Consider the following 115,343-nt stretch of genomic DNA (forward strand, 5'->3'; position numbering starts at 1 on the left):
AGTTCGTGTTCATCCGTGACAAGCTGGCGCTGGCGCAGAAACTGATGGAAGAAAAAACCGTCAGCCTCAACGAAGCCGATCGCCGTGCGCAGCATGCCGACATCGAAGCCAAGCAGCTGGCCATGGAGAATATCCGTCGCAAGGCCAAGGGTGAAGAGCCGCTCAAAGAGCTGAAGAAAGAAGACGAAGACGCCATCGCGGCCGAGCCGGACCAGACCAAACCAGAAGACGACGCCTACCTGAGCGAAACAGGCCGGATTCTGTTGGACTACCTGAAACTCAACACCGCGGTAGCCAAGCACTAAGTTGTTACAAGCAAGGTGATGGCAATTTAATGCTGACTCTCCCCTGAGCGTCATTAAACAGTCATCATTCTGTCGTGAAATAAGGGACTGGGAGCTTTTTGCTCCCGGTCCTTTTTTTATCGCCAGAGAAAGCTATGACCACGACAGAACAGCTGAGTGCCTTGAGTTCCATACTGGCTCAAAGCGGCTTGCACAGCCTGTTCCAGCCGATCATTTCCCTCTCTGAAAGACGCATCGTCGGTTACGAAGCCCTCAGTCGCGGCCCTTCCAACAGTCCGCTGCACTCCCCTATCGCGCTGTTCGCCGTGGCCCGTCAGGCGGGGCGTCTCAGTGAGCTGGAAATTGCTTGTCGCGAGAGTGCTTGCCGGCGCTTCAGTGAGCAGCAACTGCCCGGCAAGCTGTTTCTTAACGTCTCGCCGGAATCGCTGCTTGAAGCCAGTCACCAACCCGGTCGCACCCTGCAACTGCTGCAGGATTTCGGCATACCGCCTAGCCAGGTGGTGATCGAACTCACCGAACAGACCCCGACCGATGATTTCCAGCTGCTGCAAAATGCACTGCATCACTATCGAGCGATGGGGTTTTCCATCGCACTGGATGATCTGGGCGCGGGTTATTCGAGCCTGCGACTCTGGTCCGAATTGCGGCCGGACTACGTGAAGATCGACCGACACTTCATCGACGGTATTCACCAGGATGCCCTCAAGCGTGAGTTCGTCGGCTCGATCCTGCAAATTGCCAAAGCCTCTCGGGCGCAAGTCATCGCCGAAGGCATCGAGTTGCCGGAAGAACTCGCGGTGCTGACCGACATGGGCGTCGATCTGGTCCAGGGCTATTTGCTCTGTCGGCCCCAAGAGCATCCGCCCAGGGATGCTCGAAACCTGATGCCCAAACACGACAGCACCGCTGTAGCGCTGAACGAGGAAGGCAGCGACCTGAGCGCTCTGCTCAACGACCAACTGGCGGTGCCTCGCGATACGCCGACCGCCACGGTACTGGAAGCCTTCCGCCGTCAGGCCAACCTGAACTCACTGGCGGTGCTTGACGAGCAAGGCCACCCTTGCGGCATCGTCCATCGGCATTCGCTGTCTGACGTCCTGCTGAAGCCATTTGCCACCGACCTGTTTGCCCGCAAGCCTATCAGTCGGTTGATGAGCGATGACTTTCTGGCTGTCGAACTGAGTCAATCGCTGCAACAGGTCAGCCGCCTCATCACCAGTCGCGCTCGACAGCGCATCGAGGAGGATTTCATCATCACCCTCAATGGCGGTTATCTGGGATTGGGTCGGGTCATCGATGTGCTCAAGCTGATTACCGAACTGAAGATCCAGCAGGCCCGCTATGCCAACCCGCTGACCCTGCTTCCCGGTAACGTGCCGATCCAGCAATGCCTGACGCGACTGCTGCAACAGCAACGGGAATCGGTGATCTGCTACGTGGACATCGACAGCTTCAAACCCTTCAACGACATCTACGGCTACGGCCGTGGGGATGAAGTCCTGCTGTGTCTGGCGCAATGTCTGAATGACCGCGTCGATCCGTCCCGCGACTTCGTCGGCCATATCGGCGGCGATGACTTCCTGCTGGTGCTCGGCCCCGAGGACTGGCGCAAACGTTTGAACCAGCTGCTGGACGACTTCCAGAGCCAATGCCGACGTTTCTACCGCAATGAGCACCTGGAAGCCGGCTGCTTCACCGCGCCGAATCGCCAGGGAATGCGGCAGGAGTTTCCGTTACTGTCACTGTCGATTGGCGTGGTGTATTTGCATCCACAATCCTGCGAACAACTTGATGCGAGCCAGCTCGCGGAGATGGCGTCGCAGGCCAAGCACCACGCGAAAAATGTGCCGGGGTATAGCGTGCATGTGATTGATAGTTTGGCGGTGCCAGCTGCCGAGGAAGCGTTGGCCGCCGGGCATCGGTGATTACCGCTCAAAAAGATCGCAGCCTTCGGCAGCTCCTACACCGATCTCCTGTAGGAGCTGCCGAAGGCTGCGATCTTTTGATCTTGCCCTTGCGCCCTGTAATTGGATGGACTCGCCCAAGCCGAGGCGTCAATGCGCCACGGTGGCAGTCTAAACAGCCAACGACAGCGAGGGCGAGTCCATGAAAAATCATAGTTCGATTGATCAATCCCTGTCTTCTTCCGATTTGTCGGCCTGCACAACCTTAGCGGTCGATCTGGCCAAGCAGGTCTTTCAGGTTGCCGGTGAAGATGTCCTCGGCCAGGTGCGCTACGAGCAGCGGATCAAGTCGCGCGAGGCGTTTTATGAGTTTCTCCACAAGTTACCGCCTCATGTCGTGGTTTTGATGGAGACCGGTCCGGGGGCTCAAGCCTGGGCCCGGCAGTTGCAAGAACAAGGCAATCTGGCGCGGATTCTTCCAGCCGGTTTGGTGGCCACGCATCGCAGCGGGCCAAAAAATGATCGCAACGATGCGCTGGCGATTCTGCGGGCTGGTCGCGATGAAAAAATCTGCGCAGTACCGGTCAAAAGCGTCGCGGCGCTGGCAATGCAGGCGTTGCATCGCGCCCGTCAGGGCTATGTGCGTCGGCGCACGGCCGTCAGTAATCAGATGCGCGGCCTGCTGCTCGAGCACGGCGTGGCCTTGGCGCAGGGCGATGTTGCGATCAGCCAGAAAATTCCGCGGGTACTGGAAGATGCTACCCAGCCGGTGCCGGGCCTGCTGCGTGAACTGATCGACGAACTGTTGGCCGAGTGGCGCCATTTGGGCGAGCGCATCAGCGTGCTGACGGGACGCCTGGAAGTGGCCGCCAACGCCGACATGACGGCGAAGCGACTGATGACTGTGCGCGGCATCGGCCCAGTCACGGCCACGGCACTGGTGGCCAAGGAAACCAAGCCTGAGCGATTCCCCAATGCCCGCAAGTTTGCCGCGTACTTTGGCATGGTGCCTGACCAGCACAGCAGCGGGGAGACGGTCCGGCTAGGGGATATGACCAAGCGAGGCGATGTTTATTTACGCAGCCTGATGATCCAGGGAGCCCATGCGGTGCTGCAACAACTACGACCTGATTCCCAGCAACCCGATGACCGCCGCTTGTTGCGCTGGATGAGCCGGCTGGGCCGTAAGGAGGCTGCGATCAGGCTAGCCAACCGCAACCTGCGAATCGTCTGGGTGCTTTTACAGAATGATCAGACTTATCGTCGCCACGCTGGTGATGGCCAGCAAGCGACAATGAGCCACTGAGCGACAGAGTTCTGTCACCGAGGTACTAACTGTCCGACCCTTTGCTGAAAAAAATTGACCCCAGGTAAGACCGGCGTGGATTGATGCCTAAGCTGCTACTGGCCTTCGAGGCCTGACCGTAATCGGCATACCACGAGCTTTTCCAATTTTGGCCAGAAGCCGAAGACGGCTTCCACGAATAGGCCTGATACATAGATGCAACGGGGCGACGGTTTTTCAAAAGCGGGTAGACAGTGGGGGGCGAGTCCATACATAGCAGCTGGCGCAGCCTGCGTTCGGCTGCGCAGCAGTCGCAAACCCCACCTGCACGGTGCACCTGAAACACCGCATGTTCTGATTTTACGACTGCTGCGCAGCCGAACGCAGGCTGCGCCAGCTGCTACAAAACGTGCATATCAGCCAAAATTGCTTAACTGAACCGCATCTGGGAAAGCCACGGCAACTACTCCGAAGCCCGCGCCCTCAACCGCCGCCCAACCACATCCAGCACATCACACCCATCGCGCAACGGAATGGCACAGAGCAAAGCGAAGTCACTGAGAATGAAGGATTCGCACTCGATCGAACCCCGCATCGACAGGTTTTCAAGCACTTGGGTGACGGCACGGATTCGATAGCTGGCCGTGTCATACAAAACATCGAGCGGCACATGGGTATCAACGAATAAAGTCGGCATGTCGTCGCAGTTGCTGGTGAGCGCCATGAAGCGGCTTTCGGGGTGGGGAGTTGGTTTGACATACGGTAAGTCTGAGTGAAGTGTTGGCATATGAGAGCTCCAGAAAATAAAAAGGACGCGCTCCGGTGGTCTTCAGGGTTCCTACTCCCTGCCACTGACTTTGCAGCGGCATGCAGAGACTAGCGACGATAGTCGGATCGAACCAGTTCACGAAAACCGCCGCGACTTGAAGGAAACTTCCGACGACTTTGCCCAGAGATTTCGCCACCCAAACGCAAACGTGGCGGGAGGTTTCCCTCTCGCCACGTTTGATTGTCAGGTAGGCAGGAAATTAATCCGTAGACCCGCGAGCCGCCAGCTCTTTGAGTTTGATCTCGGCTAACGGATGCCCAGCCTTTGCAGCCATCCCCCAGAACCGAGCCGCTTCAGCCGGATCCGGCGCTTTGCTCGGTGTTCCGGCCAGGCTGATCACGCCCACCTGATACGCCGCTTTGCCATCGCCCGCCAACGCCGCCAGGCGCAGCAATCGCACACCTTCCTCACGAGCCCCAAGGCCAACGCCACGAAAGGTCAGGATGTGGCCATAGAAGCTCTGAGCGCCGACATCCCCCAGGTTTGCCATCCGCGCGAATTGGCCTTCAAGCCAGCTCCAGCCTCGGGGCTGACGCACAAACCATGACCAGTGAAACAACCGGCGGGCCAGCCAGTAGCCGGCCCGTGCCTTGAGTCGTAAAAACACTCAGGCCTCCGCCGATTCCGGGTACTCATATTCGAACACCCGCACCACTTCCGAGGCATGCCAGGACGCCGCGGCGATGCCATCGGACGGCCCGGAGAAACGCCCCAGGCGCTCGACGCATTCGAAGAACCCCGTGCGCGGCAAGCGGCTGGCGCCTTGGCTGATCACCAGCGAACTGCGCAAGGGCTGTTCGGCTTTGGCGTCCAGCGCGGCCAGATGCTCAAGGGCAGCCGTCAGCGTTTGCATGGCTGGCGTGGGCAACTGCAAACGCTCCAGCAATGCCCGGTAAGTCAGCAGATGGCGCTGACGGCGCGCCTGATCCAGTTCGCCCAGTAACCCATCCCAATGTTGACGACTGATGCGTACGCTCACGATTCATCCCTCCACCCTGGCACCGTCAACTCCCAGGCCAGGCTTCGGCGAATCGCAGCGTCGGGTTGACGCTCGCCACTTTCGATCAAGGCCAGATAAGACGGGCTGATGCCTACCGTGCGGGCCAGCGCCTCGATGGCGATGCCCTTCCCTTCGCGCAAACTGCGTAGTTGGTCCAGACCTGGAAGAATCTGGTCTGGTGCTGCCGCTTGACGCTCTGGGGCGACCCGCGGCGGTTGCTCATTGATGCCTGCAGCTTTGAGTAGAGCCTGGTACTGAGCCCACGGCAGAACCGCATACTCGGGCTCGCCTTCGCGTGTGATTATCTGAATATCCATGACTTCCCCGTAGGACAACGACACTTAGCGAGTCGGCACTTTTCCCTAGAAGTGTAATCCTAACAGCGGCCAAGGTCGCGGGGGGTATGAATATAGGGACGTTCCTGAGTGGAATCAGGTTTTTTTCGGGCCCTGAAGCTGAAGTTGCTCCAGGGTATCGGGCAAACGTTCGACCACGGCGAGCTTCTCCGGCAGCTGCCGATTGCGCCAGGCTCGGAAGGCGCTGAGTTCGTCGTCGAGGACTTTCATCAGCCAGGCCAGCACGGCGATGTCATCGAGCATGCCAAAAACCGGAATGAAATCCGGAATCGCATCCACCGGACTGAGGAAGTACATCAGGCCTGCGACGACCGATATCATCGCCTTCGGGCTGATGGCCCGGTACTCACCACGCCAGTAGGCAAGGCACAATGCCTGCAACAAGCGCAGGTCGTCTTTCAGCTTACCCAGTCGGTTACCCTGGCTGGCACCTTTGCTGGCCACCGCGAACAACAAGGTAGGCAATCGTCCACGAGCCAACAGGCGTCCGGCCAGAGGCAGGAAACGAGCGAAATTCCAAGGTGCTTTCATCATTCCTCCCGCTGAAATGTTATCCACACAAATTGTGGATAACCTTGTGAACAGAGCTGCATTTCACGGCTGAAAGCCCCGTTTCATAAGGGCTTAACTCAGATCGGGCGTTTTTTACTCATATAAAAAAACCCAAGATTTCATTGACTTGGCGTTCTGACGCGGCTAGCACGAACGTCCTCAATGCTAAGACTGCAGCCTACAACATCCGTTCGCTTTGTTTACCTCTTGCCGAACGCCAGATGCAACAACGCCCCGCATAAAGCGAGGCGTTGTTTTTAGAGCAGATGCGAATTACTTGGCAGCATCGTCTTGTTTTGCCGGATCTTTGATCGCCAGCAGTTCCAGGTCGAATACCAGCACCGAGTTGGCTGGAATCGCCGGGCTTGGGCTTTGCGCGCCATAAGCCAGTTCGCTAGGAATGTACAATTTGTACTTCTCGCCAACGTGCATCAGTTGCAGGCCTTCGACCCAACCCGGAATCACGCCGCTGACTGGCAGATCGATCGGGCTGCCGCGCTCGACGGAGCTGTCGAAAACGGTGCCGTTGGTCAGCTTGCCAGTGTAGTGAACAGTCACGACGTCGGTCGGCTTAGGCTGTGCGCCATCGGCCTTCTTGACCACTTCGTACTGCAGGCCGGAAGCGGTGGTGGTTACACCGGCTTTCTTGGCGTTGTCTTCGAGGAATTTCTTGCCGGCGGCTGCCGACTCTTCGCTCATTTTGGCCATGCGCTCTTCAGCACGCTTTTGCAGTGCTGCGAAGGCTTCGACCAGTTCGTCGTCCTTCAGCTTCTGTTCTTTCTTGCCGACGGCATCTTCGATGCCTTGGGCTACGGCCTTGGAGTCCAGGTCATCCATGCCTTCCTGAGCCAGGCTTTTGCCCATGTTCAGGCCAATGCCGTAGGAAGCTTTTTGCGCCGGAGTTTTCAGCTCTACGCTGGTCTGCGAATCACAACCCGCAAGTACCAGGCTAACCAGGGCTACCGCCGCCGCCAACCGATGCTGTTTCATGCTATTTCCTTGTTCATGCGCCTAAAGGGCAATCGAGTAAAGCCGCGAGCTTATCAGGCGGCCACGACCAATGGCTACCGGCATGAGAGCAGGAAACTTCTGATAAGTTCAGGTGTTTTAACGCATTTCAGGAATCGGATGATGAAGCTTCTGTCATCTTCCCCTCACAGCGACTGATCCCCTATCCCACAACATCTGGCGTAATGGCCACTTGCTGCACCTCTGAGGCTGAGGCATAAAAGAGCGATAAATCGACAAGGATGTTTATCGTGCGCCTCTTGTGCCGCTTGTTAGCTCTGATTGCTGCGCTGCTGGGACTCGGCCTTGGCGTGGTTCTGTACTTCGTCGCCAACCCGAAACTGCCCGCCTGGTCGCCTGCGCAACAGGTGCACTACCTGGAACAATGGAGCGCTGCCGACCGCCAGACTTACTATTTCACGCCTCAGGGCACTCAGGTCAAAGGCTTGCGCTACGACTGGTTCAACGCCCTCGAACTGCCCTTCTCACAACAACGATTCGCCGCGCCCGAATACCTCGCCCGCTTCGGTTTTCTGATTGACCCCAGCCAGCGATCTATACCGAATAACCCTGGCAACCTGCCTGTCGGGTTTGCCCGTCATCAGAACCCTGGCAGCCAGGACGAATTTCTGGACATCACCTGTGCCGCTTGCCACACCGGCGAACTGCGTTTCAATGGCCAGGCCGTACGCATCGACGGCGGCTCGGCGCAGCATGTTCTGCCATCCAGCGTTCCTACGCTTCGCGGTGGCAGTTTCGGGCAAGCACTGGTGGCCAGTCTGACGTCGACTTACTACAACCCGTGGAAATTCGAACGTTTTGCACGCAACGTACTGGGTCAGGATTACGACATCCGCCATCAGCAACTGCGCAAAAACTTCAAGGAATCCCTTGATACTTTCTTGAAGGTGGCCTGGAACGACACCCATCGCGGACTCTACCCGACCGAAGAAGGCCCCGGTCGTACCGATGCATTCGGGCGCATTGCCAATGCCAGTTTCGGCGATGCCATTTCCCCCGCTAACTACCGGGTGGCCAATGCGCCAGTTGATTATCCGCAGTTGTGGGACATGTGGAATTTCGACTGGGTGCAATGGAACGGCTCGGCACAGCAACCCATGGCCCGCAACATCGGTGAAGCCTTGGGCGTAGGCGCCACGCTGAATTTCTTCGACAGTAGCGGGCAGCCACTCAAGGGTGACGACCGTTATCCGTCCAGTGTCCGGGTGCACGATTTACACCTGATCGAACAAACCCTGCAACGACTCAAACCACCCGCCTGGCCGGAGGAACTGCTGGGCGCGATCGATAAACCCCTGGCCGCCAAAGGTCGTGCGCTGTTTACCGAGAACTGCGCTGGCTGCCATGTCCCTCGATCAGTCGAAAGCGATGGGCGCTGGGTGCAACATTTGAAAATGCTGCCTGTGGCGTTCATTGGTACGGACCCTGGCGCGGCCGACAACATCGCCGACCACCGCTTCGACCTCACCGCCCTGCAATGGGATCCGGCAGAACTGGGTCAACTGGATGTGCAATTGCAACCGACACCCACCGAGCTGCTGGATTTGAGCAAGCTGTCATCGGCCAAAGGGCTGGCTTACATCACCGCATTCGTCGAGAACCGCGCTTACCGTGACGCGAACATCCCCGTCGCCGAGCGACCGGCCATGGATGGCTTCGGCCTGCCCATCGGGGTCCGGGAATTGCGCGCCTACAAGGCCCGGCCACTGGCGGGTGTGTGGGCGACCCCACCGTTTCTGCACAACGGCTCGGTGCCGAGTCTCTATCAACTACTCTCGCCCCAGGATGAACGCGCGACCACTTTTTACAAAGGCACGTTCGAGTACAACCCAAGGCACCTGGGGTATCGAACCGAGGCCTTTACCAACGGTTTTGAATTCGACACGCGTATCACCGGCAATCACAACAGCGGCCACGAGTTTCGCGCTGGCAAGCTCGGCAATGGCGTGATCGGTCGCTGGCTGCAACCCGAGGAGCGCTGGGCGCTTCTGGAATACCTGAAAGTATTGGGTGGCCCGCTAGAGGCACAATTGCCATGACGACACTGTGGATGCGTTTTGGCGTCTTCCTTGGCAAAACCCTGCTGTTGTTATTGGGTCTTGGATTGCTCGGCTGGGCGCTGGCGACAACCTGGTTTACCTGGCAGCACCGAGGGCCGGTGTCGGCTGAAGAACTGATTCCGGACGGCGAAGCAGCGATGACTCAGGACGTCATTCAGACCGCCGTGCGCATCGTCGATCAGCACCGTGAAGGCACGCGCTACCTGCGCGATGCACATGCCAAGGCTCACGGGTGTGTGAAGGCCGACGTTCGGGTACTGCCGGAGCTGCCCGATGAGCTGCGTCAGGGTGTATTCAGTGAGCCGGGCAAAACCTGGCAAGCGACGATGCGGCTTTCCAATGGCAATGCTTATCCGCAGTTCGACAGCATCCGCGACGCTCGGGGAATGGCGATCAAATTACTCGATGTGCCTGGCAAACAGCTGCTCGACGATCAAAAAAGCCGTGACGAGCAGGACTTCGTGATGTTCAGCCATCCGAATTTTTTCGTCAGCGATGTCGCTGAGTATCGTCAGAACGTTTCCGCCCAGGCTGACGGCGAGACGTTGATGGCGTTCTTCCCCGGCTGGGACCCGCGGACCTGGCAGGTTCGACACCTGTTCATCGCGCTGGCGACCCTCTCCCCCGCCCCGGAAAGCCCGACGCGGACGACCTACTTTTCGGTTTCGCCCTACAAATTCGGTGAAGCCAATGCCAAGTTCCGGGTAATGCCGGATCCTGACAGTTGCCCGACCTACACCCTGCCGGCGCAAAACCAGAAGTTGCCGAATTTCCTGCGCAATGCCCTGAACCAGCAGCTGTCGACAGATCGGGTACCTGCGTGTTTCGTCCTGCAGATCCAGCGGCAGGATCCGCGCAAGTACATGCCGATCGAGGACACCAGCATCGAATGGAGAGAAAGTGACGCACCGTTCGAGACGGTGGCGCGGATCAATGTGCCGGCCCAGGACTTCGATACGCCGGCACTGAACGTGCAATGCGACAACCAGTCGTTCAATCCCTGGTTCGGTCTGGAGGCTCATCGGCCAATTGGCGGGATCAATCGCTTGCGCAAAGCGGCATACGAAGCGGTCAGCGATTACCGCCACAGTCGCAACGCTGAACAGTAAGCAGGTAAAACGCGATCTGTAACAGCTGGCGGGGCCTGCGTCCGGCTGTAGCAGCTGTCGAGGTACGAGGCTGCGTGGGCTGCGCAGCGGCCCTCGAGGGCGGTCCTGCGGACACGCAACGCAGCCTCGTACCTCGACAGCTGCTACAAGGGGCGTATTTCGCCTGAATGGGTCGCTTTTCATGGGAAAAGCCAAATCCCGGACAGCAAAAAGCCCGCATTAAGCGGGCTTTCTGTGTGGTGACCTGGCGTTCAGCGTTCCAGATTACCGAATATGGCGCAGCGGACGGGACTCGAACCCGCGACCCCCGGCGTGACAGGCCGGTATTCTAACCGACTGAACTACCGCTGCGCGTAACATTGAAAGTAGTGGTGGGTGATGACGGGATCGAACCGCCGACATTCTGCTTGTAAGGCAGACGCTCTCCCAGCTGAGCTAATCACCCTTTACCTTCGTTGCGGGGCGCATTGTGCCACAGATTTTCATAACGTGTTGATTTAATTGATATATTTATCAAAAAAACCTGAAAACCAGCAAAACAATACATCCTGCAGGAACTACGGACAGAAAAAAACCCGCGTTAGCGGGCTTTTCCGTGGTGACCTGGCGTTCAGCGTTCCAGGTTACCGAATATGGCGCAGCGGACGGGACTCGAACCCGCGACCCCCGGCGTGACAGGCCGGTATTCTAACCGACTGAACTACCGCTGCGCGTAACACTAAAGCGAATGGTGGGTGATGACGGGATCGAACCGCCGACATTCTGCTTGTAAGGCAGACGCTCTCCCAGCTGAGCTAATCACCCTTCACTTTCGGTGTGGCGCGCATTCTACGGAGCGCCCCCACCTCTGGCAAGCACTTTTTTAAATAATTTTTTCAGGTCTTCCAAAGGCTTAGAGAAGGGTTGGCCTATGGCGCCGCTAAGAGAATAATGCCCCCCTTTGTATAAAGGAGAGACTCGCCCCATGTGGTTCAAAAACCTGCTTATCTATCGCCTGACCCAAGATCTGCCTTTTGATGCCGAGGCGTTGGAAACTGCACTGGCCACCAAACTGGCGCGTCCATGTGCAAGCCAGGAGTTGACCACCTACGGTTTCGTCGCGCCGTTTGGCAAAGGCGAAGATGCACCGCTGGCGCACGTCAGCGGCGATTTCCTGCTGATCTCCGCCCGCAAAGAAGAACGCATCTTGCCGGGCAGCGTCGTGCGTGACGCGGTGAAGGAAAAGGTCGAAGAGATCGAAGCCGAACAAATGCGCAAGGTCTATAAAAAGGAGCGCGACCAGATCAAGGATGAAATCATCCAGGCCTTCCTGCCTCGCGCCTTTATCCGTCGTTCGTCGACCTTCGCCGCCATCGCGCCGAAACAGGGCCTGATCCTGGTCAATTCGGCCAGTCCGAAACGCGCCGAAGACCTGTTGTCCACCCTGCGTGAAGTGATCGGCACACTGCCGGTACGACCGCTGACCGTGAAAATGTCCCCGACCGCGACCATGACTGAATGGGTCACCACCCAAAAAGCCGCGGACGACTTCTTTGTGCTGGACGAGTGCGAGCTGCGTGATACCCACGAAGATGGCGGCATCGTGCGCTGCAAGCGTCAGGACCTGACCAGCGAAGAAATCCAGTTGCACCTGAGCACTGGCAAAGTGGTCACTCAACTGTCGCTGGCTTGGCAAGACAAACTGTCTTTTGTCCTCGACGACAAGATGGTGGTCAAGCGCCTGAAGTTCGAAGATCTGCTGCAAGACCAGGCGGAACAGGACGGCGGCGAAGAAGCACTCGGTCAACTGGATGCCAGCTTCACCCTGATGATGCTGACCTTCGGCGACTTCCTGCCGGCGCTGATTGAAGCGTTGGGCGGCGAAGAGACTCCGCAGGGGATCTAAAGGATTGTGATCTCTACTGTAGGAGCGAGCTTGCTCGCGATGGAGTGTCAGGCAAATTGGTGTCGACTGACACTCCATCGCGAGCAAGCTCGCTCCTACAGGGGTTTGTGGCGCTACTAAATAATAAGGATCAGGCCATGCGTGCACTGGCTGCATTAAGTCGCTTTGTCGGTAACACCTTCGCTTACTGGGTGCTGATTTTCGCCGTCGTGGCGTTTCTGCTACCGACGTGGTTCATCGGCCTGAAAGGCGCAATCGTGCCGCTGCTAGGGCTGGTGATGTTCGGCATGGGCCTGACCCTCAAGCTCGATGACTTCGCCGAAGTTGCTCGCCATCCTTGGCGCGTGGCCTTGGGCGTGGTCGCGCATTTCGTGATCATGCCCGGTGTGGCGTGGTTGCTCTGCCAGGCTTTTCACCTGCCGCCAGAGATCGCCGTCGGCGTCATCCTGGTCGGCTGCTGCCCAAGTGGCACGTCGTCGAATGTAATGACCTGGCTGGCACGCGGAGATCTCGCCCTGTCAGTGGCCATTGCCGCCGTCACCACCCTCCTCGCTCCGTTGTTGACGCCGGCGCTGATCTGGTTGCTGGCCTCGGCCTGGTTGCCGGTCTCCTTCATGGAGCTGTTCTGGTCGATCCTGCAAGTGGTGCTGCTGCCAATCGTGCTCGGCGTGGTTGCCCAGCGGTTGCTCGGCGATCGGGTTCGCCTCGCGGTGGACGTTTTGCCACTGGTGTCGGTGGTCAGCATCGTAATTATTGTCACCGCCGTAGTTGCCGCCAGCCAGGCAAAAATCGCCGAGTCCGGTCTGTTGATCATGGCCGTGGTGATGCTGCACAACAGCTTTGGCTACCTGCTGGGTTATTTCACAGGGCGCCTGTTCAAATTGCCACTGGCCCAACGCAAATCCCTGGCCCTGGAAGTCGGCATGCAAAACTCCGGATTGGGCGCCGCGCTGGCCAGTGCGCATTTCTCACCACTGGCGGCAGTGCCGAGTGCGCTGTTCAGTGTTTGGCACAACATTTCCGGGGCGCTGCTCTCGACGTATTTCCGGCGGATGAGCGAGAAAGAAGATCGGGAACTGGCGGCTAGACAGGCCACCGATTGATCCGAAAACTTGATCCCCGGATTAATGATGGGCACTCTATTGCGCATCGCGAGGACGACCTCGCGGCTCAATCGAGTGATTAATCTGGGGACGACCCCGTCAATGGATGGAGGTCTCTCATGTCCTGGATCATTCTGTTTTTCGCCGGCCTGTTCGAAGTTGGCTGGGCCGTCGGCCTGAAATACACCGACGGTTTCAGCCGCCCCCTCCCTACGGCATTGACCGTTGCCGCCATGGCCGTCAGCCTTGGCCTGCTTGGCCTTGCCATGAAGGAACTGCCGCTGGGCACGGCCTATGCGATCTGGACGGGCGTGGGCGCAGTCGGAACGGTGATCGCCGGGATCATTCTGTTTGGTGAGTCCATGGCGCTGTTCAGGCTGGCCAGTGTGGCGCTGATCATTGCCGGGCTGGTTGGATTGAAGATCAGCGCTTAACTTAAATGCTTACGGCTGCAAAAAAGCCCGCGTCCCTTTCAATACAGATCGGAACGCGGGCTTTTTACATGGGCACGCCATTATCCGGATTAAAGGATCAGCTTTCGGCCATAGCCAGGCGCTCACGCGCCACCGGGGTCTTCTCCGAATGTTCAAGCTGCATGCAGCGTTCCAGGAACAGGTACATGTAGTCGTAGCTTTTGCAGATGGCCTGGCGTAATTCCACTTGCAGGGATTGACTCGGGTTCAAGCCCGCCAGCGTGCAGATGATTTCCAGTGCTTCCCACGGATGGGCATCGTCGTACTGGGCGTGCATCTTCAACCACTTCATGGCGCGTTTGCGATCTTCCTCCGGAAATGCCGCTGCGTAGACGCCACTGGAACAGACCAGCGCCGACCACTCCCCCGTCGCACCCTCAATGGCGTAATTGGTGGCGGCAATGGCCACGATCAGCGAATCCGCCGAACTGGTGTGCCAGCACCAATGGCTCAGCGCGTGAAGCTCAGGGGCAACCTGTTGCGCTTGCAAGTCTTCCAGGCTGACACCATGAGCACGACTCCAGTGCACCCAGTAATCGGCGTGGTTCAATTCGACGCGAATGTTACGCATCAGCCAGCGACGCGCCATGTCTTCGCCTGGATGGCGAGCAAAACGGGTCTTGGTCAGGTTCTGAGCCATGTATAACGCGAACTGCTCGACCACCGGCCAGCCACCAATAAGGTACTGACGCATGGTCTTGGCGCTGAGTTTGTTATCTCGCATGCGCTGATACAGATCGTGTCCGACAACCCGGCGCTTACTCTCGCTGCAATCCTGGATCAATTTCTGTGCCCAGGCGGGATAACTTGCAGCTTCCATGAGTGGTCCGGTTCGGCTGAATGTGTCGATCACTGTCGAGCTCCTTTTGATTGTGATTGTTAGGATCAGCAAGAGATTTCAACGGAACGTGCCTGGCGCCTTGAATAACAACGGCCGAGGCCTGGCAGGACGACTTTGTAAACTGTCGCAGGTAAACAGATGCGGGCGTTCAATGACATACCCTTGAGCGTAATCCACGCCGATCTCCAGCAATGCCTGCTCAATCTGCGGTGTTTCAACAAACTCTGCAATCGTACGCTTACCCATGACATGACCGATGTGGTTGATCACTTCGACCATGGCGCGGTTAATCGGGTCGTCCAGCATGTCCTTTACGAAACTCCCGTCAATCTTCAGGAAGTCTACAGGCAAATGTTTCAGGTAGGCGAATGAGGACATACCGGCACAAAAGTCGTCTAGCGAAAAGTGGCAACCTAAGCCTTTGAGCTCATTGATAAATCTGATTGCGCTTCCGAGATTGGAAATTGCGCTGGTTTCAGTGATTTCAAAACAAATCATTTCAGGCGGAATGGCGTAAGCAACGAACTGTTCACGCAAGAAGGTCAGAAACGCCTCATCGCCGATGGTAGTGCCTGACAGATTGATCGCACACATGGCCAACGGCCCTTTGCGCTTCTCGGTGATGCATTGGGCGATGATCTTGAATACGTTCTGCACGACCCAACGATCAAGGGAAGTCATCAGGCCGTAACGCTCGGCGGCCGGAATAAAACTGTCCGGCAAAATCATGCGCCCGGCTTCATCGTGCAGGCGCAGCAGAATTTCGATATGCCCACCGCCTTGCCCGCTATGACCAAGGGGCGCAATTTCCTGCGAGTACAAGCAGAAACGATCGTCTTCCAACGCCATGTGCAAGCGTTGCACCCAGGCCATTTCGCCGAAGCGCAGTGACAGCTCCGAATCGTCGGCATGATAGACCTGCACGCGGTTGCGGCCCTTTTCCTTAGCCATGTAACACGCCATATCGGCCGCACGCAGCGAGGTTTCGAGGGTCGTCGGGGCCTGATTGATATGAACCAGGCCGATGCTTACGGTCGTCACAAACGGCCGGCCTTTCCAGACGAAATGCAGGTTTTGCACGGTCTGGCGCAAGTTCTCGGCGATCTTTTCCGCCGCTTCCGGTGCACAGTTCTCCAGGAGGATGCCGAACTCGTCACCGCCCAACCGGGCCAGGGTGTCGCCTTCGCGCAGGCCTGACTGCAACAGTGCGCAAATATGCCGCAGCAACTCGTCTCCCGCTGCGTGACCGCAGGTATCGTTGACTAACTTGAACTGGTCAAGATCGAGGAACATCAGGGCATGGCGCCCCGTCTGACGCGCCAGCTGATGCAGGGCCTGTTCCAGGCGATACTCGAACTCGCGGCGGTTGGCGAGGCCGGTCAAGGCGTCGTGAGTCGCCTGCCAGGACAAGTTGGCGATGTATTGCCGCTCCTGGGTCATGTCGTGCAGTACCAGCACGGTGCCGCTGACTTTACCGGCGTTGCGGATCGGCGCACCGACCAGGGTAACTGAAACCGTGCTGCCATCCAGGCGCTGGATCAATTTGGAATGTTCGCTGCCACCACTGAGCTGGCCGCTCAAAATGTGCTCGATCAACGTAAAGCCATCGGCCTGGGCGTTCTCGTCCAGCAAATTGAACAGCGCCGCCAGTGGCAACCCCGTGGCCTGCTCGGCCTTCCAGTGGGTTAACGCCTCGGCGGCCGGGTTCATGTAGGCGATCGCCCCTTCGACATCCGTGGTAATCACCCCGTCGCCAATCGATTGCAGAGTGATCTGGGCCCGGTCTTTCTCCAATTGAAGGGCCTCGGCGAACGCATGGCGCTGCTTGAGCAGCTTGTGGGTACGCATTAAGGCCAGCGCGATCAGGCCAAGCGCGGTCGCGAGGTTCGTCACCAGCAGCAGGCGCAGAATCACCCGCGAGCCCTCGCCCAGCGCATCGCTGAAGGCCTTCGCGGCCGGCGTCACACCGTCATTGATGTCAAATATCTGTTCCTTCCAACGCTTGATGTCGGCATCGGTCGTCTGCGTGGCAGTGATGTGCTGATGCATTTCCTGCGCCACGTCATCGAGCCGCACCAGATACGCGTCACCTACCGTCCACCGATCAATGGCCTTTTCGAGGTAACTGAAGTGACGGAAATTGAGGTACAGCCAGATCAAACTGGAGACGTCATCCGGGTGGTTGCCACCCTTGAGGATCGCCAGTCGTGCCGCCTCGATATTCGGTGGCTGAAGATCCAGCGCCAGTCGCAATTCGTGGCCACCTTGAGGCACGGCAATTGCGTTCTGATATTTGAGGAAAATCATTTTGTCGCGACTGTCGGCGTAGAGATTGAGGTAATAGATAGCGTCTTTCTGGCCCTTGGACCATAAGCTTTCACCCGCGACATAACCGCGAACCGCCGAGAGCACGTACAGGCTAACGCCCCCCAACAGGGCCTGAAATAACACAACGGCGATAAATGGCCAGACGATGCCCAGCAACCGTGGCGTTCCGAGAGTCCGTGTTTGATTCATGAGGTCCCTTGTTATAGCACTGCTAGATCATCATCCAACGTGATCGCTACAGCTAGACTAGGGTGCGTTCTTGATCCCGGCAAGCGAGAAGCCCGCTACGGTGATCAAGTCCATGTAAATAGCAGTTTTTTTCAACTCGCTGCTCGCAACCAGAGCGACAAACTGTTCTTCGGAAAAATACCCCCCGTCATATATCTATATACCGCCCCTCCCTTCTTTCTATCGCTTGTAATCGGACCAGCACTCCATCGCACTGGAGCGATGCGCAGATCAACCGACCATCAAGAGAAGCACGCTTATGCAAACGATCAATTCAAGCGAAAAGGGAGGCCTGTTCCCTCCCACAAACCCCACCGATGCTCAGCTACATACAGGCCAGCTGGAAGATTACGAACTCATGCTGACTGCAATGCGTAAGCCGCCAACCACTGTCGATCTACGCAATTTAATCCGGATAGGGCCTTTTTCACCGCTCCATAGGGTGAGCGAGGAAGGGCTCAACGCGTTATGGAAATTGCTGCGTGATCGAGACTACATGGACATGTGCACAAAACTCCAAATAAAGCATGGTGACCTGAGCGTCACCCTCACGGATGGCAACTATGTCTATCAGGCCTGGAATAATTCGGGGACCAGAGTCACGTTGGCATTGACGGAATTCACAAAATGGGAAGAGCTGAAACCCCAGATCGAACAGGCAGCCACGTTACTGGGAGGCCAGATCAACTCTAACCGTTTCATCAGCCTGGGCAGGATGTCCTGGTTTTACGGACTTGCACCATGGACCCCGCGTCACCCGCAGGAACATCCGGACGCAATACTTGCCCTTCAAGAAAAGATCGCCAGTCATCAATTGAAGCTGGAGGACGATTTCGACATTCTCGAGCTGCGGCGACGCCCCACCGATGAAGATCGTGCGGCCTTTCGAGCCAGCCGACGGCACTCGCCCACCCCCTCACAAGTCGACACGCACAAAGTGCATGCAGAAATCGTCCGTGCGGAAATTATTGCAACCGTGAACGAATTTTTGCCTGAAGAAGGTATGTCACCGCTGACTTACCTCGCCAACGACATTTTTGCCGCGGCAACCGTTGAACAAGTCAGAGCAACGCCGACGGTTTATCTGCAAAAAATCCTGCAAAGCGCTGAAGCCAAAAAACTGGAAATAGCCTTGCTGTCTGCGATGGATTGGTATGGAGGGGAGCTAGGCGAAGAAACCTCGCCCTACATCCGCATCAAACTGATCGCCAACGCACTGCAGCTATGGCTGGCCTCGCAAACCGCTGAAAATCCGGGCGAGATTGCCGGGTACGCCTGGCAGGCCCGCTCAAACTGGGGGAAGAGCTATCAGGCCATTGGGGCCGAATTCGAAACCCATCTGCGGACTTCAAATCGGGCAACATCGGAAAAAGAGGCCATTGTCATTGCGCGTTTGTTTCTGTCGCGTTTTCCACTGGAGTTCCGTGTCAGGGATATTCCGGAACAACTTAGGTACCGAAGCTCCGTGATCTGGGTGAACTTCCTTAACGGCGTAAACATCATCAAAGCAACTGAACCCGAGTTGCTGAACCGGCTGACCTTCCAACAGTTGGTCAACCTGGCGCTCCAGCAGGCCAAGGAGGCGAGCGAAGAGCAAATGACTCACATCGCGCTGGCCAGACTGCTTCCGGCACTGGACTGGGCGGAAACCCTCGGCGTTATTACCTCGAAAAACAAGGACGACATCGATCGCGCGCTATCCGAACTGGATAAGCACACCAGTGAACTCAATAAGGCCATTATCGGAATCAATGAAACAGCGCCCAAACGACTAACCATTGCTCGAACGGAAATGGAGAAGCTCTTTGGAAAAGATGCCTTCATTTCGGATGGCCGAAAACTGGCAAGAAGCGACCCGGGACCGAGCCATTTTCGTGACACTCCCGTTATAGGGGGATATGACTATTACGCCTTCCTGGAGGTTCTGGCTGCCGGCAAATTCGACGATCAGAAAAAATGGCTGGTGACGGAGCGCGACGGCACTACCATTGGCAAACAATGGATTCGGATAGATGAAAAACGAACAATAAAGACTGAAGGGCCTTGGCCCGTACCTGGGCCTAAATGGGGTGGCATGCAGCCAGTCCTGCCGCCGACCGCCAAGCTGCCAGACATAAAAGCCCTCTTCGACAAAGACTTTACGAGCTATCTGACCAGGATCACAACTGCCTATGCAACGCTGATTAAAAGTCTGCTGGTGACGCTTCCAATTGCCGACCGTGAGGCTTTGGGGTGGGGCGAAGTCAGAATCTACAGCTTGCGATTGCAAACCCATCGCATGAAGGCCTCGGATGAAACACATGAAAAGACCTTACCGCTCAGAGCTCGTAACGGATTGATATTGCAGGCAACTCACAATAAGAAAAGCACCTATTACGAGATGTTGCCAAGGGCTGGACTGATACGCTATCTCGAGAAGTTTGATCCAAAACTGATCGGCCCCTATGTCGGCGCTATTGCCACCCATCTCGATGGACAATACGTCGATCGCTTTCAGGACAAGCGTTTGCCCTTTGACTGGGAAGCTCATTTAAAAGGCGGCGTGCCGAAAGACAATGCCCACTGCTATGCAATCATAGATCAGTTGGGCACGCCTTTCGCCGCAGTGCCCAATGCAACTGAATACGCACCCGTGACATTCTCGTCGAGCCGCTTGACGGAAATCAGCGATTACATTGCAACCCAACTATTGTTCGTAGACCCGGTGGCACTTCGTCGTGCCGCCAATGGTCAGACCGTATTCGAACGTGAAGAAGCTTACGGCGAAAAAGCTCTCGATACCGCAAAATTGTTCGTACCGTTCTGGGGCAGTATTGAAGATGTGATGTCAAACGACAAAGACCGTCGTGCCTTGGGTGCATTCGGATTGTTTTTCGACGTGCTTTCATTCGGACTGCCCATTGGCAAATTTGCCGTGGGCTCGCTAAGACTGGTCATTAACGCTGGCCAATTGAGCATGCGCACCGCCCTTCCGTCCTTTACCTTGCTGACAAAGAAATTGGTGACTTCATTATTGAAGGCATTGAACCCGATCGACGGCATCCCCCAACTGCTCAAAGCGTTAGCAACCGGCCTGTGGAAATTAGCCAAGTTCGCCTTTCATCAATTCACGGAGCTGGCCGGAAAACTCCGTTACTACAATTACGTACGCAGCCTGTCTCGGTTGAACAATGCGGGTCGCTGGCTGCCTCAGACAGTCGGCGATCAGTTAGCCCGAGTTAAAGGTATTGACGATGTACTGGTGCGCAACCTGGCAACCTCTGGAAAATCTGACTTTCGCCTGATCGATCCGTTATCGACTAAACCCTACGGGCCGACACTGCCGACCAAGTCCGGCGAACTTTTGCCGGGACGATCCGGCTACCGCCCCCTGGCAAAGACCGACAACCACGTCACTGTCGAGCTCTCTGACAAAACCCTCGTGCGCGAGGTACTTGAAGCGGATGGGCGAACCACGCTGTTTCTCGACGATGTACCGTACCGGCTCGATGGCGACACATTGCGTCGCGCCGACCTGATCGATATCGATGACACTTTCAAAGCGATTCCCTGCCGAGTGCGTCGCGCACCCGGCCCCGTGTGTAAAACAAACTATGTCACTCGCAACCTGGCCCCCACCCCTGACATCGGTCACTACGATGAAACCAAAGGCTGGGCCCCTTGGTTCGGAGATGTCATTTACGCCCCCGCTACTGGCAGAACACCGATGCAAACCGCTTCGCTCGCCACACATTCATCCCTCCATGCGACGCTGGAATTTCAGAAAGGTATATATGGGCGGCTCATGGTCAGCGTACCCGAAGCAGGGCAAGAACTTGTCGATAACATTCGCGTAGGCGCCATCCTCGCCGAATCAATGGATGGATCAAAACACTACGTGTTCACGCGCCTGAATGCGGGAGACTTTTTTGTTGCCGAGCGCGTAAAAGGGCAAAGCGTGTACGACTCGTTGACGCTCAAGAAAGCCAACACACTTCCTGAGGAAATAAGACGCGAGTTAGAGAAGGTATACATCGGTTCCCTGAATGCCAACAACATGGCCAGGATTTATGGTGTCAATCGCGTTGAGCGAGCGCTGAAGGCCATGGATGACATCGCGGTGCCGATCGGTGGCCATGCCAATCCCCCCGAGACCCTGAAACATATCAAGGTGGATACCAGCCCCGCGGAGGCGGTTTTGTTTGATCACTCGACAAGGATGATTGTCAGACATTCCACCGATGGCGCTGCGACCTGGTCGTCTTCCAAGACTGCCCCGGACAGTGTTCGCGAGACGACCGCAGAGATCCTCAATACGTTGTTTCGCAAAACGGTCGTAACCGTGGAGTCATCGGTTCAGGGCGGGCCCAAGTCTTTAAAAATCAATAACGCGATGCAGGAGCTGGAAACACTCATAAGCCGGGCAAGGGGAAGATCGTCAGACAACCTTAGAAACATCGCGTTCGCCGAGATCAGGACGAAGAGTGGGGTGCGTGAAGTGTATGTCAGCGTTTCCGGCAGCCAGAACAACACGGACTTCCTGCCATTGTTCTCCACCAGCAGAAAAACGAACGAGGTGAAGGTCGGCAGTACGAGTTACTTCAATGTTGATCACGGCGCCAACTTTCAGCGTACGTCACTCAGTGTCTCCCACTCCGGCAAGCTACGGGCAATCCCCCACACTATCGACAACATCGAGACCTATACACCTGCGCTCACTTCGCGCCCCACTTCACTGGACACCGAGAGCAAGCTCATCGGCGTGATACGCGGCAAATACCCGGATCCAAAAGAGCTTGATTCCATCACGATCGGTACCACGATGGCGCCTTGCGACTCATGTTCGGTTGTCATGAAGCAGTTTGGTTATGACGGTGACGCTGATGCGTTGAACGTCATCTGGAAGTAGCGGCACATTTTGATCAGTGCTGCTGCAAATGCCCATAAAGCTTGGCGTACAACCCACCATCAGCAATCAACTGCTGATGGTCACCATCTTCGGCAATTTGCCCGCCATCGAACACCAGCACCCGGTCGGCTTGTTTCACCGCTGACAACCGGTGCGCAATAATCAGCGTGGTGCGGTTGCTCAAGAACCGCGCCAGCGCCTGGTGCAGGTTGTATTCGGTGGCGGCATCCAGCGCCGAGGTGGCCTCGTCGAGGATCACGACCTTGGGCTCGGCCAGCACCATCCGCGCAATTGCCAGGCGCTGGCGCTGCCCGCCGGATAACCGCACGCCGGAACGTCCGACGATGCTGTCCAGGCCGTTGGGCAACTCACGAACCGTGTGGTGCAATTGAGCAATCTCCAACGCTTGCCAGCAGGCCTCGTCACTGCGTTCGCGGCCCATGGTCAGGTTGGCGCGGATGGTGTCGTTGAACAGCGCCGGATGTTGCAGGACCACGGCGACATTTTCCCGCACGGTTTCCAGGCCGATCTCTTGCTGGGTCGAACCGCCGAAACGGATGGTTCCGGCCTGCGGCGTGTACAAGCCCAGCAGCAACTGCACCAGCGTGCTTTTGCCCCCACCGCTGGCGCCGACGATCGCGACCTTTTCACCGGGCGCGATCGACAGGTTCATCTGATTCAACACCAGTTCGTCGCCGTACCCGAAACTCAATCCCTGGACTTCGATGCCAACGGTTTCGCGACCATTGAACGGGTCGATACCGCACGGGTATTCCGGCTCATCGGCCCGAGCCAGCAACTCGTTGATCCGCGATAATGCACCGCCGGCAGCGTAATAGGCGTATTGCAGATTCAGCAGCTGCTCGACCGGACCGATCATGAACCACAGGTAGCTGAACACTGCCAGCATCTGGCCGATGGACAGGTCGGAAAACAACACGGTGAGCATGGCCGCAGCGCGGAAAATATCGATACCAAACTGAAACAACAAGCCGCTGGCACGGTTCGAGGCATCGGTTTTCCACTGCGAGTTCACTGCGTAATCGCGGACTTCACGAGCTCGTTGGCCCAGGCGCCCGAGGAAAAAGCCCTGACGGTTGCCTGCGCGCACTTCCTGGATCGAGTCGAGGGTTTCGGTCAACGCCTGGGTAAAACGCGAGGTGCTGTCGTTCTCAAGTTTCTTCAGGTGTTTGACCCGTTTGCCCAACTGCACCGTGGCGTAGATCACCAGTGGATTGAACAACAAAATCAACAGCGCCAGTTTCCAATGCATCCACATCAGAATGCCGGCGGTACCGACCAGTGTCAGCATGGCGACAAGGAAACGGCTCAGGGTTTCGCCAACGAATTTATCCAGCGTATCCAGGTCAGTCACCAGGTGTGTGGTGACCGTGCCGCTGCCCAGGCTTTCATATTCACCCAACGAGATGCGCTTGAGCCGCTCGATCAGGCGCACGCGAATGCGGTAGACGATGTCCTTGGCCAATGCCGCAAACAATCGCGCCTGCACGACGTTGAACAGCAATGCAGCGCAACGCAGGGTCAAGGTCACCAGCAGCATCAGGCCAATGTAGCCTGCTGCTTTCTGCCAACCTTCGGGCAGCGCGTGGTTCATGATCTTCAGCGCGGCGTCACCGTGTCCCAATAGCACTTCGTCCACCAGCAACGGTAGAAGCAAGGGAATGGGGACGCTGCACAGGGTCGCCAGCACGGCCACGCCGTTGGCGATCCAAAGGGATTTCTTGTGATGAAGTGCCAGCCGACGGATTTCCGCCCAGCTCAGTCGGTCTACACGCTTGGGAGCTGGCGTGTCATCGGGCAGGTCATGCACAGGCAGCGCGCTCCAGCCAACGGCCGAGCAGCGGTGACAGTACGCTAAGAGGCTGATAGCCATTGGTCAACAATGCCAATTGACCATCACGTTCAGCCAACAAGGTCGGAAAACCGGCAATGCCCAGGTCTTGCACCCACGTGAAATCGGCGGCCGTCGCGGCGTGCTGATCCGCACGGTCGAACGCAGCGGCGAATTCGATGCGTGGCAACCCGGCCTGCTCCGCCAGTTCCACCAGCACACTGGCGTGCGTGACATCGCGTCCTTCGGCGTAAAACGCGTGCTGAATCAGCCCGAGCAGTTTCCACGCGCAATCGGGTGCCAGGCTGCGCGCAGTCACCAGCGCCCGACAGGCGGGCTCGGTGTCGTAGACAAAACCCTCGGGCAATGCGCCTTCCAGCTTGAACGGCTGGCCGGTAGCCTCGGTGACCGCCTGCCAATGCTCAAGGATATAGCGTCGGGTGGTCGGCTCCATCGCCGCACCACTGCCGGTGCGCAAACCGCCTACGACCAGATGCACGTCCACACCCGCCGCTTGCGCCTGCTCGACCAGCGCGTTGGCCACCGGCGCAAAGCCCCAGCACCAGGAACACATCGGATCCATCACATAGAGCAAGCGGCGTGCAGACATGATTCAAGCCTCGGAAGGTGCTTTCTTATAGTTGTAGCCGATTGGGTGCGGCATGTTGCGCGCCTTGGCCAGTTCGATCTGCTTTTGTCGGTCGATGGCGCTGCGTCGGGTTTTCTCGCTCAGCTTATCCCAGCAATGCGGGCAACTGATGCCCGCCACGTAGTGCTCGGATGTGCGGTCGGAGACGCTAACCGGTGTACGACAGGCATGACATTGATCGTAGTCGCCTTCGCTCAGATCGTGGCGAACGGTGACCCGGTTATCGAACACGAAGCAGTCGCCCTGCCATTTGGTTTCTTCCAGCGGCACCTCTTCGAGGTACTTCAGAATACCGCCCTTGAGGTGGTAGACCTCGTCAAAACCCTGGCTGAGCATGTAGCTCGAGGCCTTTTCACAGCGAATGCCGCCGGTGCAGAACATCGCGACTTTCTTGTGCACAGCCGGGTCGAAGTGTTCTTTGATGTAGTCGGGGAATTCGCGAAAACTGGTGGTCTTCGGGTCAACGGCGCCTTCAAAGGTACCAATCGAGACCTCGTAGTCGTTGCGGGTGTCGATCAGCAACACTTCCGGATCGCTGATCAGCGCGTTCCAGTTCTGCGGGTCAACGTAAGTGCCGACCTTTTTGTTCGGGTCCACGCCGTCGACGCCGAGGGTGACGATTTCTTTCTTGAGTTTGACTTTGGTGCGATAGAACGGCTGATCGTCGCAGTACGATTCTTTGTGGTCGATGTCGTCCATGCGCGGATCGTTCTTGAGCCAGGCCATCAACCCGTCGATGCCTTCGCGGCTACCGGACACCGTGCCGTTGATGCCTTCTTCGGCGATCAGCAGCGTGCCTTTGATGCCGTTGTCGACCATTGCCTGCAGCAGTGGCTCGCGCAGGTCGACGTAATCTTCCAGAGTGACGAACTTATAAAGTGCCGCCACGACAATCTGTTGTGTCATGGGTGAATCTCCAGGTGGCTACCCTCGTAAGGGGTGAACCGGATGCGAAAAAAAACGCGCCGGGTAAGCGGCGCGTTGCGGATTCTAGCAAAAACGGTGTGGTTTTAGGACTGCGATCTACAGGCTTGGCACAAACCATTGTGGTGAGGGGATTTATCCCCGTTGGGCTGCGAAGCGGCCCTGAAAATATCAGCCTCACCGAGGTTTGTCAGGCAAACCGAGCTGCCCGGTTTTACGACCGCTTCGCAGCCGAACGGGGATAAATCCCCTCGCCACAAAAGCCCTCATCACAACAGCCCTTCAGCCCTTCACATTAATGCTTGCTGCCGCCAGCACAGGTCGGCGAGGCCGGAGCCGCGTCGATCTGTGCCCATTCCTCTGGCGTGTAGGTATGCAGCGCCAACGCATGGAACTCGCCCATCAGCTCGCCGAGCGTGCCGTAGACTTTTTGGTGACGCTTGACGCGATTGAGCCCCTCGAACTGCTGGCTGACCACCACAGCCTTGAAGTGGGTTTGCAACCCACGGCTGTGCATGTGGCTTTCATCCAGCACTTGCAGATGCTCAGGCTGCAACAGGCCCAACGTCGATTCGATGCGTTGCTGCATGGTCATACCGAACTCCGCTTAAGGCTTTTTCTTGGCTGGAGCGGCGGCGCCTTTAGGCACCAGCTCGTTGGTCATGTCATCCAGCAACTTGTTGACCACAGGCACCGCGCTTTCCAGCTTGGCTTGGGTCATCTGGGCCGATTGCTGAGTCAGCTGCGGCATTTTTTCCAGGACTTTCTTGCCCAGTGGCGACTGGTAGAACGCAACCAGGTCTTTCAGCTCGGACTCGCTGAAGTTGGTGGTGTAGAGCTTGACCATGTCCGGCTTCAGTTTGTCCCAGCCAATGGCCGCGTTCAGCGCAGCGTTGGCTTTGGCCTGATACGTTTCCAACAAGGCTTTTTTCGATTCAGGCGCTTTGGTCTGTTCAAAGCGTTGAGCGAACATTTGCTGCACTTGCATGTACACCGGAGTGCCCAATTTGTCAGCGTGCGCCAGGGTCAGGAAAGCTTCGGCACTGGCGTTGTGGCTGGCGGTATCGGCAAAAACAGGGCCGCTGGCGCAAACCAGTGCAACCGCGGTACAGATGGCACGAAGACGAGTCATCGAGTTTCCTTTTCTAGCAGGCGAGGTAAAACCCCAAGGGCGTCCATTCTGCGCCTAAAAAAGTGTGTCGCTCAACCCCAAGCCTTGTCGGGCCTGATTTAGAGGGGTTGAACGGTCAAATTCGATACAGATGGAACCACGGCCGGCGATCACGGCCTAAACTGCGCTATCAGACCTACAGGAGTGTGCATGATGAGCCGTATCGAAACCGACAGCCTTGGCCAGGTGGATGTCCCGGATGAAGCCTACTGGGGCGCTCAGACGCAACGCTCGCTGATTAACTTCGCCATCGGCAACGAGCGCATGCCGCTGGCGGTGCTGCACGCGCTGGCGCTGATCAAGAAAGCCGCGGCACGGGTCAACAACCGCAATGGCGATCTGCCCGCCGACATCGCCCGACTGATTGAACAGGCGGCCGACGAAGTGCTCGACGGCAACCACGACGACCAGTTTCCGCTGGTGGTCTGGCAGACCGGCAGCGGCACCCAGAGCAACATGAACGTCAACGAAGTGATCGCCGGGCGTGCCAACGAACTGGCCGGAAACCCACGCGGCGGCAAGGCGCCGGTTCACCCGAACGATCATGTCAACCGCTCCCAGAGTTCCAACGACTGCTTCCCCACCGCCATGCACATCGCCACTGTTCAGGCCGTGCAGCAGCATTTGCTGCCGGCCATCGGCGAACTGTCCGGCGGGTTGGCCGAGCTCTCGACGCGGCACATGAAACTGGTCAAGACCGGCCGGACCCATATGATGGACGCGACGCCGATTACGTTCGGCCAGGAACTCTCGGCGTTCATCGCACAACTGGATTACGCCGAACGGGCGATCCGCAGCGCCCTGCCGGCCGTCTGTGAACTGGCCCAGGGCGGCACTGCTGTCGGCACCGGACTGAATTCGCCCCACGGTTTTGGCGAAGCCATCGCCGCCGAACTGGCCGCGCTCTCAGGCCTGCCGTTCATCACTGCGCCGAACAAATTTGCCGCCCTCGCCGGCCATGAGCCGTTGACCACGTTGTCCGGCGCGCTGAAAACCCTCGCCGTGACCCTGATGAAAATCGCCAACGACTTGCGCTTGCTGGGTTCCGGCCCGCGAGCCGGTTTGGCCGAAGTGAAACTGCCAGCCAACGAACCGGGCAGCTCGATCATGCCCGGCAAGGTCAATCCAACCCAGTGCGAAGCCTTGTCGATGCTGGCGTGCCAAGTGTTGGGCAATGACGTCGCCATCGGCTTTGCGGCGAGTCAGGGGCACTTGCAACTGAACGTGTTCAAACCGGTGATCATCCACAACCTGCTGCAATCGATCCGCCTGCTGGGCGATGGCTGCAGCAACTTCCAGCAGCATTGCATCGCCGGCCTGGAACCGGATGCGGCAAACATGGCGGAACATCTGGAGCGTGGATTGATGTTGGTGACCGCGTTGAATCCGCATATCGGCTATGACAAGTCGGCGGAGATTGCCAAGAAGGCCTACGCCGAAGGGCTGACCTTGCGTGAAGCCGCATTGCGGCTGGGGTATCTGACGGATGCCGAGTTTGATGCGTGGGTGCGGCCGGAGAATATGTTGGAGGCAGGGGCCAAGGGCTGATATTGAGGTAAACCCAAAAGATCGCAGCCTTCGGCAGCTCCTACAGGTAATTCGCGATCCCCTGTAGGAGCTGCCGAAGGCTGCGATCTTTTGATCTTCAGGCCATCCGCATCCGCCGCGCCCGGAGCCCGGCAATCAGCGATGGCCCCAACGCCACCAACGCCGATCCCAGCACCACCAGCACCGCCCCGCCATACCCCAAACCATTGATCGTCTCGGCATGCACATACTCTGGCCACATCCATGCCGCGAACGCCACCGCAACAAAGGTCACCAACGGTGTGATCGCCAAGGTCGCACTCACCCGCGAAGCTTCCCAATGGGCCAGTGCTTCAGCGAACGCGCCATAGGCAATCAAGGTGTTCATGCAGCACGCCAGCAACAGCCAACCTTGCAGCGGGTTCAATTGCAGCGCTTCCAGCGGGTGCACCCACGGCGTCAGCAACAGCGCGCAAAACAGGTAGATCACCATCATGACCTGCAACGAATTCCACACCGTCAGCAGTTGTTTCTGGCCCAGCGCATAGAAGGTCCAGACCGTTGAAGCCAACAGCACCATCAACACACCGGCGGTGTAGTCCGTCAGGGACGTGAGCAACTCAGTCAGACGCTGATTGAAAAACAGCCCGAAGCCAATGAGCAGCACCAGCAAGCCAATGCCCTGCCCCACACTGAACCGTTCCTTGAACACAAACAGACTGGCGATCAGCAACATGATCGGCCCCATTTGCACCACCAGCTGAGCGGTGCCGGGGCTGAGCAGGTTCAGGCCCATCAGGTACAGCACGTAGTTGCCCACCAGACCGAGCACCGCCATCACCACCAGCCAGCCACCGCGCGGGCCCAGGACTTTTCGACTCGGCAGACGTTTGGTCGCTGCCAGGTAAATGAACAGGCACCCACCGGAAACCGTCAGGCGAAACCAGGTCACCGTCACCGGGTCCATCACCAGCAGCACTTGTTTGAGTTTGATCGGCAGGATTCCCCACAGCAACGCGGTCAACAGGGCCAGGAACAGACCGTAAACCCAGCGACCCGATGAAATGTGCATGCGAACCCCAAAACCAGAAAACCAGATCCGCCATTCTAGGCGCAGAGCTGTGCGGCACACAGGGACAGTTTGTCGTTGGCCGCGAATGAAACTGTGCAGGTCGCAACGTTAAATTGGCACGCTGCCGTCGATCAGGTGATCAGGCGTTGCAAGGGGTTCATGCATAAGCTCATTGGACTCACCACCGGCTAAAACACTTCAGGAGTTTGCCATGTACGGCATGCGCGCCCAGGACAACGCCCCCGCCACGCATTTTCGCAGCCACCGGATGTGCCGTGTGAATGGAGAGTTGTACTTCAGCACCCGGGAAAACACCCTGGAGGGGCCGTTTGATAATCCGGAGCGCGTGGCGCGGGAAATTCAGGCGTATATCGATCGGATGCAGGCATTGGGCGCAAGACGTTAGACCGGAGCGCTGCCTTCGCGAGCAAGCCCGCTCCCACATTTAACCGCATTCCAATTTGAAAACCCGGTCAATGTGGGAGCGGGCTTGCTCGCGAAGTCGATGTAACAATCACCACAAACTGTCGAGGTTTAACGCACCGCTTCAAACAACCCCGTAGCCCCCATCCCGCCCCCCACGCACATGGTGACGATGCCATAACGCAGTGTGCGTCGCTGCAACTCACGAACAAGGTGGCCGACCTGGCGCGAACCGGTCATGCCGAACGGATGGCCGATGGAGATCGAGCCGCCATTGACGTTGTATTTCTCGTTATCGATCCCTAGCCGGTTGCGGCTGTACAGGCACTGAGAGGCGAATGCTTCGTTGAGCTCCCACAGGTCAATGTCGGCAATCTGCAAACCTTTGGCCTTGAGCAGTTTCGGCACTGAAAAAACCGGGCCGATGCCCATTTCATCCGGTGCACACCCGGCCACGGTAAAACCGCGGAAGAAGGCTTTCGGCTTCAGGCCCAGCGCCAGGGCTTTTTCCAGGCTCATTACCAGGGTCATGGAGGCGCCGTCGGAGAGTTGCGACGAGTTACCAGCCGTGACCGAACCGTCTTCGGAAAACACCGGTTTCAAACCTGCCAGACTTTCCAGTGTGGTATCCGGTCGATTGCAGTCATCCCGATCGACGATGCCGTCGAGGATTTTCACCTCACCGGTCGCCTTGTCTTCAACCCGATACTTCACCGCCATCGGCACGATTTCATCGTCGAACAACCCGGCGGCTTGAGCCTGGGCGGTACGTTGCTGGCTTTGCAGGGCGTACAGGTCTTGCTCTTCGCGGCTGACGTTGTAACGACGAGCGACGATTTCGGCGGTCTGGCCCATTGGGAAGTAGATGCCCGGCACCTGCTCTTTGAGCAGCGGGTTGATCAGGTTATCGGTGTTGACGCTTTTCATCGTGAGGCTGATGGACTCGACGCCACCGGCGACGATGATGTCGCTGCACCCCGAAGCGATCTGGTTGGCAGCAATGGCAATCGCCTGCAAGCCCGACGAGCAGAAACGGTTCAGGGTCATGCCGGCAGTGCCGATGCCCAGACGCGACAACACCGCGACGTTGCGACCGATGTTGTAACCCTGGGCGCCTTCGTTGGAGCCGGCGCCGACGATGCAGTCTTCGACACTGGCCGGGTCAATGCCCGTGCGCATCAACAAGGCATCGACACAATGTGCCGCCATGTCGTCAGGGCGGGTCTGGTTGAACTTGCCGCGAAAGGACTTGGCCAGGCCGGTCCGCACACTGTCGACGATCACCACTTCACGCATGGCATACCTCATTGTTGTTGTCGGTTGAGAGTGGACCGAGCATAAGTCCACCCCATTACCCACAGCGACAATCATTCACCCCGCGTATGCGCAACCATCGGCTTACCGCTTGTTTTTCAGCTTTTTCTCATGCTTGTCGGATTTTTCGAACGCCTCTTCCAGCGCACGGTTGATGGTGCGCAAGACCTTGACGCGTGCCCAATGCTTGTCATTGGCCTCCACCAGGGTCCAGGGCGAAATCTCGGTGCTGGTGCGATCGACCATGTCACTGACGGCGGCGCGGTAGTTGTCCCATTTTTCACGATTGCGCCAATCATCTTCGGTGATCTTGAAGCGCTTGAAGGGGATCTGTTCGCGCGCCTCGAACCGTTCCAGTTGAGTCTGCTTGTCGATGGCCAGCCAAAATTTGACCACGATCACGCCGGCATCGGCGATCTGCTCTTCGAAGTCGTTGATTTCACTATAGGCACGTAGCCAGTCAGCCGGACTGCAAAAGCCCTCGATGCGCTCTACCAGTACCCGGCCATACCAGGACCGGTCGAACACGGTAAATTTGCCCCGTGCCGGAAGATGCCGCCAGAAACGCCAAAGGTAGGGGTGCGCCCGCTCCTCCTCGGTCGGCGCAGCGATCGGCACGATGCTGTATTGGCGCGGGTCCAGCGCTGCAGCCACCCGGCGGATTGCCCCGCCCTTACCGGCGGCGTCGTTGCCTTCGAACACCGCCACCAGGGCGTGTCGACGCATGCGTTTGTCGCGCATCAGCCCGGAAAAACGCGCCTGCTCGGTGATCAGTTGTTCCTCGTAATCGTCCTTGGCCAGATGCAAAGTCAGATCGAGGCTGTCCAGCAAGTTCATCTGATCGACGCTGCTGGGCAATGGCGCGGCACTGACTTTGTCGGGGTGAATCTTGGGACGACTCAGGGCCGCCTGCAGGCCTTCAAGCAGGATCTTGCCCACCGCCAGGCTGCGATAACGCGCGTCCATTCCGGCGATCACATGCCATGGCGCATAGTCACGGCTGGTGCGGCGCAGAATGCGTTCGCCATATTTCACAAATTTGTCGTAGGTCTGGGATTGTTGCCAGTCCAGCGGACTGATGCGCCAGCTGTGCAGCGGGTCATCCGCCAAGGCTTTGAGGCGGGCCTTCATCTGCTTCTTGGAGAGGTGGAACCAGAACTTGAAGATCAGCGCGCCTTCATCGCACAGCATCTTCTCCAGTCGCTCGGCGGCGTTAATGCCCTGGTCGAGCCGAGGGTCCTTGAACTCACCATTGACCCGGCCTTGCAGCATCTGGCTGTACCAATTGCCAAAGAAAATCCCCATGCGGCCCTTGGCGGGCAGCATCCGCCAGTAACGCCACGCCGGTGGCCGCGCCAGCTCTTCGTCGGTCTGCTGATCAAAGGTGCGGACCTCAATCAAGCGCGGGTCCATCCACTCGTTGAGCAATTTGACCGTTTCGCCCTTGCCGGCGCCTTCGATGCCGTTGATCAAAATGATCACCGGAAAACGTTTTTGTTGCTGAAGCTCGAACTGCGCTTCCAGCAACGCTTCACGCAGGGCCGGCACTTCGGCGTCATAGGTTTCTTTGTCGATGGCGTGACCGATTTCAGCAGATTCGAACATGGACGACTCCCTTCCCGGATTGAGCAAGACTAGCGGATTGGGACGACAGTCAGCAGAGAAAATTCCCTGCGGTGTGGACTTCTGTAGGAGCGAGCCTGCTCGCGATGGACGTTAACGATAACGGGTATTTTCTGAATAACCGCGCCGCTCTTGAGTCCATCGCGAGCGAGCTCGCTCCTACAGGGGCAAGCCACGGATCAAGCACCGCCTCGGCAATCGGCTAGAATGGCCGCCTTGTCGTTGCCGAGCCTGCCATGAAACCTGTATTGCCCCACGCCCAGCTCGACTGGGACGACCAAGGGCTCCCGCGTTCGCGGGTGTTCGATGATGTCTATTTTTCGGACAAGTCGGGCCTTGATGAAACCCGTTACGTGTTCCTCGAACAAAACGCTTTGCATGAACGCTTCGCCGCATTGCCGGCGGGCGGTCGATTGGTGATTGGCGAGACCGGCTTCGGCACCGGGTTAAATTTTCTTTGCGCCTGGCAACTGTTCGAACAGCACGCGGTGGCCGGTGCGCGGTTGCATTTTGTCAGCGTCGAAAAGTACCCGCTGAGTCCGTCTGACCTGCAACGAGCCTTGGCCCTGTGGCCTGAACTCACCCTGTTTGCCGATCAGCTGTTAGCGCAATACGTGGCGATCCATCAAGGCTTCCAGCGCCTGGTGCTGGATAACGGCCGAGTCACCCTGACCCTGCTCATCGGCGATGCGCTGGAGCAGTTGCCGCAACTGGACGCGCAGATCGACGCCTGGTTTCTCGACGGTTTTGCCCCGGCAAAAAACCCCGACATGTGGACCGCCGAGCTGTTTGCCGAACTGGCCCGTCTGGCCGCGCCCGACTCGACCATCAGCACCTTCACCAGCACCGGCTGGGTGCGGCGCCTGCTGAATGCGGCGGGTTTCAAGATGAAGCGCACCCCTGGCATCGGCCACAAATGGGAAATCCTGCGCGGCGTGTTTCTCGGTTGGCCGCAAGACGTAACAGCGCCAGCCGTGGCCAAACCGTGGTTCGCGCGTCCGACGCCGCTGACCGGCGAACGTCATGCACTGGTGGTCGGTGCGGGTCTGGCGGGATGCGCCAGCGCCGCCAGCCTGGCGGCACGGGGTTGGCACGTGAGTCTGCTGGAACGGCACGACGCTCTGGCGCAGGAAGCCTCGGGTAATCCTCAGGGCGTGCTGTACCTCAAGCTTTCGGCACATGGCACGACGTTGTCGCAACTGATCGTCAGTGGATTCGGCTACACCCGACGCTTGCTCGAACACCTGCAGCGTGGCGTCGACTGGGACAATTGCGGCGTGCTGCAACTGGCGTTCAATGCCAAGGAAGCGGAGCGCCAGGCGCAATTGGCGGCGGCGTTCGCTCCAGACCTGGTGCACTTGGTCGATCAGGCCCAGGCTCAGGCGCAGGCTGGCATTGCCTTGGAACACGGTGGACTGTTCTTTCCGGAAGGTGGCTGGGTTCACCCGCCCGCGCTGTGCCACTGGCAGGCGTCCTCGACGAACATTCAGTGGCTACCCCATCGCGAAGTGTTAGACCTGCGCAAGGTCGATGACCAGTGGCAGGCCTGGGATGGTGACGTTCTGCTGGCCAGTGCTCCCGTGGTAATTCTGGCGGGTGCCGCCGAGATCAAGCGTTTTGCGCAGAGCGCTGAGCTACCTCTCAAACGTATTCGCGGTCAAATCACCCGACTGGCGCAAACCCCGGAAAGCCAAAGCCTGGCCACCGTTGTCTGCGCTGAAGGCTATGTCGCACCGGCTCGCTTGGGCGAACACACCCTCGGGGCCAGCTTCGATTTCAAGAGCGATGACCTGACCCCGACTGTCGCCGAACACCTCGGCAACCTGGCCCTGCTGGAGGAAATCTCCCCCGACCTGGCCACTCGACTGCACGCTCAGAAGCTGGACCCGCAACAACTTGAAGGACGCGCCGCCTTCCGGTGCACCAGCCCGGACTACTTGCCGATCGTCGGCCCGCTGGCCGAACACGTGACCTTCGCCGATGCGTACGCCGCACTAAGTAAAGACGCCCGCCAAGTCCCCGACATTCCTTGCCCCTGGCTTGAGGGTTTCTACGTGAACAGCGGGCATGGCTCTCGCGGTCTAATCACCGCCCCGCTGTCGGGAGAGCTGCTGGCGGCATGGCTGGATAACGAACCCTTGCCGCTGCCACGAGCGGTCGCCGAGGCGTGTCATCCCAACCGTTTTGCCGTGCGCCAACTGGTCCGCGGAAAAATCTGACGCCCCGCCTTATAACTTATCGGTCTAAAACTCCGGGGATTGAGCCGGGTCAGTTTCTGAGTACCCGCCGTTTCTGGCAGGTATCGATTGACCCTCCCCAACGGAAAAAACCGGTAAGGATTTTATGTGCGGATTAGCTGGCGAGTTACGTTTTGATCATCAACCTGCGGACCTCGCAGCCGTTGAACGAATCACCCATCACCTGGCCCCTCGCGGCCCTGACGCGTGGGGATTTCACAGCCAAGGGCCGATTGCCCTGGGCCACCGCCGCCTGAAAATCATGGACCTGTCGGACGGCTCGGCGCAGCCGATGGTCGACAACCCACTGGGTCTGTCCCTGGCCTTCAACGGCGCGATCTACAACTTCCCCGAACTGCGCACCGAGCTGGAAAGTCTCGGTTACGCGTTCTATTCCGACGGCGACACCGAAGTGCTGCTCAAGGGTTATCACGCCTGGGGCGAAGCGCTGCTGCCGAAGCTCAATGGCATGTTCGCGTTTGCGATCTGGGAGCGTGATGCCAAGCGCCTGTTCATCGCCCGCGACCGTCTCGGCGTGAAGCCGCTGTACCTGTCGCGCACCGGCCAGCGCCTGCGCTTCGCCTCGGCACTGCCGGCGTTGCTCAAGGGCGGCGATATCAACCCGATTCTCGATCCGGTGGCGCTTAATCACTATTTGAATTTTCACGCTGTGGTCCCGGCGCCGCGCACCTTGCTCGCTGGCATCGAAAAGCTGCCGCCAGCCACTTGGATGCGCATCGAAGCGGACGGCACCACCGAGCAGAAAACCTGGTGGACCCTGCCCTACGGCCCAAACGCCGACGAGATGAATCTGACACTCGAAGACTGGCGCGACCGTGTGCTGGACAGCACCCGCGACGCCGTGGCGATTCGTCAACGTGCGGCGGTCGACGTTGGTGTGCTGCTTTCCGGTGGTGTCGATTCAAGCCTGCTGGTCGGTCTGTTGCGTGAAGTCGGCGTGGAAAACCTGTCGACCTTCTCTATCGGTTTCCAGGATGCCGGCGGCGAGCGCGGCGACGAGTTCCAGTATTCGGACCTGATCGCCAAGCATTACGGCACGCAGCACCACCAACTGCGCATCGACGAAAAAGAGATCATTGAACAATTGCCTGCCGCGTTCCGCGCCATGAGCGAGCCGATGGTCAGCCACGACTGTATCGCCTTCTATTTACTGTCTCGTGAAGTGGCCAAGCACTGCAAAGTGGTCCAAAGCGGTCAGGGTGCCGACGAGTTGTTTGCCGGTTATCACTGGTATCCGCAAGTCGACGGCGCCGCCGATCCCTACGCTGCGTATCGCGAGGCGTTCTTTGACCGCAGCTACGACGACTACGCCGCCACTGTGCAACCGAAATGGCTGACCGCCAATGACGCCGCCGGTGACTTCGTCAAAGCACATTTCGCACAGCCTGGCGCGGATGCGGCAGTGGACAAAGCGTTGCGTCTGGACAGCACCGTGATGTTGGTCGACGACCCGGTCAAACGCGTCGACAACATGACCATGGCCTGGGGCCTGGAGGCGCGCACGCCGTTTCTCGACTATCGCCTGGTGGAATTGTCGGCCCGGGTGCCGGGCAAATTCAAACTGCCGGACGGTGGCAAACAGGTGTTGAAAGAAGCGGCGCGGTTGGTCATTCCGAGTGAAGTCATCGACCGCAAGAAAGGCTACTTCCCGGTGCCCGGACTCAAGCATCTACAGGGCGACACGCTGAACTGGGTGCGCGAATTACTGCTTGACCCGAGTCAGGACCGTGGCCTTTTCAACCCCGCGATGCTCGACCGCCTGTTGACCGATCCGCAAGGCCAGTTGACCCCGTTGCGCGGCTCCAAGCTGTGGCAACTCGCGGCTCTGAACCTGTGGCTCAGTGAACAAGGAATCTAATCGATGAAACCCCATGCCACGGCTTACAGCCAACGCTTGTTGCGCGGTCAGTCACCCTCTTATGAACGTTTGCAGGCACGTCTGGCCGAAGACGGCAGCGAATTGGGCGTCGCGCCGATTGCCGTGCACTGCGGCTGGGGGCGGTTGCTGATCGGCCACACGTTTCCCGATGCCGCCAGCCTCGCCCAGGAACTGCTCAACGAGCACCCCGGCGAGCGTGACATCGCCCTCTATGTCGCCGCACCCCAACAAGTAGTGGGGCTGGAGCCGGCGCAGCTGTTTCTCGACCCGTCCGACACCTTGCGTTTGTGGTTCAGCGATTACCGTCAGGCAACCCGCGTTTTTCGCGGCTTTCGCATCCGCCGGGCCCAGAGCGACGCAGACTGGCAGTCAATTAATCAGCTGTACCAGGCGCGCGGCATGTTGCCAATCGATGCGAGTTTGCTGACGCCACGTCATCTGGGCGGCCCGGTCTACTGGCTGGCCGAAGATGAGGACAGCGGCGCGATCATCGGCAGTGTCATGGGCCTCAATCACCATAAGGCGTTCAACGATCCGGAAAACGGCAGCAGCCTGTGGTGCCTGGCGGTCGATCCGCAATGTTCACGGCCGGGGGTGGGTGAAGTGCTGGTACGGCACCTGATCGAACACTTCATGAGCCGTGGGCTGAGTTACCTCGACCTGTCGGTATTGCACGACAACCGGCAGGCGAAAAATCTTTACGCCAAGCTTGGCTTTCGCAACCTGTCGACCTTCGCGATCAAGTGCAAGAACGGCATCAATCAGCCGCTGTTTCTAGGCCCCGGTCCCGAGGCGGACTTCAATCCGTATGCACGGATTATCGTCGAGGAAGCCCATCGTCGCGGCATCGATGTGCAGGTCGATGACGCCGACGCCGGGATGTTCACCCTCAGTCATGGCGGGCGTCGGGTGCGCTGTCGTGAATCTCTGAGCGACCTGACCAGCGCCATCAGCATGAGCCTGTGCCAGGACAAAAGCCTGACGCACAAAGTGCTCAAGGCTGCCGGTCTGAAATTGCCCATCCAGCAACTGGCCGGCAATGCCGATGACAACCTGGCGTTTCTCGAGGAGCACGAACGGGTGGTGGTCAAGCCGCTGGATGGCGAACAGGGCCAAGGCGTTGCCGTGGATTTGCAGACGATTGAAGAGGTACAGCAGGCGATCGAGGCCGCCCGACAATTCGATAGCCGCGTGCTGCTGGAAAGCTTTCACGAAGGCCTCGACCTGCGGATCCTGGTGATTGGTTTTGAGGTCGTTGCCGCCGCGATTCGTCGACCGGCCGAAGTGGTGGGCGATGGTCAACATTCCCTCGGCGCACTGATCGAAGCCCAGAGCCGGCGCCGTCAGGCAGCGACCGGTGGTGAAAGCAAAATCCCGCTGGACCCTGAGACTCAGCGCACTTTGCACGCCGCGAGTTACGACTACAGCAGCATTCTGCCGGCGGGCGAGCATCTGTTCGTACGGCGCACAGCAAATCTTCATACCGGCGGGATTCTTGAGGACGTGACAGCGATCCTTCATCCGACGTTAGTGGATGCGGCGGTACGAGCGGCGCGGGCGTTGGACATCCCGATGGTCGGGCTCGACCTGATGGTGCCTGCCGCCGACCAACCGGAGTACGTGTTTATCGAAGCCAATGAACGCGCCGGACTGGCCAATCATGACCCGCAGCCGACCGCCGAGCGGTTTGTGGATTTGTTGTTTCCGCACAGTCAGCCAGCAGCTTCGTAGTGATGTAGTGCCTGGATGGGCCCCTTCGCGAGCAAGCCCGCTCCCACAGGGGAACGCGTTCAAATGTGGGAGCGGGCTTGCTCGCGAAGGGGCCCATCCAGGCACCAAAACTCTACAGCCCAGACACTTCAGCAAATCTGTGCTCTCCCCTCATCGAAACCATCGATGTTCTTTACTCATCAGGAGTTTCCATGACCAGCAAAATTCCCGAACCGGATCTCAACTACCTGCAAAAAGTCCTGTTGGAAATGCTCGCCATTCCCAGCCCGACCGGGTTCACCGACACCATTGTGCGTTACGTCGCCGAACGCCTTGAAGAGCTGGGCATTCCGTTTGAAATGACCCGCCGCGGGACCATCCGCGCCACGCTCAAGGGCAAGAAGAACAGCCCCGACCGGGCGGTCTCCGCGCACCTGGACACCATTGGCGCCGCCGTCCGCGCGGTGAAGGACAACGGCCGTCTGACGTTGGCCCCCGTGGGTTGCTGGTCCAGCCGTTTTGCAGAAGGCAGTCGGGTGAGTCTGTTTACCGATAACGGCGTGATCCGTGGCAGCGTGTTGCCGTTGATGGCGTCGGGGCACGCGTTCAACACGGCCGTGGATGAGATGCCAATCAGCTGGGATCACATCGAACTGCGCTTGGACGCCTATTGCGCCACCCGCGCCGATTGCGATTCGCTGGGCATCAGCGTCGGCGATTTCGTTGCTTTCGACCCACTGCCGGAGTTCACTGAAAGCGGCCACATCAGCGCTCGTCACCTCGACGACAAGGCTGGTGTTGCTGCACTACTGGCGGCACTTAAAGCGATTGTCGACAGCGGCGAAGCGTTGATGATCGACTGTCATCCGCTGTTCACCATCACCGAGGAAACCGGCAGTGGCGCTGCGGCAGCGCTACCTTGGGACGTCAGTGAGTTCGTGGGCATCGACATTGCGCCGGTGGCGCCGGGCCAACACTCCAGCGAACACGCCGTGAGTGTGGCGATGCAGGATTCTGGCGGACCTTATGACTACCACCTGTCGCGGCATCTGCTGCGATTGGCCAGTGACAATGAGTTGCCGGTGCGCCGCGACCTGTTTCGTTACTACTTCAGCGATGCCCATTCGGCGGTCACCGCCGGCCACGATATTCGCACCGCCCTGCTCGCCTTCGGCTGCGACGCCACTCACGGCTACGAACGTACCCACATCGACAGCCTCGCCGCCCTCAGCCGCCTGCTCGGCGCCTACATCCTCAGCCCTCCGGTATTTGCCAGCGACGCACAACCGGCCAAGGGTTCGCTGGACCGGTTCAGTCATCAGATCGAACATGACACGCAGATGGAAAGCGATACGCGGGTGCCATCGGTGGATAGTCTGGTGGGGCAGCGGTCGGATAGCTGACTTGGGATTTTCGCTGGCTCGGACATCGCCTTCGCGAGCAGGCTCGCTCCCACAGTTGACTGCATTCCTCCTGCAGGAACTCGGTCAAATGTGGGAGCGAGCCTGCTCGCGAAGACGCCAGATCAGGCGCCCATTTCTCCCCAGACTAGCCGCAATCTTTCATTCGCCGTAGCATCGCGCCATTGTTTACCCGAGGTGCCTATGCTGATTCCCCACGACCAACTTGAAGTCGACACCCTGACCCGCCTGATCGAGGACTTCGTGACCCGCGACGGCACAGACAACGGCGATGACACGCCGCTGGAAACCCGTGTGTTGCGCGTGCGCCAGGCGTTGACCAAGGGCCAGGCGCTGATTGTCTTCGATCCGGAAAGCGAGCAATGCCAGTTGATGCTCAAGCATGATGTGCCCAAGCACCTGTTTGACTGAGATGTTCAGCAACCTTTGGCTTTTGCCCGTTTGACCTGGATGCGCTTATAGACTTCAGCCCGGTGCACATTGACGTTGGGTGGCGCTTCTATGCCGAAGCGCACACTACCGCCGTTGACGGCCACAATGCGCACCGTAATGTTGTCACCGATGGAAATCAATTCGCCCACAACGCGGCTGAGTACAAGCATGGCATTCGTCCTTCAGGGTTACCGGACCTTGAAGATGCCCGGCGCGGCGCGGGGCTTCAATGCGATGCAGGCAAATCAGTCCCGCCCTACAGCGCCCGACGAATCACCCTTTCGGAAACGTCTGACAAAGCCGTTATATGTAGGAGGGATCCGTCAGGAAGCGGAGAGCCGCGGGCCGAAAAGGATGACACTGGCCCCGATCACGCACAGCGCCACGCCGAACCAGTCCGAGCCCAGCGGGCGAATCCGCTCGACTACCGCCAGCCAGCCAATTGACGCAATGATGTAGATGCCGCCGTAGGCGGCATAGGCACGACCGGCGTAGGTCGCTTCGACGCGGGTCAGCAGCAGCGCGAACAAGGTCAGGCTGAGCAGCCCCGGCACGACCCACCAGGCGCTTTTGCCTTGGCGCAGCCACATCCAGAAAGCGAAGCAGCCGGCGATTTCAAACAGCGCGGCGAGGAAAAACCACAGGTAATTGAGCATGCAAAGGTCTCGCGAGGAAGGCCGGTTGCGGCCACCCTAACGAGCGTGCTGCGTGCGGGCAAGCTTAGCCTGCGGCTTGTTTGGCCTTGGCGCGCATCTTATCGGCCATGACCTTCATTTCGTTGTAGAGCAGTTGCGGATTTTTCTGTTTGATCGCCCAGGCCATGCGGCCCTGTTCGTGGGGCAGAATCATGAATTCGCCGGCGGCGACGTGTTGGTAGATATAGTCGGCAATGTCGGCAGCGGTGATCGGCGAGCTCTCAAGCAGCTTGCCGACCTGGGCTTTCATGGCCGGCGTCGGGCCACGGAAGGAGTCCAGCAAGTTGGTCTGGAAGAACGACGGGCACACCACGTGCACACCGATTTCCTGCTGTGCCAGTTCGATCAGCAGGCTTTCGGACAATGCCACCACGCCCGCCTTGGCGACGTTGTAGTTGCTCATGGCCGGGCCTTGCATCAGGGCCGCCATCGAGGCGATGTTAATGATTTTGCCTTTAGTTTTTTCTAGCAGTGGCAGGAAGGCCTTGCAACCCTTGACCACACCCATCAGGTTAATCGCGATCTGCCAGTCCCAGTCTTCCAGGGACAGCTCATTGAAAAAACCACCCGAGGCAACGCCGGCATTGTTGACGATGACGTCGATGCCACCGAGCTTCTCTTCGCAGGCCTGAGCGAAGGCGGTCAGTTGACTGTAGTCGCGCACATCACAGCGTTGGATAAAACCATCGCCGCCGGCTTCGCGAACCCGTTTCAAGGTTTCCTGCAGCCCCGGCTCGCTGACATCCGACAACGCCAACTGCCAGCCTTCACGGGCCCAGCGCAATGCGATTTCGCGACCTAAGCCCGAGCCCGCGCCAGTGATCATCATGCGATTTTGCATAGCAAACAGCCTTGTTGTTCGGAGGAAGATGCGCCGAGTGTAGCGAAGGATATTGTCCAACCCACGCTCCATCAGATTGCTGAATGGCTCGAGCAAACCGTGGGCGCGACGGCGTTAACCAGAACCAACAAAAAAAAGGAAATAAGCCTTTGTTCAAAAAACATTAAAAAAACTTGGAATTTTCCTTCGTTCGCCACAGTCGGATTTTGTAAGCAGCTCGAATTAATTGCATTCCAGCTGATAGTTAAAAGGCTAGGTCATTCCAGAACACTTCCAACAAGGAAATAGACATGGGCACAATTCTTATCGTTATCCTGATCCTGTTGCTGGTGGGTGGTTTGCCAGTGTTCCCGCACTCCAGAAGTTGGGGTTATGGCCCGTCGGGCATCATCGGCGTGGTGTTGGTGGTGCTGTTAATCCTGCTGTTGCTGGGCAAGATATAAAGATTTAGCAGGCAAAAAAAAGAGGCCCTTATGATGGGCCTCTTTTTAGTTGCGCCAAACTTAGTCCGGCTTGCCGTCAACCACACCGGCGGTGTTGTCGAGCAGACTTTTGGTCGCTGTTTGCAAGAACGACTCAAGTTTCTGCTTGAGGACTGCTTCGTCAGCGGATTCCGGAATCACCTCACCTTTCGGATTGGCGCCCAGTTCGTACTGATACAGCTTGGGCGGCATGTCTTTGGGCAGTACCAACACTCGGTCCGCGGTCAGCAAGGCCACTGTCTGATCATTACCCGAAGGTTTGATCACGCCGAAACCCTTGTCGCCTTCCGGGAGGTTCAGCAGATCACGACCCCAGCATTGATGCACCACGTCGCCACCTACGCGCCCCATGATGGTCGGCACGATGTCGATCTGCGTGCCTACCGTGTGGTCACGCTGGCCGAATTTTTCCTGGATGCCCGGCGCGATCATCAGCATCGGTACGTTGAAGCGGCCCAGGTCCATTTCGGTGATTTGCTGTTCGTTGCCAAAACCGTGGTCGCCAACGACCACGAACAGGGTTTCGTTGTAGTACGGCTCTTTACGCGCCTTCTCAAAGAACTGGCCCAGCGCCCAGTCGGAGTAACGCATGGCGGTCAAATGTTCGTTGAGGGTGCCACGGTCGGTCACAGGCTCCACCGGCAATGGCGTCGGCATCGCGTATGGCGTGTGGTTGGAGAGGGTTTGCAGCAAGGCATAGAACGGTTTTTTGTCCTTGCCATCGCGTGCTTTCAACTCTTCCAGACCACGGTTGAACATGTCCTGGTCGGACACGCCCCATGTCGGGTCGGAAAACACCGGGTTAACGAAGTCGTTACGACCAATGAAATTGGTCATGCCCTGGTTGCTGAAGAAACCCGACTGGTTGTCCCAGGCAAAGTCGCCGTTGTAGACGTACACATTGTCGTAGTCACGAGCGCTGAGCAGTTGCGGCAGGCCAGACAATTTGTGGCTGCCTTCCGGGGTCTGCATCAGGTACTCGAAACCCGGCAGGTTAGGGAAGCAGGCCATCGTGGCAAACATGCCTTGGTGGGTATGGGTACCGTTGGAGAAGAAACGGTCGAACAACAGGCCTTCTTTCGACAATTTGTCGAAGTATGGCGTGATGTTGCCCGGACGACCCAGAGCGCCCACCGAGTGACCGGCGAAGCTTTCCATCAGGATCACGACGACATTCTTGATCGGCAGGGTCTTGTTGGCGTCGGGCGTGTAGTTACGGCGTACCGCGGCGATGTCGGCATCGACCAGCTTCTCGCCCGGAATCAGCAATATGTCACGCACGGTCTGCTGGGCCAATGGTTGATCCAGCGTCGCTTTCCAGATGTTGCTGCGCTCGTCCGACATCCGGCTCTTGGCCGCGGCAATCAGTTGCAAGGTGCCGTTGAGGCCCAACTGGTTGGCGAAGTTGGAGTCCGTGGTGTAGACGTCACCCCAACGCAACGGCGGACCTTGACGCAGGGTGCCACGAGCGGCAACCACGCAGATCAGCAGGCACACCACGAACACCACAATGCGCGCATACCACGGAGCGACCTGGCGCGTGCCGATGCTACCGCCGCTGAATGGACCGCGGGGACGGGTGGCGCGATCGGCGCCCTTGAACGCCAGCGTCAGAATCAAAGTGCCCACAGCCCAGGCCAGCAGGTAGCGAACCACCGGAAAACCGTACCAGAGCATGCTCATAACGGTTTTCGGGTCTTCCTTTACATACTGGAAGACCAGGCCATTGAGACGCTGGTGGAATTCACGGTAAAAGTCCATTTCCATCAGGCCGAGGAACAGCGCGATGCTGGAGGTAACAGTCAACCAGAAGCGAAAGAGCCCACGAGCCGCCATGGCCCGGGCGCTGAACAGCGCCAGCAGCAGCGGAATAATGAGATAGACCACGATGCGCAGGTCGAAACGCAGACCGTTGCCAAATGCCTCGAGGAAGGTCGAGGCCGGCGTATCGAGGATCATTGACCGGTTGTAGACCAGCAGCGCGACGCGCAGCAGGCTGAACATGACCATCATGACAAGGGCACACAGCAGCGTGTAGGCCAGATGCGATTTGACGGTCGGTTGCAGCAGGCGACTTGAAGCTCGCTGCTGATTCAGGGCGTCCGGGATTGCCATGTCGTTTTAGGACCCATTGGAAGTTGAAGTTTCAAAAATACAGCTGCGCCCTGCCCTCTTTTGGCCATTACTCGGCCCCGTGGCTTGCGCGGTGCGCAAATGTTGCACGATCAATCGCAGCATTGCCATTGATTACTGCCGGGCATTGCTGGCGCGGGCGAATTGTCTTGGAGGCTTTGTGAAAATTTCGTGCAACGCATATCTGGAAACACAATAAAGTCCCAAGCGACTGATGCCAGTTAATTCGGGCGTATATCCGTTTTTGCGGTAGCGGCTGCTGGCGGTTTTGCTCTTACGGCGAGTCACTTGGAAAAGCCCCAAGTCACCAAGGGCTTGCGCCCCGCCATTCGGTGCCTCGCCTGGGGGGCAGGCAGATCAAAATCTAAAGCAACATCAGGATCAAAAGATCGCAGCCTTCGGCAGCTCCTACAGAGGATACGCATTCCCTTGTAGGAGCTGCCGAAGGCTGCGATCTTTTGATGTTGAGGCACCGAACGAAAGGGGCAAGAGCCCTTGATTACTTTGGGGTTGGGCGGCATTCCGTTCTTCCAAGTGACCCGCCGTAAGTTACCTGACTGACACTAGCCCACAACCCTACCTAATAAAAAACGCCCCGAACAAGTCGGGGCGCTTCATCAAACGAGCGACACGCTTACTTCTCGGCGCGTTCTCTCAAGGCTTTCAAGGTATTGAACGGCGCATCGACCACGAACTTGTTGGCCACCATCGACGGGATGCTGCCGCCCGGCTCGGTGTGCACCTGATAAGTCACTTCAATCTGGTCGCCCTTGGGTACGAACTTCCAGAAGCCATCGACCTTGGCGACCCGGACGAAACCTTTTTCTTCGGGAACGTACTTCGGCACGCCTTCGAGCTTGCGGGTCAGGCTGCCATCGGCACCTTCGACGGTGGTGACATGCAACACCGAATCACGCGGAGTGACCGGCCATGGGGTGTTGAACTGAGTGTATGTCCAGCTCTGATCGCCCTCATGCTTGAGCAGCTTCTGGGTCTTGCATTCGTGAATCCAGGCGCAGGCTCCCGGCACGTCTTCCTGCAACGCACGCAGTTTGGCCATGGAGGTTTTCATGACGGTGACGCCCCGGTAGGCCTTGTAGTCGGAGCCGGCGACTTCACTCAACGAAACCTTGATGCCGTCTTCGTCCTTGGCGGTTTTCCAGTCTTCGGCCTGAGCGACCGAAGTAGCCAGCACAACCGTCAAACCACACAGCACAGCGATACGATGCAGCGAACCCATAGTCTTATTCCTTGTTATTGAAGTTCCGTTCGTTGAACACATCACGCCGCCGTCATTTGCTCCCACCAGCCAAGCAACTTGATGGCTTCCTCCCTGCTGTCTCCACACACCTCGGCATCGGCTTCAAACGCCGAGCAAACCGCCGGACGTTCCGGTTTTCCGAAAATACTGCACAGATTATCGACAGACAGTTGCAGGCAACGTTCTCCGGCCCCTTTGCCATTGGGCATACCGGGAATCGGCGAACTGATGGAAGGGGCAATGCAACAGGCGCCACAGCCTTCACGGCATTTCATGACGACGAGCTCCTCGCGATGGGCGATGTGTTAAAGGACGTGGCACAGAGTAACCGCTAAAACAGTTGTTTAAAATTACCAGGGGCCGGGTTTTTTCGCTGAAACGAAGGTGACTGACCAGTCTCCGACAAAGTGTCTGGTTGGCGGGTCATGGAGGAGAAGGAATTAGCGCTTGAACTCGAATTCCAGCGCTGCACCTTCGACCTCACGGCGTTCTTCGTTGCGCCGTTGCAACTGCATTTCGTTGTTGATCAGCCTTCCGTTGAGCTGAAACGCAGCATTACCGGCCTTGTCACCGAACATTTGCGGTAACACCGTATCGTGTTTGGGCAACGGTACCGTACCGATCGGTTTCAACTGGTCGGCCATGTCCTTGGGCAGGCTCAAATCCAGATTGGCCGGAGGCAGTTGGGTGTTCACCACCTCGCTGGCCAGCTTCGACTTGGACGCAATCGGCGGGCGTTTCTTGACTGCTGCCGGTTTCTTTTTAACCGGCGCGGCGTTCTTGGCAGGTGATGTTTTTTTCGAGGTGCTTGCTGCCGGTTTTTCCTGAACGGAAGCCGCCATTACACCTTCGGCCTGACAGGTTAACAACAGGCAGATCGACAGCCAGATGGCAGGAAAAATCGGTTTCATGGACCCAACAGCGCTAACGGCAGAGGGCCATATGCTCGCCTGTTGGACGTCACAAGACAAGCACGGACAGGTATAACCTGCCCGTTCTATCAAATGCCCCCGGCCATCTCCTGGCAAAGCTGAGTGGCCAGCAGGCCAAGGGTCATCAATGCTCGTTCGGCTTCACGGTTCCAGGGTATACCGCAGTTCAGCCGAATACAGTGATTGAACTGCTCGGTGTTACTGAAAATCAGCCCCGGGGCGATGCTGATGCCTTGCTGCAAGGCCCGCACGTGCAGCTCCTGGGTGTTGACCCGCCCTGGCAGACTGACCCACAGAATGAAACCGCCGGTCGGTCGGGTCATCTGTGTGCCTTCCGGGAAATACTGCTGCACCGCCAGCTGAAAGGCGCTGAGATTCTTGCGGTATTCCTGACGGATGTAGCGCAAGTGACGGTCGTAGCCGCCGTTCTCCAGATACGCCGCGATGCCCATCTGCGTGACACTGCAGGCGGAATGCGTACTGAAGGTTTGCAAGCGCTGGATCTCCTGCTGGTACTTGCCGGCAATCATCCAGCCGATCCGCACGCCTGGCGACAGGGTTTTGGAGAAGCTTGAGCAATAGATCACTCGATCCAGCCGATCGTAGGCCTTGAGCGATTTGGTGCGACCTTGTTCAAACATCAATTCGCCGTAGATATCGTCTTCGACAATCTGGATATCGAAATCCGAGGCCAGCCGCAGCAGTTGCTTCTGCCGTTCTTCCGGCATGGTGCCGCCCAAAGGATTGCTCAGACGAGTGGTCAGCACCAGCGCCTTGATCGACCACTGGTTGGCCGCCAACTGCAGGGCTTCGAGGCTCATGCCAGTGGCCGGATCGCTGGGGATCTCGATGACCTTGAGGCCCAGTAAGTCTGCCAGTTGCAGCAAACCGTAATAGGTCGGCGATTCAGCAGCGATCAGATCACCTGGCCGCGTCAGCACGCGCAACGACATCTGCAAGGCATCGACACAACCGTGGGTGATCACCACTTCCGACGGATCGACCACCACGCCCGCATCGCGCATGCGAATCGCCACTTGTCGGCGCAACGGCTCAAAACCCGGGCTGAACATATAGCTGAAAGCCCGAGGGCTATGAAAACGGGTGACTTTAGCCAGTTGTTGATGCAGCGCCCGCACTGGCAGGTAATCGACGCTCGGCACTGCGGCGCCCAACGGGAACACGCCCTCGCGGCGGGACTCGACCAGTACTTGCTGAATGATGCTGCTGCGAGTGACCAGACCGGGGCGCTCGACCCGGGCGATATCCGGCGTCGGCGCCGTCAGCGCTGGCGTCTGGTGCACGTAATAACCCGACTGCGGGCGGGCACGGATCAACCCCTGATCTTCGAGATTGGCGTAAGCCTGCAACACCGTGGCATGGCTGACGTTGAGCTGCGAGCTCATCTTGCGCACCGAAGGCACGCGCTCCCCCGGTTGATAGACACCGCGGCGGATGTCTTCGGCCAGTTGCTGAGCAATACGTTGGTAGAGCAAGAGATTGGTCATGACGCAGCACTCGATTTCACGGGCATTTTATTCTTGTGTGAAACAATACCGGAACAGTTTAGAAGTGTACGGGGACAGTTGCCACAATAGTCGACCATACAGTGCAGTGTCAGCAAAATTTGTACTGCTTTTGGCCGGGCGAGGGCAATTGTCAGGCACAAAAAAACCCGGCGCTGTCTGGCAGGGCCGGGGCGTAGGAGCTGTGTGCTGCGTGCTGCGTGCTGCGTGCTGCGTAGATTGTAGGAGCTGTCGAGTGAAACGAGGCTGCGATCTTTCCGGGTTCACTTGAGTCCCAAGCGAACCCGGAAAGATCGCAGCCTCGTTTCACTCGACAGCTCCTACACAGCTCCTACACAGCTCCTACACAGCTCCTACACAGGGTTTCTGGCGTCACCCTTAGCGGGCGGCGCCGAGCTGGCCTTTTTCGTCGGAGAACACAATTTCCACTCGACGGTTTTGTGCACGACCTCGCTCGGTGGCGTTTACGTCCACCGGGTATTCGTCGCCGTAGCCTTCGACCTGAATGCGTTTGTCGTCGATGCCAAGGTCCATCAGGACATCCGCCACCGATTGCGCACGGTCGCGCGACAGCTTGAGGTTGTCCTGTTTGCCGCCGGTGCTATCGGTATAACCTTCGATGCGCACCACACGTTTGGGGTTGAGCTGCAGGAACTGGACGATTTTCAATACCACTCGGTTTGCGGAGTTTTTCAACTCTGCTTCGCCGGTGTCGAACAGTACATCGCCCAGCGTCATCACCAAACCACGGTCGGTCTGAGTGGTGGCCAGTGCAACAATCTGTTCTTCGAGCCACTTGCCCTGCTGCTGCACGCTCAGCAGTTTGGATTCTCGCAGGGCCAGTTGCAGGCGCTGGCGCTCCAGTTCGAGTTTGGCCGCACGCTCTTCGTTGAGCACCTGATTGGTGTGTTCCCGGGCGATTTCGCTGTAGCGTTGGCTCAGATAAGCGTAATGCAGCACGTCGGATCCGCTGCCCCAATAACTGGACAGACGATCCGCGCGGGCCAGGGACTCACCGGCGCGAATCACGTCCTTGGGTGCGATACGCAGCACATTGGCGTCTTCCTTGACCTTCTGGAAATCGGTACCGGCCTGCTGCAGCGCGGCCTCGCTGTGCTGGCCGGCGCAACCGTAAAGGCTGGCGCAACCTGCCAGGATCAAACCGCCGAGCACTTTGGATTTGAGGCTCATTGGGCATCTCCCAATTGCTTGTGCAGGCGAGTGATGCGGGTATTGAGCACGTTCAGCTGCTCCTCACTTTTGAGGGTCAGGACCCGGGCTTCGGCCAGACGCGCATCCAGCTCGGCCTGTTCGGCCCGCATGCGTGCGTGTTTGTAGGACTGATCGGCCATGTTGCCCTGGGCACGGGTGAATTTTTCTTCTGCCAGCTTCATCTCCGGCACTTCGTCGGCGTTGGCGCCCACGGCCTTGGCTTGTTCAAGTGCCTGTTCGGTCAAACGTATTTGTTCATTCGGCGCCGGATCGGCTGCACAACCCGCCAGAGCCAGAACGGCCAGGGCAGCGAAAAGAGGTCGAATACTCACTAAGAATCCCTACTGTTTTGGGGTACTGACGGGTTGTTGCTGCTGCGATTTCCAACGCTCGATGTTGCGCTGCAAGATGGCTTCCGTCAGTCCGGACGCGGGCAATTCTGTCATCTTTTTAGCCAGCTGTCCGCGCAACCATGGATCGTTGCAGGCGGAGTTATGGGAAACCGCGAGGAACAGACCGGGTTTGTCGACCGGCTGCGAGCGAGCCACCAGGTCGTTGGCCATGCTCAGTGCCTGCGCGGCCGCCATGCCCGAGTAGCGTCCGGCCAAGACATAATCCACCTCGCCCAAGAGCAACTTCTGAAAGGCCTGGGTCAGGTTCGGCGTGCGCACGAGGGTCAATTGCTGTTCGGCGAACGTGCCAAATGCGGGGGTCATTCGAGACTTTTCCGACAAGGCGCCGGGATGACCGTGAAGGTCCTGTGCTTCGTTGTAGACCAATGCCGAGTCTTTGCGGGTCCAGACAAGGTAATCGTTTTCCAGCAACGGCGGATGAATGTAATCCAGGGTTTCCAGCTCGCTGACCGTCAACGGCGCGTCCGCCAACATGTCCATGCGCCCACTGCGCACTTCATCCAGGGCTTGGGAGCGTTTGCCGGCGTAAAGCATCTCGACCTTGATGCCCAACTGCCCCGCTACTTGCTGCAACAGATCGGCACTGGCGCCGATCAGGTGCTTGGGGTTTTGCGGGTCTTGCCACAGGTACGGCGGCGCATCGGGGCTGCCGGTCACCACGAGGCGTTCGCACTTGCCTGCGGCACTGGACAGCATTGGCAACATCGTCAGGCCCAGCAGTACTGACTGACCGAACACTCGGCGCAGATCCATGGCGACACTCTCCCATTCAAAACCGGTTAGACCCTGTAGGAGCGAGCTCGCTCGCGATGATCTCCAGTGCGCCGCGTTTATCCGGAGTGCGCGTCAACGTTAACGTCCATCGCGAGCAAGCTTGCTCCTACAGAAGAACAAAAAAAAAAGCCCGACCAAAAGGTCGGGCTCTTTATAAGTCAGGCCGCTGGATTAGACCAGCTTCTCAAACTCAGGGATGGCTTCGAACAGGTCCGCCACCAGGCCGTAATCGGCCACCTGGAAGATCGGCGCTTCTTCGTCCTTGTTGATCGCAACGATCACCTTGGAGTCTTTCATGCCGGCCAGGTGCTGGATCGCGCCGGAGATACCGACCGCGATGTACAGCTGTGGAGCAACGATCTTGCCGGTCTGACCGACCTGCATGTCGTTGGGTACAAAACCTGCGTCGACCGCGGCGCGAGAAGCACCAACGGCAGCGCCCAGCTTGTCGGCCAGGGCGTACAGGTGTTTGAAGTTGTCGCCGTTCTGCATGCCGCGGCCGCCGGAAACGACGATCTTGGCAGCGGTCAGTTCCGGACGATCGGACTTGGCCAGCTCTTCGCCAACGAAGCTGGAGATCGCAGCATCGTGAGCAGCAGCAACGGTTTCAACGGCAGCCGAACCACCTTCAGCAGCCACCGGGTCGAAACCGGTCGCACGCACGGTGATCACTTTCACCGCAGCGTTCGATTGAACGGTAGCGATGGCGTTACCGGCGTAGATCGGGCGCTTGAAGGTGTCAGCGCTTTCAACCGAGATGATCTCGGAGATCTGGTCAACGTCCAGCTGAGCGGCAACGCGCGGCAGGATGTTTTTGCCGTTGGAGGTAGCGGCAGCCAGGATGTGGCTGTAGCCCTTGCCCAACTCTGCAACCAGCGGTGCGACGTTTTCCGGCAGTTGGTGAGCGTAGGCGGCGTTGTCGGCCACCAGCACTTTAGCCACGCCAGCGATTTTCGCAGCGGCTTCAGCCACGGCGCCAACGCCCTGGCCGGCAACCAGAACGTGGATGTCACCACCGATTTTGGCGGCAGCAGCAACAGTGTTCAGTGTGGCCGGGGCCACTACTTTGTTGTCGTGTTCAGCAATAACCAAGATAGTCATTTAGATTACCTTCGCTTCGTTTTTCAGTTTCTCGACCAGTTCAGCCACCGACTTGACCTTGATACCCGCGCTGCGTGCCGCTGGCGCTTCGACTTTCACGGTCTTGTTGGTGGAGGCGGTGGAAACGCCCAAAGCGTCCGGAGTCAGCACTTCGAGAGGCTTCTTCTTGGCTTTCATGATGTTTGGCAGGGACGCGTAGCGCGGCTCGTTCAAACGCAGGTCGGTGGTGACGATGGCCGGCAGTTTCAAGGAAACTGTCTGTGCGCCGCCGTCGACTTCGCGAGTCACGGCAACGGTGTCGCCGCTGATTTCGACTTTCGAAGCGAACGTGCCCTGACCGTAGCCGCTCAATGCAGCGAGCATCTGGCCAGTCTGGTTGTTGTCGCTGTCGATGGCTTGTTTGCCAAGGATCACCAGCTGAGGCTGTTCCTTGTCGACAACCGCTTTCAACAGTTTGGCAACGGCCAGGGACGTCAGATCTTCGGCGGACTCGACGAGGATGGCGCGGTCGGCACCCAGAGCCAGCGCGGTGCGCAGTTGCTCTTGAGCGGTGGACGGGCCGACGGAGACGACGACGATTTCAGTCGCAACACCTTTCTCTTTCAGGCGCACAGCTTCTTCAACGGCGATCTCGCAGAACGGGTTCATCGACATCTTGACGTTGGCAAGATCGACGCCGGAATTGTCCGCCTTGACGCGAACCTTAACGTTGTAATCCACAACGCGTTTGACAGCTACAAGAACCTTCATGGATTCCTCGTTACTCTCCGGTGAAAAGAAAGTCGCCTAGGCGAACCTGGCGGATGATGCTCATCGGCGCAAGGGCACCTCTAAAAACGCTGGCACAGGATCCGGTGAACGTGCTCACGACAGTGATGACCGTTCGTCAGCGATGACCGACGAGTCATTCATTATCGCGGCGTGTAAACTGCGTAGCCAAAGATCGCAACGCATTACCGGGTACTGCCATCGCCCTGTCTTTAGAGGTGCACTTGAAACCTATAGTCAGCCTACGGCGAGCGCAAAACCGACCGTATCTTGACCGGAACGCCTATTCCGGTCAATACGGCAAAATGGCCGTTCGTAAGCCGCGTGACTTTGATTTATCTGGCCTGGAGCCGATTCAAACAAACGTTTGTATTGGACGCTAGGAGTGGTGTAGATATAATGCGCCACCCAGAGAGAAAGGTGGTTCATCGATTGTCCTCTCCCCCGCTCGCGCAGGGGTTCATGGATGCGACACCAAACTTCCAATTAGAAAAAAAACTGTTGAGCCTTGAGTAGGAGATAACCTGTGGAACGCGAATACATGGAATTCGACGTGGTCATCGTCGGTGCCGGCCCCGCTGGTCTTTCCGCTGCCTGCCGTTTGAAGCAGAAGGCCGCCGAAGCCGGTAAGGAAATCAGCGTCTGCGTGGTCGAAAAAGGCTCCGAAGTCGGTGCTCACATCCTGTCCGGTGCCGTGTTCGAACCACGCGCCCTGAACGAATTGTTCCCGGACTGGAAAGAACTCGGCGCGCCGCTGAACACGCCGGTCACTCGCGATGACATTTTCGTCCTCAAGAACGCCGACAGCGCGCAAAAAATTCCTGACCTCTTTGTGCCCAAGACCATGCACAACGAAGGCAACTACATCATCTCCCTGGGCAACCTGTGCCGCTGGCTGGCCCAGCAGGCCGAGAACCTGGGTGTAGAAATCTACCCTGGTTTCGCCGCACAGGAAGCGTTGTTCGACGAGAACGGCGTAGTTCGCGGGATCATCACCGGCGACCTGGGTGTGGACCGCGAAGGCCATCCGAAAGAAGGCCTGTACACCCCGGGCATGGAACTGCGTGGCAAATACACGCTGTTCGCCGAAGGTTGCCGCGGCCACATCGGCAAGCAGCTGATCAAGCGCTTCAACCTCGACAGCGAGGCTGACGCCCAACACTACGGCATCGGCCTGAAAGAAATCTGGGAAGTCGACCCGGCCAAGCATCAGCCAGGCCTGGTGGTGCACACCGCCGGTTGGCCGTTGGACATCATGGGCACCGAGAACACCGGTGGCTCCTTCCTCTATCACCTGGAAAACAACCAGGTTGTCGTGGGTCTGATCGTCGACTTGTCCTACAGCAACACTTACCTGTCGCCTTTCGACGAATTCCAGCGCCTCAAGCATCACCCGGTACTCAAGCAGTACCTGGAAGGCGGCAAGCGCATCAGTTACGGCGCTCGCGCCATCTCCAAGGGCGGCCTGAACTCGCTGCCGAAAATGGTGTTCAAGGGCGGCGCGCTGATCGGTTGCGACCTCGGCACCCTGAACTTCGCCAAGATCAAAGGCAGCCACACCGCGATGAAGTCCGGCATGCTCGCCGCTGAATCGGTGGCTGATGCATTGTTCGCCGACCTGGATGGCACGCAAGAGCTGACCACCTACGTCGACGCGTTCAAGAAGAGCTGGCTCTACGACGAACTGTTCGCCAGCCGCAACTTCGGCCCGGCGATCCACAAGTTCGGCGCTATTGTCGGTGGCGGTTTCAACTGGCTCGACCAGAACATCTTCGGCGGCAAACTGCCGTTCACCTTGCATGACACCAAGCCGGATTACGCTTGCCTCAAGCTCGCGGCCGACTGCAAGAAGATCGATTACCCGAAACCGGACGGCAAGCTCAGCTTCGATAAACTGAGCTCGGTATTCATCTCGGGGACTAACCACGAAGAAGAACAACCGTGCCACCTGAAGCTGACCGACCCAAGCATCCCGATCAGCAAAAACCTGCCGATGTACGATGAGCCTGCCCAGCGCTACTGCCCGGCCGGCGTGTACGAAGTGGTGACCAAGGAAGACGGCGAGAAGCGCTTCCAGATCAACGCCCAGAACTGCGTTCACTGCAAGACCTGCGACATCAAGGACCCTGCACAGAACATCACCTGGGTTGCACCGGAAGGTGCTGGCGGCCCGACTTACCCGAACATGTAAGTCGAGCGCCTGAACATCAAGGCTCCCGAAATGGGGGCCTTTTTGTTGCCCGAGATTTGTGCACCACCGCCCCCTGTAGGAGCGAGCTTGCTCGCGATGGAGTGTCAGTCGACATCTGCGTTGAATGACACACCATCGCGAGCAAGCTCGCTCCTACAGGGAATCATCAGGCCGCTCGCTCGTCGCCAGGGTTACGCTCGAAGTAGCGCTTGTACTCCCGACTGAACTGCGACGTACTCTGATACCCCACCCGATGCGCAACTTGCGCCACACCCAAACCTTCAGCGAGCAACAACTGCTGCGCCTTGAGCAAACGCAAGCGCTTCAAGTACTGCACCGGCGACAACAAGGTGCTGCGCTTGAAATGCTCATGAAAGGTCGACGCACTCATGTTTGCGCAACTGGCCAGCGTCTCTACGTTCAACGGTTCAGTGAAATGCCCGTGCAGATAGTTGAGCGAAGCCGCAATCCGGGCGAACTGTCCCTGCTGCTCCACCAATGCCCGCAACACATCGGCCTGCGGTCCCCGCAACGCGACAAACAACAATTCTCGCAACCGCGCCTGGCCCATGATCTGGCATTCCAGCGGATCGTGCAGACAGCGCAACAACCGTTCCACACAACCGCGCATGGCGTCATCGAGCACTGCCGAGGTCATGGACTCCGGCGTCTGAGCAGGAATATTGCGCCCCGGCACCAGCCCCATGGCCAACACCAACTCTCCGAGCAACACCCGATCGATGGCGATGGAAACCCCGAGCATCGGCCCATCCGGCGCCGAAAACGTTTCGCACTCAAACGGCACAGGCAATGCCTGAATCAAATAATGCCCGGCGCCGTACTCCAGCGTACGCGGCCCCAGATACGCCAGTTTGCTGCCCTGGGCGATGATCACCAGGCTAGGTTCGTAAATCTGCGGACCACGAGCCACATCGCAGCTGGCTCGCAAAACCTGCACACCCGGCAACGCTGTCGGGACGAAACCGTCACGGATCGCCAACGGCTGAATCAGCGAAACCAGCGTGGCATTGGCATCGAGATGACGGGTCAACAACATGGGAGCTCTTCACAAAAAAAGTCGCGGAAAAAGGGATGAAAGCATCATCGCAGGTCTGATCGTCATTGCGTCCAATCGAAAGCCGATGCCGGAGGATTAGGCATGACACCCGGAGGAATCGCCATGGCCGGTAGCAGGTGCGGCGCCCAAAATGCGCCGACTCACTTGTCACTGCTTTTGCGAGGTTCATCATGTACACCGCCATCGGTTATGCCGCCCAGTCGGCCACCACTCCCCTCGCCCCCGTGAAATTCGAACGCCGCAGCCCGCGCGCCGACGACGTTGCCATCGACATTCTGTACTGCGGCGTCTGCCATTCCGACATCCATCAGGCACGCAACGAGTGGGGCATTGCCGTTTACCCGCTGATGCCCGGTCATGAGATCGTCGGAAAAGTGACCGCCATTGGTGCGAATGTCACCAAGCACAAAGTTGGCGATGTGGTCGGTGTCGGCTGCATGGTCGACTCCTGCCGCAGCTGCGAAGCCTGCCAGTCGAACCTCGAGCAATACTGCCTCGAAGGCCCGACCATGACGTACGCCACCCCGGACCGCGTCGATGGCAGCAACACCATGGGCGGCTACTCCGACAGCATCGTGGTCAGCGAGCACTTCGTGGTGCGCATCCCGGAAAAACTCGACCTGGCCAGCGCCGCGCCGATCCTGTGCGCGGGCATCACCACCTATTCGCCGCTCAAGCATTACGGCGTGAAGGCTGGCGACAAGGTCGGGATTCTCGGCATGGGCGGCCTCGGCCACATGGGCATCAAGTTCGCCAAGGCGATGGGCGCCGAAGTGACGCTGTTCACCCGCTCGGCGAGCAAGGCTGAAGAAGGCCGTCGTCAGGGGGCGGACCACGTAATCGTGTCCACCGATGCCGAGCAAATGAAAGCTGCGGCCGGCCATTTCGATTTCCTGCTGGACACCATTCCAGTGCAGCACGATCTCAATCCCTACCTCGATACGCTGCGCTTCGACGGAGTGCACATTCTGGTGGGCTTGATCGAACCGGTCGATCCACCGGTCCACGCCGCCAAACTGGTGTTGGGGCGTCGCGTGCTGGCCGGCTCGCTGATCGGAGGCATCGCAGAGACCCAGGAAGTGCTGGATTTCTGCGCCGAGCACACCATCACCTGCGACATCGAAATGCTCGACATCCGTCAGATCAACGAGGCTTACACCCGCATGATCGCGGGCGACGTGAAGTACCGCTTCGTTATCGATATGGCAACGCTGAAGGTTTAAACCTTCGCACCGAGCTCCGCCGAGAGCCGTGCTGTGACCCCTTTGATCAGGGGAATCAGCTCGGCCATTTTTTCCAGTGGCATATAAGGCACGGTGCTGGCGATGCTGATGCCGGCAACGATGCGCTTGCTGGCATCACGAATGGGCGCCGCCACACAGCGGATCGACGGTTCGTTGTCTTCCAGGTCGAAGGCGTAACCACCCGCCACGTACTCGACCATGCGCTGCTGGAACTGCTCCCAGGACTGCTCCGGGTGCTGCGGCCAGAATAGATTTTTCCCACCCGCTGGCAGGCTGACTTCGTACAGCCGCTGCCACTCTTGCGGCGTGTCATCGAGCATCAATGCCTTGCCGATCCCGGTGCGCGCCAATGGCATGCGATGACCGACCCGCGAACGCATTTCCGGGCCATTGCGCCCCGGATTCTTGTGCAGGTACAGCACTTCGTCGCCTTCACGGATCGCCAGGTGAATGGTGTCGCCGGTCAATGCCGACAACTCATCCAGGTAGGGCCCGGCAAGAGTCACCAGCGGCAACTCTTCGCGCGCCTGGAAACCCAGCTCGATCAGCTTCGGCCCCAACAAATAACCGACTTGCGGCACCACACGCAGATAACGCTCGTCCACCAGGCAACTGGCCAGACGATGCGTGGTGCTACGCGTCGTGCCGATCAGCCGGGCGATTTCCTTGAGATCGCGGGCGCCACTGGCCACGGCCTGAACCACACCCAAACCACGAAGCAGTGTCTGGGTACCGGTCGGCGCGGCGTCCTTGGCGTTTTTTGGGGCGTCTTCCTGCATATCCAGCCTTTACCGTTGAGCGAGTGAACGGGCGGCATTATGGTCGCCCGACCGCTGCGACTACAACTTGATACGCTCGACCTTCCCGACCAGCAGCACGTAGGAAAGTGCACCGATCAACGCCAGCACCGCGATATAGGTGATTGCTGGCGCAAACGAATCACCGGTGGCCAGGAAACCGATAACGATCGGCGTGGTAATGGCCGACAGATTGCCGATGAAATTGAATACCCCGCCGGTCAACCCGAGCAGTCGTGCCGGCGCCAGCGTTGACACCAGCGACCAGGTGATCGAGGCCAGTCCGTTGCCGAAGAACGCCAACGCGAGGAAAGCAATCACCAGCGGTGTCGACTCGACGAAGTTGGCGCCGATAATCGAGGTGGAAATCAGCAAGCCGCCAATGATCGGCAACTTGCGGGCGAAACCCACCGTGTAACCGCGACGGATCAAGAAGTCTGAAAAGAACCCGGAACAGAGCACGCCGACGAAGGCGGCAAGAAACGGCAGCGAAGCCAACAAACCGGACTTGATGAAGTCCATGCCGCGATATTTCACCAGGTAGGTCGGGAACCACGTCAGAAAAAACCACAGCGTCGAATTGAGGCAAAACTGGCCGAGGTAAATACCCCACAGCTTGCGTTTGCTCAGAACAATCCCGAGGTCGGTCCAGCTGAATTTGGCTTTGACCCTGGCTTGTTCAGCCTGGATATCCACCAACCCGCCGCCCTCGCGGATCAAATCGATTTCGGCGTCGTTGGCGCCGTTGAAATCTCGTGGTTCGCGATACACCGCGTACCAGATCACCGCCCAGAGAATGCCCACCACACCGGTACTGACGAACACCATGTGCCAGCCATATTGATGCTGCAGCCAGGCCAATACCGGTGTCAGGAACGCCAGACCCACAAACTGCCCGGAGGTATAGAAACCGATTGCCGTGGCGCGTTCGCGCTCGGGAAACCAGGTGGTGACCACGCGGCTGTTGATCGGGTATGCCGGTGCTTCAAGGGCACCGACGGCCATACGCAAGACGAACAGTGCGATGAAACTGGCCGCAAAACCGAGCATCACCGTGGCGACCGACCACAGCAGTAAGGCAACGCTGTAAAGGATGCGCGGCGGAACCCGATCCACCAGCCAGCCGCCGGGGATCTGCATGGCGGCGTAGGTCCAGCCAAACGCCGAAAAGATCAGCCCGACGTGAATCGGATCGATACCCAGCTCGCTGGTCAGCGCCGGTGCCGCGATCGACAGGTTGCTGCGGTCCAGATAGTTGATCACCACGGTGATAAACAGCAGGACCATGATGAAAAAACGCTTGCGACTGGGCGTCACCAACGACGCCTGCCCGGTGAGGGTTTGCGGTTGCATGGGGAGTGCCTCTTCTTATGTTTATTGAGGTCGAATTGAAGGCTTGCACTGCACCCTTGTGGGAGCGAGCTTGCTCGCGATGGCGGCTGTTCATCCAACAATGATGTCGACTGACACACCGCTATCGCGAGCAGGCTCGCTCCCACAGGGGATGGGGGGTGAATCAGAGATCGATCACCACTCGGCAAAACTGCCATCGGCATGGCGCCAGATCGGGTTGCGCCAGCGATGGCCGACCGCCGCGCGTTCGATGACGTATTCCTCGTTGATCTCGATTCCCAACCCTGGGCCATTCGGGATTTTCACGAAGCCTTTGTCGTAGTCGAACACCCGTGGGTCCTTGACGTAATCCAGCAGGTCGTTGCTCTCGTTGTAGTGGATGCCCAGGCTCTGTTCCTGGATAAACGCGTTGTAGCAAACCGCGTCCAGTTGCAGGCACGCCGCCAGTGCAATCGGGCCCAACGGGCAATGCAGCGCCAACGCCACGTCGTAAGCTTCGGCCATGTTGGCGATCTTGCGGGTTTCGGTGATACCGCCAGCGTGCGACGCGTCGGGCTGAATGATGTCGACGTAACCTTCGCTGAGCACGCGCTTGAAATCCCAGCGCGAGAACAGGCGCTCGCCGAGGGCAATCGGCGTGCTGGTCAGCGGCGCCAGCTCCTTCAGCGCTTCGTAGTTTTCGCTGAGCACCGGTTCTTCGATGAACATCAGTTTGTACGGGTCGAGTTCCTTCATCAGCACTTTGGCCATCGGCTTGTGCACCCGACCATGGAAGTCCACGCCGATGCCGACGTTCGGGCCCACGGCATCACGCACGGCCGCGACGTTGGCCAGCGCCAGGTCGACTTTCTCGAAGGAATCGAGAAACTGCAGCTCCTCGGTGCCATTCATTTTCACCGCCGTAAAACCACGCTCGACCGCTTCTTTCGCAGCACGCGCGGTGTCCGCCGGCCGGTCGCCGCCGATCCACGAATACACGCGAATCTTGTCGCGCACCTGGCCACCGAGCAAATCGCTGACCGACACCCCCAAGGCCTTGCCCTTGATGTCCCACAACGCCTGATCGATACCGGCCAGCGCGCTCATGTGGATTGCGCCGCCACGGTAGAAGCCGCCGCGGTAGAGCACGGTCCAGATGTCTTCGATGTTGCGTGGGTCTTTGCCGATCAGGTAGTCGGACAATTCTTCGACGGCAGCCGCCACGGTGTGGGCGCGACCTTCGACCACGGGCTCGCCCCAACCGGTCACGCCCTCGTCGGTTTCAATCTTGAGGAAGCACCAACGCGGGGGAACGATGAAGGTGGTCAGTTTGGTGATTTTCATCTTTGTCTCTCTTATTGGATGCAGCGCGCTCGGCGCCAAAAAGTCTTAACGCAGAGCATTCCATGCAGCGACATACGCCTTGGCGTTCACGGCCACGTCTTGCGGGCTCATGCCCGGTTTGAACAACCCGGAACCCAGGCCGAAGCCTTTGACACCCGCATCGATAAACACCTGCATGTTGTCCGGCGTGATCCCCCCGACCGGCACCAGCACGGTTCCTGCCGGCAACACCGCGAGCCAGGCTTTCACAACGGCCGGCCCCATCTGCTCGGCGGGAAACAGCTTCAGCACATCCGCGCCTTCGGCCAACGCGGCGAACGCCTCGGTCGGCGTCGCGACACCCGGCGACAGGAACAACCCTGCGGCCTTCGCCGCGCGCAACACCTTGGCATCGCTATGCGGCATGACAATCACCTGCCCACCCGCCGCTTTCACCTGCTCGACCTGTTCCGGCGTCAGCACCGTGCCCGCGCCGATCAGGCAATCGACGGGCAAGGTACTGCGCAGGATGCGGATACTTTCGTACGGCTCTGGGGAATTGAGCGGCACCTCGATGACGCGAAATCCGGCGGCGTAAAGGACGTCGCCAATGGCGGCCGCTTCTTGCGGGCGCAGGCCGCGCAGGATCGCGATCAGTCCGTTTTGCGCCAGTGCTTGCTTGAGCATGTCAGACCTCCAGTCGGGTTTAACGGGATGGGGTTTGTGTGATCAGTCCGGCGGCGACAGCCAACTGCCACAACCCGCGTTCGGTGGCTTGTTCGGCCAGCGTCACCCGAGCAAAACCGCAGGCATCGAGGGCCCGGCTGTAGCGGGCGCAGAGTTGGGAGTTACCGATGAGGACGATTGAAGGCAGATGAACGCTGTTGCGCCGATGCCTCAAAACACTGGCCAGCGCCGACAGCTCATGGCCGATCAGTAGACCGGACAGATAATCCGGTTGAGCCGTGGCGCTCAGTTCGCCGGTCAGCCCCAAACTGCGGGCACTGAACAGCGTCGACAGCGGACCGATCTCGCCGTCCGTGGACAAGGCCACCTGCACGCCACGATCAAAAGCCTCGCCATCAAACGACGCCCCGCGCTGTTGGGTGCGCCCGAGAATGCTGTGTTCACTGAGCACGGCGAACACTTCGCCGGTCATGAACGTATCGAAATGCACGATGCAGCCATCGGCCACTTCCACCCATTTCGAATGACTGCCCGGCAGCCCGATCAACAGATCAGCGCTCGCCCCGTTCAGCAGATTCTGTAGCACGCCGAGGACCTGGGTTTCTTCGCCACGCATCACATTCGGCAGACGCGAACGCTGAATCACACCCGGCACGATATGCACATCGACACCGCGCAGACTGCGCACGGTTTGTAAGGACATTCCGAGGTTAGCGACGTTCGCCGGTGTGTCGCGGTAAGCCGCTTCGCGCCAGCCCTGCGCGCTGCCAACCATGCCACAGGCAATCACCGGCAAATCCGGTTGCGCGTCGAGCCAGTCACCGCAGGCCTCATCGAACGCCAGTTCAAAACCGTCAGCGCATTCCCGACCGGCGATGACTCGCGGCGTGCGCGGCAACTGCATGATCCCCGACGACAGCGAACGCTGTTCGAGTACCTGGCCACCCGCGGCAAGTTTGTAAGCACGTAATGAGGTTGTCCCCCAATCGAGCGCGATCAATTGCGCCAGCATCGCTTCACCTGTTTTGTTGATGGGCAGTGAGTGAGCTGGACTATAAACCCGGACGCGGTAAAATCTCAATATATAAATATCTATCCCATATTTTGGGATACAGTCAAAAGATCGCAGCCTTCGGCAGCTCCTACAGATTCGGTGAACGCCGCAATATCGCGGTCGAACACAAACCCGTGTAGGAGCTGCCGAAGGCTGCGATCTTTTAAGGGTTCAATTGCCCGCGGCAAAATCCCTTAACACCGCCCCATCCATCCGATACCGAACCCACTCTTCCTGCGGCTGCGCGCCCAAGGATTTATAGAATTCGATAGCGGGCTTATTCCAGTCCAGCACGCTCCACTCAAAACGCCCGCAATCATTGGCGCAGGCGATTTTTGCCAGGTGGCGCAGCAAGGTTTTGCCTGCGCCGCCGCCGCGCTGTTCAGGGGTAATGTAGAGGTCTTCGAGGTACAGGCAGTTACTGCCCAGCCAGGTCGAATAGCTGAAGAAGAACACCGCAAAACCAATCGGCAGGCTATCGCGCAGGCAGATCAGGCCGTGGGCGGTGGCGCCTTCGCTGAACAGGCTGCGCTCAATGTCGGCGACGCTGGCAATGACTTCGTGGCGGGCACGTTCGTAATCGGCCAGTTCAGTGATGAACGCGAGGATTTGCGGTGCATCGCTGGGGGTCGCCGGGCGGATCTCGATGGTCATGGACGTGCCTTCGTCAAAAGTTGAAAACGCCATACTAAGACGGCGCTCGTCACATGGGAAATTATGGAGCATGTGTAATTGGATGGACTCGCCCAAGCCGAGGCGTCAATGCGCCACGGTGGCAGTCTAAACAGCCAACGACAGCGAGGGCGAGTCCATGAAAAATCATAGTTCGATTGATCAATCCCTGTCTTCTTCCGATTTGTCGGCCTGCACAACCTTAGCGGTCGATCTGGCCAAGCAGGTCTTTCAGGTTGCCGGTGAAGATGTCCTCGGTCAGGTGCGCTACGAGCAGCGGATCAAGTCGCGCGAGGCGTTTTATGAGTTTCTCCACAAGTTACCGCCTTATGTCGTGGTTTTGATGGAGACCGGTCCGGGTGCTCAAGCCTGGGCCCGGCAGTTGCAAGAACAAGGCAATCTGGCGCGGATTCTTCCAGCCGGTTTGGTGGCCACGCATCGCAGCGGGCCAAAAAATGATCGCAACGATGCGCTGGCGATTCTGCGGGCTGGTCGCGATGAAAAAATCTGCGCAGTACCGGTCAAAAGCGTCGCGGCGCTGGCAATGCAGGCGTTGCATCGCGCCCGTCAGGGCTATGTGCGTCGGCGCACGGCTGTCAGTAATCAGATGCGCGGCCTGCTGCTCGAGCACGGCGTGGCCTTGGCGCAGGGCGATGTTGCGATCAGCCAGAAAATTCCGCGGGTACTGGAAGATGCTACCCAGCCGGTGCCGGGCCTGCTGCGTGAACTGATCGACGAACTGTTGGCCGAGTGGCGCCATTTGGGCGAGCGCATCAGCGTGCTGACGGGACGCCTGGAAGTGGCCGCCAACGCCGACATGACGGCGAAGCGACTGATGACTGTGCGCGGCATCGGCCCAGTCACGGCCACGGCACTGGTGGCCAAGGAAACCAAGCCTGAGCGATTCCCCAATGCCCGCAAGTTTGCCGCGTACTTTGGCATGGTGCCTGACCAGCACAGCAGCGGGGAGACGGTCCGGCTAGGGGATATGACCAAGCGAGGCGATGTTTATTTACGCAGCCTGATGATCCAGGGAGCCCATGCGGTGCTGCAACAACTACGACCTGATTCCCAGCAACCCGATGACCGCCGCTTGTTGCGCTGGATGAGCCGGCTGGGCCGTAAGGAGGCTGCGATCAGGCTAGCCAACCGCAACCTGCGAATCGTCTGGGTGCTTTTACAGAATGATCAGACTTATCGTCGCCACGCTGGTGATGGCCAGCAAGCGACAATGAGCCACTGAGCGAAAGAGTTCTGTCACCGAGGTACTAACTGTCCGACCCTTTGCTGAAAAAAATTGACCCCAGGTAAGACCGGCGTGGATTGATGCCTAAGCTGCTACTGGCCTTCGAGGCCTGACCGTAATCGGCATACCACGAGCTTTTCCAATTTTGGCCAGAAGCCGAAGACGGCTTCCACGAATAGGCCTGATACATAGATGCAACGGGGCGACGGTTTTTCAAAAGCGGGTAGACAGTGGGGGGCGAGTCCATACATAGCAGCTGGCGAAGCCTGCGTCCGGCTGCGTGTAGGAGCGAGCTTGCTCGCGATGGTCGTTCAGCCAAAGAAAATGTGTTGGATGTTCCATCTTCGCGAGCAAGCTCGCTCCTACACGCAGCCGGACGCAGGCTGCTACAAGATGCTGCCACAAATGTTTTGAGCGCATTACTCCGGCCATCACTAACCCTGGAATCGATAACTTCGGACCTAAGATCGGCGCCTTGCATGATAGATAGATGACACTCACCGTTATCGGGTCAAGGAACTGCGTCATGTCTACCGCACCACCGCAAGTCTCCAGCAGGTTATTCGGCCTGTTCTGTCTCGCCAGTTATTTGCTGTCACTGTCCTATGGCTCGACGTTTTTGCTGTCGCTGTTGATCGGCTCACGTGGCGGTAACGAACACGATGCCGGCAGCGTGATTTCGGCGGCGATGCTCAGTACGTTTGCGGCGGTGATTGTCTCCGGGCACTTGTCCGACTGGCTCGGCGCGGCGCGCTCGATTGCGGTGTTCGGCGTTCTGCTGGTGGCTGCCAGCCTGGGCTTTGCACTGACACCGGGATTCGGCTCTCTGCTGCTGTTTTTCGGGCTGTTGCTGGGGCTGGGTTGGGGCGTGTTCTACACACTGGGGCCGATCATTGTGGCGAGCCTGGTGACGCCCGCTCAACGCGCCAAATACTTTGCGTTACTGTCGGGCAGCATGATGACCGGGATCGGCAGCGGTCCATTGCTCGGCCGCGCTGCCAGTGCCTTCGGCTATCCGGTGACGGCGGCGTTTTACCTCGCAGCGCTGGCAAGCCTTATCGGCGTTTTGCTTTTTTGGCGACTGGATGCGCAGCTAAAAAAAGCGCCTTCTCCCACCGCCTCAGTCGCAGGAATTTCCTGGCGCGCCACCGCACAGGTACTGTCCTCCAGAGCGGTACTCCCGATCATCATGGTCGGCCTCGGCGGGTGCGTATTCGGTGGCCTGTCGAGTTTTCAAACCAGTTACGCGGCGTCTCGTTCGCTCGATTACTCATTGTTCTTTTTCGGCTTCATGGGCGCAGCGATCAGCAGCCGACTGTTGATCGCCGGGTTCGTGGTCAAGCGCGATCCGTTGCGTGCGTCCTGTCTGCTGTCAGGACTGATGATGGGTTCGATTGTGCTGTTCGGTTTCGTCGTCGACGGAGGCTTCAGTTACGTACTGGCGGCGATGATGCTCGGCGTCGGATACGGCCTGACCTATTCAGTGATCAACGGCCTCGCGGCCAATGAAGCACCGCACGGCACCACCTCACAATCGTTGCTGCTGTTCAGCCTGTCCTACTTTATCGGCGTGTTTGGCTTTCCATTGCTGGCCGGGAAAATCATCGTGGAGCACGGAATGGCGACGTTACTGCTCACGGTGCTGGTGGTCGCCCTGCTGAACTGGCTGATCACCGTGGGGCGGTTGATCTGGCGCCGGGTCGCCAGCACCAAAGCATTGCAGCCGACCTAGACCGTTCGTCGTTCATCAGGCACCAATTCAAATCGGGGGCGGACCAATATCAGGTAAGGACTCTATTAAATGGAGACGACACCATGATCACGTCCAGGTTGACCGCCCTCGCGCTCGCCACCCTGCTGTCCTCTGCGGCCTTCGCCGCCACCATGGCGTCTGGCACGGGCCCGACCAACCCTGTCGAAAAACCGAAAGCGCCCGCCATCCAGAGCGCACCGGGCATGAACACTGAGGGGGCGAGCATCGACAGCAGCCTGCCGCCGGCCACCGGCACTGATCCTCGTCTCCAGGGCAACGACACGGGCCGTCAAGGCGGCACGAATATGCCGGACACCCGGACGCCCGATAACGCCGACACCAGCAAGAAAACCACCACCAGTGGTTCGGGTTCCGAAGGCGGTGCCAGCCAATAATTCACCGTCGCGAACGACTCGCCAACCCTATCCACATCCATGAAGAGGTAACCATGAACGTCGATAAAAACCTTGAGAAAGAAGTCCTGACCCGCCTGCTGCACGCCCACCCGAGTGGTTTGGGCAAGGAGGTCCTGGACAATTACCGGGGGGAGAAAGTCGTGGCCAGCACCCTCGCCACGCTGCAGGATCGTGGGTTGATTCAGCAGGGTCATGTGATCTGTAACGAGGCCGGCGAGCACTCGCTGCAACTGCCGATCAAACTCAGTGCCGCGGGTGTTGAGGCTGCACGCAAGCTGGATGCGTAGACGCTGAACATCAAAAGATCGCAGGCTACGCCAGCTCCTACACAGGGGTATGCGTTTTCCTGTAGGAGCTGCCGCAGGCTGCGATCGTTAGATCCCGAATGTAGGAGAAATCCCATGCCTCGTGGAAGCAAAGTCAAATACACCGCCGAGCAGAAGCGCAAAGCCGAGCACATCGAAGAGAGCTACGAGCACAAAGGTGTCTCGAAGGAAGAAGCAGAAGCTCGCGCCTGGGCGACGGTGAACAAACAGTCGGGTGGTGGAGAACGCAAGGGTGGTTCCGGACGCAAGAAACCGGCGAGCGCCAAGTCGGAAGATCGCAAGGAATCATCGCGGCGTGCGGCGGCCAGCCGTGAAGGTCAGCCGCGCAACAGCAAGGTTTCGCGTGATACCCAGACTGTGGACAGTTTGAGGAAAGAAGCGCGGGCGAAGAAGATTCCGGGGCGGTCGGGGATGCGGAAGGAGGCGTTGATCGAGGCGTTGCGCAAGGCTGGTTAGGGTAAGGATTTGTGTTGAATTGGAGGGCCCTTTCGCGAGCAAGCCCGCTCCCACATTTGACCGTATTTCTTTCGGAAGAACTCGGTCGAATGTGGGAGCGGGCTTGCTCGCGAAAGCGTCAGATCAGTCGCCGAAAGTCTCCCGGATAAGTTTATCCACTTCAGCAATTCCCGGCGAAGTCGCCGGCCCCCAGCGGGTGACCGCAAGTGCCGCCGCCGCATTCGCCCGCCGCGCCGCTTCAAGCGCCGACAACCCTTGCGCCAACCCGGCCACAAACACCCCGGCATGCGCATCCCCCGCGCCGTTGCTGTCCACCGCTTCCACCTTGAAGCCCGGCACATGCTGACGGTCGCCACGCTGGTTGATCCAACACCCTTGCGGGCCATCGCGAACCACCATCAACACGTCGGCGGGTAGAGACTCGGTCAACCGATCCAATGCTTGGGCAATGTTCAACGCCCCGGTGAACCGCAGCGCCTCAACACGGTTGCTGGTCCACAGATCAATGCGCGGCGACAACGCCTGCATCAACGGTGCATCCGGCGAATCGACCAGAGGGCCCGGATCGAACACCACCTTGATCGCCTTCGGCAAACCGACAACCCACTCCACCAGCGCCTGAGCCTTGCCGCCATGCAGCAGGCTGTAGCCGCTGACGTAAACGTAGTCGCCCGCCTCGGCCGGCACGCTCGCCAAATCCTCGGCCGTCAACTCGCCTTCGGCGCCGATGTACGAAATGAAACTGCGTTCAGCCGACGCATCGGTCACGGCCACGCACACGCCCGTATCCCGTTCGGCACGCTGAGCGATGCCGATCCGAATGCCTTCAGCGTTCATGGCCTCGCGCGCCAGATCACCGAAACGACCGGTGCCATGACGACCGAAGTAGACCACCGGCAAACCATTACGCCGTGCAGCAGCCATCACATTAAATCCGCCGCCGGCTTCAAAACTGGCGGACTGCGCCAGCACATCGCCGCCCGACTGAGGCAGTTTATCCACGGCCATGACCAGGTCGATCATGACCTGGCCAGTGTGTAGCAATCTAGGCATGAGCAGTCTCGGTCATCGCGGCACGACGATCCTTCGCCCCACCAAGAACAAAATAAATCCCCCCCGCCACCAGGAACGTCACGATCCAGCCGAGGCCGTTATGCCCCAGCCAGGAGTCGGACAGGAACCCGCGGAACCAGGTAGTTTGTTCAGTGGTGCCGATGGTGGTGAAGCTGAAGCCCAACGCGATCGCCACCGCCCACGCCCCCAATGCGCGCCACTCGATGCCAGCGCTATACCAATAAGCACTGCTCGGGCTGACGTCCAGCAGGTCCTTGGGGCTGTAGTAATGACGGTGAATCAGGTCCACGACGAAGATCCCGACCCACGCCGTGATTGGTACTGCCAGCAAGGAAATGAAGGTAATGAACGGACCATAGAAACTGTCGGCGATCAGCATGAAGTAAATCGAACCGGCAAAGATGGCGACGATATCAACCACCACCGCGTAGACGCGCTTGACCTTCAGGCCAAGGGTCAGCGTGGTCAAACCGGCGGAGTACACCGACAGGTTGTTCGACAGCAGCAATCCACCGAACGCGGTGATCAGGTACGGCACGGCCATCCAGGTCGGGAGCATGTCGCGGATCGCGACGATCGGGTCAGTGGCCGAAGCCAGGTCGTTGTTACCCACCGACAGCAGGCCGCCAAGGGTGATCAGCAACACCAGCGGGATTCCCGCCCCGAAGGCCGCCGACGCCACCAGGCGCACAGCGTTGACGCTGCGGTGCTGATAGCGCGACATGTCTGCACCGGCGTTGGCCCAGCCAATCCCGGTGCCGGCCGCCATCGTACCGACACCGATGATCATTGCGCTCAACGGTGCGGGGGTGGCGTTGAACACCGCGCTCCAGTCGATGGTGGCGCAGAGGAAACCTCCGACCAGAATGTTCAGTGCGCCGAATACGTAAGTGGCCCACTTCTGGATGACCAGTAACGTCGCATGCCCGAGGCCGGACACCGACAAGGTCAGCAACACGAAAATCGCGATGAAGATCAGAGTCAATACCGGCGCGCTTTTGGCTTCCACCGGCGAGCCAAACAGGATCGAGCACAGCGACAGCAACACGAACGCTGCGGTGGTGGTGTTGACGGTCTCCCAACCCAGGCGCGACATCAGCGAGACCAGGGTCGGCGCGATGTTACCGCGTACGCCGAAGATCGCTCGCGACAGGGTCAGGCTCGGCGCGCGACCACGACGACCGGCGATGGAGATGATCCCGACCACAGCGAAAGAGCCCGCAGCGCCGAGGATCGCGACGATAATCGCCTGCCAGATTGCCAGGCCGCGAAAGGCAACCAGCGTGGCGCCCAGCGGCAGGCCGAGGATGGAAATGTTGGCTGCGAACCAGACCCAGAACAGTTGCAGCGGGTGACCGCTACACTCGGCCTCCGGTACCGATTCGATGCCACGGGTTTCCAATTGCCCGGCGCTTGGCCCGGCGTTCGATGAACTCATGCGATGCTCCTGTTGCCATTTTTGTGATTGTGGGCAATTGCGGAAGTCGACCTGTGTGTTCCTTTGCGGGTGAAATTTCAAGTAGGTGGCGCGCCCTTCGCGAGCAAGCCCGCTCCCACAGAGATAGCGCAAGCCTTACGGTACGCACAGTATCTGTGGGAGCGGGCTTGCTCGCGAAGAGGCCAGTGCTGTCAACGCAAGGCCAACAGCCCCTGCACCAGCGGTTCCAGTTCCAGATCGTTAACGGCTTTGACTTGCTCGATCATCGCCACCGGCCAACTTTCCAGTCCCAGGCAGGCCCCGAGCATGGCGCCGAGTATCGCCGCGATGGTGTCCGTGTCGCCGCCTAAACTCGCGGCCATGCACAGCGCTTCGAAGGCGTTCATTTCGCCGATGGCCACGTGTTGGGCCAAAGCAAACGAGACGACGACCGATTCCTGGGAGGCCACCGAGGTGCCAATCACGTCGTACATCAGGTCCGCCAGTAATGCCTTGTCGCTGTCGACGCTGAGGGTCCGCGCCCAACTGATACGCGAGGCGATGCGTCCGCCTGCGACCCAGTGGCCATGGCTTTCAGCTTGCTCAGCGATTTGCTGACCGAGGTTTAACGCCGCGCCCAGGTCCATGCCGTTGATGCCGGCCGAGACCACGGCCGCCACCGCCGCCGCGCTGGAAATACCCAGCGTGGTGTTGTGAGTGACCTGGCAGGCCTGCACCACCGCGTTAATGAAGCGTTCAGGATCGGCGATATCCGCCGCAATCCCGACCGGTGTGATGCGCATCGCCGCGCCATTGGTGGTGCCGTAGCGTCCCGCGTCTTCCGGCGAATGACCGGCGAGAATCATCTCGATCGCGTGTTTGGTCGAAGGACCGAGCAAGTCTTGCGAGCCCTTGGCCTGCATCCCGGCTTCCCATTCGATCAGCCGTTGGGCGAGCACTGACGGTTCGATCCGGCCCGCGCCGTCGATCAATAACTGACCGACCAGAATCGCCTGTTCGGTGTCGTCGGTGATCGAGCCTTTGGGCATGTTGGCCGCAATGGGTTGATCCGGGCCGGCATCTTCGAGCCCGCTGATCTCACCGAAGCGTGCCTTGATTTCGGCGCGACTCAGGGATTGCGTCGGCATGCCCAGCGCATCCCCCAGCGCCAATCCGTAGAACGCGCCGAGGGCACGATTGAGCGCGGTCACTGTGACGTTCCAAATTGCAGGTGCAGTCGGAAGTGCACAGGGTCGAGCAAGCTTTCGACCTGCTCCATGAAGCGGTTTTTTCGGTCATAGGTGGTGCGCAAGGCTTTGAGAAATACCGTGCCGACCGGGCGACCGAGCAGCTTGGCGTCTTCGGTATTCAAGGGTTCGGCGCCGATCCATTGATCGCCGCGCTCACCAATGTAGCCGTAGGCGGCCAGGGTAATGGTCAGGGAATTATCGATCAGACCGACACGCGGCAGGCTTTCCAGACCTCCGGTGGCAGGCATCAACGAGCGTTCGAGGGAGACCAGCGTGCCGTCGTTGGAGCGGCGGCGACGGTCAAGGGTGATGAACTGATCGGTGCCGAAACGCGACAGCAGGTCAGGACGGGTGACCGCCTCCAGCCGCAGCACTTCGGTATTGATCAGCGCCCCACTGTCGGCCAGCGCCTGAGCCCAACCGTTGCGCTGGTCGAGCACCACACCGTCGAACGTGACAATGGAACCGACACCGCTTTGGGTCGCGATGTAGTGGCGCCGTTTCAGTTCGGCCAGGGCTTCACGCAGCGTGCCTCGGCTGACTTTGAACTCTTGAGCCAACTGATGCTCGCCCGGCAACAACAAGCCGTCCTCCATGAGGCCGCTTTCGATGCGCCGGATGAGTTCGTCGACCACCCGTTGTTTCTTGTCAAATCGTACCTGTCTAATCATGTACAGCGTGATAACCGAAACGAGATGGGCCGAGCAAGAGGTATTTAAGGGATGTGACCGAAGGGGCGGGATCAAAGCCCCCTCCTACATTAGATTTGTGATCAATTACGGCTCAAGACCGATGGGAAAAAACTCACCACCGCTCCACACACCCAACCAGCGCTGCCCGTCGATTTCCCGGGTCACGGCCAGCTCCACCAGCTGGTAGAACACGTTACGATGAATAAGGGCTTCGAGGTTGGTACGCACATGCACATAGGGTGCAGGTTCTTGCGTCACTGGATCGATCACCACGCGAATGGGGTGTTCGACGCCTGCTTCGGCCGTCTCGTCGACATTCGTGGTGAAGCGCAAGCGCTGCGCTTCACCCTCGCCTTCAACGTCCACGGCAATCGCCACAAAGGGCGCATCGTCGACCTTGATACCGACTTTCTCGACCGGGGTGATCAGGAAGTAATCATCGCCATCGCGGCGAATAATGGTGGAGAACAGCTTGACCATCGGCTTGCGCCCGATCGGCGTACCCAGGTAGAACCAGGTGCCATCGCGGGCGATGCGCATGTCGATGTCGCCGCAGAAGTCAGGGTTCCACAGGTGGACCGGCGGCAAGCCTTTGGTTTTGGGGATTTGCCCCAACAAGTCGATGGCTTTTTCCGGACCGCTCATGCTGCTCTCCTTTGAGTTATTGGTCGCTGAGGCCCAGCAGGCTGCGTGCGTATTGCGCCAGCGGCGGGCCCATCAGGTCTTCTGGTTTGGTGTCGTGGAACGTCAGTAAACCGCCACGACTCTTGATACGCGCAGTATCAATCAAATACTGGGTGCTGGTCTCGATCAACATGATCTGAATCACGCCGCTGTCGATCCCGAGGCGATCCACGGCTTCCTGATCCAGCCATTCGTCCGAGTTGCCGATACGGTCATCGGACTTGGCAAAACGGGTGTAGAGCAAGTAATGCGCACCGGCAGCACGGGCTTCACTCATGGCTTGGTCGAGGCCTTCCGGCGTTTGCGCGCGGCGGACCATCGGGAAGTATTCGACAAAGCCATCGAACGCGACTTCGGCGATCACGTTCGGTCGCGGGTAGATGACACTGCCCGGCGGAACGAAGGCACCCTGGGCGATGTAGACGAACGAGTCCGGCTGGATACGGAGATTGTTTACGCGGCGACTGTCGCTGTGATCCAGCAGCCCTGCGTCGCTCATATGGTAGCGAGTCCCTTCAGCCAGATCGCTGACATTCATGCAGCCACCAAGCGCCAAAATGGCCAGCAGCAAAACCAGGCTACGCATCCTACCCTCCAGAGGCCGGTGACGGAAAACCGGCGAATGGCCATGGAATGCAGCTTCCGCGCCAGCTCAGGAGAAACACAACCTTGTAGCAGCTGCCGAGCCTGCGAGGCTGCGTTCGGCTGCGAAGCAGTCGTGAAATCAGGCGATGCAGTGTTTCAGGAAGACCGCGCGTTCAGATTTTACGACTGCTGCGCAGCCGAACGCAGCCCTGCAGGCTCGGCAGCTGCTACTAGTCTTGCTTAACCGCCGATGATCTTCATGATGGTCGCGCCACCGGAGAACGCCACTTCCTGCTTGTCGCCCAAGGCTTTCACCAAGAGTCGTTGCAAGGCCGGCAGCGCCTGATGACGAGGCTTGTCCAACAAATCGCCGACATAGTGACGATTGCTCGACGACAGGCAGCCATGCAGCCAGCCCGTTGATGACAAACGCAGCCGCGAGCAGGTGCGGCAGAAGGGAACGCTTTCGTTGGCGATCACACCGAAGTGGCCCTGCCCCGGAATTTCGTAGCGCACCGCTGTCGCGTCGACAGGCGCATCGGCTTGAAGATACTCGTAGCGCTCGCCAATCAGGCTCAGCAACTGCTGAAGGCTGACGAATTGCTGGAGGAAGGCATTGGAGTCGCTGGCCAGGTGGCCCATGCGCATCAACTCGATGAAACGAAGCTCATAGCCGCGCTCCAGACAGTAATCGAGCAGCGGCATCACCTGATCGAGGTTCTGTCCGCGCAACGGGACCATGTTGACCTTGATCTTGAGGCCGGCTGCGCTGGCCTGGTCCATGCCGTCGAGCACGGTCGCCAGGTCACCGCCGCGAGCAATGCTGCGGAACGCACTGGCATCCAGGGTATCGAGGGAAACATTGATGCGACGAATGCCGGCATTCACCAGCAGGGGCAGTTTTTTCGCCAGCAGCTGACCATTGGTGGTCAGACTGATGTCGTCCAGGCCCATCTGCCCGACGGAGTTCATGAAGGTTTCGAGTTTGGGACTGACCAGCGGCTCGCCACCCGTGATACGCAAGCGTTCAATGCCGGCGGCTTCGATCAAATACGCCACACCGCGCGCCATGGCTTCGGCTGACAATTCATCCTGCGCAGCCACCAGTCGCTTGCCGTTGGGCACGCAATAGGTGCAAGCGTAATTGCAGGCTGAGGTCAGACTGATTCGCAAATTGCGAAAACGCCTGCCTTGACGGTCAACGATCATGGATCACTCCGGCGATAGAAAATTCGAACCCGCAAAACTTGACTCACAAATCAAGTTTTAGCAAGTCCCATGCCTGAGTATATTCCTGCGGTCACGCGCCATGTAGCGAAAACATTGCGCAATCAAACAGCTGAATGGCTCAGCTGCTCGGGGTGTCGGTATCGCGCTTGCGCTTGTTGCCCATGCGCACGCCGATGTCCATCAGAAACTGGAAGAAGCCTTCCTGATCTTCCAGCACATTGCTCCAGAATGGCGAGTGATACAGCGCGACGGCGCCATGCACCAGCGCCCAGGATGCGCAGTAATGGAAGTAAGGCGGCACGTCTTCGAGCTTGCCTTCACTGATACGACCCTTGATCAGCAGGGTCAGGCGCTCGAAATTCGAGGCACGAATCTTGTGCAGTTCCTCGACCATCTCCGGCACCTGGTTGCCCTTGACCACCTTTTCTTCCAGGCGATCGAACAACCGATAGCGTTGTGGGTCGCGCATGCGGAATTCGAAGTAGGCCCGGGACAGCGCTTCCTTGTCCTTGTCGACATCGGCCGAATGCAACAGCTCATTCAGATCGCGCTCGTAATCGAGCATCAGGCGCAGGTAGATCTCGGCCTTGGATTTGAAGTGCTTGTAGATCGTGCCTTTGCCGATACCGACGGCATCAGCAATCATCTCGACGGTGACACTGTCTTCACCTTGGTCGAGGAACAGCTTGAGCGCGGTATCGAGAATTTCTTGCTCGCGGCGACGAAACTCACGGACCTTACGAGGTTCTTTATGCATAAGAAAAGGTCTGTAGGGGTCAAAATTCGAAGCCGCGTATTATGCCTAACTTGCGCAAAAATGCACGGATCATCCGACCATATATGTGTTTCTTGATGAATTCCGACAGGGTCGTGAGTTGATGAGAACTCTTCCGAAGCGGCTGTATTCCAAAATTGTTTAAAAACCGGGGCCGGTAAACTGGACTCGGCGCAATACTGATCAATACTTGAACTGTCGGCGGGACATCTCCCCCAAGTGTTACGCCGATATTGGTACCAACGGACCGCGTACCATTGTTTTACTCCTAATGGTCTTAACCCGGATTCACCCCCCAGAACCCGGGTTTTTTTTGCCTGCGATTCAGGCGACCAAAGCCCTCGTAGGAGCTGCCGCAGGCTGCGATCTTTCCCGGCGTTACGCCGATGCTCTGACGTGCGCCAACGGAAACAATCGCTTGAAGTTCTCGGTGGTCTGCTCGGCAAACCGCTCGTAGGACTCACCGCGCAGCATCGCCAGGAATTCTGCCACTTCCCGCACATATTGCGGCAGGTTCGGCTTTCCACGATGCGGGATCGGTGCAAGGTAGGGCGAATCGGTCTCCACCAACAGGCGATCAGCGGGCACTTTGCTGGCGACATCGCGTAACGCATCGGCATTGCGAAAAGTGACAATGCCGGACAGGGAAATGTAGTACCCCATATCCAGTGCAGCCTTGGCCATTTCCCAGTCTTCAGTGAAGCAATGCAGCACGCCCGCCTGCGGCAGCGCAGCTTCACGCAAGAGGCTCAATGTGTCGGCGCGGGCGCCACGGGTGTGGATGATCACCGGCTTGCCTGTCTGCTGCGCCGCTTGCAGGTGCAGGCGAAACGACGCCTGCTGCAATTCCGCTGCTTCCGGCTCGTAGTGATAATCCAGGCCGGTTTCACCAATCGCCACCACTCGCGGATGATTAAGCTCCTGCAATAGCCAATCCAGTGCCGGCGCGGCACCCGGTTGAACGTCCAGTGGATGCACGCCAACCGAGCAGTCGACGTCGTCGTAACGCTCGGCCAGGGCTTTGACGTCGGCGGCGTTATCGACGCTGACACCGATGCACAGAAAGTGCCCTACCCCGCGCTGACGCGCCGCATCAAGGGCAGCGTCCAGGGAGCCGTCGTGGGCGGCGAGGTCAAGGCGATCAAGGTGACAATGGGAATCTACGAGCATAAAAGGGCTGCAACTTACATCGTATGAGTGGGACGGTCGGATTTCAGGGCTCCGGCCAGATGGGTTTCGATTCGACTGCGCGCGGTGTTGTCGCCTTCATTGAACTGCACGCCGACCCCGGCGGCCCGGTTACCTTGAGCACCTTTAGGGGTGATCCAGGCCACCTTGCCGGCGACCGGAATCTTTTCGGCGTCATCCATCAGGTTCAGTAGCATGAATACCTCATCGCCCAACGTGTAGCTTTTGTTGGTCGGAATAAACAGGCCACCGTTCCTGATGAACGGCATGTAGGCCGCGTAAAGCACGGACGTGTCCTTGATGGTCAGAGACAAAATGCCGTTACGCGGTCCCGGATTGACGACTTCATTCATGCTGACCTCCACTGCTGACGCTCAGAGTCTAGGCTCAGGCGGTCACTTCTGGGTAGGTAAACCCGCCCACTGCACCAACAACGCCTCCAGCAACAGCACCCGATTCAGGTTGGCTTTGCTCATGACTTTTTGGCGTTGGGCGAGGATCCAGTCCTGAATAGACAGGACTTTGTCCTGACTGGTTTTCTGCGCCAGGTACTGAATCACCTTGCGCATGTCCGCCAGCCCCAACCCTTCTTCATCCTGGGTCAGCTGATAGCGCAGGATCAGGCTCGACCAGTCGCAGAACCAGTCGAACAACAGCAACAACGGAATCGCATTCCAGCCTTCAGCCAATTGAGTCGGCGATTGCTGCTGTTTGAGCAACTTCTTCACGCCATCGACGACCAGCGCACGCTGTTCGCGCACGCCCTGAGTCTGCAAACTGACCGCAGCCAGTGGCGAGCCGGCAGCCAGGGTCAACAATTCGATGCGCTCTTCTTCCGAACAGTCCGGCAAAGCCTTTGCCAGCCAGGCAAGACTCATGGCCTCGCCGGGCAGTGGGCAAGCCTGCTGCACGCAACGGCTCTTGATGGTCGGCAACAGTCGACTGGTCTGGTGGCTGACCAACAGCAAAACGGTATCGCCAGAAGGTTCTTCAAGGCTTTTGAGCAAGGCGTTGGCGGCGTTGATGTTCATCGACTCGGCCGGCTCGATCAGCACCACTTTGCGGCCGCCCATCTGCGAGGTCTGGACCACGAAGCTGACCAGATCACGAACCTGATCGACCTTGATCGCCTTATCGGCTTCTTCCGGCTCCAGAATGTAATTGTCGGGATGACTACCAGCCTTCAGCAACAGGCAGGATTTGCATTCGCCGCAGGCGTCCTGCGCGGTCGGACGCTGGCACAGCAAACTGGCCATCAACCGTTCGGCCAACGCTCGCTTGCCAATCCCGGCCGGGCCGTGCAGCAGATAGGCATGAGCATGTTGCTTGCGGCCCGCCAACTGCTGCCAGAGACTGTCCTGCCACGGATAGGCTTCAGCCACGAGTCAGCTCCAGCAGACGCGGCAGCAAGGCATCCAGAGACAGCTGAACCTGCGCCAGCGGTTGGGCGGCATCGACCAGGACATAACGCGCAGGATCCGCTTCAGCGCGTTTGAGGAAGGCACTGCGCACAGCATCAAAAAAGGTTCGGCCTTCGAGTTCGAAGCGGTCCAGCCGTCCGCGAGCACTCGCCCGGGCCAGCCCCACTTCCACCGGCAGATCAAAGATCAACGTCAGGTCCGGGCGCAGATCACCCTGGACAAATGTTTCCAGCGCCGCGATGCGCTCCAGCGACAAACCGCGGCCACCGCCCTGATAGGCATAAGTCGAATCGGTAAAACGATCACACAGCACGACCGCGCCACGCGCCAGTGCCGGGCGAATCACCTCGGCCAGATGCTGGGCTCGTGCGGCGAACACCAACAGCAACTCCGTGTCCGGATTCATCACTTCGTCGACCGGCGCCAGCAGCACCTCGCGGATCCGCTCGGCCAACGGTGTACCGCCCGGCTCGCGGGTCAGCACCACCTCGATACCGGCAGCGCGCAGGCGCTCGGCCAGGTACTCGCGGTTGGTGCTCTTGCCGGCTCCTTCCGGGCCTTCCAGGGTAATAAACAAGCCAGTCACAGGCAGTCCTTAATCAGAGTCATTGCGGGCTTTGCGGCGCGGTTGCATCCGGTTCAGGCACGGGTGCGGGTGCGGGTGCGGGTGCAGCTGAAGGAGCAGGTGCAGGTGCAGGTGCAGCCGCGGGTTCTTGCGGCACGACCGGTGGTAGTTCTTCGGGCGCAATGTCAGGCGAAGCCGCAGGAATCGATTCCTGAGCTTCCTGAGCGTCCGGCGCCTCTGGCGCAGTCGCAGGCGCCGGGCTGGAACGGTAATCGGCGCGACGCTTGAGCTGGAACTCACGCACCGCATTGTTGTGTGCATCCAGGTCATCGGAGAACACGTGGCTGCCATCACCGCGAGCAACAAAGTAGAGGCTGTTGCCGGCGACCGGATTCAGCGCCGCATGAATGGCTTCACGACCGACCATAGCAATCGGCGTCGGTGGCAAACCAGAAATCATGTAGGTGTTGTAAGGCGTCGGTTCCTTGAGGTGAGCGCGGGTCAACTTGCCGCTGTAACGGTCACCGAGGCCGTAGATCACCGTCGGATCGGTCTGCAGCAACATGCCAATCGCCATGCGCCGCACAAAGACGCCAGCAATTTGTCCGCGCTCTTGTGGCACACCGGTTTCCTTTTCCACCAGCGACGCCATGATCAACGCTTGATACGGTTCGGTGTACGGTGCGTCAGGGGCGCGCTGATCCCATTCCTTGGCGAGGACCTCGTCGAGGCGATCGTACGCTTTTTTCAGCAGATCGACGTCGGTCATGCCACGCACGAAGCGGTAGGTATCCGGGAAGAATCGCCCTTCCGGAAAGATTCCGGTGTGGCCCAGCTTGTTCATCACTTCGCTATCGCTCAAGCCGTTCAGCGTCTGCTCAAGTTTTTCATCCTTGGCCAGCGCCGCACGCACCTGATGGAAATTCCAGCCCTCGACCAGGGTCAGGCTGTACTGAACCATTTCCCCGCGCTTCCACAAGTCGATCAGGCCTTCGACGGTCATGCCGGGCTGCATGCGGTACTCGCCACTGTGCAACGGTTGTTTGCCCAGATTGAAGCGCCAATACACGCGCAGCCAAAAAGCGTCCTTGATGACGCCTTTGGCTTCGAGTCGATAGAAGGTGCGGGTGGGTGTCGTGCCTTTCGGCACATTCAGCAGTTCTTCCTGGGCGATGTTCAGCGGCTGTTCCAGCGCTGAATGGATCTTCCAGGCCGAAGCGCCCAGACACAGCCCCGCCAAAACCAATCCGGTTTCCAGCAGCAGCAAGAATTTACGTCTCACGTATCAAGCATCCAGTAGCGCGCGGGCAATGATTTGGAGTTTACGGGTGAGCGGCCCAACCGGCCAGCTCAGTGCGGCATACGCGCGTACAGGCCAGACGCCATACACGCTGTTGCAGACAAAGACCTCATCCGCCCATTGCAGCTGTTCGAGGGTGATGTCGGTGATTTGCGTGGGGATCCCCAAGGACTCGGCTTGAAACAATAATTCAGCACGCATCACGCCTGCCACGCCGCAGCGTTTGAGATCGGCAGTGATCAACACGCCATCGCGCACCAGGAACAGATTACTGAACACGCCTTCGATCACGCGCCCGGCCTGATCGAGCATCAAGCCTTCGGCGTGCTCGGTGTCCTGCCATTCGGAACGGGCAATCACTTGCTCAAGCCGATTGAGATGCTTGAGGCCGGCGAGCAGTGGTTGTCTGGAAAGTCGTGTCGCACACGGAAACAGACGAACGCCCTGCTCCGCGTGAATAGCAGGATAAGCGACCGGAGGATTGCCCTGCAGAATACGGCGCGCTTGTGCCGAGGGATCCGGCGCGTATCCGCGCAGGCTGTCGCCGCGTGTGACGATGAGCTTGAGCACACCCTCACCCAACACCGCGGCATAGGCCTGCAGTTCACTGCGGATCAACGGGTGATCGGCAGTGATTGCCAGCCGCGAGCAGCCATCTGTCAGACGCGACAGATGCCGGTCCAGCAACAGCGGCTGCCCGCCACGCACAGCAATGGTCTCAAATAGACCATCGCCGTAAGCCAGGCCGCGATCCTTCAGCGACAACGTGTCAGCCGGCTGACCGTCGACCCAGCTGTCCATCAGTCAGCGAACCGACGGAACACCAGCGAGCCGTTGGTACCACCAAATCCGAAGGAGTTGGACAGCACCACATCGATATCCATGTTGCGCGCAGTGTGCGGCACGAAATCGAGGTCGCAACCTTCGTCCGGCTCATCGAGGTTGATGGTCGGTGGCGCCACCTGGCTGTTGATCGCCAGCACGCTGAAGATCGCTTCGACCGCGCCCGCCGCACCCAACAGGTGGCCGGTCATGGATTTGGTCGAACTGACGGCCAGTTTATACGCGTGATCACCGAACACCGACTTGATCGCACAGGCTTCCGCAAGGTCGCCGGCCGATGTCGAAGTGCCGTGGGCGTTGACGTACTGAACCTGATCGCCATTGATCTTCGCATCGCGCAGGGCATTGGTGATGCAGCGTGCAGCACCGGCACCATCGGCGGGTGGCGAAGTCATGTGGTAGGCGTCGCCACTGGTGCCGAAGCCGATCAGCTCGGCGTAGATGGTCGCGCCGCGAGCCTTGGCGTGCTCCAGCTCTTCAAGAACCAGTGCGCCAGCACCGTCCGACAACACGAAGCCATCACGGCCCTTGTCCCAGGGACGGCTGGCGCGGGTTGGCTCGTCGTTACGGGTCGACAGCGCGCGGGAGGCACCGAAGCCGCCCATGCCGAGGCCGCACGCGGCCATCTCGGCACCGCCGGCAATCATCACGTCGGCTTCGTCGTACATGATGTTGCGTGCCGCCATGCCGATGCAGTGCGTACCGGTGGTACACGCGGTGGCGATGGCGTAGTTAGGTCCCTGTGCACCCAAGTGGATGGACAGAAAACCGGAAATCATATTGATGATCGAGCCAGGCACGAAAAACGGAGAAATCCGTCGTGGGCCGGAATCATGCAGGGTGCGGCTGGTTTCTTCGATATTGGTCAGTCCGCCAATACCTGAACCCATGGCCACGCCGATGCGCTCACGGTTGGCGTCGGTGACTTCCAGACCGGAGTTGCGCACAGCCTGAAAACCTGCGGCCAGACCGTACTGAATGAACAGGTCGAGCTTGCGAGCTTCCTTGACCGACAGGTATTCCTCGACATTGAAGCCCTTTACCGAGCCGCCAAAACGGGTGGAATAGGCAGAAAGGTCGGTGTGTTCGATCAGACCAATGCCACTGCGGCCAGCCAGAATGCCCTGCCAACTGCTCGGCACATCCGTGCCCAGTGGCGACAACATACCCATACCGGTGACTACGACGCGTCTACGCGACACAGCACTCTCCTTTTTCAAATGACGACTTTGCATCAGGCCTAAAGAAAAAACCGCACGCCGTAATGGCAGTGCGGTTTTTCCATGACAGCAAGCAACGATTACAAGCTATTAAGCCTGATGGTTAGTAACGTAATCGATTGCGGCTTGTACAGTAGTGATCTTCTCAGCTTCTTCGTCAGGGATTTCGGTCTCGAATTCCTCTTCCAGAGCCATCACCAGCTCAACGGTGTCAAGGGAGTCGGCACCCAGGTCTTCGACGAAGGAAGCAGTGTTGACCACTTCTTCTTCTTTAACGCCCAGTTGCTCAGCAACGATTTTCTTGACGCGCTCTTCGATGGTGCTCATACCTTGTTTTCACTCCTAATGGACAAATTCAGGCAGCTGGCCAGTGGGTAAGTGTATAGAAAGACTTTTCAGTTTTTCAACTGAAAGCTTCACTCCTCAAACCCTGTAGCCCTCTGCCTATAAATAGATTGCAGCTTTATAACGGATTTTAGACAGCTCGTATGACATTTTTTTGAAGCAACCCGTCACATTTAACTCATGTACATCCCGCCGTTCACCGGGATTGTAGCCCCAGTAACGTAAGCCGCACCGTCGGACGCAAGAAAAGCGACCACAGACGCGATCTCTTGTGCTTGTCCCAGACGGCCCAGCGGAATTTGCGTCTGCAAGGCTTCACGCTGTGCCTCGGGCAGTTCACGGGTCATATCGGTGTCGATGAACCCTGGGGCCACCGAGTTTACCGTAATCGAACGCGAACCGACTTCACGCGCCAGTGCACGGCTGAAACCTTCCAGACCGGCCTTGGCGGCAGCGTAGTTTACTTGGCCTGCGTTGCCCATGGCACCCACAACCGAGCCAATACTGATAATTCGTCCCCAACGGGCTTTGGTCATACCGCGCAAAACGCCCTTTGACAGGCGGAACAGACTGTTCAGGTTGGTATCGACGACGTCATGCCACTCGTCGTCTTTCATGCGCATCATCAGGTTATCGCGGGTGATACCGGCATTGTTGACCAGGATCGCCGGCGCACCGAACTGTTCCTGAATGCTCGCCAGAACGGTCGCCACGGACTCGTCGCTGGTGACATTGAGTTCCAGGCCAGTGCCTTGAATACCGTTTTCTTTCAGGGTAGCGGCGATGCGCTCAGCACCCGAGGCGGACGTCGCGGTGCCGATGACGATGGCACCCTGACGACCCAGTTCCAGGGCGATAGCCTGGCCGATACCGCGGCTCGCACCGGTGACCAGTGCAACTTTACCTTGCAGACTCATGCAAGCTTCTCCTGATTCAGACCAGCGCTGCACGGGCGGCAGCGAACGCGTCTGGGGTATTAAGGTTGGATGTCGACACGCCTTCGGCGCAACGCTTGTTCAGACCGGCCAGCACTTTGCCCGGGCCGCATTCTACCAATTGGGTCGCGCCCTTGGCGGCTAGCGCCTGGACCGACTCAACCCAGCGTACAGGCTTGTAGAGCTGCTCAAGCAGATCGCGCTTGAGAGTTTCCAGATCGGCCGGCACGTTGGCGCTCACGTTTTGTACCACAGGAATCTGCGGAGTTTGCCAGTCAATCGCAGCAATCGATTCGGCAAAACGCTCGGCCGCCGGACGCATCAGTTCGCAATGGGACGGCACACTGACCGGCAACGGCATGGCGCGCTTGGCACCACGCGCCTTGCAGCCTTCGATGGCGCGTTCGACCGCAGCCTTGGCACCGGCGATGACCACTTGGCCAGGGGAGTTGAAGTTAACCGCGCTGACCACTTCGCCTTGCGCTGCTTCGGCGCAGGCCGCCAGCACGTCGGCATCGTCCAGGCCGAGGATAGCGGCCATGCCGCCCTGCCCGGCCGGAACGGCTTCTTGCATCAGCTGACCGCGACGCTCAACCAGCTTCACCGCGTCGCCCAGACTCAGGCTGCCCGCCGCGACCAGGGCGCTGTATTCGCCCAGGCTGTGACCGGCAACGTAAGCCGGACGCGCACCGCCTTCCGCCAGCCACAGACGCCACAAAGCGATCGAGGCGGTCAGAATGGCCGGTTGGGTTTTATCGGTTTGATTGAGTTGCTCTTCCGGCCCTTGCTGGGTCAGTGCCCACAGGTCGTAACCCAGTGCTTCGGAAGCTTCTTTGAATGTTTCGAGGACAACCGGATGTTGCGCGCCCAACTCGGCCAGCATGCCGAGGGACTGCGAACCCTGTCCCGGAAAGACGAATGCGAGGGAAGCAGACATGTAACAAGCCCCTAATGATCTTGTCGTCGGAGAATTGACGTCCCGCCTGAGGGACGCAAGAAACTGACAGTTGGATGGCCAATTGAATTGAGCGGTCACATTTAAGCATTGTCCGACGAAAACGCCTAAAGCAACAAATCCTCCAGACGACCGTGAATCCGTTCCGGCAGGTTTTCCTGTATCTCGATCAACGCTCGCGAGATCGCACTCTGAAACCCTTGAACCCCGGCTGAGCCATGGCTTTTCACCACAATTCCCTGCAACCCGAGAAAACTTGCGCCGTTGTGCCGTGCAGGCGCCAAGTCGGCTTGCAGACGCTTCATTAGCGGTAACGCCAGCGCCCCAACCATTCTCGACCCGACACTCTTCTTGAACAGCGCTTCTATGCGCCCGGCAATCATGGTCGCCAGGCCTTCGCTGGACTTGAGCAGAATATTGCCGACAAAACCGTCGCACACCACCACATCCGCTTCGCCACGGTACAGACCGTCACCTTCGACAAAACCGATGTAGTTGATGCCACGGGCAGCCTGCAACAACGTGGCCGCCAGCTTGACCTGCTGATTGCCCTTGATGTCTTCGGTGCCGATGTTCAGCAGCGCCACGCGCGGACGCACAATGCCGAGGGTTTCTGCCGCCACCGAGCCCATCACCGCAAATTGCAGCAAATGCTCGGCACTGCAATCAACGTTGGCGCCCAGATCAAGTAATTGGCAGTAGCCCTTCTGCGTCGGAATCGCCGCCACCATCGCTGGCCTGTCAATGCCCGGCAAGGTCTTGAGCACAAACCGCGACAACGCCATCAATGCACCGGTATTACCGGCGCTGACGCAGGCCTGGACCTTGCCATCACGCAGCAACTCAAGCGCCACGCGCATCGACGAATCGGGCTTGCCACGCAAGGCCTGGGCAGGCTTCTCGTCCATGGTGATAAATTCGGACGCCGGCGTAATCGACAGGCGCGAGCGATCCACAGCCGATTGGCCGCTGAGCAATTCTTCAAGAAGAGAGGGTTGACCGACGAGGGTCAGGTGCAGCGAGGGTGTAGCAGACAGACAAGCAAGGCTGGCCTGAACAATGCTGCGGGGACCGAAGTCCCCGCCCATTGCGTCAATCGCGATGACTTGAGCAGACAAGTGATTACTCGTCAGCGCCCTTGTCGATCACTTTACGGCCACGGTATACGCCTTCTGGCGATACGTGGTGACGCAGGTGAATTTCACCGGTGGTTTTTTCTACAGACAGAGTGCTTGCCGTCAGGGCGTCGTGCGAACGACGCATGTCACGGGCAGAGCGGGATTTTTTGTTCTGCTGAACAGCCATAATTGATTAACTCCTAAACGTTTGGGTCACGCTTTAACTGCGCCAATACACTGAACGGGTTGGACCGCGTTACCTCGTCCTCGCTCGGTTCGGGCTCATCGAGACCCGCCGGCTGCTGGCATTCTTCCGGATGATGAGCAGGCACAATGGGCAAGGCGAGCAGAAGCTCCTCCTCGATCAGTGACTGCAGATCCAAAGGATCTTCGCCCAGTTCCAGCACGTCATAACCTTTCGGCAACGACTGGGTATTCGCACCCTCCTTCACCACAGCATAACTGCATTCGCTATGGATCGGCAGGGTGACCAGCTCAAGACAACGCTGGCAAACCATTTTGACCTCGGTGTCGATAAAACTGTGGATTACCACAGACTTACGTTCATCTCGTTCAAAAACGAATTTAGCCTGCACCGTACCGACAGTATCGGAAAGCGGGTCGCAGAGTCTCTCCAAATCGGCCAGCAGCAGTTCACCTTGAAGGGTGGTGCCACGATCAGCCAATTTGCGCGGGTCAACGTGAGGTGGAATCGGGTCATTCAACATAGGCGCAGCATTATAGGGATGCCCCCAGCCATGTCAAAGGAAATTCAGCCCTGTCCGTCACTTGGAAGCCTCGCTAGAATTCGTGCCTGCCTTTTGGAGATGCGCATGCTGCCTTTATTACTCGCTTCAAGCTCGGTCTATCGCCGGGAATTGCTGGCCCGCTTGCAGCTGCCGTTCACGTGCAGCTCGCCGGACATCGACGAAAGCCATCACCCTGACGAGTCGGCCATCGAACTGGTAAAACGCCTCGCCGAACAGAAAGCACGCGCACTCGCTGGCACGCATTCCGCTCATCTGATCATCGGCTCCGACCAGGTCGCCGTACTCGGTGAGCGGATTATCGGCAAACCCCACACCTTCGAAAAGGCCCGCGAACAACTGCTGGCGTCCAGCGGCGCCAGTGTGACCTTCCTGACGGGCCTGGCGCTGCTCAACAGCCAGACCGGTCATTGCCAGGTCGACTGCGTGCCCTTCACCGTACACATGCGCACACTCGACACGACACGCATCGAACGCTACCTGCGCGCCGAACAGCCCTACGATTGCGCTGGCAGCTTCAAAGCCGAAGGTTTGGGGGTGAGCCTGTTTCAACGCACCGAAGGCCCTGATGCCACCAGCCTGATCGGCCTGCCGCTGATTCGCCTGATCGACATGCTGCTGAGCGAAGGTGTGCAGATACCTTGAAGATCAAAAGATCGCAGCCTGCGGCAGCTCCTACAGATGGACGCACCCCCCCTGTAGGAGCTGCCGCAGGCTGCGATCTTTTGACTTAAAAAACCGGCCCCAAAGGCCGGTTTTTTTGTACAGCCAGAGAATCAGCGCAGCGACGGACCGTGAAAGCCCATCCACATTGCCAATTGCTCCGCCACACTGGCACCGAGCTTTTTCGAGAAGCGATCAAACGTTGACTCCTGAACGGTGAAGTCCACCAACTCTTTCTCGCCAATCACATCGCGCGCTACCGAACTGGCATTTCCCAAGCCATCGATCAGACCCAGCGGCAACGCCTGCTCGCCATTCCAGACCAACCCGGAGAACAGCTCCGGATGCTCCTTGTCCTTGAGACGCTCGCCACGGCCCTGCTTGACGCTGTTGATGAACTGCTGATGAGTGGTATCGAGCACACCCTGCCAGAACTGAGTTTCGTCAGGCTTCTGCGGCTGGAACGGATCGAGGAACGATTTGTGCTCGCCAGAGGTGTAGGTGCGACGCTCGACGCCCAGCTTCTCCATGGTGCCGACAAATCCGTAACCGGCCGCCGTCACGCCAATGGAACCCACCAGGCTCGCCTTATCGGCGTAGATCTGGTCCGCCGCACTGGCAATGTAGTAAGCACCGGAGGCACCCAGATCCGAGATCACCGCATATACCTTGGTATCCGGGTGCAGGCCGCGCAGACGGCGGATTTCGTCGTAGACGTAACCCGACTGCACCGGACTGCCGCCCGGGCTGTTGATGCGCAGGATGATACCCTTGACCTTCTCATCCTCGAAGGCCGCGCGCAGGCTGCCGACGATGTTGTCGGCGCTGGCCGGCTCCTTGTCGGCGATCATGCCGGTCACGTCGATCAACGCGGTGTAATTGGCACTGCGGGTGGCGGCTTTTTCCATGTCCATCAGCGGTGTGAACAGGATCAGCGCGCCAAACAGGTACACAAAGGTCAACAGCTTGAAGAAAATCCCCCAACGGCGCGACCGGCGCTGCTCCTGCACACTGGCCAGCAGGGTCTTTTCCAGTAGCTTCCAGCTTTTATCGTCACCGCTCTCCGCGCTCGCCTTCGCGGGCGCTTTCCATTCGTCGGTCATGACATCTTCCCCAGCAAAATCCGATTAAGCCCGCTGACTCAGCCAGGCATGCAATTCTGAAAAACGGTCGATGGACAAGGCCGGCTCGAACAGCTTTAACGCTTCAATCGATTGAGCGCCGTAACTGACCGCTACTGAATCCATCCCGGCGTTGCGCGCCATCTGCAGGTCAAACGATGAATCGCCGACCATCAACGCTTGCTCCGGGCGAACCCCGCAATGGGCGAGGATTTGCTCGAGCATCAGCGGATGCGGCTTGCTGGCGGTTTCATCGGCGGCACGGGTGATGTCGAAATAACGTTCCCAGCCGTGCGTCTTCAGTACCCGATCCAGCCCGCGACGGGCCTTGCCGGTGGCCACGGCCAAATGATAACCCTCGGCGCGAAACGCCTCCATCGACTCGACGACACCTTCAAACAACGGCGAAGGCACCGCTTCCGCAGCGATGTAGTGATCCGCGTAATGCTCGCGAAACGCTACCAGCTCGGTATCGCCGATTTCGGGGTACAACGTGCGGATCGCTTCCGGCAAGCCCAGGCCGATGATGCCTTTGACGGCAAAATCATCACGCAACTGAAAGCCGGAACGCTCGGACGCGACGTGCATCGCCTCGACAATCCGACCAATGGAGTCAGCGAGAGTGCCGTCCCAATCGAAAATCAGCAGCTTGTAATCAGAGGGGTGCACTCAGGCGCTCCACGGTTTTAGCCCACATCTCGTCGACGGGCGCCTGCAACTTCAACTCACCGCCATCCGGTAGCGGCACAGTCAGCATGTAGGCGTGCAAGAACAGGCGCTTTCCGCCCAGGTCGCGAATTTCTTTACTGAAATCGTCATCGCCGTACTTGGTGTCGCCAGCGATGCAGTGCCCGGCATGCAAGGTGTGGACGCGAATCTGGTGGGTTCGGCCAGTGATCGGCTTGGCTTCGATCAGGGTGGCAAAGTCGCCAAAGCGACGCAGGACCTTGAACACGGTCACAGACTCCTTGCCCTCCTCCTCGTCGACCTCGACCATGCGCTCGCCGGAGCGCAGATTGCTCTTGCCCAGCGACGCACGGACTTGCTTGATCGAGGCTGCCCAGTTACCGCGGACCAGCGCCATATAGCGCTTGTCGACGCCATCGCCGCGCAATGCCGTGTGCAAGTGACGCAGCATGCTGCGCTTTTTGGCGATCATCAGCAGGCCGGAGGTGTCACGGTCGAGACGGTGAACCAGTTCGAGCTCCTTGCAATCCGGACGCAACTGACGAAAGGCTTCGATCACGCCGTAGGTCAAGCCACTGCCACCATGAACCGCAATGCCGCAAGGCTTGTTGATCACGATCAGCGCCTTGTCTTCGTAGACAATCGAGGCTTCGAGTCGTTGCAACAGGCCCTGGGCCAGCGGCACCGGCTCGTCGCGCTCGGGCACGCGAACCGGCGGCACGCGCACGATATCGCCCGCCTGCAGCTTGTATTCGGGCTTGATCCGACCTTTGTTCACCCGCACTTCGCCTTTGCGCAAAATGCGGTAAATCAAGGTCTTGGGCACGCCTTTGAGCCGAGCGAGAAGAAAGTTATCAATACGTTGGCCGGCATATTCCGGCGAGACCTCCAGCAGTTGTACGGCTGGGGTCGAAGGGGCTGTAGTCGTCATGGCGCGGATGATAACAATTTTTTATGGAATTGAAGCACTTAATCATTGCTGCTATAGTCGCGAACGTCGCCAAAAGCGGCCTGGACAGCGGACTAACGGTCAAAAACCGGCCCTGACCAACGCAATTCACCAGGACGCGAGGCCGTCCTACGGGGCTTTTGCTACGTAACGGTGGAGTTTGCAGGTGTAACGAGCGCAGGTGACATGAGGCCTGAAGCATGCCGCAAAGCAGAGTTTTCACTCGCCTTGCGAGCAAATATTCACGGCCAGTTCACAAAGTGCAGTCAGCTGCAAACGACCCCGAGCGAACGCTTCGGAAACAACGCCTAAATTAGCCATGATGCGTGACCTCCCCTTTCGGAGCTCACGGTAAATGCCAACCCGCTGCGGATTCTGCGCGCGGCAGCACCCGAATTATCAGGGATACGTGTAGGGTGGAGATGCACAACCGCTGGACTGTGTAGCAATAGGCTTTACCAAGACGCTTCATCTCGTCCACAGCCGCTGGTTGATTCCTCCTCCTGACTGAGTGCTTAAGTAGCCACAGCAAGCAGGACGCGTACGTCGCGACGCTGGCCCAATTGGTCGGGGTTCGCTAGACACTGGAGTGTCCAACCACTCCTGACGCACCTGACACCGACCATGAGAAGTCGTGTGTGCCGAACGCCGTTTCCGGCAGCCCGGAAACCGACGGTACTACATGAAAAGAATGCTGATTAACGCAACTCAACCCGAAGAGTTGCGCGTTGCACTGGTAGATGGCCAACGCCTCTACGACCTGGACATCGAATCCGGTGCACGCGAGCAGAAAAAGGCCAACATCTATAAAGGCCGGATTACTCGCATCGAACCAAGCCTTGAGGCTGCCTTTGTCGATTTCGGCTCTGAGCGCCATGGCTTCCTGCCCCTCAAAGAAATCTCCCGCGAATACTTCAAGAAAGCCCCTGAAGGCCGCGTCAACATCAAGGACGTCCTGAGCGAAGGCCAGGAAGTCATCGTTCAGGTCGAAAAAGAAGAACGTGGCAACAAGGGCGCCGCCCTGACCACGTTCATCAGCCTGGCCGGTCGTTACCTGGTTCTGATGCCGAACAACCCGCGTGCCGGCGGTATCTCCCGTCGCATCGAAGGTGAAGAGCGCAACGAACTACGTGAAGCCCTGAACGGCCTGGTTGCTCCAGCCGACATGGGTCTGATCGTTCGTACTGCCGGCCTGGGCCGCAGCAGCGAAGAAATGCAGTGGGACCTCGATTACCTGCTGCAACTCTGGACCGCCATCAAAGAAGCCTCGCTGGATCGCTCCGCGCCTTTCCTGATCTACCAGGAAAGCAACGTGATCATCCGTGCTATCCGCGATTACCTGCGCCAGGACATCGGCGAAGTGCTGATCGACAGCGTGGAAGCCCAGGACGAAGCCCTGACCTTCATCCGCCAGGTGATGCCGCAGTACGCCAGCAAGATCAAGCTGTACGAAGACAGCGTTCCGCTGTTTAACCGTTTCCAGATCGAAAGCCAGATCGAGACCGCTTTCCAGCGCGTCGTTGAACTGCCTTCCGGCGGCTCCATCGTTATCGATCCGACCGAAGCCCTGGTGTCCATCGACATCAACTCGGCGCGCGCCACCAAAGGCAGCGACATCGAAGAAACCGCGCTGCAGACCAACCTTGAAGCCGCCGAAGAAATCGCCCGTCAGTTGCGTTTGCGCGACATCGGCGGCCTGATCGTCATCGACTTCATCGACATGACCCCTGCCAAGAACCAGCGCGCCGTGGAAGAGAAAGTCCGCGAATGCCTGGAAGCCGACCGCGCTCGCGTGCAAGTCGGTCGCATCTCGCGCTTCGGCCTGCTGGAAATGTCCCGTCAGCGCCTGCGTCCATCCCTGGGCGAAAGCAGCGGCATCGTCTGCCCGCGTTGCAACGGCACCGGCATCATCCGTGATGTTGAATCGCTGTCGCTGGCGATCCTGCGCCTGATCGAAGAAGAAGCCCTGAAAGACCGCACCGCCGAAGTTCGCGCACAAGTGCCGATTCCGGTTGCAGCCTTCCTGCTGAACGAAAAACGCAACTCGATCACCAAGATCGAACTGCGCACCCGTGCCCGCATCGTCATTCTGCCGAACGATCACCTCGAAACGCCGCACTTCGAAGTTCAGCGTCTGCGTGATGACAGCCCGGAAGCCAGCATCAACCAGTCCAGCTACGAAATCGCTGCTGCCGCTGCTGAAGTTGAAGAAGTCCAGCCCGCGGCTGCGACCCGCACCCTGGTTCGCCAGGAAGCCGCGGTCAAGACTGCGCCGGCCCGCGCCAACGCCCCGGTGCCAACCGAAGTTGTCGCCGCCGCCCCTGTTGTCGCACCCGCCGCCGCGCCTGAGCCAAGCCTGTTCAAAGGCCTGGTGAAATCGCTGGTCAGCCTGTTCGCGAGCAAAGAAGAGCCTGCTGCTCCGGTTGTGGTTGAAAAACCGGCTGCCGAGCGTCCTGCCCGCAACGAAGAGCGTCGCAACGGTCGTCAACAGACCCGCAACCGTAACGGTCGCCGCGATGAAGAGCGCAAGCCTCGTGAGGAACGTGCACCGCGTGAAGAACGCGCACCACGTGAGCCACGCGAAGCCCGCGAAGAAACTCCAGCAGTAGCCCGCGAAGAACGCGCTCCACGTGAAGAACGTGCACCACGCGCTCCTCGCGAAGAACGTGCACCGCGCGCTCCTCGTGAAGATCGCAAGCCACGTGGCGATCGTGAAGAGCGTCCGGTTCGTGAACTGCGCGAGCCTCTGGATGCCGCTCCCGCCGCCGCTGCTACCGCTGCTACCGCTGCTACCGCTGAAGAGCGTCCGGCTCGCCCGCCACGCGAAGAACGTGCTCCACGCCCACCGCGTGAAGAACGTCAACCGCGTGCCGAGCAAGCCGTTGCCGCTGTTGCCGAAGAAGAACTGCTGACCAACGAAGAGCAGTTGCAGGAAGACGGTCAGGATGGCGCCGAAGGCGATCGTCCACGCCGCCGCTCCCGTGGCCAGCGTCGTCGCAGCAACCGTCGCGAGCGTCAACGCGATGCCAACGGCAACGTGATCGAAGGTTCGGAAGAATCCGAGTCCGCCGAAGGTAACGAAACGGCCGAAACCAGCGAAGCGCCAAGCGCTGCCGATCTGGCCGCCGGCCTGGCGGTTACCGCAGCCGTTGCCAGCACCGTGATCAGCGCTCCAGCCGAAGCACAGGCCAACGAGCAAGCCGAACGCGCCACTGCCGCTACGCTGGAAACTGCTCCAGTCGAAGCGCCGGTCGTTGAAGCGACCACTGCGGTTGAAGCAACCGCCGCTCCGGAAATCGAAGTGGCACCGGTTCGCCAGGTACAGCCTGAAGTCGAAGCTGCCGCTGAGCCTGCCGTCATCGTCGAAACGCCTGCAGTGGTTGCAGAAACGGCTGCCGAAACCGTAGCCGAAACAGTGACCGAAACGGTTCGTGAAGTTCGCGAAGAGCAAACCGCGTTCAACTGGGTTGCCGAACCGGTCGCCGCTGAAGCGCCTGCGCCAGTCGCTGAAGCCATGGTCTCCGAGCCAGTGGTTGCTGCTGCAGAGCCAGCACCGGTCGTTGAAGCGCCGGTTGTTGCCGAAGTGGCTGCACCGGTGGTGGAAGCCGCCCCTGTCAGCGCCTTGACCGAAAATGGCCGTGCGCCGAACGACCCGCGTGAAGTGCGTCGCCGCAAGCGTGAAGCCGAGCGTCTGCAGAAGGAAGCCGAACTGGCGGCCGCTGCGGCTCCGGTTGAAGCGGTTGTGGCGGCTGAACCTGCTGCTGAACCTGCTGCTGAGCCGGTTGCATCGGCAATCGACGAAGCACCGCGTTCCGTTCAGAAAGCGGTAGAGCAACACGAGCAAGCCCTGGAAAAAGAGCACGAGCCTAAACCGCTCGCCTGATTCCATCGGCCACTAAAAAGCCCCGCCTGGTGATCCAGGCGGGGCTTTTTTTATGTCCAAGATCAAAAGATCGCAGCCTGCGGCAGCTCCTACAGGATGTATGCGTTCCCATGTAGGAGCTGCCGCAGGCTGCGATCTTTTGATCTTTATACAAACACCAATTTCTCCGGCACATCCACATCCCACAACACCCCGGCATCATCCACCGCCACCTCGACCACTCTCGCCGACGCAAACAACGGCTTGGCCCCACGATCACCCGATAACGCCATCAACCCCGGGCCAAAGTTTCGGCCGAACCCTACCGGATGCCCAAACTCGCCCTCATGCACGGGCACGCTAATAGCGTCATCCGCAACGCCAGCCAGCACTCGTTGAATACTCGATGGCAGGATAAACGGCATATCCCCCAGCACAATCAGCCAGCCACTCAGTTGCGGACACGCCGCTACCCCGGCCGAGATGCTGTCACCCATACCGGTGGATTCAATCAACACCATCTCGAAACCATACGCCTGCGCCATGCGAATCACTTGTGGGCGATCCTCGGTGGTTACCAGCACGCGCCTCTCAAGGCTGGCCGGTAAACTCACCAGCACGTGTTCGATCACCGAACGAACAGCGCCATCTCGGCCAGCACAATCCGCCAGCAATTTGTCCTTCCCGCCCCCCGCCACCTGCCGGAAGCGACTGCCCTGGCCCGCCGCTAACACAATGGCGCCAATTGGCTCACTCATTCGCCCTCCTGCAATAGCTTCTTCTGCTTCAGCTCGACGCCGTTCTTGATTGCGACAATTTCCGCCATCAGCGACAAAGCGATTTCCGCCGGGCTATGGCTGCCGATGTGCAATCCGATCGGGCCGTGCAACCGCTCGATGGCCTGCGCTGACAAGCCAAGCTGAACCAGATTGTCACGCCGTTTAACGCTGTTGACTCGCGACCCCAGCGCACCGACATAAAACGCTTTGGAGTCGAGGGCCGTGAGCAGTGCCATGTCATCCAGTCGCGGATCATGAGTCAGCGCAACAATGGCGGTACGCTCGTCGGTCTGGATGTTCAGCACCGCTTCATCCGGCATGCCGGAAACAAATCGCCCATGCTGCTCTTCCCAGCCGTAGACGAACTCGGTGCGTGGATCGCAGATCAACACTTCAAAATCCAGCAGCCGCGCCATCTCCGCGACATAACGGGACAGTTGCCCCGCACCGATCAGCAATAAGCGCCAACGCGGACCGTAGATGGCGCGCAAGGTCTGACCGTCAAACGTCAGCACGTCGGTCTTGTTCGCCGATTGCAGAACCACTTCGCCAGTCGCGAGATCAAGCGAGCGGGCCACAATTTCATGGGCCCCGCAGCGCGTCAACAATTCAGCGACCCACGCCGGATCACCCACCCGTTCTTCGGTCAAACGCAAGGTACCGCCGCACGGCAAACCAAACCTCGCGGCCTCTTCGCGGGTGACGCCATAGGTAATCAACTGCACTGGCGGCCCTGCAAGCGGAATACGACCGTCGTGCAACCGCGCGATGAGATCGTCCTCGACACAACCACCGGACACCGACCCCATCACCACGCCGTCTTCACGCAACGCCAACATCGCGCCAGGAGCCCGGGGCGCGGTGCCCCACGTCTGGACCACGCTGTACAGCACCACTCGCTGACCGGCGCGGCGCCATTGCAGCACGCTGCGCAGCACGTTCAGATCGACGCTGTCCATCAGGCCTCAGCCTTCTGCCAACCCTGCAGCTGAAAGCGAACCGGCAGGTTGCGGATGCGTTTGCCCGTGGCCGCGAAGATCGCATTGCACAGGGCCGGCGCAATCGGCGGCACACCCGGCTCCCCGACACCGCCCAACGGCACGTTGCCCGGCGGCGTCACCAGATGCACAGCGACTTCCTTCGGCGCCAGGGACATGCGTGCCACTTCGTACATGTGGAAGTTATCCTGCTGAACCTTGCCGTCCTTGAAACTGATTTCCCCCAGCACCGCGTTGCCCAGGCCCATCACACAGGCGCCTTCGAATTGCGAGCGGATCCGCTCGGGGTTGATCTGCGGACCGCAATCCACGGCAATGTCAGCCTTGTGCACGATCAAGGTGCCGTCGTCTTTGACTTCGACCTCGATCACCGCGGCCACATACGTCACGAAGCTGTAATGCACCGCCAGCCCCAAGCCTCGCCCCTTGGGTAATTCACGCCCCCAACCGGCGGCTTTGGCGGCGGTTTCCAGCACGGTGCGCATCCGCGCCGTGTCGATCGGGTAACGCTCGGGCGATTCGCCGTAGTTCCACTCTTCACTCAAGGTGCGCGGATCAATCTGACGGTCCGGGCCGAGCAGTTTGATCTGATACTTGAGCGGATCCTGCCTGGCCTTGTGCGCCAGTTCATCGACAAAGCTCTGAATCGCAAAGCCGTGTGGAATGTTCGACACGGAGCGATACCAGCCAACCCGGGTGTGGATCGTCGCTTCAGGGTTTTCCAGGCGCACGTTTGGGATCGCGTACGCCATGTTGGTGAACCCCATGCCTAACTCGAACGCCGCCTCGTGATTCATACCGGGTGCAAACAGCGCGGTGATGCTCGGCGCGACGGTGCGATGCAGCCAGCCGGACGGCATACCGTCCTTGTTCAGGCTGGCCTTCAGATACTCGGCGGACACGGTGTGGAAATAGGAGCAATGGATATCGTCTTCGCGAGTCCATTGCACCCGCACGGCCTTGCCGGGAAATTCCTTGGCGAGAATGGCCGCTTCGATGATGAAGTCCGGCTTGGACTTACGGCCGAAACCGCCGCCGAGCAACGTGACATTGAACGTGACGTTATCGAACGGAATGCCCAAGCGCTCGCCGATTCGTGTGCGGGTGACTTGCGGTGCCTGGCTTGGGCCCCAGGCTTCACACACGCCATCCTTGAAGCGAGCGATGGCGACCATGGGTTCCATCGGCGCTTGCGTCAGGTGCGGCAAGTAGTAGGACGCTTCCAGGGTGCTGTCGGCGCTGCCCATGGCCTCGTCGATGTTACCGGTGTTGCGCACCACCTTGCCGGGTTTGAGGGACGCGGCTTCCAGTTCCTTGCGGTAAGCGATCGAGTCGTAACTGGCATTGGGACCATCATCCCACTCTATTGTCAGTGCCTCACGCCCCTTGATCGCCGCCCAGGTATTACTCGCCACCACCGCCACCCCGCCCAGCGGCTGGAACTCCGACGGCAGCGGACGACCTTCGATTTTCAGGACCTTGATCACGCCCGGGACTTTCATCGCGGCGCTGGCATCGAAGGTTTTGACCTGACCGCCATACACCGCCGGACGCGCAATCGTGGCGTAGAGCATGCCATCGAAATGCACATCGGCGCCGTAGACCGCGCGGCCATTGACGATATCCGCGCCGTCGATGGCCTTGGTGCCTTCCTTGCCGATGTAGCGGAACTGCGAAGGCTCCTTGAGCCGCACGCTGTCCCGCGCCGGTACTGCCAGCGCAGCGGCAGCGGCGGCCAGAGCGCCGTAGCCCAGTTCACGACCGGTCGGCTTATGGATGACTTTGTGCAGTTGCGCGTGGCATTCGCTGAGCGGCACTTTCCATTGCTCGGCGGCCGCCTGTTCCAGCATGGTCCGCGCGGCAGCACCGCAACGGCGCATCGGCTCGTACCAGTGGCGCATGCTGCGCGAGCCGTCGGTGTCCTGGTTGCCGAAACGCACTTCGTCGCCCGGCGCCTGCTGCACCCTCACCATCGCCCAGTCGGCATCCAGTTCATCAGCCACCACCATCGTCAGGCTGGTGCGTACGCCCTGGCCCATCTCCGAACGGTTGCAGACCACGGTCACCGTGCCATCGGCGGCGATACTGACGTAAACCTTGGGATCATCGATCGCACCGTGGGGCATGCCGTCGGCGCCGAACTTCTTCCCTGTTTCTTCGGCAAAAGCGTCTTGCCAGCCCCAACTCGCTGCCAACACCAGCGCGCTGGTGGCGCCCACTCCCTTGAGGAAACCTCGACGGCTGAGATGACTGAGATTGCTCAGCGCGAAATCATTTGGTAACGGGCTCATGCCTTGGCCTCCTTCAGGTGAGTGGAGGCCTGGCGGATGGCGGTCTTGATGCGGTTGTAGGTGCCGCAACGGCAAATATTGCCGACCATCGCCTCTTCGATCTGCTCGTCGCTGGGGTTCGGATGGGTCTTGAGCAGCGCGGTGGCGGACATGAGTTGCCCGCCCTGGCAGAAACCGCATTGGGCCACGGCAGTATCAAGCCAGGCTTGCTGGACGATTTGCCCGACCGGATCGGCGTGCAGATTTTCGATGGTGGTGACGTTCTGGCCGACTACCGAGCCGATCGGTGTGATACAACTGCGCGCCGGGGCGCCTTCGATATGAACGGTGCAGGCACCGCACAGGCCCATGCCGCAACCGAATTTGGTGCCGTTGTAACCGGCCACGTCGCGGATTGCCCAAAGCAGCGGCATGTCCTCGGTGACATCGAGTTGATGGTCTTGACCATTGAGTTTCAGGGTAATCATGGGCACGCCCGCATAGTTGTAAGGTTATGGGGTCGAGCAATCTGCCGCCTGGGGTGGCGGTTGGCAGCACGCAGATCGACTCAGGCTAATGAGGCTCTCTTATGCGAACGACGATGTCTGCATCGGGCCTTTGATGGTGCGAATGCTTGCATCGTTAGGTGGCTAAGTTAACCCAGCATTAACAAAAAAGCCCTGCACAGTTGAAGGTGTGCAGGGCTTTGAGATCAGTCCGTAAAGCGTAGCTTCAATACTGATTCGGCTCCATTTCCAGATCGACATGGAAACGATCCGAAATGTCTTTCTGGATGCGCTGCGCCAGGTTCAGCAATTGCAGGCCAGTCGCGCTGCCATAGTTGACCAGCACCAGCGCCTGCAACTTATGCACGCCGGCGTCGGCTTCACGGAAACCTTTCCACCCTGCCCGTTCGATCAGCCAGCCTGCGGCCAGCTTCATCCGCCCGTCGGGTTGTGCGTAAGCCACCACGTCCGGGTATTCACCTTTGAGCTGCGCGACCAGCGCCGCTGACACCAACGGATTTTTGAAGAAACTGCCGGCATTGCCGAGCACGGCCGGGTCGGGGAGCTTTTCGTTGCGGATGCTGCAAATCGCCTGGCTGACGTCGGTGGCGGTTGGATGATCGATGCCTTGCTCGGTCAGGCGCTGGCGCACCGGGCCATATTCGAGGTGCAGGTGCGCGGCACGGTCGAGGGCGAAACGAACCCGCAGAATCAACCAGCGCCCTGGTTCCTGTTTGAACAGGCTGTCGCGATAGGCGAAGTTGCATTCTTCCAGGCTGAAGTCGCGCAGTTCGCCGCTCTGGCGATCAAGGGCGGTCAGGCCGGCGAACACGTCCTTGATTTCCACACCATAGGCGCCGATGTTCTGCATCGGTGCTGCGCCCACGGTGCCGGGGATCAGGCTGAGGTTTTCCAGGCCCGACAAACCCTGCGCCAGCGTGTATTGCACGAATGGATGCCAAGGCTCGCCGGCCTCGGCTTCAATCACGACCTTGCTGCCATCATCGCTGAGGAGGCGAATCCCGCGCGAGGCCATACGCAGCACCAGCGACTGGATATCGGCCGTCAGCAACAAGTTGCTACCGCCGCCGATCACCAGCAGCGGCACGTCATGTTCCACTGCATAGGCCAGGGCTTCGCGTACGTCGGCGTCACTGTGGGCCTCGGCAAACAGCCGTGCCTGCACGTCCACGCCAAAGCTGTTGAACGGCTTGAGCGACACCTGGGTCCGAACCTGCAAACTCATAGCCGCCCCTTCAGTTCGATCACCAGCAAATCGCTGGCGCGCTCAATCAGGTCCAGCACCTGTTCGAAGCCGTGTTCGCTGTCGTAATACGGGTCCGGCACTTCTTCGATTTCCGACGGGTACCGACGCAGAAACAAGTCCAGCTCGGCCTTGCCCTTGGCCGGTTGCAGGGCCTTGAGGTGGCGCAGGTTACTGTTATCCATTGCCAGGATCAGGTCGTAGGTGTCGAAATCGGCGCGAGTCACTTGCTGGGCACGCTGGGCGGACAGGTCGTAACCCCGCCGTTTGGCCGCGGCCTGGCTGCGCTGGTCCGGCGCGTTGCCGACGTGCCAGTCACCGGTACCGGCGGAGGCGACTTCGATTTGATCGGCCAGCCCCGCTTCGCGCAATTTGTGCCGCAGCACACCTTCAGCCGTCGGAGAACGGCAGATGTTGCCCATGCACACGAACAGAACCCGCATCAGGCCTCCAGCAGGCGACGAACGCGCTCAAGGTCTTCAATGGTATCGACACCGGGGGGCGGCGCGATCAATGCATCGGCCACGTGAATGCGTACGCCGTGCCACAGGGCGCGCAGTTGTTCCAGGGATTCGGTGTTTTCCAGCCAGCATGGACCCCAGGTGACGAAGTCATGCAGGAAACCGGCGCGATAGGCATAGATGCCAATGTGGCGACGGTACGGCACGCCTTCCGGCAGCGCCTCGCGATTGTTGGCAAACGCGTCCCGCGCCCAAGGCAAGGTGGCGCGACTGAACGTCAGCGCCAGGCCGTTGAGGTCGCTGACGACCTTGACTACGTTGGTGTTGAACAGGGTTTCCACGTCTTCGATCGGCTCGGCCAGGGTGGCCATGCGCGTTTCGGTGTGAGCGGCCAGGTTGGCGGCGACTTGATTGATCACACTCGGCGGAATCAATGGCTCGTCACCCTGGACGTTGACCACGATGGCGTCGGGCGCCAGACCGAGTTTTGCGGCCACTTCGGCCAAACGATCGGTGCCGGAATTGTGATCTTCGCGAGTCAACACCACTTCGGCACCAAACCCGTTGCAAGCCTCGATGATGCGCGCATCGTCAGTGGCGACCACCACGCGCTGGGCGCTGCTTTTGCTCGCCTGTTCCCAGACATGCTGGATCATCGGCTTGCCGGCGATCAACAGCAGTGGCTTGCCCGGCAGACGGGTGGACGCGAAACGCGACGGAATGACAACGGTAAAGGCAGTGGTCATTTATCCAGACGCTCGTCGGTGGTCAGGGTGCGGGCTTCGGTTTCGAGCATCACCGGGATGCCGTCGCGAATCGGGTAAGCCAGGCCGGCGCCCTTGCTGATCAGCTCGGTTTTGTCGGCGCTAAGCTTGAGCGGGCCTTTGCAGACCGGGCAAGCGAGGATGTCGAGCAATTTGGTGTCCATGAGCATTCCCTGGGTAAAAACGGATTTAAGGCAAAAGACGATCCGGCAACAGACGCATCAGCTGCGTATCGAACCAGGCCACGAAGGCCGGTGATGGCGCAGCATCTACCGTCAGGTACCACCAATCGGCGGCTGCGAAGGCACGGCACTTCACCGCGTCCTTTTCGGTCATCACCAATGGCAATGACGGGGTGAAATTCAAGGCCTGGACGCTGTACTCGGCGTGGTCGGCAAACGCATGCGGGACTGGCTGCCAGTGTAGCGTTTCGAGGGTCGTGAAGAAACGTTGCGGATTGCCAATGCCGGCCACGGCGTGCAAGGCCTGACCTGCGGAAAAGTGGTCGAGGGGACGTCGTTCGCCGCTTTTCAGATTGACCAGTGCGGTGGGTTGTAGCTGGAAGGCAAAACCGTCACCGCGATCTGCCGTGGCGCCGTTGTAGAGCACCGCATCGACGCTTTGCAGGCGTTCGACCGGTTCACGCAATGGCCCGGCCGGCAGGCAATGCCCGTTGCCCAGGCCACGGGCGGCGTCGATCAGCACCAGTTCAAGGTCTCGGGCCAGACGGTAATGCTGCATGCCGTCGTCGGAGAGGATCAAGTCCAGTGGCTCGCTCGCCAGCAATGCTTTGACCGCGCTGCTGCGGTCCGGGTCGATCATCAACGGCACACCGGTACGCTGGACGATCAACAGCGGTTCGTCGCCTGCGATATCGGCACTTTGATCCGACTCGACGCGCCACGGCAATTGCGGCGGTTTGGCGCCGTAACCGCGGCTGACCACACCCACCCGCAAGCCGCTGCGCTGGCAGTGCTCGATCATCCACAGAATCAACGGCGTCTTGCCGGTGCCGCCCACCGTGATGTTGCCGACCACGATCAACGGCACGGGGGGCTGATAAATCTCGCCCTCACCCGCCAGAAAGCGCTTGCGCTTACCCATGACCACGCGCCGGTACAGCCATTCCAGTGGCTGCAACAGCTTCAGGGCCGGATGACCTTCGTACCACGCGGCGAGGAAGCGATCGGAGATGGCCATCAGGATGCGGGCGGTGCCGCCTCGACAGTGGTCATGCGCAGGTGGCTGAAACCGAGCTTGCCGGCGGCGTCCATGGCGGTGATGACTGATTGATGCTGGGTCTTGCCGTCAGCACTTATGGACAGTGGCCTGTTGGTGTCACCGTTGGACTCTTTCTGCAGCGCATCCATCACGGTGGCCAGGTCGCTCTTGGGCAACACCTGATTGTTCACCGAAAACACGCCCTCGGCGCTGATGGCGATGTCCAGTTGCTTGACCTGCTGGTCTTCAGCCGGCGAGCCGCTGACCGCTTCTGGCAGATCGACGCGTAATTGGGTTTCGCGGGTAAAGGTGGTGGTCACAACGAAAAACAGCAGCAGGACAAACACCACGTCGATCAGCGACACGAGATTGATGTCCACGTTCTCCCGTTGCTTGCGGCGGAATTTCACGCTTTGCCCTCAGCCAGATCAACGTCACGGTCGCCCTGCACCACTTCAACCAGCTTGATGGCTTCCTGCTCCATCCCCACCACCAGCTCATCGATGCGCCGTTGCAGGAACCGGTGGAAGAATACCGACGGGATACCGACGATCAGGCCCGAAGCCGTGGTGATCAAGGCTTTGGAAATACCACCGGCCAGCACTGCGGCGTTGGTGGTCATGCCCGTGCCCATGAACGAACTGAAGATATCGATCATGCCCAGGACCGTCCCGAGCAAGCCGAGCAGCGGGGCCATGGCGGCGATGGTGCCCAGAGCGTTGATGTAACGCTCCAGTTCGTGGATAACCCGGGCGGCGGCCTCTTCGATGCATTCTTTCATGATCTCGCGACCATGCTTGGAGTTGGCCAGGCCTGCGGCGAGGATTTCGCCCAAAGGCGAGTTGGCGCGCAGTTCCTTGAGTTTTTCTTTATTGAGCTGCTTGTCTTTGATCCAGACCCAGACTTGCCCGAGCAAATGCTCCGGGGTCACACGGCTGGCACGCAGGGTCCACAGACGTTCGGCAACGATCGCCATGGCCGCGATGGAACTCAGAATGATCGGCAGCATCATCCAGCCGCCGGATTTGACCAATTCCCACACAGTGACAGTCCCCTCGAAAAAGTGCGCCACTCTAACATAGGGGGTCGGCGCACCGAAGACCGTGATGTCGCATCCGGTCGGGCATTAATCACTCAAGGTTATTGCACCGAGCGCCAGAAACGCCGTTCCAGACGCATCGTCGAGGGTGGATTGAAGCGTCCAAGCTGCAGACGGATGGCACCCTGCTCGGCGCTGTCATAGATCGCCATGCCGCGTTTTTGATACCGTGCGATCACCGTGGGATGGGGATGGCCAAAGGCATTGCCCTGGCCACGGGAGATCAGCACTGCCTTGGGTTGCAACTGGTTAAGCAGCGCCATGGAAGACGAACTCCGACTGCCGTGGTGCGGCGCCTGCAACCAATCGGTAGGCACGGCCAGCGGACTGTCGAGCAAGGCTCGCTCGGCTGCGCTGTCGATGTCACCGGTCAGCAGCAATCGCTCGCCATTGGCTTCGATTTGCAGGACGCAGGACTTCTGATTGCTGTCGGTGGCGGAAGACCACTGCCAGAGCTCAAACCGCACATCGTCCCAGGCCCATTGCTCGCCGCTCTCACAGGCCTCGGCTTGCAATTCGAGCGGCAAGGCCAGCGGATCGCCACTGCGCACTCGTTTTACCGCCAGACCAGCGGCAACCGCCAGGGCGCCGCCGGCATGATCGGCGTCGGCGTGGCTGATCAACATCAGGTCGAGTTCTTCCACGCCCAGCTTACGCAACGACGGCAGCACCACCCGCGCACCCAGGTCGAAATCACCGAAACGCGGGCCGGTGTCATACAGCAAAGTGTGATGGCGGGTGCGCACCAGGATGGCCAACCCCTGGCCGACATCCAGCTGCCACACTTCGGCAATGCCTGGCGGCATGGATTCGCGCGGTGGAAAAACCAGCAACAGCAATAATGGCCACCCCAGCGGCCGCAACGGTACGCCTCGCGGCAGCAGTAATAGAAGCGCCCCCAGCGCGCCGAGCGCCCAGATCCACCACGGCACTGCCACTGGCACCCACGCCGGCAATTCACCGGCCATTAACGCCAGGCCCTTGAACAGCCAATCGATCAGGCCACCCGCCAGCCACAGTAAGCCCTCGCCCACGTAAGGCACTGGCAACAACAGCGTTCCGAGCAAGGCTGGCGGCAATACCACCAGACTGATCCAGGGTACGGCCAGCAGATTGGCCGCCGGCCCGCTGATGCTGATCGGCAACCCGAGCACCAGTAACAACGGACACAGTCCGATTGCGATCAGCCATTGGGCGCGTGTCCAGGTTTGCCACCAGCGCCAAGGGCCCAGCCGACCGCCGAAGGTGAAAATCAACACTGCCACCGCCGCGAAAGACAGCCAGAATCCCGGTTGCAAACTCGCCAGCGGGTCCAGCAGCAACACACCGTCAAGCGCCAGCAACAGCGGCCACCAAGCGCCGAGGTGACGAAATCTAAGGCGCCACAACAGCATCAGACCGATCATCACGCAGGCCCGGCGCACCGGCACCTCGAACCCGGCCAGCAGCCCGTAACCGAGCGCCGCAGTGAATGCCAGTCCACACGCCCAAGGCAGCCAGGGCAAGCGGTTCGGCCACAGACCATATCGGGCCGCCCCAGCGATCAACAGATACACCAGCCCCGCGAGCAAACCGATGTGCTGCCCGGAAATCACCAGCAGGTGCACGGTGCCGGTGTCTTGCAACACCTGCCAGTCCTCGCGACTGAGCCCGGCGCCATCCCCCAGCACCAACGCCGCCAGCGCCCCCGTTCGCCCCTGGGCATCGACGGCCTGCAAGCGCTGGCGGATGCCGTCGCGCCAGGCCCATCGCGCCTCGGTGAGTCGCTGTCCATCCTTGATGGTCCCGGTAGCGCCGATACGTTGCGCCAACAGCCAGGCGTCGTAATCGAAGGCGTGTGGATTGAGCAGGCCCGCCGGCCGCTTCAATTTCACCGCCAGTCGCCATCGCTCGCCACTGTTGACGGGCGGTCCGTCATACCAGGCCAGGCGCATCAGTTGCGGCACCTTTGCCTGTCGCGACCGGGCACCTGCCAATTCGAAACGAACAACCCCGTCGTTGTTCTGCGGCAGCCCCACCACCCGGCCTTCGACCCAACGGGTTTCGCCATCGAGACTCACCCGCAGACGATCATCCAGCACCCACTGCGCATTCGCGCACGCCCAACTGAGGCCGAACAGGAAAAACGCCAACGGATAAGTCTTGAACGGCAGCAACATCAAGCCGGCTACCGGCAGCAACAGCCACAACCAGACCGGCGGTAATACCGGCAAAAAACGCAAGGCCAATAGACCCAACGCCAGCGCCATCATCCCTGTGCGCATACGCCCGTCCTTAAGAGTCCCCTTCTTAGGCATAGCCGGGTCATCGCACGGCTGTCGTTATTAATTGTCACAAAGTCTGAATGGGCGACTCCTAGAATCCAGACATACTTACCGCCTTAACCGACCGAGAAGCCTTATGCCCCGGCGCTTATTCAAACGCTACATGCCAGACCCGACGAGCATCAGGGAACACAAATCCTTACGCTTTCTCGGCACCCTGCTGCATGACCCGAACCTCTGGCACCTCAACCGCCACTCCGTCGCCCGGGCCATGGCGGTCGGTTTGTTCGCAGCGTTCCTGCCGATCCCGTTGCAAATGCTGGTGGCCGCCATCCTTGCGATCATGGTGCGCGGCAACCTGCCGATTGCGGTGAGCCTGGTCTGGCTGACCAATCCGATCACCATGCCGGCGGTGTTCTACTGCACCTACCAGACCGGTGCCTGGTTGATGGACGTCCCCACCCGCCATCTGCCGGACGAGCTGACCTGGGAATGGATCAGCGGTGAACTCTCGACGTTGTGGCAGCCGTTTTTGCTCGGTTCGGTGGTGACGGGGCTGGTACTCGGCGCCCTCGCCTATTGCCTGACCATGCTGTATTGGCGCTGGTGGGTGGGGCGGCAATGGAAACGGCGCAAGAAAAACCGGATGTGAGAATGCAAAACGGCCTCCATTTTAGGAGGCCTTTTTTTTGCGCTGTCAGTACTGACGCCATCGCGAGCAAGCTCGCTCCCACAGTAGATTGGTGCTGCCCACATTATTTGTGATCGACACAGCTCCCTGTGGGAACGAGCTTGCTCGCGATGCAGGCGACGCGGTCGCTATTACGTTCGCATCCCACGACCACTGACCAGCAACCGAGCGCAACCAATGTAAAGCGCCACCGTCGCTACCAGCATAAAGGTGATCGCCACACTGATCTTGATGTCCGAAACACCAAGAATGCCGTAACGGAAGGCGTTGACCATATGCAGCACCGGATTAGCCAGGGACACGGTCTGCCAGAACGGTGGCAGCAACGTAATCGAGTAGAACACCCCACCCAAGTACGTCAGCGGCGTCAGCACAAAAGTCGGGATGATCGAAATGTCATCGAAGTTGCGCGCAAACACCGCGTTGATAAAGCCCAGCAGCGAGAAGATCGTTGCCGTCAGCACCACCACCAGCAGGGTCACGCCCAGGTGATGCACCTGCAAATGAGTGAAGAACAACGACAACAGTGTGACGATGATCCCGACCATCAACCCGCGCAACACACCGCCCAGGGTGTAGCCGATCAGAATCGTGTGTGGCGATACCGGCGACACCATCAACTCTTCGATGGAGCGCTGGAACTTGCTGCCAAAGAAACTCGAGACCACGTTGCCGTAGGAGTTGGTGATCACCGACATCATGATCAGCCCCGGCACGATGTACTCCATGTACGTGAAGCCGCCCATATCACCGATCTGCCGACCGATCAGGTTGCCGAAGATCACGAAGTACAAAACCATGGTGATGGCTGGCGGCAGCAGTGTCTGCGGCCAGATTCGGGTAAAGCGCCGAACCTCGCGGTAAACGATGGTATTGAGGGCGACGAGGTTGGGTTGCAGCTCGGAACTCATAACGCCACCTTCGACAGATTTTTCTCCACCAGAGACACAAACAGCTCCTCGAGGCGATTGGTTTTGTTGCGCAGGCTCAGCACTTCGATGCTCTGCTGCGCCAACTGGGTGAACAGCGCGGTGATGCCCATGGCCTTGTCGACCTGAACTTCAAGGGTGTGACTGTCGAGCAGCTTCGTCGGGTAACCGAGCAACTGCGGCGCCGCGCTCAAGGTGTTCTTGATGTCGAGCAGGAAGGTTTCCACATGCAGTTGGCTGAGCAACTGCTTCATGCTGGTGTTCTCGACGATGGTGCCGTGGTCGATGATGCCGATGTTGCGGCACAACTGCTCAGCCTCTTCCAGGTAGTGCGTGGTGAGGATGATGGTGATGCCTTTCTTGTTCAGCTCGGTGAGGAAGGTCCACATCGAGCGACGCAGTTCGATGTCCACCCCCGCTGTCGGTTCATCGAGGATCAGCAGGCGCGGTTCGTGAACCAGTGCACGGGCGATCATCAGTCGACGCTTCATGCCGCCGGACAGTGAACGCGACGGCACATCGCGTTTGTCCCACAGGCCGAGCTGGGTCAGGTATTGCTCGGCGCGTTCCTTGGCGATTTTCGGCGGGATGCCGTAGTAACCCGCCTGGGTTACCACGATATCGAAGGTCTTTTCGAACTGGTTGAAGTTGAATTCCTGGGGCACCACGCCAATGGAGCGCTTGAGGGCTGCAGGATTCTTGTCCAGGTCGTGACCGAAGATATTCACCGTTCCGCTGGTCTTGTTCACCAGGGTCGAGAGAATGCCGATGGTCGTGGATTTGCCAGCGCCGTTAGGGCCGAGCAAGGCGAAAAAATCACCTTCGGCGACGTCCAGATCGATACCACTCAGGGCCTGGAAACCGTTGCCGTAGGTTTTGGTTAGCTGCCGGATGGACAGAGCGGAACTCATATCGGATTTACGCACCAAGAAGGGAGGAAAGGGATCAATAAGGGCGAGCGGCGAACAATGCAACCGCGGCGCACGAGCGCAATGGTGCTTGTCGCCGCCACACAAGTACAGTCAAGTGTGTCGATAGTGAGTATTAAGTCAACGCGGTCATGACGGCTTTTTGATACGCCGGACGCTGTTTAAGCCGCGCGTACCAAGCCTCCAGATTGGGCTGCGGCGCGCGCTCGATCGGCATCTCGAACCAGGCATAAATGAAACTGCCCAAGGGAATGTCGCCCATGCCGATGTCATCGCCGGACAGGTACGGTTTGGCCGCGAGTGCCTGATTGGCCATGGCCAATAGCTCGTCGCACTCCTTGATCGCGGCTTGAATGGCGGGCCAGTCCTGCTGGTCTGCCGGCGTGCGCAATACGCCCCAGAACACGGTGCGAAACGGGCCGGCGAAACTTGAAGTGGTCCAGTCCATCCATTTCTCGGCCGAGGCGCGGGCCTTCAGATCGGTCGGGTACCAGGCAGTGCCGCCGGCGTGGACGGCCATCAGGTAACGCACGATGGTGTTGGACTCCCACAGCACGAAGCCGTCGTCTTCAATCACCGGCACGCGACCATTGGGGTTCATCGCACGGTATTCAGGCGTATCGACCACGCCAAAGGCGCCGCCCGCATTGATGGCTTCATAGGCCAGCCCCAACTCTTCGGCAGCCCACAAAGGCTTTCTGACATTCGACGAATTTTTCCGACCCCAAATCTTCAGCATGACCGCCTCTTTATGGATGAATGCGCAGGCAGCATACGCCGGATCAGGCGCGACTCAAATCGCTCTGCATATCACCCGGCAGCGGCGGCAGTTGCTCGCTGAACAGATGCGGATAGCACTTTTCCAGGTGCTCGAAAAAGAACGCTTCGGGCACGTCGCTGAACTGACCGTGGTCGACCAGGTACTCCATCAGTTTCTCGCCGTCTCGATTGAAAGGGTGAAACACGCTGTCGTTGATCCCGTCGAATTCCAGCGGCGCGACATTGAACAGTTCGCACAAACCTTGATTGAACGCGGGGGTGGCTTTGACCCAGCGACCGCCCAGATACAGCTCGGTGTAACCGTGCATGGCAAACACGTCGCTCTTGAGCAGTTCGAGCAGGCGCGGCGTCGATAAATGATTGCGTACGTCCGCCAGGCCGATCCGCGCGGGAATCGCACAATGCCGGGCGCACCCGGCCAGCAGCGTGGCTTTGGGCACGCAATAACTTTCCCCGGTGGTCAGCGCATAACTGCCACGCAACGTGTCTGGATCGCGGCTGAACGTGTAAGGGTTGTAACGCACGGCCTCACGCACGGCGTAATAGAGATTGATCGCCTGCTCAAGTGGGTCGGGAGTGGCGCCACGATGTATTTCGGCGAACTCCACCACCGACGGGTGGTCACTATCGATGAAGCGGCCGGGACTCAGATACTCGTGCATGAGGAACAATCTCCTGGGGAAGCCACGAGTCTAGCGACAGGTTCAGCACAGAGATAACGGCGTTTCGGCCAAACATGCACGCTTTGCCGCCCGTAGAACGAAGGCTTTGCGAAGCCCATTGCCAGCCGGGCCGATAAAACTCATCCAGGCTTTCCCACACATTCAAACACATCGCCCTGACCACCCTGTTTTACGGATGCCGTCTAAGCTCTGAAGGTTGGTTTTGCCCTGGTTCACGGAGGATTAAATATGCTGTTGTTGTGGATACTGGTTCTGGTTGTCGGAATAGCCTATCTGGCCCACCGCCGCATCGCCCCACTGCCCGCGCTGGTGATCGTTGCTGTCTATGTCGTTGCGATGGGCGCCTTCAGCCGCGCACCGGGTTGGCTGCTGCTGATTTTATGGGTGCTGATCGCGGCGGTCGCAGCGCCATTGTTGCTGCCTGACCTGCGCCGCAAACTCTTCAGCGCGCCTTTGTTCAACTGGTTCCAGAAAACCCTGCCACCTATGTCGCAAACCGAGCGCGACGCCATCGAGGCGGGCACGGTGTGGTGGGACGGCGAACTGTTCAGCGGCCGCCCGGACTGGGACAAACTGCTGTCCTATCCCAAAGCGCAACTAAGCGAAGAGGAACAGGCCTTCATCGACGGCCCGACCGAAGAGCTCTGTGCCATGGTCAGCGACTGGCAGATCGGTCAAACCATGGACCTTCCGGCCGAAGCCTGGAGCCACATCAAGGAAAACGGCTTCTTCGCCCTGATCATTCCCAAGGAGTACGGCGGCAAGGGCTTTTCTGCCTACGCCCACTCCCAGGTGGCGATGAAACTGGCGACCCGCAGTGGCGACCTCGCGTCCACCGTGATGGTGCCAAATTCCCTCGGCCCTGCAGACCTGTTGCTGCATTACGGCACTGACGAACAACGCAACCATTACCTGCCACGACTGGCACGCGGTGACGAGATCCCGTGCTTCGCACTGACCGGCCCACTCGCTGGCTCCGACGCAGGCTCCATGCCCGACACCGGGGTGATCTGCAAAGGTGAATGGCAAGGCAAGGAAACCCTCGGCCTGCGCCTGAACTGGGAAAAGCGCTACATCACGCTGGGGCCGGTGGCCACCCTCCTCGGCCTGGCCTTCAAGGCCTACGACCCGGACCACTTGCTGGGTGACACCGAAGACCTGGGCATCAGTCTCGCGCTGATCCCGACGGACACCGCAGGCGTTGAAATCGGTCGCCGTCACCTGCCTCTGGGCGCTGCGTTCATGAACGGCCCGAACTCGGGCAAGGACGTATTCGTGCCGCTGGACTTCCTCATTGGCGGCCAGGAAATGCTCGGCAAAGGCTGGATGATGCTGATGAATTGCCTGTCGGTCGGGCGCTCGATTTCGCTGCCAGCGGTCGGCACTGGCGCGGCGAAGTTCACCAGTCTGGTGACCGGTCAATACGCGCAGATACGCGAGCAGTTCAACGTTCCGCTCTCGGCTTTCGAAGGCATTCAGGAAGCCATGGCGCGTATCGGTGGCAATGCCTGGATGATGGACGCCGCGCGAATGCTGACCGCCAGTGCCGTGGACCTGGGCGAGAAACCGTCGGTACTGTCGGCGATTCTCAAGTACCACCTCACCGAGCGGGGTCGCGAATGCATCAGCCACGCGATGGATGTGCATGGCGGCAAGGCGATAATCATGGGGCCGAATAACTACCTGGGGCGCAACTGGAATGGCGCCCCAATCTTCATCACCGTGGAAGGCGCGAACATTCTTTCGCGTAACCTGATGATCTTCGGCCAAGGCGCGATTCGCTGCCATCCGTTCGTGCTCAAGGAAATGGCCCTCGCAGGCCGCGAGGACAAGGATCAGGCACTCACCGAATTCGATGGCCTGCTGCTCAAGCACATCGGTTTCGCCGTGAGTAATGCCGCCAGCACCCTGGTGCTGAACCTCGGTTTCGGACATCTGGACCATGCGCCGGGCAACAAGCTCAGCCAGGGCTACTTCCGTGCCCTCAACCGTCAGGCTGCTGCGTTCGCCATGCTCGCCGACCTGAGCATGATGCTGCTGGGCGGTGAACTGAAACGTCGCGAACGTTTGTCGGCACGCCTGGGGGATGTGCTCAGCAACCTGTACCTGGCTTCGGCGGCGCTCAAGCGTTACCACGATCTCGACTCTGCGGATCACATGGCACCGCTGTTTACCTGGGCCATGGAAGAAAGCCTGGGTCAGTCCGAACGGGCAATGGATGAATTGCTGAGCAACTTCCCGAGCAAGGTGCTGGGTTGCCTGTTGCGGGTGATCGTGTTCCCGTTTGGTCGCCGCCACAAAGGACCGTCGGACGCACTCGGTGCCGAAGTGGCCGCAGTGATCGGCCGCGCCAAGGGCGATCCGACCCTGGAAGAGTTGCTGGGTGGTTGCTACCGTCCGCAATCGAGCGATGACGCCGTAGGCGCCCTGCAACATGCCTGCAACCTGTTGAACGCGGCGCAGCCGTTGCAGAAAAAGCTGCATTTGGGACTCAAAAGTGGACAGGTCAAACCGGCTGCCGGGGAACATGTCATCGACGCAGCGCTTGAGGCTGGCGTGTTACAACCCAGGGAAGCGCAGACCTTGCGTGAGGCAGAGGCGGCACGACGCAAGGTGATCGATGTCGACGATTTCGACAAAGAGGCGTTGGCGCTGGCGCAAGGAAAGGTCCGCTGATCCTCTCTACCATGTAAAAACGGGCGCAGGAGCTTTATACTCCTGCGCCCGTTTTGCTCTTGAGGACTTATCTCGTGTCCAACATCGTTGCCGATCATCTTGTTTTGCTCGACCACCTGCGCAGCATCCTGGTCGCCGTAGGTGAGGCCGATCAGGTTCCCGAAGAAAGCCATGCCTTGTTCCTGGAGCGCTTCGACGAGCTGCGTGCATTGCTGCCGGTCGACCCGATCGAAAGCCAATACCTGGGCCAGGACATTCTGTGCCAGGTGATCACCCGCTATCCACAAATCGCACACTTGGTCCCGCGCGACCTGCTGTGGTACTTCGCCGGCGACTGCCTGCATTACATGCCCGATGATGAAATCGCCCTGTACCAGGCGCTGGAAGAACGTCGCTTCGAAGCCGAACAGAATGACGAACCGTTCGACTGGAATCAGGAAAAACAGCTGCTGGCGATGTCGAACGACGACAGCAAGCACTGATCGGCGACCAGACATACAAAAGGCCCGCATGGTTGAACATGCGGGCCTTTTTTGTCTCGCAGATCAAAAGATCGCAGCCTTCGGCAGCTCCTACATTGGGAATCGCGTTCACCCTGTAGGAGCTGCCGAAGGCTGCGATCTTTTGATTTTTGCTTAGAGCAACCCATCACTCTCGGGTAACTCATACTCCGCCGCGACCTTGCCCAATGCACTCGGCTTGCCCGGTTTACTCAAGGTCGGCTCCTTCTCCAGGCATTCCACCAGATAATCGATAAACACCCGCAACTTCGGCGGCAGGTATCGGGTCGGCGAATGCAGCAACCAGGCGCCGCCGTGGTAGGACGCCAGGAAGGTCCAGTCCGGCAGCACCTGCACGATCAAGCCCTGCTCCAGCGCATAACGCGCGGTGAAATACGGCAGGCTGCCGATGCCGATGTGTTGCAACACCGCGCCCAATCGGACGCCGGTGTGATTGGCGGCATAACGCCCGCGCACACCGACCGTCACGGCTTTGGTGCCTTTCTTGAATTTCCAGCGCGCATCGCTCGGGGTTTCGCCCAGGTAAATACAACTGTGATTGAGCAAATCATGGGGATGGGTCGGCGTGCCGTGTTCGGCCAGGTACTGCGGCGTGGCACAGAGCATATGGTCGATGGTCAGCAGTTGCCGCCCTACCAGCCCGGCGGGTGGCCGATCAGTAATGCGAATCGCCAGGTCGACATTGTCGTCAATCAAATCCACCTGACGATCTTCGAGCATCAACTCCACATCCACCTTGGGATAACGCCGAAGAAATTCGGGCATATGCGGGTGTATCACAAAGCGCCCCACCGCCTTCGGCACGCTCACGCGTATCAGCCCTTCCGCTTCCTGGGTGAACTGGCCGCTGATTTCCATCACCGATTTGGCCGCGCTGACCATTTCCTGGCAACGCTTGAACACTTCTTCGCCACCGTCGCTCAAGCGCAGTTTGCGCGTCGTTCGTTGCAGCAGACGGGTGGCGAGCGCCTTCTCCAGACGGGATATGCTGCGACTGACCGCCGAGGGGGAAGCGCCGAGCTGGCGCGCAGCCTCGGAGAAACTGCCGGTCTCGACAACCTTGACGAAAATCGCCATTTCACCGAGCAATGGCAGTGGAAGATTTATGCTCACAGCGCAACAGTCCTTTGAGGTTTGAACGGATTATCACGCAATTCCACCCTTCATATAATAAAAAACAGACATTCTGATAAGGGCATGGAATATGACGCTTCGCCTCTTTTTCCATAGTGATGACCTCAAGGCCAACGTGGAAGTCCTGGAGTGTTCGCCCCATGAGAACGAGTTTGCCGTGGTGCTGCGCGCCACGTTGTTCCATCCCCAGGGCGGCGGGCAACCCTGCGATACCGGCTGGATCGGCGAAAGCCAGGTGCTGCGCGTGGTACAGGACCCGGACCGGATCATCCATTTCGTCGATCATCCGGTGAAGCTCGGCATGAGCCAGATTCGGGTCGATGAACAACGTCGCCAGTTCAATAGCCGCATGCATTCTGCCGGCCACCTGATCGGCCATTTTGTCCAGGCCTTGGGCTGGATGCCGATCAAGGCTCATCACTGGCCGGGCGAAGGCCGGGTGCAGTTCAAACCGACGGATAGCGCACAAGAGGTTGATGGCGCGATCCTCCAGCACGGTATCGCGCAGTGGATCGCCGAGGACTTGCCGCGCCTGACGTCGTTGCGCGAAGGCGCCCGGGAAATTGGTTTCGGTGAACTGCCCGCCTATGGCTGCGGCGGCACCCATGCCCGTAGCCTGAAGGATTTGGGCACGGTCACCATCGCGTCGCTTTCACAGAAGAAAGGAACGCTGTCAGTCCACTACAGCATGGACTGAACAGTTGGGCGATGTCATCGCCTGACGCCGGGGAGCGCGCACTCGCGGGCTCCGTTGACTCTCTGATAGATGGACCTAAGACATGATGCTTGACGTCGAGCGTCTCGATGAGACGTGCATAAAAAAACTGGCCAACGAAGAAGTCCTCGCCATCCGCGTCAAAGGCTTTCTGCCCCGGTCGCTGGCGATTCAGATCGGCGACAAGATCCTCGCCCCAGGCTTCGAGGGTTACATCAACGCGCCGAGTATCGGTCGCATCGGCATGGCGTTTTATGAAGCGGAAAACCAGCCGCTGCTGATCGAAGATTACTTCGAGCGTGCCACCCGCAACATCGCGGAATTGCGCAACCGCTGCGCACCCTACGCGTCCCCGGTCGACACCCTGCGCTGCCTGCTCGACGAATCCTGGCCGGCGGGTGCGCACCTGGAAAATCTCTACGGTCGCAAGATGTACGTCGGGCTTTCACGGGTAGTGAAACCCGGTGTGTGTTTTCTGGCCCATCACGACATTTTCGCCAAGGATGCCCCGGACAGTTTACAGGCGCGAAGTCTGGAGTCGCAGTTCGCCTGCAATGTTTACCTGAACATGCCGATCGAGGGCGGCGCGCTGCAGATGTGGGACGACGATATTTCCCCGGAGCAGTTCGATGACATGCGCGGCGACAGTTACGGCATCGATCCGTCCGTGCTCGGCCCGCCGACCCTGGAGATTCGTCCAGATCCGGGGGATTTCATCATGTTCAATTCACGCCGCATGCACTCGGTGACACCGGGCGTGGCCGATCCGCGCTTGAGCCTTTCATTCTTTGTCGGCTATCGCGGCAATGCTTCACCCCTTACCTTCTGGAGTTGAAATGCAGCTTTCGAATTACCTGGGCGAGTTCCTGGCGCTGGCAACTATCCACTTTCTGGCCGTCGTCGCACCCGGACCGGACTTTGCGGTCACCATCCGCCAGAGCGTGCGTTTCGGTCGATGGGTGGGCATCTGTACGGCACTGGGCATCGGTGCGGGCATTTCCGTGCATGTGCTTTACACCCTGTTCGGCGTCGGCGCATTGATGCACACCACGCCTTGGCTGTTGACCGTGGCCAAGGTCGTGGGCGGCGCCTACATTCTGTACCTCGGCATCAGCCTGTTGCGCAGCCAACCCAAATCTGTGCTGGAAGGTGAAAAAGATGCAGACGAACCGATGGTCGAGCAAACACTGCTAAAAGCGTTTACCACCGGGTTTCTGACCAATGCCACCAACCCCAAGGCGACACTGTTTTTCCTGGCGATCTTCACCACGATCATCAGCGCCACGACACCGCTCAAGATTCAGGCGCTATACGGAGTCTGGATGTGCTTCGTGAACGCACTGTGGTTTGTCATCGTTGCGCTGTTCTTTTCAAGCAGCAGGGTGCGGTTGCTGTTCATGCGCCTGGGGCACTGGTTCGAGCGGAGCATGGGGGTGATCCTGATCCTGTTTGCGGGGCGGTTGATTTTGTCGATGTAATAACCCTGGCCATGCAAAAGGCCCGCTCAGTCAGAATGGCGGGCCTTTTTGTCGCATGAGATCTGAATGATCTACGGCGCAGCTAACGCTGCGCAGACAATCTTCTAATTCCGCAATTCTGGATTATTGTGGTCAGCGTTAAACCTAACAGCCCCTGATAAATTATTAAATAATTCGAGGCGACTACCCTGAACATCCCCTCTTCCAGCTTCAATCGCCTTTACAATTTCTTCGGCCGTAAAATCTGTAGAGGACTGGTAATAAGCGTGTCCATTTCTACCACTAACAATGACCTCATCCAGACTCAACACCAACTCCTCAAACTTTTCCGGAACTGTTAGACTCTGATAGGCGTCCTCATGATACGCCGCAAGCGTTCTCCACGCCCCACT

General features: G+C 59.0%; 110 protein-coding genes and 4 tRNA genes (2 of these 114 only partly in view). 32 read left to right on the plus strand and 82 right to left on the minus strand.

The features are described from left to right. The 3 genes from JFU37_RS05225 to JFU37_RS05235 all read left to right on the plus strand — a co-directional run. Positions 1–305, plus strand: the final stretch of a protein-coding gene (locus JFU37_RS05225; RefSeq protein ID WP_201116414.1) for a carboxy terminal-processing peptidase. 1,777 nt of this gene lie to the left of the window's left edge; only the last 305 of its 2,082 coding nucleotides appear in the window; its start codon lies beyond the left edge, outside the window; it ends in the stop codon at positions 303–305. Between the two features lie 134 nt (positions 306–439). Next, positions 440–2,230: a bifunctional diguanylate cyclase/phosphodiesterase gene (locus JFU37_RS05230; protein ID WP_201113638.1), complete on the plus strand. Its 1,791-nt coding sequence runs from the start codon at positions 440–442 to the stop codon at positions 2,228–2,230. Between the two features lie 226 nt (positions 2,231–2,456). Next, positions 2,457–3,515, plus strand: a complete 1,059-nt coding sequence (locus JFU37_RS05235; RefSeq protein ID WP_201116416.1) for an IS110 family transposase — start codon at positions 2,457–2,459, stop codon at positions 3,513–3,515. Between the two features lie 442 nt (positions 3,516–3,957). On the opposite strand, the gene JFU37_RS05240 is transcribed toward JFU37_RS05235, so the two are convergent. From JFU37_RS05240 to JFU37_RS05265, 6 genes are all read right to left on the minus strand, one after another. Beyond that, complete coding sequence (locus JFU37_RS05240) at positions 3,958–4,281, minus strand: hypothetical protein (RefSeq protein WP_201113640.1); 324 nt, start codon at positions 4,279–4,281, stop codon at positions 3,958–3,960. A gap of 241 nt (positions 4,282–4,522) precedes the next feature. Then, positions 4,523–4,930, minus strand: a complete 408-nt coding sequence (locus tag JFU37_RS05245) for a sel1 repeat family protein (protein WP_201113642.1) — start codon at positions 4,928–4,930, stop codon at positions 4,523–4,525. Beyond that, complete coding sequence (locus JFU37_RS05250; RefSeq protein ID WP_059401930.1) at positions 4,931–5,302, minus strand: hypothetical protein; 372 nt, start codon at positions 5,300–5,302, stop codon at positions 4,931–4,933. Then, positions 5,299–5,640, minus strand: coding sequence for a helix-turn-helix domain-containing protein (locus JFU37_RS05255; RefSeq protein WP_201113644.1), 342 nt, complete (start codon positions 5,638–5,640; stop codon positions 5,299–5,301). Before JFU37_RS05255 ends, JFU37_RS05250 begins: the two co-directional genes overlap by 4 nt. A gap of 114 nt (positions 5,641–5,754) precedes the next feature. Next, positions 5,755–6,210, minus strand: coding sequence for a YkvA family protein (locus JFU37_RS05260; protein ID WP_201113646.1), 456 nt, complete (start codon positions 6,208–6,210; stop codon positions 5,755–5,757). Between the two features lie 294 nt (positions 6,211–6,504). Further along, complete coding sequence (locus JFU37_RS05265) at positions 6,505–7,221, minus strand: FKBP-type peptidyl-prolyl cis-trans isomerase (RefSeq protein ID WP_201113648.1); 717 nt, start codon at positions 7,219–7,221, stop codon at positions 6,505–6,507. Positions 7,222–7,490: 269 nt separating this feature from the next. Between JFU37_RS05265 and JFU37_RS05270 the strand changes: the two genes are divergently transcribed. Then, positions 7,491–9,299, plus strand: a complete 1,809-nt coding sequence (locus tag JFU37_RS05270; protein ID WP_201113650.1) for a di-heme-cytochrome C peroxidase — start codon at positions 7,491–7,493, stop codon at positions 9,297–9,299. After that, positions 9,296–10,429 carry a catalase family protein gene (locus JFU37_RS05275; protein WP_201113652.1) on the plus strand — a complete coding sequence of 378 codons (1,134 nt, stop codon included), beginning with the start codon at positions 9,296–9,298 and terminating at the stop codon, positions 10,427–10,429. Before JFU37_RS05270 ends, JFU37_RS05275 begins: the two co-directional genes overlap by 4 nt. A gap of 274 nt (positions 10,430–10,703) precedes the next feature. Here the strand turns inward: JFU37_RS05275 and JFU37_RS05280 are convergent. From JFU37_RS05280 to JFU37_RS05295, 4 genes are all read right to left on the minus strand, one after another. Continuing rightward, a tRNA-Asp gene (locus tag JFU37_RS05280) sits at positions 10,704–10,780 on the minus strand. An 18-nt stretch (positions 10,781–10,798) separates the two neighbouring features. After that, positions 10,799–10,874, minus strand: a tRNA-Val gene (locus JFU37_RS05285). Between the two features lie 188 nt (positions 10,875–11,062). Then, a tRNA-Asp gene (locus JFU37_RS05290) sits at positions 11,063–11,139 on the minus strand. Positions 11,140–11,157: 18 nt separating this feature from the next. Continuing rightward, a tRNA-Val gene (locus JFU37_RS05295) sits at positions 11,158–11,233 on the minus strand. 160 nt (positions 11,234–11,393) lie between these two features. Here JFU37_RS05295 and rdgC point away from each other — a divergent pair. From rdgC to sugE, 3 genes are all read left to right on the plus strand, one after another. Further along, positions 11,394–12,314, plus strand: a complete 921-nt coding sequence (gene rdgC, locus JFU37_RS05300; RefSeq protein ID WP_201113654.1) for a recombination-associated protein RdgC — start codon at positions 11,394–11,396, stop codon at positions 12,312–12,314. Between the two features lie 137 nt (positions 12,315–12,451). Further along, the gene (locus JFU37_RS05305) at positions 12,452–13,417 is read left to right on the plus strand and encodes a bile acid:sodium symporter family protein (protein ID WP_201113656.1); all 966 of its coding nucleotides are present in this window, start codon (positions 12,452–12,454) and stop codon (positions 13,415–13,417) included. Between the two features lie 119 nt (positions 13,418–13,536). Then, positions 13,537–13,851 carry a quaternary ammonium compound efflux SMR transporter SugE gene (gene sugE, locus JFU37_RS05310; RefSeq protein WP_201113658.1) on the plus strand — a complete coding sequence of 105 codons (315 nt, stop codon included), beginning with the start codon at positions 13,537–13,539 and terminating at the stop codon, positions 13,849–13,851. A gap of 97 nt (positions 13,852–13,948) precedes the next feature. Here sugE and JFU37_RS05315 read toward each other — a convergent pair whose 3' ends face one another. Next, a complete protein-coding gene (locus JFU37_RS05315) occupies positions 13,949–14,710 on the minus strand; it encodes a TenA family transcriptional regulator (protein WP_207201370.1) in 762 nt (253 codons plus the stop codon). Between the two features lie 78 nt (positions 14,711–14,788). Beyond that, entirely contained in the window at positions 14,789–17,248 is a 2,460-nt protein-coding gene (locus JFU37_RS05320) for an EAL domain-containing protein (RefSeq protein WP_201113662.1), read from the minus strand. 298 nt (positions 17,249–17,546) lie between these two features. Here JFU37_RS05320 and JFU37_RS05325 point away from each other — a divergent pair, with 298 nt between their 5' ends. Next, the gene (locus JFU37_RS05325; RefSeq protein WP_201113664.1) at positions 17,547–22,175 is read left to right on the plus strand and encodes a deaminase domain-containing protein; all 4,629 of its coding nucleotides are present in this window, start codon (positions 17,547–17,549) and stop codon (positions 22,173–22,175) included. A 13-nt stretch (positions 22,176–22,188) separates the two neighbouring features. Here the strand turns inward: JFU37_RS05325 and JFU37_RS05330 are convergent, their stop codons facing one another. The 5 genes from JFU37_RS05330 to JFU37_RS05350 all read right to left on the minus strand — a co-directional run bounded on the left by JFU37_RS05330 (position 22,189) and on the right by JFU37_RS05350 (position 26,732). Continuing rightward, positions 22,189–24,006, minus strand: coding sequence for an ATP-binding cassette domain-containing protein (locus JFU37_RS05330; RefSeq protein ID WP_201113666.1), 1,818 nt, complete (start codon positions 24,004–24,006; stop codon positions 22,189–22,191). After that, positions 23,999–24,637: a DsbA family protein gene (locus JFU37_RS05335; protein ID WP_201113683.1), complete on the minus strand. Its 639-nt coding sequence runs from the start codon at positions 24,635–24,637 to the stop codon at positions 23,999–24,001. The genes JFU37_RS05330 and JFU37_RS05335 overlap by 8 nt, the downstream gene beginning before the upstream one ends. 3 nt (positions 24,638–24,640) lie before the next feature. Continuing rightward, positions 24,641–25,582, minus strand: coding sequence for an oxygen-dependent tRNA uridine(34) hydroxylase TrhO (gene trhO / locus JFU37_RS05340; protein ID WP_201113685.1), 942 nt, complete (start codon positions 25,580–25,582; stop codon positions 24,641–24,643). Between the two features lie 313 nt (positions 25,583–25,895). Continuing rightward, positions 25,896–26,195, minus strand: a complete 300-nt coding sequence (locus JFU37_RS05345; RefSeq protein WP_052964137.1) for a BolA family protein — start codon at positions 26,193–26,195, stop codon at positions 25,896–25,898. A gap of 12 nt (positions 26,196–26,207) precedes the next feature. After that, the gene (locus tag JFU37_RS05350; protein ID WP_201113687.1) at positions 26,208–26,732 is read right to left on the minus strand and encodes a DUF2059 domain-containing protein; all 525 of its coding nucleotides are present in this window, start codon (positions 26,730–26,732) and stop codon (positions 26,208–26,210) included. Between the two features lie 192 nt (positions 26,733–26,924). Here JFU37_RS05350 and JFU37_RS05355 point away from each other — a divergent pair, with 192 nt between their 5' ends. Next, entirely contained in the window at positions 26,925–28,319 is a 1,395-nt protein-coding gene (locus JFU37_RS05355) for a class II fumarate hydratase (protein ID WP_201113695.1), read from the plus strand. Between the two features lie 97 nt (positions 28,320–28,416). On the opposite strand, the gene JFU37_RS05360 is transcribed toward JFU37_RS05355, so the two are convergent. Beyond that, positions 28,417–29,370 carry a DMT family transporter gene (locus JFU37_RS05360; protein ID WP_201113697.1) on the minus strand — a complete coding sequence of 318 codons (954 nt, stop codon included), beginning with the start codon at positions 29,368–29,370 and terminating at the stop codon, positions 28,417–28,419. A gap of 211 nt (positions 29,371–29,581) precedes the next feature. On the opposite strand from JFU37_RS05360, the gene JFU37_RS05365 reads away from it, so the two are divergent. Further along, positions 29,582–29,776: a DUF6316 family protein gene (locus JFU37_RS05365; RefSeq protein WP_201113699.1), complete on the plus strand. Its 195-nt coding sequence runs from the start codon at positions 29,582–29,584 to the stop codon at positions 29,774–29,776. 128 nt (positions 29,777–29,904) lie between these two features. Here the strand turns inward: JFU37_RS05365 and JFU37_RS05370 are convergent, their stop codons facing one another. Next, on the minus strand, positions 29,905–31,089 hold the full coding sequence (locus JFU37_RS05370) for a thiolase family protein (protein ID WP_201113701.1): 1,185 nt from the start codon (positions 31,087–31,089) through the stop codon (positions 29,905–29,907). A gap of 102 nt (positions 31,090–31,191) precedes the next feature. Continuing rightward, positions 31,192–32,712 (minus strand): polyphosphate:AMP phosphotransferase, encoded by a 1,521-nt coding sequence (gene pap, locus JFU37_RS05375; protein WP_201113703.1) that lies wholly within the window; start codon positions 32,710–32,712, stop codon positions 31,192–31,194. Between the two features lie 254 nt (positions 32,713–32,966). On the opposite strand from pap, the gene mnmC reads away from it, so the two are divergent. The 5 genes from mnmC to JFU37_RS05400 all read left to right on the plus strand — a co-directional run bounded on the left by mnmC (position 32,967) and on the right by JFU37_RS05400 (position 40,409). Further along, positions 32,967–34,949 (plus strand): bifunctional tRNA (5-methylaminomethyl-2-thiouridine)(34)-methyltransferase MnmD/FAD-dependent 5-carboxymethylaminomethyl-2-thiouridine(34) oxidoreductase MnmC, encoded by a 1,983-nt coding sequence (mnmC, locus tag JFU37_RS05380; RefSeq protein ID WP_201113705.1) that lies wholly within the window; start codon positions 32,967–32,969, stop codon positions 34,947–34,949. A gap of 124 nt (positions 34,950–35,073) precedes the next feature. Further along, entirely contained in the window at positions 35,074–36,846 is a 1,773-nt protein-coding gene (locus JFU37_RS05385) for an N-acetylglutaminylglutamine amidotransferase (RefSeq protein ID WP_201113707.1), read from the plus strand. Positions 36,847–36,849: 3 nt separating this feature from the next. Further along, complete coding sequence (gene ngg / locus JFU37_RS05390; protein ID WP_201113709.1) at positions 36,850–38,598, plus strand: N-acetylglutaminylglutamine synthetase; 1,749 nt, start codon at positions 36,850–36,852, stop codon at positions 38,596–38,598. Between the two features lie 191 nt (positions 38,599–38,789). Continuing rightward, entirely contained in the window at positions 38,790–39,980 is a 1,191-nt protein-coding gene (locus JFU37_RS05395) for an osmoprotectant NAGGN system M42 family peptidase (protein WP_201113711.1), read from the plus strand. A gap of 201 nt (positions 39,981–40,181) precedes the next feature. After that, positions 40,182–40,409 carry a YheU family protein gene (locus JFU37_RS05400; protein WP_003199186.1) on the plus strand — a complete coding sequence of 76 codons (228 nt, stop codon included), beginning with the start codon at positions 40,182–40,184 and terminating at the stop codon, positions 40,407–40,409. A gap of 5 nt (positions 40,410–40,414) precedes the next feature. On the opposite strand, the gene csrA is transcribed toward JFU37_RS05400, so the two are convergent. The 3 genes from csrA to JFU37_RS05415 form a co-directional block, all read right to left on the minus strand. Continuing rightward, positions 40,415–40,600: a carbon storage regulator CsrA gene (gene csrA / locus JFU37_RS05405; RefSeq protein WP_201113713.1), complete on the minus strand. Its 186-nt coding sequence runs from the start codon at positions 40,598–40,600 to the stop codon at positions 40,415–40,417. 153 nt (positions 40,601–40,753) lie between these two features. Then, positions 40,754–41,086, minus strand: coding sequence for a YnfA family protein (locus tag JFU37_RS05410; RefSeq protein WP_201113715.1), 333 nt, complete (start codon positions 41,084–41,086; stop codon positions 40,754–40,756). A 64-nt stretch (positions 41,087–41,150) separates the two neighbouring features. Beyond that, on the minus strand, positions 41,151–41,966 hold the full coding sequence (locus JFU37_RS05415; protein WP_201113717.1) for an SDR family oxidoreductase: 816 nt from the start codon (positions 41,964–41,966) through the stop codon (positions 41,151–41,153). A gap of 284 nt (positions 41,967–42,250) precedes the next feature. Here JFU37_RS05415 and JFU37_RS05420 point away from each other — a divergent pair, with 284 nt between their 5' ends. Then, complete coding sequence (locus JFU37_RS05420) at positions 42,251–42,409, plus strand: DUF3309 family protein (protein WP_169858239.1); 159 nt, start codon at positions 42,251–42,253, stop codon at positions 42,407–42,409. A 60-nt stretch (positions 42,410–42,469) separates the two neighbouring features. Here the strand turns inward: JFU37_RS05420 and JFU37_RS05425 are convergent, their stop codons facing one another. The 10 genes from JFU37_RS05425 to JFU37_RS05470 all read right to left on the minus strand — a co-directional run bounded on the left by JFU37_RS05425 (position 42,470) and on the right by JFU37_RS05470 (position 52,550). Next, positions 42,470–44,563, minus strand: a complete 2,094-nt coding sequence (locus JFU37_RS05425; protein WP_201113719.1) for an LTA synthase family protein — start codon at positions 44,561–44,563, stop codon at positions 42,470–42,472. Positions 44,564–45,215: 652 nt separating this feature from the next. Next, a complete protein-coding gene (locus JFU37_RS05430; RefSeq protein WP_201113727.1) occupies positions 45,216–45,821 on the minus strand; it encodes an START domain-containing protein in 606 nt (201 codons plus the stop codon). A gap of 41 nt (positions 45,822–45,862) precedes the next feature. Beyond that, complete coding sequence (locus tag JFU37_RS05435) at positions 45,863–46,117, minus strand: YkgJ family cysteine cluster protein (protein ID WP_201113729.1); 255 nt, start codon at positions 46,115–46,117, stop codon at positions 45,863–45,865. 165 nt (positions 46,118–46,282) lie between these two features. Beyond that, a complete protein-coding gene (locus JFU37_RS05440; RefSeq protein ID WP_201113731.1) occupies positions 46,283–46,753 on the minus strand; it encodes a translation initiation factor 2 in 471 nt (156 codons plus the stop codon). A gap of 89 nt (positions 46,754–46,842) precedes the next feature. Further along, complete coding sequence (locus JFU37_RS05445) at positions 46,843–48,282, minus strand: aminotransferase-like domain-containing protein (protein WP_201113733.1); 1,440 nt, start codon at positions 48,280–48,282, stop codon at positions 46,843–46,845. 396 nt (positions 48,283–48,678) lie between these two features. Next, on the minus strand, positions 48,679–49,491 hold the full coding sequence (locus JFU37_RS05450; protein ID WP_201113735.1) for an OmpA family protein: 813 nt from the start codon (positions 49,489–49,491) through the stop codon (positions 48,679–48,681). Beyond that, complete coding sequence (locus JFU37_RS05455) at positions 49,488–49,844, minus strand: DUF4398 domain-containing protein (protein ID WP_201113736.1); 357 nt, start codon at positions 49,842–49,844, stop codon at positions 49,488–49,490. The genes JFU37_RS05450 and JFU37_RS05455 overlap by 4 nt, the downstream gene beginning before the upstream one ends. A 9-nt stretch (positions 49,845–49,853) precedes the next feature. Continuing rightward, on the minus strand, positions 49,854–50,678 hold the full coding sequence (locus JFU37_RS05460) for a substrate-binding periplasmic protein (RefSeq protein WP_201113737.1): 825 nt from the start codon (positions 50,676–50,678) through the stop codon (positions 49,854–49,856). A 192-nt stretch (positions 50,679–50,870) separates the two neighbouring features. Then, positions 50,871–51,800 carry an electron transfer flavoprotein subunit alpha/FixB family protein gene (locus JFU37_RS05465; protein ID WP_201113738.1) on the minus strand — a complete coding sequence of 310 codons (930 nt, stop codon included), beginning with the start codon at positions 51,798–51,800 and terminating at the stop codon, positions 50,871–50,873. After that, entirely contained in the window at positions 51,801–52,550 is a 750-nt protein-coding gene (locus JFU37_RS05470) for an electron transfer flavoprotein subunit beta/FixA family protein (protein ID WP_140676162.1), read from the minus strand. 544 nt (positions 52,551–53,094) lie between these two features. Here JFU37_RS05470 and JFU37_RS05475 point away from each other — a divergent pair. Continuing rightward, complete coding sequence (locus JFU37_RS05475) at positions 53,095–54,759, plus strand: 4Fe-4S dicluster domain-containing protein (RefSeq protein WP_201113739.1); 1,665 nt, start codon at positions 53,095–53,097, stop codon at positions 54,757–54,759. Between the two features lie 166 nt (positions 54,760–54,925). On the opposite strand, the gene JFU37_RS05480 is transcribed toward JFU37_RS05475, so the two are convergent. After that, on the minus strand, positions 54,926–55,816 hold the full coding sequence (locus tag JFU37_RS05480) for an AraC family transcriptional regulator (RefSeq protein WP_201113740.1): 891 nt from the start codon (positions 55,814–55,816) through the stop codon (positions 54,926–54,928). Positions 55,817–56,007: 191 nt separating this feature from the next. Here JFU37_RS05480 and JFU37_RS05485 point away from each other — a divergent pair, with 191 nt between their 5' ends. Further along, entirely contained in the window at positions 56,008–57,060 is a 1,053-nt protein-coding gene (locus JFU37_RS05485) for an NAD(P)-dependent alcohol dehydrogenase (RefSeq protein ID WP_201113741.1), read from the plus strand. Here JFU37_RS05485 and JFU37_RS05490 read toward each other — a convergent pair. The 6 genes from JFU37_RS05490 to JFU37_RS05515 all read right to left on the minus strand — a co-directional run bounded on the left by JFU37_RS05490 (position 57,057) and on the right by JFU37_RS05515 (position 62,928). After that, positions 57,057–57,860, minus strand: coding sequence for an IclR family transcriptional regulator (locus tag JFU37_RS05490; protein ID WP_201113742.1), 804 nt, complete (start codon positions 57,858–57,860; stop codon positions 57,057–57,059). The genes JFU37_RS05485 and JFU37_RS05490 overlap by 4 nt on opposite strands. A gap of 60 nt (positions 57,861–57,920) precedes the next feature. After that, positions 57,921–59,231, minus strand: a complete 1,311-nt coding sequence (locus tag JFU37_RS05495) for an MFS transporter (protein ID WP_201113744.1) — start codon at positions 59,229–59,231, stop codon at positions 57,921–57,923. A gap of 174 nt (positions 59,232–59,405) precedes the next feature. Beyond that, complete coding sequence (gene dgoD, locus JFU37_RS05500; protein WP_090186690.1) at positions 59,406–60,554, minus strand: galactonate dehydratase; 1,149 nt, start codon at positions 60,552–60,554, stop codon at positions 59,406–59,408. Positions 60,555–60,599: 45 nt separating this feature from the next. Further along, complete coding sequence (locus tag JFU37_RS05505; RefSeq protein ID WP_201113746.1) at positions 60,600–61,220, minus strand: 2-dehydro-3-deoxy-6-phosphogalactonate aldolase; 621 nt, start codon at positions 61,218–61,220, stop codon at positions 60,600–60,602. A 19-nt stretch (positions 61,221–61,239) separates the two neighbouring features. Continuing rightward, the gene (locus JFU37_RS05510; RefSeq protein ID WP_201113748.1) at positions 61,240–62,232 is read right to left on the minus strand and encodes a 2-dehydro-3-deoxygalactonokinase; all 993 of its coding nucleotides are present in this window, start codon (positions 62,230–62,232) and stop codon (positions 61,240–61,242) included. A 213-nt stretch (positions 62,233–62,445) separates the two neighbouring features. Further along, entirely contained in the window at positions 62,446–62,928 is a 483-nt protein-coding gene (locus JFU37_RS05515) for a GNAT family N-acetyltransferase (protein WP_201116418.1), read from the minus strand. 202 nt (positions 62,929–63,130) lie between these two features. Between JFU37_RS05515 and JFU37_RS05520 the strand changes: the two genes are divergently transcribed. The 5 genes from JFU37_RS05520 (at position 63,131) to JFU37_RS05540 (ending at position 67,143) form a co-directional block, all read left to right on the plus strand. Beyond that, positions 63,131–64,189 carry an IS110 family transposase gene (locus tag JFU37_RS05520; protein WP_201116398.1) on the plus strand — a complete coding sequence of 353 codons (1,059 nt, stop codon included), beginning with the start codon at positions 63,131–63,133 and terminating at the stop codon, positions 64,187–64,189. 529 nt (positions 64,190–64,718) lie between these two features. Then, entirely contained in the window at positions 64,719–65,924 is a 1,206-nt protein-coding gene (locus JFU37_RS05525) for an MFS transporter (protein WP_201113750.1), read from the plus strand. An 83-nt stretch (positions 65,925–66,007) separates the two neighbouring features. After that, entirely contained in the window at positions 66,008–66,340 is a 333-nt protein-coding gene (locus JFU37_RS05530) for a hypothetical protein (RefSeq protein ID WP_201113752.1), read from the plus strand. A gap of 53 nt (positions 66,341–66,393) precedes the next feature. Continuing rightward, on the plus strand, positions 66,394–66,648 hold the full coding sequence (locus JFU37_RS05535) for a hypothetical protein (RefSeq protein ID WP_201113754.1): 255 nt from the start codon (positions 66,394–66,396) through the stop codon (positions 66,646–66,648). Positions 66,649–66,762: 114 nt separating this feature from the next. Further along, positions 66,763–67,143 carry a termination factor Rho gene (locus tag JFU37_RS05540; protein WP_201113756.1) on the plus strand — a complete coding sequence of 127 codons (381 nt, stop codon included), beginning with the start codon at positions 66,763–66,765 and terminating at the stop codon, positions 67,141–67,143. Between the two features lie 123 nt (positions 67,144–67,266). Here JFU37_RS05540 and JFU37_RS05545 read toward each other — a convergent pair whose 3' ends face one another. The 21 genes from JFU37_RS05545 to JFU37_RS05645 form a co-directional block, all read right to left on the minus strand. After that, complete coding sequence (locus tag JFU37_RS05545) at positions 67,267–68,196, minus strand: PfkB family carbohydrate kinase (protein WP_201113758.1); 930 nt, start codon at positions 68,194–68,196, stop codon at positions 67,267–67,269. After that, positions 68,189–69,655 carry a purine-cytosine permease family protein gene (locus tag JFU37_RS05550; RefSeq protein ID WP_201113768.1) on the minus strand — a complete coding sequence of 489 codons (1,467 nt, stop codon included), beginning with the start codon at positions 69,653–69,655 and terminating at the stop codon, positions 68,189–68,191. The genes JFU37_RS05545 and JFU37_RS05550 overlap by 8 nt, the downstream gene beginning before the upstream one ends. A gap of 191 nt (positions 69,656–69,846) precedes the next feature. After that, positions 69,847–70,845: an ADP-ribosylglycohydrolase family protein gene (locus tag JFU37_RS05555; RefSeq protein ID WP_201113778.1), complete on the minus strand. Its 999-nt coding sequence runs from the start codon at positions 70,843–70,845 to the stop codon at positions 69,847–69,849. Next, on the minus strand, positions 70,842–71,555 hold the full coding sequence (locus JFU37_RS05560; RefSeq protein ID WP_201113780.1) for a GntR family transcriptional regulator: 714 nt from the start codon (positions 71,553–71,555) through the stop codon (positions 70,842–70,844). The genes JFU37_RS05555 and JFU37_RS05560 overlap by 4 nt, the downstream gene beginning before the upstream one ends. 105 nt (positions 71,556–71,660) lie before the next feature. Continuing rightward, positions 71,661–72,221 carry a DUF1285 domain-containing protein gene (locus JFU37_RS05565; protein WP_201113788.1) on the minus strand — a complete coding sequence of 187 codons (561 nt, stop codon included), beginning with the start codon at positions 72,219–72,221 and terminating at the stop codon, positions 71,661–71,663. Between the two features lie 16 nt (positions 72,222–72,237). Further along, positions 72,238–72,846, minus strand: coding sequence for a DUF4823 domain-containing protein (locus JFU37_RS05570; RefSeq protein WP_201113790.1), 609 nt, complete (start codon positions 72,844–72,846; stop codon positions 72,238–72,240). Positions 72,847–73,085: 239 nt separating this feature from the next. Further along, complete coding sequence (locus JFU37_RS05575; protein WP_201113799.1) at positions 73,086–74,054, minus strand: GTP 3',8-cyclase MoaA; 969 nt, start codon at positions 74,052–74,054, stop codon at positions 73,086–73,088. Between the two features lie 139 nt (positions 74,055–74,193). Continuing rightward, the gene (locus JFU37_RS05580) at positions 74,194–74,832 is read right to left on the minus strand and encodes a TetR/AcrR family transcriptional regulator (protein WP_008152317.1); all 639 of its coding nucleotides are present in this window, start codon (positions 74,830–74,832) and stop codon (positions 74,194–74,196) included. A gap of 396 nt (positions 74,833–75,228) precedes the next feature. Next, positions 75,229–76,020 (minus strand): TatD family hydrolase, encoded by a 792-nt coding sequence (locus JFU37_RS05585; RefSeq protein ID WP_201113801.1) that lies wholly within the window; start codon positions 76,018–76,020, stop codon positions 75,229–75,231. Between the two features lie 14 nt (positions 76,021–76,034). Then, complete coding sequence (locus JFU37_RS05590) at positions 76,035–76,391, minus strand: PilZ domain-containing protein (RefSeq protein ID WP_201113808.1); 357 nt, start codon at positions 76,389–76,391, stop codon at positions 76,035–76,037. A 42-nt stretch (positions 76,392–76,433) separates the two neighbouring features. After that, the gene (locus tag JFU37_RS05595; protein ID WP_201113810.1) at positions 76,434–77,420 is read right to left on the minus strand and encodes a DNA polymerase III subunit delta'; all 987 of its coding nucleotides are present in this window, start codon (positions 77,418–77,420) and stop codon (positions 76,434–76,436) included. After that, positions 77,413–78,045, minus strand: coding sequence for a dTMP kinase (tmk, locus tag JFU37_RS05600; protein WP_201113812.1), 633 nt, complete (start codon positions 78,043–78,045; stop codon positions 77,413–77,415). The genes JFU37_RS05595 and tmk overlap by 8 nt, the downstream gene beginning before the upstream one ends. A gap of 19 nt (positions 78,046–78,064) precedes the next feature. Further along, on the minus strand, positions 78,065–79,306 hold the full coding sequence (gene mltG / locus JFU37_RS05605; RefSeq protein WP_201113813.1) for an endolytic transglycosylase MltG: 1,242 nt from the start codon (positions 79,304–79,306) through the stop codon (positions 78,065–78,067). A 3-nt stretch (positions 79,307–79,309) separates the two neighbouring features. Beyond that, positions 79,310–80,125 carry an aminodeoxychorismate lyase gene (gene pabC / locus JFU37_RS05610; RefSeq protein WP_201113815.1) on the minus strand — a complete coding sequence of 272 codons (816 nt, stop codon included), beginning with the start codon at positions 80,123–80,125 and terminating at the stop codon, positions 79,310–79,312. Then, complete coding sequence (fabF, locus tag JFU37_RS05615) at positions 80,125–81,369, minus strand: beta-ketoacyl-ACP synthase II (RefSeq protein ID WP_033056953.1); 1,245 nt, start codon at positions 81,367–81,369, stop codon at positions 80,125–80,127. The genes pabC and fabF overlap by 1 nt, the downstream gene beginning before the upstream one ends. 108 nt (positions 81,370–81,477) lie before the next feature. Then, positions 81,478–81,714 (minus strand): acyl carrier protein, encoded by a 237-nt coding sequence (gene acpP, locus JFU37_RS05620; RefSeq protein WP_003442511.1) that lies wholly within the window; start codon positions 81,712–81,714, stop codon positions 81,478–81,480. 191 nt (positions 81,715–81,905) lie between these two features. After that, positions 81,906–82,649, minus strand: a complete 744-nt coding sequence (gene fabG, locus JFU37_RS05625) for a 3-oxoacyl-ACP reductase FabG (protein WP_201113817.1) — start codon at positions 82,647–82,649, stop codon at positions 81,906–81,908. A gap of 16 nt (positions 82,650–82,665) precedes the next feature. Continuing rightward, entirely contained in the window at positions 82,666–83,604 is a 939-nt protein-coding gene (gene fabD / locus JFU37_RS05630) for an ACP S-malonyltransferase (RefSeq protein ID WP_201113819.1), read from the minus strand. Between the two features lie 125 nt (positions 83,605–83,729). After that, positions 83,730–84,740, minus strand: coding sequence for a phosphate acyltransferase PlsX (plsX, locus tag JFU37_RS05635; RefSeq protein WP_201113821.1), 1,011 nt, complete (start codon positions 84,738–84,740; stop codon positions 83,730–83,732). A 4-nt stretch (positions 84,741–84,744) separates the two neighbouring features. Next, positions 84,745–84,927: a 50S ribosomal protein L32 gene (gene rpmF, locus JFU37_RS05640; protein ID WP_008152339.1), complete on the minus strand. Its 183-nt coding sequence runs from the start codon at positions 84,925–84,927 to the stop codon at positions 84,745–84,747. 13 nt (positions 84,928–84,940) lie between these two features. Next, positions 84,941–85,468: a YceD family protein gene (locus JFU37_RS05645; protein ID WP_004371317.1), complete on the minus strand. Its 528-nt coding sequence runs from the start codon at positions 85,466–85,468 to the stop codon at positions 84,941–84,943. Positions 85,469–85,573: 105 nt separating this feature from the next. Here JFU37_RS05645 and JFU37_RS05650 point away from each other — a divergent pair, with 105 nt between their 5' ends. Further along, positions 85,574–86,152 carry a Maf family protein gene (locus JFU37_RS05650; RefSeq protein ID WP_201113830.1) on the plus strand — a complete coding sequence of 193 codons (579 nt, stop codon included), beginning with the start codon at positions 85,574–85,576 and terminating at the stop codon, positions 86,150–86,152. Between the two features lie 131 nt (positions 86,153–86,283). Here the strand turns inward: JFU37_RS05650 and JFU37_RS05655 are convergent, their stop codons facing one another. The 3 genes from JFU37_RS05655 to rluC are packed head-to-tail and all read right to left on the minus strand — an operon-like array spanning position 86,284 to position 88,909. Further along, positions 86,284–87,273 (minus strand): S49 family peptidase, encoded by a 990-nt coding sequence (locus tag JFU37_RS05655; protein ID WP_201113832.1) that lies wholly within the window; start codon positions 87,271–87,273, stop codon positions 86,284–86,286. A 24-nt stretch (positions 87,274–87,297) separates the two neighbouring features. Further along, positions 87,298–87,960, minus strand: a complete 663-nt coding sequence (locus JFU37_RS05660; protein WP_201113834.1) for an HAD-IA family hydrolase — start codon at positions 87,958–87,960, stop codon at positions 87,298–87,300. Beyond that, positions 87,947–88,909, minus strand: coding sequence for a 23S rRNA pseudouridine(955/2504/2580) synthase RluC (rluC, locus tag JFU37_RS05665; protein ID WP_201113836.1), 963 nt, complete (start codon positions 88,907–88,909; stop codon positions 87,947–87,949). Before rluC ends, JFU37_RS05660 begins: the two co-directional genes overlap by 14 nt. 700 nt (positions 88,910–89,609) lie before the next feature. On the opposite strand from rluC, the gene rne reads away from it, so the two are divergent. Next, entirely contained in the window at positions 89,610–92,810 is a 3,201-nt protein-coding gene (gene rne, locus JFU37_RS05670) for a ribonuclease E (RefSeq protein WP_201113838.1), read from the plus strand. 146 nt (positions 92,811–92,956) lie between these two features. On the opposite strand, the gene JFU37_RS05675 is transcribed toward rne, so the two are convergent. The 12 genes from JFU37_RS05675 to JFU37_RS05730 form a co-directional block, all read right to left on the minus strand. Continuing rightward, positions 92,957–93,547, minus strand: a complete 591-nt coding sequence (locus JFU37_RS05675; RefSeq protein ID WP_201113840.1) for a nucleotidyltransferase family protein — start codon at positions 93,545–93,547, stop codon at positions 92,957–92,959. Continuing rightward, on the minus strand, positions 93,544–94,527 hold the full coding sequence (locus tag JFU37_RS05680; RefSeq protein ID WP_201113842.1) for an XdhC family protein: 984 nt from the start codon (positions 94,525–94,527) through the stop codon (positions 93,544–93,546). Before JFU37_RS05680 ends, JFU37_RS05675 begins: the two co-directional genes overlap by 4 nt. Then, a complete protein-coding gene (locus tag JFU37_RS05685) occupies positions 94,527–96,857 on the minus strand; it encodes a xanthine dehydrogenase family protein molybdopterin-binding subunit (RefSeq protein WP_201113844.1) in 2,331 nt (776 codons plus the stop codon). The genes JFU37_RS05680 and JFU37_RS05685 overlap by 1 nt, the downstream gene beginning before the upstream one ends. Next, a complete protein-coding gene (locus JFU37_RS05690) occupies positions 96,854–97,324 on the minus strand; it encodes a (2Fe-2S)-binding protein (protein ID WP_201113846.1) in 471 nt (156 codons plus the stop codon). Before JFU37_RS05690 ends, JFU37_RS05685 begins: the two co-directional genes overlap by 4 nt. A 244-nt stretch (positions 97,325–97,568) precedes the next feature. Continuing rightward, positions 97,569–98,588, minus strand: a complete 1,020-nt coding sequence (murB, locus tag JFU37_RS05695; protein WP_201113854.1) for a UDP-N-acetylmuramate dehydrogenase — start codon at positions 98,586–98,588, stop codon at positions 97,569–97,571. Next, a complete protein-coding gene (locus tag JFU37_RS05700; protein ID WP_201113856.1) occupies positions 98,585–99,049 on the minus strand; it encodes a low molecular weight protein-tyrosine-phosphatase in 465 nt (154 codons plus the stop codon). Before JFU37_RS05700 ends, murB begins: the two co-directional genes overlap by 4 nt. After that, positions 99,049–99,813 (minus strand): 3-deoxy-manno-octulosonate cytidylyltransferase, encoded by a 765-nt coding sequence (kdsB, locus tag JFU37_RS05705; protein ID WP_201113858.1) that lies wholly within the window; start codon positions 99,811–99,813, stop codon positions 99,049–99,051. The genes JFU37_RS05700 and kdsB overlap by 1 nt, the downstream gene beginning before the upstream one ends. Further along, positions 99,810–99,995, minus strand: coding sequence for a Trm112 family protein (locus JFU37_RS05710; protein WP_007945752.1), 186 nt, complete (start codon positions 99,993–99,995; stop codon positions 99,810–99,812). The genes kdsB and JFU37_RS05710 overlap by 4 nt, the downstream gene beginning before the upstream one ends. Before the next feature lie 25 nt (positions 99,996–100,020). Beyond that, positions 100,021–101,031 carry a tetraacyldisaccharide 4'-kinase gene (lpxK, locus tag JFU37_RS05715; protein ID WP_201113860.1) on the minus strand — a complete coding sequence of 337 codons (1,011 nt, stop codon included), beginning with the start codon at positions 101,029–101,031 and terminating at the stop codon, positions 100,021–100,023. Further along, the gene (locus JFU37_RS05720; RefSeq protein ID WP_201113868.1) at positions 101,031–101,462 is read right to left on the minus strand and encodes a biopolymer transporter ExbD; all 432 of its coding nucleotides are present in this window, start codon (positions 101,460–101,462) and stop codon (positions 101,031–101,033) included. Before JFU37_RS05720 ends, lpxK begins: the two co-directional genes overlap by 1 nt. Next, the gene (locus JFU37_RS05725) at positions 101,459–102,094 is read right to left on the minus strand and encodes a MotA/TolQ/ExbB proton channel family protein (RefSeq protein WP_046031667.1); all 636 of its coding nucleotides are present in this window, start codon (positions 102,092–102,094) and stop codon (positions 101,459–101,461) included. The genes JFU37_RS05720 and JFU37_RS05725 overlap by 4 nt, the downstream gene beginning before the upstream one ends. Before the next feature lie 98 nt (positions 102,095–102,192). Continuing rightward, positions 102,193–104,415 (minus strand): DNA internalization-related competence protein ComEC/Rec2, encoded by a 2,223-nt coding sequence (locus JFU37_RS05730; RefSeq protein WP_201113870.1) that lies wholly within the window; start codon positions 104,413–104,415, stop codon positions 102,193–102,195. A gap of 136 nt (positions 104,416–104,551) precedes the next feature. Here JFU37_RS05730 and JFU37_RS05735 point away from each other — a divergent pair, with 136 nt between their 5' ends. Beyond that, complete coding sequence (locus JFU37_RS05735; RefSeq protein ID WP_201113872.1) at positions 104,552–105,067, plus strand: DUF2062 domain-containing protein; 516 nt, start codon at positions 104,552–104,554, stop codon at positions 105,065–105,067. 170 nt (positions 105,068–105,237) lie between these two features. Here the strand turns inward: JFU37_RS05735 and JFU37_RS05740 are convergent, their stop codons facing one another. The 4 genes from JFU37_RS05740 to JFU37_RS05755 form a co-directional block, all read right to left on the minus strand. Further along, on the minus strand, positions 105,238–106,017 hold the full coding sequence (locus tag JFU37_RS05740; protein ID WP_201113874.1) for an ABC transporter permease: 780 nt from the start codon (positions 106,015–106,017) through the stop codon (positions 105,238–105,240). After that, entirely contained in the window at positions 106,014–106,946 is a 933-nt protein-coding gene (locus tag JFU37_RS05745) for an ABC transporter ATP-binding protein (RefSeq protein WP_201113876.1), read from the minus strand. Before JFU37_RS05745 ends, JFU37_RS05740 begins: the two co-directional genes overlap by 4 nt. Before the next feature lie 133 nt (positions 106,947–107,079). Then, positions 107,080–107,703 carry a glutathione S-transferase family protein gene (locus tag JFU37_RS05750; RefSeq protein WP_201113878.1) on the minus strand — a complete coding sequence of 208 codons (624 nt, stop codon included), beginning with the start codon at positions 107,701–107,703 and terminating at the stop codon, positions 107,080–107,082. Positions 107,704–107,746: 43 nt separating this feature from the next. After that, positions 107,747–108,406 (minus strand): transglutaminase-like domain-containing protein, encoded by a 660-nt coding sequence (locus tag JFU37_RS05755; protein ID WP_201113880.1) that lies wholly within the window; start codon positions 108,404–108,406, stop codon positions 107,747–107,749. Positions 108,407–108,655: 249 nt separating this feature from the next. Between JFU37_RS05755 and JFU37_RS05760 the strand changes: the two genes are divergently transcribed. Next, entirely contained in the window at positions 108,656–111,103 is a 2,448-nt protein-coding gene (locus JFU37_RS05760; RefSeq protein ID WP_201113882.1) for an acyl-CoA dehydrogenase, read from the plus strand. Positions 111,104–111,177: 74 nt separating this feature from the next. Continuing rightward, positions 111,178–111,585, plus strand: coding sequence for a PA2817 family protein (locus JFU37_RS05765; RefSeq protein ID WP_201113884.1), 408 nt, complete (start codon positions 111,178–111,180; stop codon positions 111,583–111,585). A gap of 153 nt (positions 111,586–111,738) precedes the next feature. Here the strand turns inward: JFU37_RS05765 and JFU37_RS05770 are convergent, their stop codons facing one another. Then, positions 111,739–112,737, minus strand: coding sequence for a LysR substrate-binding domain-containing protein (locus JFU37_RS05770; RefSeq protein ID WP_201113886.1), 999 nt, complete (start codon positions 112,735–112,737; stop codon positions 111,739–111,741). Between the two features lie 91 nt (positions 112,738–112,828). On the opposite strand from JFU37_RS05770, the gene JFU37_RS05775 reads away from it, so the two are divergent. The 3 genes from JFU37_RS05775 to JFU37_RS05785 all read left to right on the plus strand — a co-directional run bounded on the left by JFU37_RS05775 (position 112,829) and on the right by JFU37_RS05785 (position 114,951). Then, entirely contained in the window at positions 112,829–113,455 is a 627-nt protein-coding gene (locus tag JFU37_RS05775) for an alanyl-tRNA editing protein (protein WP_201113888.1), read from the plus strand. A gap of 82 nt (positions 113,456–113,537) precedes the next feature. After that, the gene (locus JFU37_RS05780; protein ID WP_201113890.1) at positions 113,538–114,308 is read left to right on the plus strand and encodes a 2OG-Fe(II) oxygenase; all 771 of its coding nucleotides are present in this window, start codon (positions 113,538–113,540) and stop codon (positions 114,306–114,308) included. A gap of 1 nt (position 114,309) precedes the next feature. After that, the gene (locus JFU37_RS05785) at positions 114,310–114,951 is read left to right on the plus strand and encodes a LysE family translocator (RefSeq protein ID WP_201113892.1); all 642 of its coding nucleotides are present in this window, start codon (positions 114,310–114,312) and stop codon (positions 114,949–114,951) included. Positions 114,952–115,055: 104 nt separating this feature from the next. Here JFU37_RS05785 and JFU37_RS05790 read toward each other — a convergent pair whose 3' ends face one another. Further along, positions 115,056–115,343, minus strand: the 3' portion of a protein-coding gene (locus JFU37_RS05790; RefSeq protein ID WP_201113894.1) for a zeta toxin family protein. It continues 675 nt past the right edge of the window; 288 of the gene's 963 nt are visible here — the last part of the coding sequence; its start codon lies beyond the right edge, outside the window; its stop codon occupies positions 115,056–115,058.

The organism is Pseudomonas sp. TH41, assembly GCF_016650695.1.
In the GTDB taxonomy this organism is placed as follows: domain Bacteria; phylum Pseudomonadota; class Gammaproteobacteria; order Pseudomonadales; family Pseudomonadaceae; genus Aquipseudomonas.

Coding starts and splice junctions, on each gene's coding strand:
- murB (WP_201113854.1), bottom strand. CDS start 98,588: ATGAGTTTGCAGGTTCGGACCCAGGTGTCGCTCAAGCCGTTCAACAGC.
- JFU37_RS05585 (WP_201113801.1), bottom strand. CDS start 76,020: ATGCTCGTAGATTCCCATTGTCACCTTGATCGCCTTGACCTCGCCGCC.
- JFU37_RS05675 (WP_201113840.1), bottom strand. CDS start 93,547: ATGAGTGAGCCAATTGGCGCCATTGTGTTAGCGGCGGGCCAGGGCAGT.
- acpP (WP_003442511.1), bottom strand. CDS start 81,714: ATGAGCACCATCGAAGAGCGCGTCAAGAAAATCGTTGCTGAGCAACTG.
- fabG (WP_201113817.1), bottom strand. CDS start 82,649: ATGAGTCTGCAAGGTAAAGTTGCACTGGTCACCGGTGCGAGCCGCGGT.
- JFU37_RS05445 (WP_201113733.1), bottom strand. CDS start 48,282: ATGACCAATCTCTTGCTCTACCAACGTATTGCTCAGCAACTGGCCGAA.
- JFU37_RS05275 (WP_201113652.1), top strand. CDS start 9,296: ATGACGACACTGTGGATGCGTTTTGGCGTCTTCCTTGGCAAAACCCTG.
- JFU37_RS05735 (WP_201113872.1), top strand. CDS start 104,552: ATGCCCCGGCGCTTATTCAAACGCTACATGCCAGACCCGACGAGCATC.
- JFU37_RS05545 (WP_201113758.1), bottom strand. CDS start 68,196: ATGCCTAGATTGCTACACACTGGCCAGGTCATGATCGACCTGGTCATG.
- JFU37_RS05435 (WP_201113729.1), bottom strand. CDS start 46,117: ATGAAATGCCGTGAAGGCTGTGGCGCCTGTTGCATTGCCCCTTCCATC.
- JFU37_RS05350 (WP_201113687.1), bottom strand. CDS start 26,732: ATGACTCGTCTTCGTGCCATCTGTACCGCGGTTGCACTGGTTTGCGCC.
- lpxK (WP_201113860.1), bottom strand. CDS start 101,031: ATGGCCATCTCCGATCGCTTCCTCGCCGCGTGGTACGAAGGTCATCCG.
- JFU37_RS05655 (WP_201113832.1), bottom strand. CDS start 87,273: ATGACCGACGAATGGAAAGCGCCCGCGAAGGCGAGCGCGGAGAGCGGT.
- JFU37_RS05490 (WP_201113742.1), bottom strand. CDS start 57,860: ATGCAGGAAGACGCCCCAAAAAACGCCAAGGACGCCGCGCCGACCGGT.
- JFU37_RS05525 (WP_201113750.1), top strand. CDS start 64,719: ATGTCTACCGCACCACCGCAAGTCTCCAGCAGGTTATTCGGCCTGTTC.
- trhO (WP_201113685.1), bottom strand. CDS start 25,582: ATGACACAACAGATTGTCGTGGCGGCACTTTATAAGTTCGTCACTCTG.
- JFU37_RS05700 (WP_201113856.1), bottom strand. CDS start 99,049: ATGCGGGTTCTGTTCGTGTGCATGGGCAACATCTGCCGTTCTCCGACG.
- JFU37_RS05535 (WP_201113754.1), top strand. CDS start 66,394: ATGAACGTCGATAAAAACCTTGAGAAAGAAGTCCTGACCCGCCTGCTG.
- JFU37_RS05255 (WP_201113644.1), bottom strand. CDS start 5,640: ATGGATATTCAGATAATCACACGCGAAGGCGAGCCCGAGTATGCGGTT.
- JFU37_RS05480 (WP_201113740.1), bottom strand. CDS start 55,816: ATGTTGTTGACCCGTCATCTCGATGCCAATGCCACGCTGGTTTCGCTG.
- JFU37_RS05470 (WP_140676162.1), bottom strand. CDS start 52,550: ATGAAGGTTCTTGTAGCTGTCAAACGCGTTGTGGATTACAACGTTAAG.
- JFU37_RS05230 (WP_201113638.1), top strand. CDS start 440: ATGACCACGACAGAACAGCTGAGTGCCTTGAGTTCCATACTGGCTCAA.
- JFU37_RS05325 (WP_201113664.1), top strand. CDS start 17,547: ATGCAAACGATCAATTCAAGCGAAAAGGGAGGCCTGTTCCCTCCCACA.
- JFU37_RS05730 (WP_201113870.1), bottom strand. CDS start 104,415: ATGCGCACAGGGATGATGGCGCTGGCGTTGGGTCTATTGGCCTTGCGT.
- JFU37_RS05510 (WP_201113748.1), bottom strand. CDS start 62,232: ATGCTGGCGCAATTGATCGCGCTCGATTGGGGGACAACCTCATTACGT.
- JFU37_RS05645 (WP_004371317.1), bottom strand. CDS start 85,468: ATGTTGAATGACCCGATTCCACCTCACGTTGACCCGCGCAAATTGGCT.
- JFU37_RS05415 (WP_201113717.1), bottom strand. CDS start 41,966: ATGCAAAATCGCATGATGATCACTGGCGCGGGCTCGGGCTTAGGTCGC.
- rluC (WP_201113836.1), bottom strand. CDS start 88,909: ATGACGACTACAGCCCCTTCGACCCCAGCCGTACAACTGCTGGAGGTC.
- JFU37_RS05465 (WP_201113738.1), bottom strand. CDS start 51,800: ATGACTATCTTGGTTATTGCTGAACACGACAACAAAGTAGTGGCCCCG.
- JFU37_RS05575 (WP_201113799.1), bottom strand. CDS start 74,054: ATGATCGTTGACCGTCAAGGCAGGCGTTTTCGCAATTTGCGAATCAGT.
- JFU37_RS05685 (WP_201113844.1), bottom strand. CDS start 96,857: ATGAGCCCGTTACCAAATGATTTCGCGCTGAGCAATCTCAGTCATCTC.
- JFU37_RS05355 (WP_201113695.1), top strand. CDS start 26,925: ATGAGCCGTATCGAAACCGACAGCCTTGGCCAGGTGGATGTCCCGGAT.
- JFU37_RS05485 (WP_201113741.1), top strand. CDS start 56,008: ATGTACACCGCCATCGGTTATGCCGCCCAGTCGGCCACCACTCCCCTC.
- kdsB (WP_201113858.1), bottom strand. CDS start 99,813: ATGACCACTGCCTTTACCGTTGTCATTCCGTCGCGTTTCGCGTCCACC.
- JFU37_RS05515 (WP_201116418.1), bottom strand. CDS start 62,928: ATGACCATCGAGATCCGCCCGGCGACCCCCAGCGATGCACCGCAAATC.
- JFU37_RS05745 (WP_201113876.1), bottom strand. CDS start 106,946: ATGAGTTCCGCTCTGTCCATCCGGCAGCTAACCAAAACCTACGGCAAC.
- JFU37_RS05740 (WP_201113874.1), bottom strand. CDS start 106,017: ATGAGTTCCGAGCTGCAACCCAACCTCGTCGCCCTCAATACCATCGTT.
- JFU37_RS05425 (WP_201113719.1), bottom strand. CDS start 44,563: ATGGCAATCCCGGACGCCCTGAATCAGCAGCGAGCTTCAAGTCGCCTG.
- JFU37_RS05320 (WP_201113662.1), bottom strand. CDS start 17,248: ATGAATCAAACACGGACTCTCGGAACGCCACGGTTGCTGGGCATCGTC.
- mnmC (WP_201113705.1), top strand. CDS start 32,967: ATGAAACCTGTATTGCCCCACGCCCAGCTCGACTGGGACGACCAAGGG.
- JFU37_RS05460 (WP_201113737.1), bottom strand. CDS start 50,678: ATGGATCTGCGCCGAGTGTTCGGTCAGTCAGTACTGCTGGGCCTGACG.
- JFU37_RS05395 (WP_201113711.1), top strand. CDS start 38,790: ATGACCAGCAAAATTCCCGAACCGGATCTCAACTACCTGCAAAAAGTC.
- JFU37_RS05505 (WP_201113746.1), bottom strand. CDS start 61,220: ATGCTCAAGCAAGCACTGGCGCAAAACGGACTGATCGCGATCCTGCGC.
- JFU37_RS05370 (WP_201113701.1), bottom strand. CDS start 31,089: ATGCGTGAAGTGGTGATCGTCGACAGTGTGCGGACCGGCCTGGCCAAG.
- JFU37_RS05680 (WP_201113842.1), bottom strand. CDS start 94,527: ATGGACAGCGTCGATCTGAACGTGCTGCGCAGCGTGCTGCAATGGCGC.
- JFU37_RS05540 (WP_201113756.1), top strand. CDS start 66,763: ATGCCTCGTGGAAGCAAAGTCAAATACACCGCCGAGCAGAAGCGCAAA.
- JFU37_RS05785 (WP_201113892.1), top strand. CDS start 114,310: ATGCAGCTTTCGAATTACCTGGGCGAGTTCCTGGCGCTGGCAACTATC.
- JFU37_RS05550 (WP_201113768.1), bottom strand. CDS start 69,655: ATGAGTTCATCGAACGCCGGGCCAAGCGCCGGGCAATTGGAAACCCGT.
- dgoD (WP_090186690.1), bottom strand. CDS start 60,554: ATGAAAATCACCAAACTGACCACCTTCATCGTTCCCCCGCGTTGGTGC.
- JFU37_RS05530 (WP_201113752.1), top strand. CDS start 66,008: ATGATCACGTCCAGGTTGACCGCCCTCGCGCTCGCCACCCTGCTGTCC.
- JFU37_RS05580 (WP_008152317.1), bottom strand. CDS start 74,832: ATGCATAAAGAACCTCGTAAGGTCCGTGAGTTTCGTCGCCGCGAGCAA.
- JFU37_RS05495 (WP_201113744.1), bottom strand. CDS start 59,231: ATGCAACCGCAAACCCTCACCGGGCAGGCGTCGTTGGTGACGCCCAGT.
- rpmF (WP_008152339.1), bottom strand. CDS start 84,927: ATGGCTGTTCAGCAGAACAAAAAATCCCGCTCTGCCCGTGACATGCGT.
- JFU37_RS05305 (WP_201113656.1), top strand. CDS start 12,452: ATGCGTGCACTGGCTGCATTAAGTCGCTTTGTCGGTAACACCTTCGCT.
- sugE (WP_201113658.1), top strand. CDS start 13,537: ATGTCCTGGATCATTCTGTTTTTCGCCGGCCTGTTCGAAGTTGGCTGG.
- JFU37_RS05400 (WP_003199186.1), top strand. CDS start 40,182: ATGCTGATTCCCCACGACCAACTTGAAGTCGACACCCTGACCCGCCTG.
- JFU37_RS05750 (WP_201113878.1), bottom strand. CDS start 107,703: ATGCTGAAGATTTGGGGTCGGAAAAATTCGTCGAATGTCAGAAAGCCT.
- JFU37_RS05755 (WP_201113880.1), bottom strand. CDS start 108,406: ATGCACGAGTATCTGAGTCCCGGCCGCTTCATCGATAGTGACCACCCG.
- JFU37_RS05315 (WP_207201370.1), bottom strand. CDS start 14,710: ATGGAAGCTGCAAGTTATCCCGCCTGGGCACAGAAATTGATCCAGGAT.
- JFU37_RS05440 (WP_201113731.1), bottom strand. CDS start 46,753: ATGAAACCGATTTTTCCTGCCATCTGGCTGTCGATCTGCCTGTTGTTA.
- JFU37_RS05560 (WP_201113780.1), bottom strand. CDS start 71,555: ATGATTAGACAGGTACGATTTGACAAGAAACAACGGGTGGTCGACGAA.
- JFU37_RS05565 (WP_201113788.1), bottom strand. CDS start 72,221: ATGAGCGGTCCGGAAAAAGCCATCGACTTGTTGGGGCAAATCCCCAAA.
- JFU37_RS05775 (WP_201113888.1), top strand. CDS start 112,829: ATGACGCTTCGCCTCTTTTTCCATAGTGATGACCTCAAGGCCAACGTG.
- JFU37_RS05240 (WP_201113640.1), bottom strand. CDS start 4,281: ATGCCAACACTTCACTCAGACTTACCGTATGTCAAACCAACTCCCCAC.
- JFU37_RS05450 (WP_201113735.1), bottom strand. CDS start 49,491: ATGAGCCTCAAATCCAAAGTGCTCGGCGGTTTGATCCTGGCAGGTTGC.
- JFU37_RS05710 (WP_007945752.1), bottom strand. CDS start 99,995: ATGGACACCAAATTGCTCGACATCCTCGCTTGCCCGGTCTGCAAAGGC.
- JFU37_RS05570 (WP_201113790.1), bottom strand. CDS start 72,846: ATGCGTAGCCTGGTTTTGCTGCTGGCCATTTTGGCGCTTGGTGGCTGC.
- JFU37_RS05410 (WP_201113715.1), bottom strand. CDS start 41,086: ATGCTCAATTACCTGTGGTTTTTCCTCGCCGCGCTGTTTGAAATCGCC.
- JFU37_RS05650 (WP_201113830.1), top strand. CDS start 85,574: ATGCTGCCTTTATTACTCGCTTCAAGCTCGGTCTATCGCCGGGAATTG.
- JFU37_RS05265 (WP_201113648.1), bottom strand. CDS start 7,221: ATGAAACAGCATCGGTTGGCGGCGGCGGTAGCCCTGGTTAGCCTGGTA.
- JFU37_RS05335 (WP_201113683.1), bottom strand. CDS start 24,637: ATGTCTGCACGCCGCTTGCTCTATGTGATGGATCCGATGTGTTCCTGG.
- rne (WP_201113838.1), top strand. CDS start 89,610: ATGAAAAGAATGCTGATTAACGCAACTCAACCCGAAGAGTTGCGCGTT.
- csrA (WP_201113713.1), bottom strand. CDS start 40,600: ATGCTTGTACTCAGCCGCGTTGTGGGCGAATTGATTTCCATCGGTGAC.
- JFU37_RS05430 (WP_201113727.1), bottom strand. CDS start 45,821: ATGGGTTCGCTGCATCGTATCGCTGTGCTGTGTGGTTTGACGGTTGTG.
- JFU37_RS05780 (WP_201113890.1), top strand. CDS start 113,538: ATGATGCTTGACGTCGAGCGTCTCGATGAGACGTGCATAAAAAAACTG.
- ngg (WP_201113709.1), top strand. CDS start 36,850: ATGAAACCCCATGCCACGGCTTACAGCCAACGCTTGTTGCGCGGTCAG.
- JFU37_RS05260 (WP_201113646.1), bottom strand. CDS start 6,210: ATGAAAGCACCTTGGAATTTCGCTCGTTTCCTGCCTCTGGCCGGACGC.
- JFU37_RS05690 (WP_201113846.1), bottom strand. CDS start 97,324: ATGATTACCCTGAAACTCAATGGTCAAGACCATCAACTCGATGTCACC.
- JFU37_RS05760 (WP_201113882.1), top strand. CDS start 108,656: ATGCTGTTGTTGTGGATACTGGTTCTGGTTGTCGGAATAGCCTATCTG.
- JFU37_RS05365 (WP_201113699.1), top strand. CDS start 29,582: ATGTACGGCATGCGCGCCCAGGACAACGCCCCCGCCACGCATTTTCGC.
- JFU37_RS05590 (WP_201113808.1), bottom strand. CDS start 76,391: ATGAATGAAGTCGTCAATCCGGGACCGCGTAACGGCATTTTGTCTCTG.
- pabC (WP_201113815.1), bottom strand. CDS start 80,125: ATGGACAGCTGGGTCGACGGTCAGCCGGCTGACACGTTGTCGCTGAAG.
- fabD (WP_201113819.1), bottom strand. CDS start 83,604: ATGTCTGCTTCCCTCGCATTCGTCTTTCCGGGACAGGGTTCGCAGTCC.
- JFU37_RS05360 (WP_201113697.1), bottom strand. CDS start 29,370: ATGCACATTTCATCGGGTCGCTGGGTTTACGGTCTGTTCCTGGCCCTG.
- pap (WP_201113703.1), bottom strand. CDS start 32,712: ATGTTCGAATCTGCTGAAATCGGTCACGCCATCGACAAAGAAACCTAT.
- JFU37_RS05385 (WP_201113707.1), top strand. CDS start 35,074: ATGTGCGGATTAGCTGGCGAGTTACGTTTTGATCATCAACCTGCGGAC.
- rdgC (WP_201113654.1), top strand. CDS start 11,394: ATGTGGTTCAAAAACCTGCTTATCTATCGCCTGACCCAAGATCTGCCT.
- JFU37_RS05345 (WP_052964137.1), bottom strand. CDS start 26,195: ATGACCATGCAGCAACGCATCGAATCGACGTTGGGCCTGTTGCAGCCT.